This window comes from Metapseudomonas otitidis, assembly GCF_900111835.1.
In the GTDB taxonomy this organism is placed as follows: Bacteria; Pseudomonadota; Gammaproteobacteria; order Pseudomonadales; family Pseudomonadaceae; genus Metapseudomonas; species Metapseudomonas otitidis.
Genome location: NZ_FOJP01000003.1, coordinates 54906 through 170248, shown reverse-complemented (window position 1 = coordinate 170248; position 115343 = coordinate 54906). Strand labels below are relative to the sequence as shown.

At 65.1% G+C, this 115343-nt stretch carries 112 protein-coding genes (2 of these 112 cut by a window edge); 96 read left to right on the top strand and 16 right to left on the bottom strand.

Annotated elements, in window-relative coordinates:
* On the bottom strand, positions 1-460 hold the 5' portion of the coding sequence (locus tag BM198_RS29310; RefSeq protein WP_244165671.1) for a LexA family transcriptional regulator. It extends 215 nt beyond the left edge of the window; 460 of the gene's 675 nt are visible here — the first part of the coding sequence; the start codon lies at positions 458-460; its stop codon lies off the left edge, out of view.
* Positions 461-564: 104 nt separating this feature from the next.
* Here BM198_RS29310 and BM198_RS05080 point away from each other — a divergent pair, with 104 nt between their 5' ends.
* The 37 genes from BM198_RS05080 (at position 565) to BM198_RS04905 (ending at position 32515) form a co-directional block, all read left to right on the top strand.
* The gene (locus BM198_RS05080; RefSeq protein WP_074968284.1) at positions 565-804 is read left to right on the top strand and encodes a transcriptional regulator; all 240 of its coding nucleotides are present in this window, start codon (positions 565-567) and stop codon (positions 802-804) included.
* Positions 805-969: 165 nt separating this feature from the next.
* Complete coding sequence (locus BM198_RS05075; RefSeq protein ID WP_074968282.1) at positions 970-1461, top strand: phage regulatory CII family protein; 492 nt, start codon at positions 970-972, stop codon at positions 1459-1461.
* Entirely contained in the window at positions 1454-1660 is a 207-nt protein-coding gene (locus tag BM198_RS05070) for a TraR/DksA C4-type zinc finger protein (RefSeq protein WP_074968280.1), read from the top strand. The genes BM198_RS05075 and BM198_RS05070 overlap by 8 nt, the downstream gene beginning before the upstream one ends.
* Positions 1653-2264, top strand: a complete 612-nt coding sequence (locus BM198_RS05065) for an ASCH domain-containing protein (protein ID WP_074968278.1) — start codon at positions 1653-1655, stop codon at positions 2262-2264. Before BM198_RS05070 ends, BM198_RS05065 begins: the two co-directional genes overlap by 8 nt.
* Entirely contained in the window at positions 2261-5008 is a 2748-nt protein-coding gene (locus BM198_RS05060) for a bifunctional DNA primase/polymerase (protein ID WP_074968276.1), read from the top strand. Before BM198_RS05065 ends, BM198_RS05060 begins: the two co-directional genes overlap by 4 nt.
* Positions 5009-5348: 340 nt before the next feature.
* A complete protein-coding gene (locus BM198_RS05055) occupies positions 5349-5873 on the top strand; it encodes a hypothetical protein (RefSeq protein ID WP_139233568.1) in 525 nt (174 codons plus the stop codon).
* 367 nt (positions 5874-6240) lie between these two features.
* Positions 6241-6519: a hypothetical protein gene (locus BM198_RS05050; RefSeq protein ID WP_208610352.1), complete on the top strand. Its 279-nt coding sequence runs from the start codon at positions 6241-6243 to the stop codon at positions 6517-6519.
* A 2-nt stretch (positions 6520-6521) separates the two neighbouring features.
* On the top strand, positions 6522-7310 hold the full coding sequence (locus BM198_RS05045; protein ID WP_074968272.1) for a hypothetical protein: 789 nt from the start codon (positions 6522-6524) through the stop codon (positions 7308-7310).
* Positions 7311-7448: 138 nt separating this feature from the next.
* Entirely contained in the window at positions 7449-8024 is a 576-nt protein-coding gene (locus BM198_RS05040) for a terminase small subunit (protein WP_074968270.1), read from the top strand.
* A 2-nt stretch (positions 8025-8026) separates the two neighbouring features.
* On the top strand, positions 8027-10003 hold the full coding sequence (locus BM198_RS05035; RefSeq protein WP_074968268.1) for a phage terminase large subunit family protein: 1977 nt from the start codon (positions 8027-8029) through the stop codon (positions 10001-10003).
* A gap of 2 nt (positions 10004-10005) precedes the next feature.
* A complete protein-coding gene (locus BM198_RS05030) occupies positions 10006-10233 on the top strand; it encodes a hypothetical protein (protein WP_074968265.1) in 228 nt (75 codons plus the stop codon).
* The gene (locus BM198_RS05025) at positions 10230-11681 is read left to right on the top strand and encodes a phage portal protein (protein WP_074968263.1); all 1452 of its coding nucleotides are present in this window, start codon (positions 10230-10232) and stop codon (positions 11679-11681) included. The genes BM198_RS05030 and BM198_RS05025 overlap by 4 nt, the downstream gene beginning before the upstream one ends.
* Positions 11678-12898 carry a head maturation protease, ClpP-related gene (locus BM198_RS05020; protein ID WP_074968261.1) on the top strand — a complete coding sequence of 407 codons (1221 nt, stop codon included), beginning with the start codon at positions 11678-11680 and terminating at the stop codon, positions 12896-12898. The genes BM198_RS05025 and BM198_RS05020 overlap by 4 nt, the downstream gene beginning before the upstream one ends.
* The gene (locus BM198_RS05015) at positions 12895-13530 is read left to right on the top strand and encodes a head decoration protein (RefSeq protein ID WP_074968259.1); all 636 of its coding nucleotides are present in this window, start codon (positions 12895-12897) and stop codon (positions 13528-13530) included. Before BM198_RS05020 ends, BM198_RS05015 begins: the two co-directional genes overlap by 4 nt.
* A gap of 66 nt (positions 13531-13596) precedes the next feature.
* A complete protein-coding gene (locus tag BM198_RS05010; RefSeq protein ID WP_074968257.1) occupies positions 13597-14586 on the top strand; it encodes a major capsid protein in 990 nt (329 codons plus the stop codon).
* Positions 14583-14900, top strand: coding sequence for a hypothetical protein (locus BM198_RS05005; RefSeq protein ID WP_074968255.1), 318 nt, complete (start codon positions 14583-14585; stop codon positions 14898-14900). The genes BM198_RS05010 and BM198_RS05005 overlap by 4 nt, the downstream gene beginning before the upstream one ends.
* Positions 14897-15367, top strand: coding sequence for a hypothetical protein (locus BM198_RS05000; RefSeq protein ID WP_074968254.1), 471 nt, complete (start codon positions 14897-14899; stop codon positions 15365-15367). Before BM198_RS05005 ends, BM198_RS05000 begins: the two co-directional genes overlap by 4 nt.
* Entirely contained in the window at positions 15364-15555 is a 192-nt protein-coding gene (locus BM198_RS04995; protein WP_074968252.1) for a DUF7210 family protein, read from the top strand. Before BM198_RS05000 ends, BM198_RS04995 begins: the two co-directional genes overlap by 4 nt.
* A gap of 3 nt (positions 15556-15558) precedes the next feature.
* The gene (locus BM198_RS04990) at positions 15559-16335 is read left to right on the top strand and encodes a phage tail tube protein (RefSeq protein ID WP_074968251.1); all 777 of its coding nucleotides are present in this window, start codon (positions 15559-15561) and stop codon (positions 16333-16335) included.
* An 87-nt stretch (positions 16336-16422) separates the two neighbouring features.
* Positions 16423-16908, top strand: a complete 486-nt coding sequence (locus BM198_RS04985) for a hypothetical protein (protein WP_074968249.1) — start codon at positions 16423-16425, stop codon at positions 16906-16908.
* Positions 16909-16953: 45 nt separating this feature from the next.
* Entirely contained in the window at positions 16954-17421 is a 468-nt protein-coding gene (locus tag BM198_RS04980) for a hypothetical protein (protein ID WP_074968247.1), read from the top strand.
* Between the two features lie 35 nt (positions 17422-17456).
* A complete protein-coding gene (locus tag BM198_RS30085) occupies positions 17457-17594 on the top strand; it encodes a hypothetical protein (RefSeq protein ID WP_167368449.1) in 138 nt (45 codons plus the stop codon).
* 10 nt (positions 17595-17604) lie between these two features.
* Entirely contained in the window at positions 17605-20955 is a 3351-nt protein-coding gene (locus tag BM198_RS04975; protein WP_074968245.1) for a phage tail tape measure protein, read from the top strand.
* 39 nt (positions 20956-20994) lie between these two features.
* Positions 20995-21519 (top strand): hypothetical protein, encoded by a 525-nt coding sequence (locus tag BM198_RS04970; RefSeq protein WP_074968243.1) that lies wholly within the window; start codon positions 20995-20997, stop codon positions 21517-21519.
* Positions 21519-23354 (top strand): hypothetical protein, encoded by a 1836-nt coding sequence (locus BM198_RS04965; RefSeq protein WP_074968241.1) that lies wholly within the window; start codon positions 21519-21521, stop codon positions 23352-23354. Before BM198_RS04970 ends, BM198_RS04965 begins: the two co-directional genes overlap by 1 nt.
* Before the next feature lies 1 nt (position 23355).
* Entirely contained in the window at positions 23356-23805 is a 450-nt protein-coding gene (locus BM198_RS04960) for a hypothetical protein (protein ID WP_074968239.1), read from the top strand.
* On the top strand, positions 23802-25532 hold the full coding sequence (locus tag BM198_RS04955; protein WP_074968237.1) for a hypothetical protein: 1731 nt from the start codon (positions 23802-23804) through the stop codon (positions 25530-25532). Before BM198_RS04960 ends, BM198_RS04955 begins: the two co-directional genes overlap by 4 nt.
* An 8-nt stretch (positions 25533-25540) precedes the next feature.
* Complete coding sequence (locus BM198_RS04950) at positions 25541-26233, top strand: hypothetical protein (RefSeq protein WP_074968235.1); 693 nt, start codon at positions 25541-25543, stop codon at positions 26231-26233.
* 29 nt (positions 26234-26262) lie between these two features.
* Positions 26263-26853 (top strand): hypothetical protein, encoded by a 591-nt coding sequence (locus BM198_RS04945; protein WP_074968233.1) that lies wholly within the window; start codon positions 26263-26265, stop codon positions 26851-26853.
* Positions 26843-27088, top strand: a complete 246-nt coding sequence (locus BM198_RS04940) for a hypothetical protein (protein WP_074968232.1) — start codon at positions 26843-26845, stop codon at positions 27086-27088. Before BM198_RS04945 ends, BM198_RS04940 begins: the two co-directional genes overlap by 11 nt.
* A gap of 9 nt (positions 27089-27097) precedes the next feature.
* Positions 27098-27586: a hypothetical protein gene (locus tag BM198_RS04935; protein ID WP_244165670.1), complete on the top strand. Its 489-nt coding sequence runs from the start codon at positions 27098-27100 to the stop codon at positions 27584-27586.
* 4 nt (positions 27587-27590) lie between these two features.
* Positions 27591-28196 (top strand): phage tail protein, encoded by a 606-nt coding sequence (locus BM198_RS04930; RefSeq protein ID WP_083422334.1) that lies wholly within the window; start codon positions 27591-27593, stop codon positions 28194-28196.
* A gap of 2 nt (positions 28197-28198) precedes the next feature.
* Entirely contained in the window at positions 28199-28750 is a 552-nt protein-coding gene (locus tag BM198_RS04925) for a glycoside hydrolase family 19 protein (RefSeq protein ID WP_074968228.1), read from the top strand.
* A 9-nt stretch (positions 28751-28759) separates the two neighbouring features.
* Entirely contained in the window at positions 28760-29323 is a 564-nt protein-coding gene (locus tag BM198_RS04920; RefSeq protein ID WP_074968226.1) for a lysis system i-spanin subunit Rz, read from the top strand.
* A 199-nt stretch (positions 29324-29522) separates the two neighbouring features.
* A complete protein-coding gene (locus tag BM198_RS04915) occupies positions 29523-31103 on the top strand; it encodes an AIPR family protein (RefSeq protein ID WP_208610351.1) in 1581 nt (526 codons plus the stop codon).
* 305 nt (positions 31104-31408) lie between these two features.
* Positions 31409-32212: a DNA adenine methylase gene (locus BM198_RS04910; RefSeq protein WP_074968222.1), complete on the top strand. Its 804-nt coding sequence runs from the start codon at positions 31409-31411 to the stop codon at positions 32210-32212.
* 93 nt (positions 32213-32305) lie between these two features.
* The gene (locus BM198_RS04905; RefSeq protein WP_139233567.1) at positions 32306-32515 is read left to right on the top strand and encodes a hypothetical protein; all 210 of its coding nucleotides are present in this window, start codon (positions 32306-32308) and stop codon (positions 32513-32515) included.
* Here BM198_RS04905 and BM198_RS04900 read toward each other — a convergent pair.
* A complete protein-coding gene (locus BM198_RS04900) occupies positions 32506-33201 on the bottom strand; it encodes a hypothetical protein (protein ID WP_074968220.1) in 696 nt (231 codons plus the stop codon). The genes BM198_RS04905 and BM198_RS04900 overlap by 10 nt on opposite strands.
* A gap of 66 nt (positions 33202-33267) precedes the next feature.
* Positions 33268-33936 (bottom strand): SOS response-associated peptidase, encoded by a 669-nt coding sequence (locus BM198_RS04895; protein WP_074968218.1) that lies wholly within the window; start codon positions 33934-33936, stop codon positions 33268-33270.
* A 588-nt stretch (positions 33937-34524) separates the two neighbouring features.
* On the opposite strand from BM198_RS04895, the gene tig reads away from it, so the two are divergent.
* From tig to BM198_RS04865, 6 genes are all read left to right on the top strand, one after another.
* Positions 34525-35835 carry a trigger factor gene (gene tig / locus BM198_RS04890; protein ID WP_074968217.1) on the top strand — a complete coding sequence of 437 codons (1311 nt, stop codon included), beginning with the start codon at positions 34525-34527 and terminating at the stop codon, positions 35833-35835.
* A 94-nt stretch (positions 35836-35929) separates the two neighbouring features.
* Positions 35930-36574, top strand: a complete 645-nt coding sequence (gene clpP / locus BM198_RS04885) for an ATP-dependent Clp endopeptidase proteolytic subunit ClpP (RefSeq protein ID WP_044408341.1) — start codon at positions 35930-35932, stop codon at positions 36572-36574.
* 109 nt (positions 36575-36683) lie between these two features.
* Positions 36684-37964 carry an ATP-dependent Clp protease ATP-binding subunit ClpX gene (clpX, locus tag BM198_RS04880; protein ID WP_074968215.1) on the top strand — a complete coding sequence of 427 codons (1281 nt, stop codon included), beginning with the start codon at positions 36684-36686 and terminating at the stop codon, positions 37962-37964.
* Between the two features lie 132 nt (positions 37965-38096).
* Positions 38097-40493, top strand: a complete 2397-nt coding sequence (gene lon, locus BM198_RS04875; protein ID WP_074968213.1) for an endopeptidase La — start codon at positions 38097-38099, stop codon at positions 40491-40493.
* 136 nt (positions 40494-40629) lie between these two features.
* Positions 40630-40902, top strand: coding sequence for an HU family DNA-binding protein (locus BM198_RS04870; protein WP_004422505.1), 273 nt, complete (start codon positions 40630-40632; stop codon positions 40900-40902).
* 210 nt (positions 40903-41112) lie between these two features.
* Positions 41113-42987, top strand: a complete 1875-nt coding sequence (locus BM198_RS04865; RefSeq protein ID WP_074968211.1) for a SurA N-terminal domain-containing protein — start codon at positions 41113-41115, stop codon at positions 42985-42987.
* Positions 42988-43086: 99 nt separating this feature from the next.
* On the opposite strand, the gene fabI is transcribed toward BM198_RS04865, so the two are convergent.
* Genes fabI through BM198_RS04835 form a run of 6 tightly spaced genes read right to left on the bottom strand, consistent with a single transcriptional unit; the run spans position 43087 to position 51309 of the window.
* Entirely contained in the window at positions 43087-43881 is a 795-nt protein-coding gene (fabI, locus tag BM198_RS04860) for an enoyl-ACP reductase FabI (RefSeq protein WP_074968209.1), read from the bottom strand.
* 18 nt (positions 43882-43899) lie between these two features.
* Positions 43900-45507, bottom strand: coding sequence for an ABC transporter ATP-binding protein (locus BM198_RS04855; RefSeq protein ID WP_074968208.1), 1608 nt, complete (start codon positions 45505-45507; stop codon positions 43900-43902).
* Position 45508: 1 nt separating this feature from the next.
* Positions 45509-46528, bottom strand: a complete 1020-nt coding sequence (locus tag BM198_RS04850) for an ABC transporter permease (RefSeq protein WP_044408315.1) — start codon at positions 46526-46528, stop codon at positions 45509-45511.
* 1 nt (position 46529) lies between these two features.
* Positions 46530-47615, bottom strand: a complete 1086-nt coding sequence (locus BM198_RS04845) for a microcin C ABC transporter permease YejB (protein ID WP_044408312.1) — start codon at positions 47613-47615, stop codon at positions 46530-46532.
* Positions 47615-49483 carry an extracellular solute-binding protein gene (locus BM198_RS04840; protein WP_074968206.1) on the bottom strand — a complete coding sequence of 623 codons (1869 nt, stop codon included), beginning with the start codon at positions 49481-49483 and terminating at the stop codon, positions 47615-47617. The genes BM198_RS04845 and BM198_RS04840 overlap by 1 nt, the downstream gene beginning before the upstream one ends.
* Entirely contained in the window at positions 49480-51309 is a 1830-nt protein-coding gene (locus BM198_RS04835) for an extracellular solute-binding protein (RefSeq protein ID WP_074968205.1), read from the bottom strand. The genes BM198_RS04840 and BM198_RS04835 overlap by 4 nt, the downstream gene beginning before the upstream one ends.
* A gap of 228 nt (positions 51310-51537) precedes the next feature.
* Between BM198_RS04835 and BM198_RS04830 the strand changes: the two genes are divergently transcribed.
* Complete coding sequence (locus BM198_RS04830) at positions 51538-52989, top strand: HDOD domain-containing protein (protein WP_074968203.1); 1452 nt, start codon at positions 51538-51540, stop codon at positions 52987-52989.
* On the opposite strand, the gene BM198_RS04825 is transcribed toward BM198_RS04830, so the two are convergent.
* Together BM198_RS04825 and gloB are read right to left on the bottom strand one after the other, a co-directional pair.
* The gene (locus tag BM198_RS04825; RefSeq protein ID WP_074968201.1) at positions 52977-54560 is read right to left on the bottom strand and encodes a LysM peptidoglycan-binding domain-containing protein; all 1584 of its coding nucleotides are present in this window, start codon (positions 54558-54560) and stop codon (positions 52977-52979) included. The two genes, BM198_RS04830 and BM198_RS04825, sit on opposite strands and share 13 nt — an antisense overlap.
* A gap of 100 nt (positions 54561-54660) precedes the next feature.
* A complete protein-coding gene (gloB, locus tag BM198_RS04820; protein ID WP_074968199.1) occupies positions 54661-55440 on the bottom strand; it encodes a hydroxyacylglutathione hydrolase in 780 nt (259 codons plus the stop codon).
* Positions 55441-55568: 128 nt separating this feature from the next.
* Here gloB and BM198_RS04815 point away from each other — a divergent pair, with 128 nt between their 5' ends.
* The 8 genes from BM198_RS04815 (at position 55569) to nudC (ending at position 64822) form a co-directional block, all read left to right on the top strand.
* Positions 55569-56333 (top strand): class I SAM-dependent methyltransferase, encoded by a 765-nt coding sequence (locus BM198_RS04815; protein WP_044408297.1) that lies wholly within the window; start codon positions 55569-55571, stop codon positions 56331-56333.
* Positions 56334-56351: 18 nt separating this feature from the next.
* On the top strand, positions 56352-56777 hold the full coding sequence (gene rnhA / locus BM198_RS04810; protein ID WP_069560315.1) for a ribonuclease HI: 426 nt from the start codon (positions 56352-56354) through the stop codon (positions 56775-56777).
* A gap of 58 nt (positions 56778-56835) precedes the next feature.
* Positions 56836-57573: a DNA polymerase III subunit epsilon gene (dnaQ, locus tag BM198_RS04805; RefSeq protein WP_074968197.1), complete on the top strand. Its 738-nt coding sequence runs from the start codon at positions 56836-56838 to the stop codon at positions 57571-57573.
* A gap of 124 nt (positions 57574-57697) precedes the next feature.
* The gene (locus BM198_RS04800) at positions 57698-59953 is read left to right on the top strand and encodes an Orn/Lys/Arg family decarboxylase (protein WP_074968195.1); all 2256 of its coding nucleotides are present in this window, start codon (positions 57698-57700) and stop codon (positions 59951-59953) included.
* A gap of 17 nt (positions 59954-59970) precedes the next feature.
* Positions 59971-61329, top strand: a complete 1359-nt coding sequence (locus BM198_RS04795) for an amino acid permease (RefSeq protein ID WP_074968193.1) — start codon at positions 59971-59973, stop codon at positions 61327-61329.
* A 126-nt stretch (positions 61330-61455) separates the two neighbouring features.
* The gene (locus tag BM198_RS04790; RefSeq protein WP_074968191.1) at positions 61456-62268 is read left to right on the top strand and encodes a crotonase/enoyl-CoA hydratase family protein; all 813 of its coding nucleotides are present in this window, start codon (positions 61456-61458) and stop codon (positions 62266-62268) included.
* A 39-nt stretch (positions 62269-62307) separates the two neighbouring features.
* Complete coding sequence (locus tag BM198_RS04785) at positions 62308-63987, top strand: FimL-related protein (protein ID WP_044408279.1); 1680 nt, start codon at positions 62308-62310, stop codon at positions 63985-63987.
* Between the two features lies 1 nt (position 63988).
* A complete protein-coding gene (nudC, locus tag BM198_RS04780) occupies positions 63989-64822 on the top strand; it encodes an NAD(+) diphosphatase (RefSeq protein WP_074968189.1) in 834 nt (277 codons plus the stop codon).
* Here nudC and BM198_RS04775 read toward each other — a convergent pair.
* Positions 64799-65575, bottom strand: a complete 777-nt coding sequence (locus tag BM198_RS04775; protein ID WP_074968187.1) for a TSUP family transporter — start codon at positions 65573-65575, stop codon at positions 64799-64801. The two genes, nudC and BM198_RS04775, sit on opposite strands and share 24 nt — an antisense overlap.
* A gap of 99 nt (positions 65576-65674) precedes the next feature.
* On the opposite strand from BM198_RS04775, the gene BM198_RS04770 reads away from it, so the two are divergent.
* The 3 genes from BM198_RS04770 (at position 65675) to BM198_RS04760 (ending at position 69232) form a co-directional block, all read left to right on the top strand.
* Entirely contained in the window at positions 65675-66325 is a 651-nt protein-coding gene (locus BM198_RS04770; protein ID WP_074968185.1) for a hypothetical protein, read from the top strand.
* 136 nt (positions 66326-66461) lie between these two features.
* Positions 66462-67805, top strand: a complete 1344-nt coding sequence (locus tag BM198_RS04765) for a glutamine synthetase family protein (RefSeq protein WP_074968183.1) — start codon at positions 66462-66464, stop codon at positions 67803-67805.
* A 116-nt stretch (positions 67806-67921) separates the two neighbouring features.
* Positions 67922-69232 carry an MFS transporter gene (locus BM198_RS04760; protein WP_074968181.1) on the top strand — a complete coding sequence of 437 codons (1311 nt, stop codon included), beginning with the start codon at positions 67922-67924 and terminating at the stop codon, positions 69230-69232.
* A 19-nt stretch (positions 69233-69251) separates the two neighbouring features.
* Here BM198_RS04760 and BM198_RS04755 read toward each other — a convergent pair whose 3' ends face one another.
* From BM198_RS04755 to flgA, 4 genes are all read right to left on the bottom strand, one after another.
* On the bottom strand, positions 69252-70001 hold the full coding sequence (locus BM198_RS04755) for a flagellar brake protein (protein WP_074968179.1): 750 nt from the start codon (positions 69999-70001) through the stop codon (positions 69252-69254).
* An 83-nt stretch (positions 70002-70084) separates the two neighbouring features.
* A complete protein-coding gene (locus BM198_RS04750; protein WP_074968178.1) occupies positions 70085-70552 on the bottom strand; it encodes a flagella synthesis protein FlgN in 468 nt (155 codons plus the stop codon).
* Positions 70553-70601: 49 nt separating this feature from the next.
* Positions 70602-70937, bottom strand: a complete 336-nt coding sequence (gene flgM / locus BM198_RS04745; protein WP_044408256.1) for a flagellar biosynthesis anti-sigma factor FlgM — start codon at positions 70935-70937, stop codon at positions 70602-70604.
* A gap of 156 nt (positions 70938-71093) precedes the next feature.
* Positions 71094-71855, bottom strand: coding sequence for a flagellar basal body P-ring formation chaperone FlgA (gene flgA, locus BM198_RS04740; RefSeq protein ID WP_074968176.1), 762 nt, complete (start codon positions 71853-71855; stop codon positions 71094-71096).
* Positions 71856-71935: 80 nt separating this feature from the next.
* Between flgA and BM198_RS04735 the strand changes: the two genes are divergently transcribed.
* The 41 genes from BM198_RS04735 to BM198_RS04535 all read left to right on the top strand — a co-directional run.
* On the top strand, positions 71936-72868 hold the full coding sequence (locus BM198_RS04735; protein WP_044408250.1) for a chemotaxis protein CheV: 933 nt from the start codon (positions 71936-71938) through the stop codon (positions 72866-72868).
* Between the two features lie 44 nt (positions 72869-72912).
* Complete coding sequence (gene cheR, locus BM198_RS04730) at positions 72913-73740, top strand: protein-glutamate O-methyltransferase CheR (RefSeq protein ID WP_044408248.1); 828 nt, start codon at positions 72913-72915, stop codon at positions 73738-73740.
* A gap of 266 nt (positions 73741-74006) precedes the next feature.
* Positions 74007-74414 (top strand): flagellar basal body rod protein FlgB, encoded by a 408-nt coding sequence (flgB, locus tag BM198_RS04725; RefSeq protein WP_074968174.1) that lies wholly within the window; start codon positions 74007-74009, stop codon positions 74412-74414.
* Positions 74415-74425: 11 nt separating this feature from the next.
* Positions 74426-74878: a flagellar basal body rod protein FlgC gene (flgC, locus tag BM198_RS04720; protein WP_074968172.1), complete on the top strand. Its 453-nt coding sequence runs from the start codon at positions 74426-74428 to the stop codon at positions 74876-74878.
* Between the two features lie 20 nt (positions 74879-74898).
* Complete coding sequence (flgD, locus tag BM198_RS04715) at positions 74899-75576, top strand: flagellar hook assembly protein FlgD (RefSeq protein WP_044408239.1); 678 nt, start codon at positions 74899-74901, stop codon at positions 75574-75576.
* A 33-nt stretch (positions 75577-75609) separates the two neighbouring features.
* Entirely contained in the window at positions 75610-76923 is a 1314-nt protein-coding gene (flgE, locus tag BM198_RS04710; RefSeq protein WP_074968170.1) for a flagellar hook protein FlgE, read from the top strand.
* A gap of 217 nt (positions 76924-77140) precedes the next feature.
* The gene (locus BM198_RS04705) at positions 77141-77881 is read left to right on the top strand and encodes a flagellar basal body rod protein FlgF (protein ID WP_069560336.1); all 741 of its coding nucleotides are present in this window, start codon (positions 77141-77143) and stop codon (positions 77879-77881) included.
* Positions 77882-77927: 46 nt separating this feature from the next.
* A complete protein-coding gene (gene flgG / locus BM198_RS04700; RefSeq protein ID WP_074968168.1) occupies positions 77928-78713 on the top strand; it encodes a flagellar basal-body rod protein FlgG in 786 nt (261 codons plus the stop codon).
* A 19-nt stretch (positions 78714-78732) separates the two neighbouring features.
* A complete protein-coding gene (flgH, locus tag BM198_RS04695) occupies positions 78733-79446 on the top strand; it encodes a flagellar basal body L-ring protein FlgH (RefSeq protein WP_044408227.1) in 714 nt (237 codons plus the stop codon).
* Between the two features lie 14 nt (positions 79447-79460).
* The gene (locus BM198_RS04690; protein ID WP_044408224.1) at positions 79461-80561 is read left to right on the top strand and encodes a flagellar basal body P-ring protein FlgI; all 1101 of its coding nucleotides are present in this window, start codon (positions 79461-79463) and stop codon (positions 80559-80561) included.
* Between the two features lie 10 nt (positions 80562-80571).
* Positions 80572-81750, top strand: a complete 1179-nt coding sequence (gene flgJ / locus BM198_RS04685) for a flagellar assembly peptidoglycan hydrolase FlgJ (protein ID WP_074968167.1) — start codon at positions 80572-80574, stop codon at positions 81748-81750.
* A 9-nt stretch (positions 81751-81759) separates the two neighbouring features.
* Entirely contained in the window at positions 81760-83784 is a 2025-nt protein-coding gene (gene flgK / locus BM198_RS04680; RefSeq protein ID WP_074968165.1) for a flagellar hook-associated protein FlgK, read from the top strand.
* A gap of 12 nt (positions 83785-83796) precedes the next feature.
* The gene (gene flgL / locus BM198_RS04675; protein ID WP_074968163.1) at positions 83797-85101 is read left to right on the top strand and encodes a flagellar hook-associated protein FlgL; all 1305 of its coding nucleotides are present in this window, start codon (positions 83797-83799) and stop codon (positions 85099-85101) included.
* Positions 85102-85285: 184 nt separating this feature from the next.
* Positions 85286-86281: a UDP-N-acetylglucosamine 4,6-dehydratase (inverting) gene (gene pseB, locus BM198_RS04670; RefSeq protein ID WP_044408214.1), complete on the top strand. Its 996-nt coding sequence runs from the start codon at positions 85286-85288 to the stop codon at positions 86279-86281.
* 2 nt (positions 86282-86283) lie between these two features.
* Entirely contained in the window at positions 86284-87441 is a 1158-nt protein-coding gene (pseC, locus tag BM198_RS04665) for a UDP-4-amino-4,6-dideoxy-N-acetyl-beta-L-altrosamine transaminase (RefSeq protein WP_074968161.1), read from the top strand.
* Positions 87442-87453: 12 nt separating this feature from the next.
* Entirely contained in the window at positions 87454-88074 is a 621-nt protein-coding gene (locus BM198_RS04660; protein ID WP_074968159.1) for a pseudaminic acid biosynthesis-associated methylase, read from the top strand.
* Positions 88071-88775: a pseudaminic acid cytidylyltransferase gene (pseF, locus tag BM198_RS04655; protein ID WP_074968157.1), complete on the top strand. Its 705-nt coding sequence runs from the start codon at positions 88071-88073 to the stop codon at positions 88773-88775. The genes BM198_RS04660 and pseF overlap by 4 nt, the downstream gene beginning before the upstream one ends.
* Complete coding sequence (pseG, locus tag BM198_RS04650; protein ID WP_074968154.1) at positions 88776-90275, top strand: UDP-2,4-diacetamido-2,4,6-trideoxy-beta-L-altropyranose hydrolase; 1500 nt, start codon at positions 88776-88778, stop codon at positions 90273-90275.
* A complete protein-coding gene (pseI, locus tag BM198_RS04645; RefSeq protein ID WP_044408199.1) occupies positions 90272-91336 on the top strand; it encodes a pseudaminic acid synthase in 1065 nt (354 codons plus the stop codon). The genes pseG and pseI overlap by 4 nt, the downstream gene beginning before the upstream one ends.
* Positions 91333-91944, top strand: a complete 612-nt coding sequence (gene hisH, locus BM198_RS04640; protein WP_074968152.1) for an imidazole glycerol phosphate synthase subunit HisH — start codon at positions 91333-91335, stop codon at positions 91942-91944. The genes pseI and hisH overlap by 4 nt, the downstream gene beginning before the upstream one ends.
* On the top strand, positions 91941-92747 hold the full coding sequence (hisF, locus tag BM198_RS04635) for an imidazole glycerol phosphate synthase subunit HisF (RefSeq protein ID WP_044408194.1): 807 nt from the start codon (positions 91941-91943) through the stop codon (positions 92745-92747). The genes hisH and hisF overlap by 4 nt, the downstream gene beginning before the upstream one ends.
* A gap of 10 nt (positions 92748-92757) precedes the next feature.
* Positions 92758-93951, top strand: coding sequence for an N-acetyl sugar amidotransferase (locus BM198_RS04630; RefSeq protein WP_044408191.1), 1194 nt, complete (start codon positions 92758-92760; stop codon positions 93949-93951).
* 11 nt (positions 93952-93962) lie between these two features.
* Positions 93963-94976 (top strand): class I SAM-dependent methyltransferase, encoded by a 1014-nt coding sequence (locus BM198_RS04625; protein WP_083422331.1) that lies wholly within the window; start codon positions 93963-93965, stop codon positions 94974-94976.
* Complete coding sequence (locus tag BM198_RS04620) at positions 94969-95739, top strand: phytanoyl-CoA dioxygenase family protein (RefSeq protein WP_074968148.1); 771 nt, start codon at positions 94969-94971, stop codon at positions 95737-95739. The genes BM198_RS04625 and BM198_RS04620 overlap by 8 nt, the downstream gene beginning before the upstream one ends.
* An 82-nt stretch (positions 95740-95821) precedes the next feature.
* Positions 95822-96376 (top strand): hypothetical protein, encoded by a 555-nt coding sequence (locus BM198_RS04615; protein WP_139233565.1) that lies wholly within the window; start codon positions 95822-95824, stop codon positions 96374-96376.
* A 5-nt stretch (positions 96377-96381) separates the two neighbouring features.
* The gene (locus BM198_RS04610) at positions 96382-100311 is read left to right on the top strand and encodes a glycosyltransferase (RefSeq protein WP_074968143.1); all 3930 of its coding nucleotides are present in this window, start codon (positions 96382-96384) and stop codon (positions 100309-100311) included.
* 246 nt (positions 100312-100557) lie between these two features.
* Positions 100558-102021: a flagellin gene (locus tag BM198_RS04605; protein ID WP_074968141.1), complete on the top strand. Its 1464-nt coding sequence runs from the start codon at positions 100558-100560 to the stop codon at positions 102019-102021.
* A gap of 80 nt (positions 102022-102101) precedes the next feature.
* A complete protein-coding gene (locus BM198_RS04600) occupies positions 102102-102488 on the top strand; it encodes a flagellar protein FlaG (RefSeq protein ID WP_074968140.1) in 387 nt (128 codons plus the stop codon).
* Between the two features lie 79 nt (positions 102489-102567).
* Entirely contained in the window at positions 102568-104019 is a 1452-nt protein-coding gene (gene fliD, locus BM198_RS04595) for a flagellar filament capping protein FliD (protein WP_074968138.1), read from the top strand.
* A 121-nt stretch (positions 104020-104140) separates the two neighbouring features.
* The gene (gene fliS, locus BM198_RS04590) at positions 104141-104524 is read left to right on the top strand and encodes a flagellar export chaperone FliS (protein ID WP_074968136.1); all 384 of its coding nucleotides are present in this window, start codon (positions 104141-104143) and stop codon (positions 104522-104524) included.
* A gap of 10 nt (positions 104525-104534) precedes the next feature.
* The gene (locus BM198_RS04585) at positions 104535-104834 is read left to right on the top strand and encodes a flagellar protein FliT (RefSeq protein ID WP_074968134.1); all 300 of its coding nucleotides are present in this window, start codon (positions 104535-104537) and stop codon (positions 104832-104834) included.
* A 209-nt stretch (positions 104835-105043) separates the two neighbouring features.
* Entirely contained in the window at positions 105044-106516 is a 1473-nt protein-coding gene (locus BM198_RS04580; RefSeq protein ID WP_044408164.1) for a sigma-54 dependent transcriptional regulator, read from the top strand.
* 110 nt (positions 106517-106626) lie between these two features.
* Positions 106627-107838: a sensor histidine kinase gene (locus tag BM198_RS04575; protein WP_083422330.1), complete on the top strand. Its 1212-nt coding sequence runs from the start codon at positions 106627-106629 to the stop codon at positions 107836-107838.
* Between the two features lie 4 nt (positions 107839-107842).
* A complete protein-coding gene (locus tag BM198_RS04570) occupies positions 107843-109261 on the top strand; it encodes a sigma-54-dependent transcriptional regulator (RefSeq protein WP_074968132.1) in 1419 nt (472 codons plus the stop codon).
* A 187-nt stretch (positions 109262-109448) separates the two neighbouring features.
* Complete coding sequence (gene fliE, locus BM198_RS04565; RefSeq protein WP_069560363.1) at positions 109449-109784, top strand: flagellar hook-basal body complex protein FliE; 336 nt, start codon at positions 109449-109451, stop codon at positions 109782-109784.
* A 15-nt stretch (positions 109785-109799) separates the two neighbouring features.
* On the top strand, positions 109800-111587 hold the full coding sequence (gene fliF, locus BM198_RS04560) for a flagellar basal-body MS-ring/collar protein FliF (RefSeq protein WP_044408152.1): 1788 nt from the start codon (positions 109800-109802) through the stop codon (positions 111585-111587).
* The gene (gene fliG / locus BM198_RS04555; protein ID WP_044408149.1) at positions 111580-112596 is read left to right on the top strand and encodes a flagellar motor switch protein FliG; all 1017 of its coding nucleotides are present in this window, start codon (positions 111580-111582) and stop codon (positions 112594-112596) included. Before fliF ends, fliG begins: the two co-directional genes overlap by 8 nt.
* A 10-nt stretch (positions 112597-112606) precedes the next feature.
* Entirely contained in the window at positions 112607-113416 is an 810-nt protein-coding gene (gene fliH / locus BM198_RS04550; protein WP_074968130.1) for a flagellar assembly protein FliH, read from the top strand.
* Complete coding sequence (fliI, locus tag BM198_RS04545; protein ID WP_044408144.1) at positions 113406-114764, top strand: flagellar protein export ATPase FliI; 1359 nt, start codon at positions 113406-113408, stop codon at positions 114762-114764. Before fliH ends, fliI begins: the two co-directional genes overlap by 11 nt.
* Positions 114765-114770: 6 nt before the next feature.
* On the top strand, positions 114771-115220 hold the full coding sequence (gene fliJ, locus BM198_RS04540; RefSeq protein ID WP_044408141.1) for a flagellar export protein FliJ: 450 nt from the start codon (positions 114771-114773) through the stop codon (positions 115218-115220).
* A 77-nt stretch (positions 115221-115297) separates the two neighbouring features.
* A protein-coding gene (locus tag BM198_RS04535) for an STAS domain-containing protein (protein ID WP_044408138.1) crosses the window boundary here: on the top strand, positions 115298-115343 show its beginning. 260 nt of this gene lie beyond the right edge of the window; 46 of the gene's 306 nt are visible here — the first part of the coding sequence; its start codon is at positions 115298-115300; the stop codon falls past the right edge of the window.

Genomic DNA, 115343 nt, shown 5'->3' with positions numbered 1-115343 from the left:
GCCGATTCGGCTCAATCAGCACGTACTCACCATTACGGATTCTAGGCTCCATGCTGTCGCCCACGACTTTTAATGCGTACGCATTGGGGTCGGAGCTGCTTATCAGTACGAAGCCGTCCCCCTGTCCAACTGGGTAGTCAATGGCATCAAAGAAGCCTTTGGCACCGAGCTTTGCCATTCCAACCACTGGCACTCTCCCGTCCTTGAGCGAGATTGGCTCACCCTGCACATTTTCCTGGGGCTGTCGTGAGCCTTCTGTGGGGAGCGGGGGGCGAGATAGTGTCCCCGGCTCTAGGCCGATTTTCTTCTCCATATTGGATGCGGCTCGTTCTCCAAAGGAGCGATGCCCGCTCAAAATTTGAGAGAGATATGAAGGGTTCAGGTCGTACATCTCTGCGAAGTCGGCTTGGCTGTGGCCGGCCATTACTTGGATGAGAGCGTCGACGCGTAGTTGGTTCATGTCCATCCCGGAATGGTCGCTAGTCGTTAGCAAACTGTAAATTAGCGAATGCTATTGCCTTCACTGTTAGCAGTTGCTAATCTCGCCGCTGCTTGGAGGTACTTATGAACCTGATCGACTACATGAAACCGCTCACCAAAGCTGAGCTTGATGCGTTTGCGGAGGCTTGTGAAACCTCGGCAGGGCAGCTTAAGCAAATCGCTTACGGACATCGGCGCGCGGGGGCTGCTCTTGCCATTTCCATTGATCGCTATTCGTCTGGCCAGGTGCCTTGTGAGGTGCTGAGGCCGGACATTGATTGGGCGTATCTCCGTGGAACAGCAGGCCGTTTAGAAGCCGCTTAAAGGAAGCCGGCGCGGGACTCTGACCTCCCGCGCCGGCTGGGTGCCAGTCAAGGACTCTGACCTCCTTGGTCTGGCTTACGACGACACAGCACATGCATCGGTCGTGGTCATAGAGTAGGGCGCGCCTTGCTCAATGGCTACACCGTAACGGAGCCATTTACGGTTATGAGCCGCATTGACCTCTTGCCGGACGCCGGTCCGGTGTTCTCCCTCCGCCAGGCGCTGTACCGCGCCGGGCGCGACTACAAGGGCGGGTTGACCGCCCTTGCCCATGAACTGGCGATGGACCAGGACACCCTCCAGAAGAAGTTGAAATTCACCGAGGAAAGGCGGTGGTTGACCCCGGATGAGATGGAGGAAGTCATCGCCGCCACCCGCGACCCTCGATTGCTGGACGCCCTGATGCGGCCGGCCGGCGCGGTGTGGTACCGCCCCGAACCGGTCACCGCCTCCCACGAAGCTCTCAAGGCCTTGGGTGAGCTGCTGCAGAAGGAAGGCGAGTTTGTCGGCAGCCTGCACGAAGGCGCGGCTGACAACCGCTGGAAGCCACATGAAGTAGTGGCGCTTGAGTACCACGGCCACCAGGTGATACGCGCAGTGCTGGGCATCATGGCCGGCGCTCGGGCGGCGATGGAAGAGGGCGACTTCGATGAATGAGCGCTTCCTCGAAATCGTGCAGGCCGCCCAGGAAGAGGCCCTGCAACGCCGCATCGACAGCCGCGTGCGCTACCAGGGCGAGAGTGCCGAGGAATGCGACGGCTGCGGCCAGGCGATCCCCCTGGCCCGCCGTAAGGCCGTACCAGGGTGCCGCCTGTGCGTCCACTGCCAGAGCTGGGAGGAAAGGCGCAATGGTTGAGCGTCCGATCATCTACAGCGGTGGCATGGTTCGCGGGTTGCTGGCTGATCAGAAGACGGCCACTCGCCGCCTGATGAAGCCTCAGCCCGACTTCCTTGGCTCAATGGTCGACCCCAATACGCCATTCAAGACGCTTGGTGCCGGCCTGCACGCACGCATCACCTGCCCATACGGAGAGCCCGGTGACCGGCTTTGGGTGCGTGAGGCCTGGGCTACGGATGCCCAAGTGGATTCGATAGCGCCTCGGGAATTGAGCCAGGGCGAGCCGATTTGGTACCCCGCAGACGATCATCTCCGGCAGACCGGTTGCTCGATGATGAGCCGCGGTAGGTGCCGCCCCTCGATCCACATGCCCCGATGGGCCTCCCGCATCCTGCTGGAAATCACTGCGGTCCGTGTCGAACGGCTGCAGGACATCACTGATGAGCAGGCGCTTGCCGAGGGTGTGGCGGTTTGTGAGCAGGATCTTGACCCGGACTGCAACTGCTACTCGCCCAGGGAGCTGTTTTCGATCCTCTGGTCATCGCTCTATGGCGTCGAGAGTTGGCAGTCGAATCCCTATGTTTGGGTGATTGAGTTCCGGCGGGTGGAGGTAGGTGCATGACCCTGCCTGATTCTTCTGCGCCACTTTCCGAGTGGGCCGAGGCCTACATCAATCACTACGGGCTGGCACTGGTGCCGATCCCGCCCGGCAAAAAGGGCCCGACCGACCCGGCCTGGAACCGGCCTGGAGGTTATTTCACCGATGCCGGCCAGGCCTCGGCCTTCTGGCGTAAACATCCTGATCACAACATGGGGGCGGTCCTAGGGCCCTCCCAGGTGTGTTCGCTGGACGTGGATGACGTGCAGTGGACGCGGCGCGTGTTGTTCGACGAACTGGGCCTCGATCTGGATGCGATGGCGCTGGTGTACCCGACTTTGGTGGGTAATCCGGCGCGCTTTCGCATTCTCTTCAAGATGCCGGCCGGCTTGGACTTGGCTGCGCGCAAGCTGACTTGGCCCAACGAGAAGGACCCAGACGGCTCCTTGTTCAAAGCGGCCATGGCGCGTGCCGTTGAGGCGAAGAAAGCCAAGGACAAAGGCGCTGAGGCGGCAGCGAGGGCGCTGGCCGACACCTTCAAGCGCTTCACAGTGTTCGAACTACGTGCGGGTCTGGTCCAGGACGTGCTGCCGCCTTCGATCCACCCCGAAACGGGTAACCCCTACACCTGGCGCAACCCGCCGGGAGAGACGCTGCCGGTGTTGACCCCGGAACTGCTGGCCATCTGGAACAACTGGGATGCGTTCAAGCGCGACGCGGAGGCCGCCTGCCCGTGGCGCCCGGTGCCGAAGGCGAAGCCGAAGAAGGAGGCCAAGCGGCCGGCGGCGAAGCCGGGCAGCGGCGCCTCGGTGATCGAGGCCTTCAACCAGGCTCACGATGTGGAAAGCCTGCTGGAGGCACATGGCTACGAAAGACGCGGCAGGAAATACCTGTGTCCGCACAGTTCCACTGGCCTCCCAGGCATCACCATCAGCGAGGGCAAGATGTTCTCGCACCACGGCTCCGATCCGCTGGCCAATGGGCACCAGAACGATGCGTTCGATGTGTTCTGCATCCTCGAGCACAACGGGGACCAGGGCGCGGCGGTGAAGGCTGCAGCGCGCATCCTGGGCATCGACCACAAGGCGACCCCTCGGGCACCTGAACCGCCGCCCCTGGGCGATCTGCCGCCGGTGAGCGAGTATGCGGAGCAGCTCGGCCCCGAGGGTGAACTTCCCCCAGCCCCATCCGAAGAGGATGGCGACGATGCGCCAGGCGGCTCCGACGACGACGGGGGGGAGGGGGAGACCCTGACGCTGGCCAAGCTGCTGCGGCGCTATGCCCTGGTCGAGGGCACTACCCACGTGTGGGACGTGGACAAGGCGCGCAAGCTCAAGCGCGCGGCGTTCGAGGCTCACGTGGGCAAGGAGCTGTTCAAGGAGTGGGCCGCCGTTATCGATCCGAAGCGGAAGAAGCGCATCAGCGAGGACCAGGTCAAGGAGATCGAGGACGCTCGCAAGATGGCGGGCAAGAAGGTCGACGCCCTCGGCATGGCGCCCCTGATCCGCTACGTGTACATCGACGGCACGAAGGATGTGTGGGACTACGCGAAGAAACGCCGCATCCCCGAGGGTGCCGTGAAGATGGCCCTGGGCGATGCCTATGGGCTGTGGCTGAACAGCGCGGAGCGGCGGGTGGTGGACGTGGAGCACATCACGTTCGACCCGACCATGACGGTGGACCCGAAGGTCTATATCAACACGTTCGAGGGCCTGCCCCTGGAGCCGGTACGCGATGACGCGGCCTGCGAGAACCTGCGCTGGCTGGTGAGCTTCCTCTGTAACCATGCCGCCGAGGCGACTACCTGGCTGACACGCTGGCTGGCCTACCCGCTGCAGCACACCGGGGCGAAGTTGGATACGGCGGTGCTGATGCACAGCATCACCGAGGGCTCGGGCAAGTCCCTGCTGTTCTCGGTGGTGATGGGCGCCATCTACGGGCGCTACGCGGCGACGGTGGGGCAGACCCAGCTGGAAGGGAACTTCAACGCCTGGCAGAGCGGGAAGCTGTGGGCGGTGTTCGAGGAAGTCGTCAGCCGGGACCAGCGCTACAACCAGGTCGGCAAGATCAAGCAACTGATCACTGGCCAGACGGTGCGCATCGAGTCGAAGTTCGTGAACGGCTGGGAGGAAGCCTCGCACATGAATGCGGTGTTCCTCTCGAACGAGATCATGCCGTGGCCGATTGCCGAGGGTGACCGGCGGTTCCTGGTGATGTGGCCCGAGGCGAAGCTGCCGGCCGACCGCCAGGTGGCGATCAAGAAGGAGTTGGCGAACGGCGGTGTGGCGGCGTTCTACGCCTGGCTGCTTAACGTGGACCTTGGTGACTTCGATGAACAGACCAAGCCCCCGGTGACGCCGGCGCGGGAGCGCCTGGTGGCGCTGTCGCGGGCGACCTGGCAGACCTTCCTGCACCTGTGGCAGGTGGGTGACCTGGGGCAGGGCCTGTGGGCGCCATGCCTGTCCAGCGACCTCTATGCGCTGTTCCTGGAGTGGTGTCAGCGGAACAAGGAACACTCGATGAGCCACACGAAGTTCTCCCTGTTCATCAGCGCGGAGGTGGAGAAGACGCGGCCCATCCCCTGGACGGATGGCAACACGCGGCGCTTCGGCGCCTTCTTCTTCCCCACGGCCAAGGACGCCTCTTCCCCGCCCCCATCTGTCTCGTCGGCAGCGTTGGGTAAGCAGGTCGAGGAGTGGCGGCGGGTGGCCAAGCTGGCCGGGTGGTCGGTGGAGGCGTGGGACCACGTCAAGGCGGCTGCAGCATGAGTGCGCGTGCATGTGTGTTGGGTGTGTTGGGTTGGTGTCGGGTTGGTTCTGGTAACCCAACACAACCGGAACCCCCTAACGGCGGGCGTTCTGGCGGTCTGTGTCGGGTGTGTTGGGTTTTCACGCGCGCGGGCGCGTGCGCGCAGTTTTCCTGCGTTATCCAACCCACTCAGGGCGATGAGTTTTTTTCTACATGCGAGGACCGGAAAACCCAACAAACCCAACACACCCCACACAGCTATATGCAATGCATTGTTTTTAAAGGGTTTTGTGTGTGTTGGGTGTGTGTTGGGTTGGGGGTTTTTGTGTCGGGTTGGGTTTTCGGCTGGGGGGCGGGCGCATGATCGAGGCAATGGAGGTGCTGTTGATGCACTGGGGCGAGGAACTGCGCACCAACGGCTCGGCCGGTGGCCTGGGCAGCATGCTCGGGACGGTGATGGAGTACGGAGGCTGCGCGCCCCGTGGCGGCGTGAAGGGCAGCCGGGAGCTGCTGGCCGGCTCCGGGCCGGACTACGTGGCCGAGGAAGTGCAGGCGGGGCTGTGCGCGCTCGCGGGCTCTGACGATGCCGAGAAGCTGATGCGCCTGGCCGAGGTGCGCTACCGCGCAGAGCCGCGTCTGAGCATCAGTGAGCAGGCGGACGTGCTGGACCTGGGCCGAGGTGCCCGAGGCAGCAGCGCCTACTACCGGCTGCTGGATCGGCTGCACGAACGCCTGCAGGTGGAACTGCTGGCCCGCCAGCAGCGCCTCAAGGCGAGGCGGCGCGAGTCGGGGAGGGAGGGTGCCCGGCATCGGGCGATGGCTATCAAGCAGGCCAAGGCGGCGCACCAGGCACGCGGTAGCGACCTGTTCAAGGGTGGCCGCTGATAACCGTTCGTCGGGTCACTCGGCGCCGGTCGGCGCCCGTCAGGCTCCAGTCGGCGCCGTAGCGGTTCTACCGATAACGAAGGGTTTTCGGTTTGAAAATCGGCAGGTACAACGTAGGCACGATTTGAGATTTGCGCCTAGCGCAGACAGAGCGCACGTGCTGTGTGCGACACCCACCAGGCCCCCAGCCTGGACTGCAAGCCCCGCCATGTGCGGGGCTTTCTTTTTCCGGCCCTAAGAGGGCAAACCGATGAGGAAGGCAATCATGACGGAGCCAGCTACCACTGCTGTTGGCGGCCTGGCCCTGTACAAATTGGGCGCCCTCGGGGCGTTCGCAACTGTGGCTGTCGCCGTTGTGGTGATGGCCATGACTCTGCCGCGTACCGCCCGCGAGTTCACCGTGGCGCTGATCAGCACCGTAGTGGCCAGCCTGCTGGGCGGCGCGTTCGTGATCCGCTGGCTGGATATCGGCCACTGGATCAACGACGACATAGGCCTGCTCGGCCTGGGCGCGGTGGTGTTCGTGTGCGGCCTGCCCGCCTGGGTCTCGGTGCGAGGCTGGTTCGCCTACACCGAGGCGAGCAAGGGTCGCTCCCTGCTGGAGCTGATCCGCGAACTGCGCGGCGCCGTGAAGGGCGAGGGGTAGAGGTGTTCTCTGTCACCGCCTCGGGCCTGGAGGAAGCTGTTGCCGGCCTGAGCGACATCGAGCGCACACAGTTGCCGTTCGCTTTGGCTCTGGCCCTGACCCGAACCGCGCAGGTAGTGGCCCAAGACATCCGGGCCGAGATGTCGGCCGTGTTCGACCGGCCTACACCCGCGACGCTGAATAGCCTGTTTCTTGAGCCCGCGACCAAGCAGAAGCTCACGGCGCGCGTCTGGATCAAGGACGGGCGCGAGCTTGGTGGGCGCGGTGTACCTGTTGGTCGAGGCGGCGTATGGGGGAAGGGCCGGGCCGCTTCAACCTGGCTCACGCCCGAGATCTACGGCGGGCCACGGAGCCACAAAGGCATCGACTCGATGTTGCGGCGGCGCGGCGTTCTGAAGAATGGGCAGTACGTTCTCCCAGGGCGCGGCGCGGAGCTGGACCAGTACGGGAACCTCCCGCGCGGTTTGCTCAGCAAGGTCCGCAGCGGTGCGGGCCTTAACACGGAAGAAGGCTACAGGGCGAACGCCACGAACAGCAGGCGCAGCAGGGCGAAGAGGAACAATCGTTTCTTCGTCATGCACGACAAGAAGCGCGGACCCTTCGCGGTTGCAGAGCGGACCAGTCGCGCGCGTACCGGTCTGCGTATCGTGCTGGCCTTCGTGAATAAGACACCCACCTACCGCTCTGCGCTCGACTTCTTCGGGATCGCTGAGCAGGTCGCCCAGGCCGAGCTGCCCGAGCAGTTCCGCCGCGCGATGGCCGAGGCGCTCCGCACCCGGCGAAAGCAGTGACCCGGGGCCCCTGATAGGGGGCACGCGTCAGGGGTAATTCGAGCCCCGTTTCTGAGTTAGTGGCAGGGTCTGAAGGTTAGTTAACAGGGGTTAACCGGTTAACTCGCCAAGGCCTGCCCGGTTAACAGGGGCCATGCCATGGAGTTTCTAACCCAATCGGAGTACGCGGCGCGTCGTGGCTGGTCCCGCGCCTACGTCTCCAAGCTGAAAGCCCAGGGCCGCCTGGTCCTGGTCGAAGGCGGAAAGATCGATGTCGCCGCCACCGAGCAGCTGCTGGCCGAGTCCAGCGACCCGAGCAAGGCCGCAGTGGCCGAGCGTCACCAGCGCGACCGTGCCGACAAGGACGTGCACGCCCACGTCACCCCCGCCGCCCCGGCTTCCCTGCCGCCACAGCCTGGCGGTGGCAGCGCGAACTTCCAGAAGGCTCGCGCACACCGCGAGCACTACCTGGCGCTGCTGGCCGAAGACGAGTTCCGCAAGGGGCGCGGCGAGCTGATGGAGCGCGAGGTGGTCGACCGCACCGCGTTCGACGTAGCCCGCACCCTGCGCGACCTGCTGATGGGCCTGCCCACCAAGGTCGCCGGTGAGCTGGTGGCGATCACCGATCCCTGGGAGATGGAGCAGCGGCTGACGGCGCTGATCCGTGCCGCCCTGGTCGACGCCGCCAGCCAGATCCAACCACCTGCCGCCAGTGAGGCCGAGGAGGCCGCATAGCCATGCACCACCACTATGCCGACGGTGCCGCCGCGTACCGGGCGGCATACGTCAGGGGCCTGACTCCCGACCCAGACCTGTGGGTCGATCAGTGGGCCGACGAGTTCCAGCGCATCCCCCGCGAGGCCGGCGCGGCAGAGCCCGGCAAGTACCACACCGAGCGCACGCCCTACGCCCGGGAACCGATGCAGTGCCTGTCCCCGGCGCACCCCGCCAAGCGCGTCGTCACCATGGTGGCCTCGCAGCTGATGAAGACCCAGATCGGCCTGAACTGGATCGGCGCCTGCATCCACCGGGCGCCGGCCAACATCCTCGCGCTGTTGCCCAGCCTCGGCCTGGCCAAGCGGGTTTCCTCGCGGATCGGCAAGAACATCGACGCCGTTCCCCAACTGCGGGCACGGGTCGCCAAGGCTCGCTCCCGGGACGCCCGCAACACCATCGACACCAAGGAATTCGAAGGCGGCACGCTTTACTGCACCACGGCCGGCTCCGCCTCCAACCTCGCGGAGCTGGCGGCGCGCTACATCTACGGCGACGAGATCGACCGCTGGGAGATCGACATCAACGGCGAGGGCGACCCAATCGAACTGGCCGAGGCGCGCGGCTCCACCTTCGGCCGCCGGGCCAAGTTCTATTACTCCAGCTCGCCCACCATCAAGGGCGTGTCGAAGATTGCCGACCTGTTCGAGCAGAGCGACCAGCGGCACTACTACGTGCCCTGTCCGCACTGCCGGCACATGCAGGTGCTGGAGTGGGAGAACCTGAAGTACAGCGACGACTTCGCCCGAGTCGACTACCTCTGCGCCAACGAGGAATGCCACGCGCAGATCGAGGAGTCGAGCAAAGCCTGGATGCTCGCCAACGGCGAATGGCGCGCCCACGGCACGGGGGATGGCGAGACGGTCGGCTTCTACCTCAACGCCCTGTATGCGCCCCTCGGCTGGGTCAGCTGGGCCGGCCTGGCCAAGCAGTACGTCAAGGCCAAGCGCGCCGAGGAGCGTGGCGACCTGGAGCCCATGCAGGTGTTCTACAACACCCGCCTGGCACGGGTCTGGGATGCCTCCCAGGAAATGACCAACGCCAGCGAACTGAAGGCGCGGGCCGAAGACTATCCCCTGGGCCAGGTGCCCAATGGTGCCGTCATCCTCACTGCCGCCGTGGACACCCAGGGCGACCGCCTGGAGTTGCTGGTGATCGGCTGGGGCGAAGGCATGGAACGCTGGGTGGTGGATCACCAGGTGCTGATGGGCAACCCCTCCGACCTGCGCACCTGGGACCTGCTCGACGAGCAGCTGAAGCGCCGCTATCGGCACGCCTCGGGCGTCGAGCTGGCCATCGTCGCCACCGCCATCGACTCCGGCGGCCACCACACGGACGAGGTCTACCAGTTCGCCCGCCTGCGGCGCTGGCGCAACGTCCTGGCCATCCGTGGCCACAGCAAGCCCGGCCGGCCCGTGATCGCGCAGCGGCCTTCGAAGGTGGACTACACCTGGCAGGGCAAAACGGAAAAGGGTGGCGTCGAGCTGTGGATGATCGGCACCGACACCGCCAAGGACTGGATCTACAACCGCTATCCACTGGCCGAAGGGCCCGGCGCGCTGCACTTCTCCAAGGACCTGGCGGACGACTTTTACGACCAGATCGTGGCCGAACGGAAGATCACCCGCTACGTGAAGGGCCACAAGCGCACTGAGTATGTGAAGCCCAAGTCGGCCCGCAACGAAGGGCTCGACCTGCTCACCTACAACCTGGCCATGGCCCATTACCTGGGCATGAACCGCTACAGCGTCAACGACTGGGCCCGGCTCCGCCAGGCGGTGTCCCAGGCCAGCCTGTTCGCAGACCCGGTGCCTCAGCTCAGCAACCCGGCCGCCCCGGAACCGCAGCGCGAAAGCGCCGCGCCCGCAGCGGCTGCACCGAAACAACCCAACCCACTGGGGCGCCGCTTCACCCGGAGCAGCTACCTGAAACGGAGGTGACCATGTCTCCAGCCGAACAACGGCTTGCAGAAGTGCGGGAGTCGATCTCCGACATCCTCAAATACGGGCAGAGCGTCCGCAAAGGGGACCGGACCCTGGAAAGGGCTGACCTGGGCGCACTGAGGCAACTGGAATTGCAATGCGTCGAACAGGTCGGCCTGGAGAGGAACGCTGCCCGGCGCAGCCCGAAACAGATCCGTCTGAGCCATGGCGGCAAGGGGGTCCTATGAGTCGCCCGCGCCAGGCCGCCAAGCGCGTGCGGGCCAGCTACGAGTCTGCCGGCACCGGCCGGCGCGCAGCCAGCTGGGACGCGCCGGACGCCTCACTCAACGCCCTCGCCACCGCCGCCTTGCCGACCCTGCGCAAGCGCAGCCGCGCGGCGGTCAAGAACGACCCCTACGCTTTCAGCGCCATCTCCAAGCGGGTCAGTAGCCTGATCGGTACCGGCATCGTGCCGCGCGCCAAGATCAAGGACCCGGCCATCCGCGCCGCGCTGCAGGAACTGTGGGACGACTGGACCGACGAGTCCGACGCCGACAACCTCACCGACTTCTACGGCCAGCAGGCGCTCGTCGCGCGGATGGTCGAGGAGAGCGGCGAGTGCTTCGTGCGGCTGCGCAACCGCCGCGCGGACGACGGCTACGCGGTACCGCTGCAGCTGCAACTGCTGCCCTCCGAGTTCGTTCCCGCGAACAAGAACTTCCGCACCAAGAGCGGGAACCTGGTGCGCGCGGGCATCGAGTTCGACCGCCGAGGGCAGCGGGTGGCGTACCTCATGTACCGCTACCACCCCGGCGACACCGCCGCCAGCCAGGGATACAACGAACTCTACCGGGTGCCGGCCAGCGAGGTGCTGCACATCTTCGAGCCGCTGGAGGCCGGCCAACTGCGTGGCATCCCCCGGCTCGCGCCGGTGCTGCTGCGGCTCAAGTCCCTGGACAACTACGACGATGCGGTGCTGTTCCGGCAGGAGGTGGCCAACCTGTTCGCGGGCTTCATCAAGCGGCCGGTCAACGAGACCCGGCTCAACCTCGATCCGCTCTCAGGGCAGCCTCCCGTGGCGGACCGTGACGGCGCCTCCATGGTGGCCCTGGAGCCCGGGACCATGCAGGAGCTGGAGGAGGGGGAGGAAGTCATCTTTTCCGATCCCCCGGACGCTGGCAATTCCTATGTCGAGTTCATGCGGCAGCAGCTGCAGGCCGCTGCTGTCGGCGTCGACCTGCCCTACGAACTGCTGACCGGCGACATGGGCGACATCAGCGACCGCGTCCTGCGGGTGCTGATCAACGAGTTCCGCCGCCGCATCGAGCAGCTGCAGCACGCGGTCTACGTCTTCCAGCTCTGCCGCCCGGTGCGCCAGGCCTGGCTCGACACCGCCGTGCTGAGCGGCGCCATCGACCTGCCGGACTACACCCGGCGCCGCCGCGAGTACCAGCGCACCCGCTGGGTGCCCCAGGGCTGGGCCTACATCCACCCCGTCCAGGACCCCCAGGGCAAGATCCTGGAGATCAAGGGCGGCCTCGCCAGCCGCACCGAGCACGTGCTGCGCACCGGCATGGACGCCGAGCAGGTGGACGACGAGAACGCCCAGGACCAGCAGCGCGCCGCCCGGCTCGGCCTGCAATACACATCCGACCCCGTCGCCCCGGCGGCGAACCGCAAAGAGGTAACGACATGAACACCAAACTGAGCTACCGGCTGGCCGTGGCCCTGCTGCTGGCCAGCCTGGGGCTGGGCACCCTGGCCCGACCCCGGGTACTGAACCGAGCCGGCCAGGCCCAGGTGCAGGACCAGCACTGGTACAGCATCAAGGCCCAGGGCGAGGGAACCCAGCGTGTCATCGAGGCCTATGTCTTCGGCGAGATCGGCACCTGGGGCCTCAGCTCCGGGGACTTCGTCGCCTCGCTCAAGGCCGCCGACGACGGCGTGTCGCCGGTGGTGGTGTACTTCGACACCATCGGCGGCGATTGCTTCGACGGCATCGCCATGCACAACCTGCTGGCCAGCCTGGGCGAGCGCTGCACCGCGCGCGTGGTCGGGGCCTGCTTCAGCGCCGGCAGCGTGGCCGCCAGTGGCGCCCACCGCGTCGAGATGGCCGATAACGCCCTGTGGATGATCCACAACCCCTGGACCTGGATGGCCGGCGACAGCGACGACCTGCGGCGCATGGCCGACATGATGGACAAGGCCACCGACGCCATCGTCGCCAGCTACCAGCACCGCCCGCTCACCCTCGACGAGACCGAGCTGCGCCGCCTCATCACTGAAGAAACTTACATGACCGCCGAGGAGGCCAAGGCCGCCGGCTTCGTGGACGAAGTGCTGCAGGACTCCCAGCCGCTGGTGAGCAACAGCGAGCGCGGCAAGATCCTCAACCGGTTCCGCAACCTGCCCGAATCGGCCCGCGCCCTGCTGGCCTCGGACCCGCCCGCCGATCCCCCGGCCGATCCGCCCGCAGACCCGGCGCCGGAGAACGAGCCGGCGCCGGAGAACGAGCCGGCGCCCAACGCCGAGGAGGTGGTGGCACTCACCAGCCAACTGCTGGCCGCCTGCAAGGAGGCCGGCCTGCAGGACCATTCCGCGCAGCTGCTCAAGGCTTGGGGCCTGAAGGGCGAAGCGGAGATCCGCGCAGTGATCGACCGAGGCAAGGCGCTCAAGGCGCTCTGTGACATGGCCAAGCTGCCCGGCGAGCTGGGTGGCCTGCTGGCCAGCGGCGCCGACGAGACCGCCGCCAAGGCGCTGCTGTACGACAAGGTCGCCGCCCGTAGCAACACGGTCGAGCTGAGCAATCAGCCGCCGCTGGAGACCCTGCAGGACAAACCCGAGCGCCCGGCGCTCGACCCGATTGCCATCTACCAGAACCGCCGCCAGCCGGCCAAAGGAGCCCGTAAATGAACATCCGCAAAGAGCGCCCCCACGCGGGCGCATTCCTCCTCTCGGAGGCCAACGGAACCCGCAGCCGCGAGATGATCATCATCACCGCCGGCTCCGGCATCCTCGATGCCGGCACCGTGATCGGCCGCATCACCAGCGGCAACACCATCAGCAGCGCCGCCAATGCCGGCAACACCGGCAACGGCGTTGTCTCCGGTGCCGCTGTCACCAGCGAGGCCCTGACCGGGGTCTACACCCTCAGCATCACCAAGGCAGTCGCCAACGGCGGCGAGTTCGAAGTACGCACCCCGGGTGGCGATGTGCTGGGCAAGGGCAAGGTGGGAACCGCCTTCAGCGTCGGCGGGCTCAGCTTCACCCTGGGCGACGGTGCCACCGACTTCGCCAAGGGCGACGGCTTCACCTTCACCGTGAAGGCCGGGCAGGGCGAGTGGGGCCCCTACAGCGACACCGGCACAGACGACGGCCGGCGCACCGCAGGCGGCATCCTGTTCGCCCCGGTGGATGCCACCGACACCGACGTGAAGGCCGTGGCCATCGTCCGTGACGCCGAGGTGGTCGAGCGCGCCCTGATCGGCCTGGACGCCCCCGCACGCACCGACTTCGCTGGCCTGGGCATCGTCATCCGACCCTGACCCCTCACCCCAACCTGACACCCTGAGCCCCGCTGATGCGGGGCTCGTCATTTCAAGGAGCCCATGATGGCTGAGATTTCCATTTTCGAAGACGAGGCGTTTTCGGTCCCCAACCTGGCCGTGGCCATCAACGCCGACCACGTCGTCCCGGGGCAGATCGCCGCCGCTGGCCTGTTCAGCGAGACCCCCAGCAGCACCGTCACCCAGCAGATCGAGAAGGACGGCGACACCCTGGAGCTGGTCGATGCGGTGCCGCGCGGTGCCCCGGGCCAGGCGGTGCTCAAGGCCGGTCGCGAGCTGATCCCCTTCAACTGCGTGCACCTACCGCAGGAATTCACCATCTACGCGGATGAGATCCAGGGCATTCGCGCCTTCGGCTCGCGCACCGAGCTGGAAGTGGCCCAGGACTTCGTCAACCAGCGCCTGGAGAAGACCCGCCTGCAGCTGGACCTGACCCACGAATTCCAGCGGGTCGGGGCCATCAAGGGCCTCATCCTCAACAAGGACGGCTCGACGCTGCTGGACCTCTACCAGCGCTTTGGTATCGAGCAGCACAGCGTCGAAATCAACTTCGCTGACGACGTCAGCGCCCAGTTGGTCGACGTGCTCGACGCGCAGGAGGACGCCATGGGCACCACGCCCTACAGCGGGCAGATCGGCTGGGCAGGGCGCAACTTCTGGAAGGCCCTCATCGGCGCCGACTCGGTGCGCGAGACCTACCTGGCCAGCGAGGCAGCGGCCCAGTTGCGCGGGGATCGCCGCGAGGCGTTCGAGTTTGGCGGCGTGCTGTGGATCCGCTATCGCGGCAAGCTGGCGGGCGCCCCGTTCGTGGGGGATGACGATGCCTACGTGGTGCCCGACAACGCCCCGGACCTGTTCAAGACCATCTTCGCGCCGGCCAACTACATGGAGACGGTCAACACCCCCGGCCTGCCGTACTACGCCAAGCTGGAACCGATGGCCTTCGGCAAGGGCGTGAAGGGCGAAGCGCAGTCCAACCCGCTGCACATCTGCACCCGGCCCCGCGCCAACATCAAGCTGACCCGCAAGCCATGACGTTCGCGGCCGCCATGGGCCGCGCGGACGACATGATCATGGGCTCCCTGTGCGATGGCATCGGGGAGTACCAGGACACCCGCTACGGCCTGCGCGTAGGTGGGTTGCGACTGATCGTAGATCGCAACCTGTCTCACCAGGGGCCCGAGGGCATCATCGTCACCGGCGCGGTCGGCGTCACCTGGCAGAAGTGCTGCCTGCCCCGCGTCAAGCGGGGCGGTCTGTTCTGCCTGGATGGCGCGATGTTCCAAGTCGATGACCTGCTGGACGACGACGGCCACATCGCCACCGCAGTCTGCACGGAGGTCGAATGAGCAACGTACTGACCGAGGTGCGGCGGGCGCTCGTGGCCCGCGTCCAGGGCATCACAACAGCCGAGGGCTTCCGAACCGACATCGGCTACCAGGTCCTGACCGGGTGGCTGAACGAGGTGCTGAACGAAAAGGACCTGCCGGACCAGTTCGCCCTGATTCAGCGGGCGAAGAACAGGCCGCCAGAGGCGGGCCCGGGCGCAATCAGGATGCACTGCGGCTTCTTCGTCATTGGCCTGGTCAAGGCTGACCTCCTCGACTACGAAGACGCGCTCGAGGCCATGGAGCTGGACATCTGTCAGGCCCTCATGCCGCGCATCGCCGGGGTCCCGGAGGGCTTCCCGAAAGGGGTCACCGCTTTATCGCTCGGGGCTACCGAGACCTTCCCGCCTGGGGAGGGCCAGCGCCATGCCGGGGTACTCGTTCCCGTCCATGTCACCACCATCATCCAAGAGAAAATCCGCCGATGAGCAACGCGAAAACCGTGCAGCTGGTCGAGGTCGAGCTCGCCAGCGAACACCGCCACAACGGCGTCGACCACAAGGCCGGCGACAAGATCAAGGTCACGAAGCGCCAGAAGCTGTTCCTGGAGCAGTCCGGGAAGATCGGCGCAGTGGTCCTCAGCAATCAGGCCACTCCGGCCATCACCAAGGAATAAGCCATGACAACCAGAAAAGAGACAGTGGTCATTGGCGGCCACCTGAAGATGCGCGAAGCGGGCAGCGGTCTGCCCTTCCAGAAGGTAGGTTTGGTGAGCACCATCCAGCACACCACCGAGACCAACAGCCTTTCCTTGCCCGATACCACCACCCCCCAGGGCGGCGAGTACGACAGCCTGGACCGCGTCACCTCCGTGGGCCTGTCCATCAACTTCCGCGAGATCTACACCTGGGTGCTGGCTGCCCTGGTGTGGGGTAGTGCCACCAGCGTGGCCGCCTCCACCGTCACCGGCGAGAAGCACGTCGCCGCCGTCGATGGAACCATCGCCCTGGACAAAATGCCCCTCACCATCGCGGGTGTAAGTAACGAGGCCGGTGACGTCGACTTCAATGAGTTCGACGACTGGAACATGACCGGCTCCGGGATCGAGGTGGTTGCAGGTGGTGCCTTGGAGGCCGCTATCAAGGCCTCGCCCAGCGGCACCCCGTACAAGGTATCGGTGGATTACAGCTCGGCCGCCGTTGACGTGATCGAGGCGCTAACCAACAGCGGGAAGACCTTCGAGTTTCTCTTCGAGGGCGAGAACGCCGCCGGCACCCAGAAGCGAGTCGAGGCCCGCTTCTTCCGGTGCCGCCTCAACCTGGCCACCACCATGGACTGGATCAACACCGAAGACTTCGGTGGCTTCGAGGCCACGGCCAAGGTGCTGCGCGACGACACCAAGGTGGGTGCGGGCGTCTCGAAGTACTTCCGAATCAAGAAGGAGTTGGCGGCGTAGGAGCGCCCCTAGTGCCGGCCCGGCCAAGCGCTGGGTTTCGGCACTGTCGCTCTGCTACATTCCCCCCCCTTTCTAGGGAGGGAAGTCATGGCCAACGAAAGACCCGCAAACTACCTGCCACCAGCCGTTTCATATGGCGCTTTGGTGTGCATCGTGCTGGCTTTCTCTTGGATTCTGCTTGGAGGGCCGACAAGCCTTGAAGAGCTGAGTGAGAGGGCATCGACCCGCAGCGCGGCCGTAGAGGCGTTCGTTGCTGCGCCGGCCGAGTCTCGACCCTCGACAGTCACGGATGCTCAGTGGCGTGACATCAAGAGCGCTGAGTACAGAAAGAGAGCGGCCTTCAGCGGCATATTCTTGGGCATGAGTTTCGACGACCTTCGGCAGCATGCCGTTTGGTTGAGCCCCGAAAGCGTTGGTGCGCTCCACGATGACGGCACTCAGTCGCTCTTCTACCGAGTCGGATTCAAAGGTGAGCTGGTCCAGCTGGTGTTCAGCAATGGGCGCCTCGGCAGCGTCCAGTGTGACCCAGCCTGCCAGGTCGACGAGCGAACTCGCCGGCAGCTAGGCCTATGAACAGACAAAACCCGCTTCGGCGGGTTTTTTTATGGAGAACAGAAAGTGAAGCAAGACGTTGACCAGAGTCTGTCGCAGTTCATCGGGGCGGCTGTGCCGATTCCTCTGCGGGCGCCGGGGTACGAGGTGCATCTGATCCAGCTACGGCAGGTACCAACAATCAACCGCTGCCTGGCCCCGCTACGCAAGGAGTTCGAGCACCTGGCCCAGGCGTTGGCAGCAGCGCAAAGCGAAGGTACCGACCTGGGTGGGCTGTTCGATCAGGCGCTGGCAGGCATCGACGTCATGCAGATCCTGGAGGAGCACCGCCCGCTCTTGCTGGAACTACTCGCCGAGATCACCCGGCGTACCCCCGATGAGATCGACACCCTGGAGCTGGACGACCTTCTGGGCCTGTTGGCTGCTGCTGTGGAGCTGAACCTCGATTTTTTCTTCCTGCGCCTGCAGCCGCAACTGCGGGCGAGCCTGGTCGAGCTGGCCGTGGCGATTTCTTCGAGACGGCGCAGCTCCTGATCCAGAACGGGCATACCCGGGCCTCCATCCTGGAGATGTCCCTGCCGCAGCTGCGCGGCTACCTGCGTGCCCTCAACCACATCCGCAGTTCTGATGACCGCCTGAACCTTTGCATTGCCCGCGCAGCCGGTGCGATTGAAGAGGACTTCAAGGCCTTCATGAAATCGCTATAGAGGACTTCCCATGAGCAGTGACATGTCGATTGGCATCGTCATCGGCGGGGCCGTGTCTGCCGCGTTGCGAAACAGCATCAAGGATGCAACCAAAAGCCTGGGGCAGCTGGGGCAGGAAATCGAGGCGACTTCGAAGAAGGGCCAACTGATCGACGGCTTCAACAAGGCCAAGGAGTCCGCCAAGGCGGCAAGCGCTGAGTTCTTCGCGAACAAGAAGCGCGTCGAGGACCTGAATCGCGCGGTAACCCGGGCCGGCCAGCCGGTCAAAGCGCTGGACTTGGCGCTGGCTCAGGCGCAGCGTGCATTGGAGCGTAGCAAGCGCTCCATGGCGGCGCAGACCACCCAGGTCAACAACTACCGCAGGGAGTTGCAGGCTGCTGGGATCGATGTTCGCAACCTGGCCAAGGAGCAAGAGCGGCTCGCCGGCGAATCCGCGCGGTTGCAGCGGATGCAGAAAGCGCAGGCTCGCGCGGACGACTTTGCTTCCCGGCGCACCGCCGTGCGCGGGGAAGGGCTTGGCCTGGCAGCGGAAGCGGCGACGGTTGGCTATGCAATCAAGGCCGCCGTCGATCCGGCGGTGCGGCTTGAGACGGCGCTGAAGAAGGTGGAGGCTCGCGTCGATTTCTCTTCTCCGCAAGGCATCGTAGACCTCCGTACGCAACTGGAGGCGCTGTCTGAAGAGACAGGGATCATGGTGCCGGAGCTTGCCGAGGCTGCGGCGCTGGCGGGGCAGTTCGGCATTGCAGGCGACAAGGTGGCGGCGTTCGTGAAGCAGGCCACGCAGGTTGGCGTGGCCTTCGACATGAGCAGCGCCCAGGCCACCGAAGCGATTTCGACGCTGTCGACGGTGCTCGGCATTCCCATTGATAAGACCGGCACGCTGTTGGACGCGGTCAACCAGCTGGCCAACAACAGCAAGGCCAGCGAGGCGCAGATCCTTGACGTGCTCGGTCGGGTTGGCGGTATCGGCAAGCAGTTCGGCTTGGCCAACACCCAGATCGCTGCGTTGGCCTCTACCTTCATCTCCCTGGGCAAATCGCCCGAAGTGGCTGCAACCGGCATCAACGCGCTGCTCAACAAGCTGCAGACCGCCGGCGTTCAGTCGGACGAGTTCAAGACCGAGCTGCAGAACCTGGTGGGCGATGTGGATGCGTTCACCCGCAGCATGGATGTGGATGCTCAGGCTGCTCTGGACAACTTCCTGGCGCAGCTGGGCAAGCTGGACACCCGTGGCCAGGCCGAAGCCATCACCGTGCTTTTCGGACAGGAGTACGCCGACGACATCAGCTTGCTCTCCGGCTCGTTGGCCGAGTACCGCAAGCAACTGAGTGAGGTTGCAGACGAAACGAAGTACGCGGGCAGTGTTCAGCGCGAATTCGAGCGGTTCAACTCAGGCGCCGCAGTAGAGGTCAGGAAAGCCACCACGGGCCTGAACAATGCCTTCGCACAGCTTGGCGAGGCCGCGCTGCCAGTGATCACGAAGATTTCGCGGCAGGTTGCGGACCTGGCGAAGTGGCTCAAGAGTACGGGCGATACCGGCCAGTCAGTGCTGATGGGGTTGGCGTATCTCCTCGGTGGTGGGTTGCTGCTGAAAGGGGTGCGTTTCCTTGGGCGGCTGATTTTCACGGAGATCGGCGGGGCGTTCACGGCGGTTAACAAAGTCGCAACGAAGGTGATGGGGGAGGGCCTGGTATCAATTGCTACCCAGAGCTTCCGCCGTATTGGTGCTGAGGCTCAGGGGAGCGCCACCATCGCTACCCGGGCCTTGGCCGGTATCCAGACTGCCGCGCGCGGCCTTACCTGGGCTCTAGGTGTGGTGGGCGCTGCGTTTGCGGGATGGGAAATCGGCACCTATCTGCGCAAGGAAGTGCTGTGGATCGAGCGCCTCGGTATCGCGCTCGCATCCCAACTCCACGCCGGGTTCGTGCTGATCAGGGGCTATGCCGAAGAGTCGTTCGAGGGGCTGAAGTTCGCGCTGTCCAACCCCCTGGACTACATGCGGCTCAGGTTCGCGAACTTCGTCAAGGACCTGGCCACCCTGATCGCCAAGATCCCCACCTTCGGCGAGAGCGCAGCCAGCGCGCTGCGTGCTGCTGCTGACAGCGTGACGGGCAAGCCGGCCACGCTCGACAACAAGGGCGGCAATAGAGAGAAGGGCCAGAGCCGATTTGGCGAGAAGCCTGGGGCAATCGAGAGCTTCAGTGTTAGGCAGGAGGCAATCCGCAAGAAAACTCAGGACGAAGTAAAGGCCATCAAGGATGGCTACTTCGAGCTGTGGGAGATGGCTGGGCAGAACGCCGACAAGACGAAGGAAGCCAATGCTGGAGCCGCCCAGGCACAGAAGGAGCTGGCCGACGCTACTGCAGCTTCACAAGAGAAGATGACCGCTGACGCTGCCGCCGGGACCAAGCAGCGAATTAGCCTGACCGACAAGGAAAAGGCTGCGCTTAAGAAGGCGGTGAAGGAACGCGATGCCCTGATGAAGGACATCAACGACCGGACCAAGAACATCATCGGTGAGAAAGGGCTGGCGCAAGCCACCTCATTCAGCCAGGCCGGCGGGCTTACCGCCAAGGCTCGCCAGTCTCTGCAGAACAAGGATTACCTCCAGGCTCTGAAGTACGCCGATCAGGCCACCGAAGTGCTTGAGGAACTGCAGAAGAGCGGCGACCGAAACACGCTGGCTCTGGCTGGCCAGGCAAAGGCTGCCCAGCGTATCGCTGAGGAGGCCTATGCCGCTATCGATGCCGCCGGCAAGGCGGCTACCGAGAAGGTGGCCAAGGTTCCGGTCAAGCCAGTCATGGACGATGCTGCGGTCGAACAGGCGAAGGCAGCCGTCCAAGCCCTTGCGGAGACCTTGAGAAACAGCCTGGTCATTACCATCACGCCAATCGTCTCGATGCCCGACGGAGTCGCCAACCCAAGCCAACCCTTCTACAAGGACGGTTCTTCCTTCACACAGTTCCCCAATCAGGGCTTCTCTGCAGGAGGCTTTACCGGGTTCGGGGGGCGGCTTGAGCCGGCCGGCATAGTGCACCGAGGCGAGTACGTGATGCCGCAACCGGTTGTGAGAGAGCCAGGCGCGATCAGCGTTCTGTCGGCGATGCGGACACACGGCGTTTCGAGGGTGCTTGAGCAGGTGCGCAAGACCTGGCGCGGCTACGACGTCGGCGGGCTGGTTGGCGATTACACCGTAAGACCTATCCCACAGGTCAGCGGCATGAGCCCACCGGCCGCCAGCTTCCCCAACCTCGGCCTGCTGGAAATCAGCGTGGGCGGTGCGCCGCCGATCCGCACCTATGCCGAGCCGTCCATGGCGGAGCAGTTGCGCCGGACGGCGATGAAGTTCGGCAGACCCTAACCCCGCCCCGTGCGGGGTTTTCATTTTCTGGAGCACCTCATGAGTCGACCTGCAGTGATGCTGGCCGGAATCCCGATTGCGAGCGCATCTGGCCGGGCAGACACCGGCTACAGCACCGAGGGGGGATGGACGGATGTCCGCCTCTCTGGCGGCAAGCTGTACCGGATGACCCACTGGAGCAAGGAGAGCATCCGCCTCAGCGGCTCCGGCTGGATGGGCCCGGGCTTCGCCGCCGTGGACTTCAGTCAGCCGCAGGAGCTGTGGCTGGCGGACCCCAAGTCGATGGCGGGGCGCACGGCGGCGGACCGGGTCTTCACCCTCACCAGCGACGTGCGGCCGGACTTCCCGCCGATTGGCCTCGCCCTGGTGGGCCGTGACTGGGAGCGCACCGGTGTTTCGCTGGCAGGCCGTGTGGCCACCCTGGACCCACTGCCCGGCGCAACGGCGTACCGCGTTCACTGGCTGCCCCGCTACCTGGTGTTCTGCAGCCCGCCGGAGGAGGCCATCACCGGCACCGCCGGCGGCGGCCAGTTCGATTGGCAGTTCACCGCGAGGGAGGTGTGATGCTCAACCAGTACCCACTCAACAGCACGCCGATCAACGGCCTGGCGGAGGAGGGCAAGGCGCCGCCTGTGTACCTCACGGCCGGCTACGCCACGCGCTGGCGCCCCGTGGTCACCGTGGGCGGCGCGGACCTCACCGAGCGCATCGCCGGGGTGGTGGACGTGGACCGGGAGGAGGGTGCCGCCGGCATCGCCCAGTTCGACCTCTTCTTCGAGCCGGGCAGCGAGGTGCCGACTGATCAGGCCGATCAGGTGGTCACCATCGACTACGTGGCCGAGGTGGACGGGCAGACCGTGACCGCGCGCCTCTTCACCGGCGCCGTGGCTGAGCCCTCCTGGTCGCCCACCAACCGCATCATGTCGATCAGCTGCACCGACCGCCTGCAGCAGCGTGTGGAGGCGCTGACCCTCGCCCAGGTCGAGGCGCTGACCCCCGGCTTCTGGAGCGCCGACGTGTTCGAACCGGTGGCCGGGCGCAGCCGCTGGGACTATGCCCAGGAGCGCATGAGCACCCTCACCGCCAGCCTGGACTGCTCCGCCCAGGGCGAGTTGCGCGTCACCAGTTGGTACGCCGCCGCCCCGGCCTTCGTGTTCGGCGACGGCACGGCGGTGTTCCAATCCATCTCCGTGGCGCTGGCCCAGCTGCGCGAGGCCACCAACCGCGCCGAGCTGGAGGTGAACTACCGCTACCAGCGGCTGTGGCAGCTGAACGAGAACTACAGCTGGCAGCATGTGGGCGAGCACGGCTTGACCGAAATCCAGGGCTTTTGCCAGTGGCGGACCTGGAGCACCGAGACGCCCAGCGTCGAGATGGTGGAGAGCGCCATCGAGGGCAGCGGGCAGGTGCTGATCGGCACCCCGCGCTACCAGCTGTTGCCGGCCAGCAGCGGCAACCCCTGCGGCGACGGCGTGCCGTGGATCAACACCAACACCGCCGAGCAGCTGCTGCTCGCCGCCGACGTCACCGGCGGGCGGCGCTGGACCCAGACCGTGACCGAGACCTACCGCATCACCCTGGCCACCGCCGCCGGGCTGGTGGAGGCCACCCGCGTGGTGAGCCGCGACAGCCTGTCGTTCGAGGTGGAGGACGAGCGCGTCAGCGACTGGGAGAACTCCCTGACCTCCGTCGCCCAGTCCGACCTCACCGGCCCGCCCAGCCTCCCTGTGGGCGTGCCGAGCGGCGGCTGGGCGTGGACCCCCAACGGCGGCCAGGTGGACGTGATCGATGAGGCGCGCCGCGTGGACGGCCTGCGGGTGGGCATACGGCGGGCGGCGGTCGAGCTGATCAGCGCCCACCGGCAGACCACCGTCAGCTGGGACGTACCCACCAGCCTCGCCCTGGACGTAGACCTGGTGCACACCCTGGAGCTGGATGACCAGTACACCCGGGCGCGGGGCAAATGCCGGCGCGTGCAACACCGCCTCGACATGGACAGCGGCGAGGCCATCACCACCCTGAGCATCGCCGTCATGCGCGGCGGCGGCGACAGCGACGTGCTGGTGGTGCCGGGCCGGCCCGACACCAGCGTGCCACCCCTGAGCAGCACCCCCGGCCCGCCGGATGCGGGGCGCCTGCCGACCCAGATCGGCGGCCGGCTCAACCACCCGCCGAACGCCTCCGGCCCAACCGGTGGCGGGCCCGTGGAGCCCTACGACGACGACCTGGACGGGTTCGCCGGCAACTACTCCACCACCGACGACCTGACCGCCGAGCAGTTCCCGCGGCGATTCACCCTCACGGCCCGGGAGATCCCCGAGCTGTACCGCGACGAACTGACCCGCAGCACGGAAACCCTGCTGCGGGTGGGCATCCCCAACGACCTATTGGAGCTGTGAGATGAGCAATGAGAGCGACCGCCGCAACAGTGGAGCGGCGAACGAGGCCGCCCGCCGCGCGTCGGGCGCCGCCAACGAAGCGGCCCGGCGGGCCAGCGGAGCAGCCAACGAGGCCGCGCGCCGAGGCGACAGCCAGCAGGTGCAGCGCGACCTCAACCGGCTGGTGCGGCCACCCATCCGCCGGCAGGAGCTGCGCACCGTGGCCGCGCGCGGTGCAGCCCCGGCCGCGCGCGGGCGCAGCGACTACGTGCCGCCTGCCACCGGCGGCGCCGGCATCGCCGGCCCCCTGCAGGAAACCGACGTCAGCGCCCGGGTCTACCACCCGATGCGCCTGGTCTCCACCAGCGACGGCCTGTTCACGTTCCGCGAGGCGCCCATCGAGCAGGTGGTGCTGCGCGACGCCAACGGCCGCGACACCGAGTTCCACTACCTGGTGGAGCCCACGCCATGAGTGCCCCGCGCACCGCCCAGGTGCGGCCGCCCGTACCGCGCCGGCTGGACACCTGGGGCTGGTGTTGGCATGGCCAGGTCATCGAGCCGTACAACGCCCAGAACTACGTGCAGCTGAGCAACGGCGAGCGCTACCGGCTGGACTACCAGCTCACCTACGGTATCGAGCCTGGCCACTGGTCCTACCTGTGGGACATCGGCCTTCCCGACCGCATCCCCACCGGGGACGAGATCGGCGCCGGCGCGGCCTGGTGGGGGAAGGCGCTGCTGCGTTTTGGGCGTGGCCGACTGGTGGCGTACGGCGGCACCGCCTTCCGCAGCAACGAATGGCCCGTGCAGCTGGATGGGCAGGTGGGGCGCGTGTGGATGCAGACCGCGCGCAGCGGCGACAGCCTGGCGTTCGTGTTCGAGTTCAACCACTCGATCATCGGGCAGGCCGCGAGCCCCGTGCGGGTGGAGCTGCCGGCCATGGACGTGGGGCAGACCGGCCAACCGCCGGTCTATACCGGGCGCACCCAGGGCTCCCCGCAGATCGAGGGCTGGGGGCTCAACCTGATCGACATTCTGCCCAACGGGCGCAGCGCCCTGTTCAGCATCAACCCGGGCTTCTCCAACGACTGGAGGCGCGGCGGCTTCGCCATGCTCGGCCTGTTGCGGGTCGACGTCGGCGGCACCCTGGCCGCGCCCACGGCCTCGGTCACGGTAGTACACAACCGGACCGGCGCCATGGGCGACCTGGTGGACGAGCTGGATGACGGCATGGCCGTGGTGCGTCTCGGGGCACACCCTGCCACCACCACCGGCAACCCGGTCTGGCCATCCTGCGAGACCCAGGTCACCACCCGGCCCGCCGGGTACGAGCGCGGGGCCGCCGAGGCCGACATGAGCGGTTACGAGGGCACCTCGACCGCGCGTTACGGCCAGCGCAACGCCCTGGTGGCCGCCTGGTTCCGGGGCGACGGCAGCGTGGCCGAGGTACGGATTGACGCCCTGGCCGAGGTCACAGCCACCTCCACCATCACCGACAATTCCAGCGGCGCCCGGGTGATCACCTCCACCTACCGCAACAACGGGTCCCAGTGCGTGGGCGGCGACACCACCATCGAGGACGATTCGGTCTACGAACTGGTCGGGCAGCGGGAGGAAGTGCAGCGCTACAACCTGGTGCTGCGCGGCCCGGACGGCGAGACCGTCGACACCCTGCAGCTGGAGCGGCGCGAGCACCTGCACGACCGCTGGCGCCTCACCACCGACGGGCGGGACGTGGAGGCCAGCGTGGTCCAGGTCTCGTACGAGGTGCTGGAGAACGGCGAGGAGCGCCACCGCGCGACCGACCCGCCCAAGGAGACCAACTGGGGCCGCAACCCCTGGGGCTACAACCTCACCCGCGTGGGCGTTGGCTACAGCGCCCAGAACGGCCTCTGGCAACAGTGGCGGCTGGACCACAGCGTCATCTACGCCTCCAACCGCACCGTGTGCCTGGCCCGCCTGCAGCGCAACATCGAGAACGGTGGCGGACCCTACCAGGTGCGCTACGGCCCGCTGATCACCTCCCGGGGCCTGTACCCCGACCCGGTGAGCATCACCGTCCCGATAACCAACATCGTCCAGCTGGAGGACGGGTTCGACCGAACCGACATGCGCCCGGTCAACCGGTGCAGCCTCAACATCGTTACCGGCCAGGTGGAGCGCCACCGGGCAGACATCATTTCCCATGGCTGGGTGTAGGAGAAACCATGCTCAGATTCATCAACAACTGGTCGGCCGAGCTGCTGCAGCCGCTGGCCTCCAACGCCCTGCAGTTGGAGGTCGCCCCGGATCTGGCCGCACGGCTGGAGTTCGGCGCCGGCGACCACTACCTGCTGACCCTGCTGGACACCACGCCGGGCTCCACCGCCTATGAGGTGGTGCGGGTCACCGCTGCCAGCGGCGGCGTGCTGACCCTCGCCGAGCGCGGTGTCGAAGACCGCCCGGCCCAGGACTGGCTGGCCGGCGCCCGGGTGATCTGCTCCTGTACCGCCGCCACCCTCCAGGCGCTGGCCGCAGCGGGCGGGGGAGGCGGTGCCGGCGGGTACGGCCAGCAGATCCTCGACGTGACGTTCGATGGCACCTACACCCTCACCGACGACCACGGCCTGGTGGAAATGCGCCTGAACCAGATGGAGAGCCCCGCCAGCCTGGTCATCCCCAACGCCCCGCGCCAGGTGGACGTGTTCATCCGCAGCAGCACCGGCTCGCCGCCGTTCACCATCAGCACCCCGGGCAACACCCCCACCGTCGAGGGCAGCACGGGCAGCTGGTACACCAGCAGCGGCACCGACCTGATCATCGAGAACCTCAACGGCATCGTCTGGGGCCGGCTGTACGTCAACCCCAACGCCGGCACCTGCCATCTGCTCGTCCTGCACGAACGCTCGTTCGACACCTGATTCCACCCCTAGCCCTGGAGTAGCCAGCCATGCAGCCGGCCCGCCTAGACCTGCCCGTCATCCCGGGCGCCACCCTCAACCAGCCCCTGCTGCTGATGCAGCCCGTCTACCAGTACCGACCCATCACCGCCCTGGCTGGCACCGCCCCGGTGCGCCTGCAGGTGCCCGCCCACGGCCTGCCCGGGGACTGGTTGGTGTGGTGCGAGGGCGTGCCCAACTGGCCCGACCTCAACCAAGACAAAGCGCGCAGCCCCGGCCGCCTGGCCCGCGTCGTGGACCCCGACACCCTGGAGTTCAACGACCTGGCCGGCCAGGGCCGCGGCGCCGCCAGCGGTCTGCTGGTCTACCGCCTCCCGGTGGACCTGGCCGGCAGCGAGATCCGCGCCGAGATCCGGGGCGAGGGCGCCGCCCCCATCCTGCTGACCCAGGGCAACGGCGGCGTGCAGCTCCAGGGACTGGGCCAGGTGCTGCTGATCCTCACCGCCGAGCAGACCGCCGCCATCACCTGGGCGCGCGGTGAATGGGACCTGACCATCACCCACCCCGACGGCACCGTGAACCGCTGGGTGGCCGGCCAGGTGCTGGTGAACAGCGGAGGAGGGTGCGCCCATGGCTGCTGATACCCCCGTCGTCGTTGCCGTTGCCGAAGCGGTGGCCCTGGTGGTGGAGCCGACCCGGGTCGCCGGGGTGGCCATCGCCGCCGGTGGCCAGGGGCCGCCTGGCCGCAATGGCGTCGACGGCGCCCAGATCAGCCAGGCCCCCGACAACCGCCTCGAATTGAAACCGGACGGGCTCTACGTCAGCGACGACCTGACGCCGGACCCGCTCGCCTATTACATCCTCGCAAAGGGCTAGAAAATGACCATGGAAACCCGCCTCATCGCCCTGGCTCAGGCCATCGGCGCCGACGTCAAAAGCCTGCGCGCCGCGCAGGGCGACCTGACCAGCCTGTCCACCACCGCCAAGGGCAACCTAGTGGCGGCCATCAACGAAGTCGTCGGCCTGGTCGGGGCCGGCGGCGTGCAGATCGACGACGGCGCCGGCAACGGCGATACCGGCGTCACCTGGTCGGCGGACAAGATTTTCGATTCCATCGAGCAGGCCAAGCAGGCCGTGAAGGACAGCATCCTGGGTGGTGCCGGCGCCGCGCTCGATACGCTGAAAGAGCTGGCGGACGCCCTGAACAACGACCCGAATTTCGCGGCCACCATCGCCACGCAGATCTCCAACCGAGTCCGCTACGACGCCGCGCAGACGCTGACCACGGCCCAGCGCCTGCAGGCCTGCCAGAACATCGGCATCGGTGACCCCGAGGCCGATTTCGCTGCCGCCTACAACACCGCGAAGGCCTGATCACATGACCCTATCCAGCGGAATCCTCCAACTGGCGGTAGCCATCGGCGCCGATATCAAGCAGCTGCTGACAGCGATGCCCAACGTCGGCGAGATCCGGGGCTTTGCCGGTGCCACCGCGCCGGCCGGCTGGCTGCTGTGTCAGGGCCAGGTGCTGAGCATCGCCGAGCACCAGCAGCTGTTCGAGGTGATCGGCAACGCCTACGGGGGCGACGGCATCAACACGTTCGCCCTGCCGAACAGCTCCGGCCGCGTGATGCGTGGGGCGGGGCCCGGCAACGCCCTCGGCAGCACGGGCGGTGCAGACAGCGTCACGCTGTCCGCCAGCCAGATGCCGGCGCATACCCATGGGCTGGCAGGGGATGGGGCCGGTCTGCGGGTTTCCACGCTGACGCCTGGCGCCGCTGCGCCTATTGATGGCGGCTGTATCGGCGCGGCGGCGGGTGGTTCGGCTGCCGCTGCCAACATCTGGCATGCCGCTGCCGACCTCAACGCTGCCGCGCTGCAGACCGGGCTGAGCGGCAACACCACCAGCGCCGGGAGTGGTGAGGCCGTGGACATCCGCCCCTCCTTCTTCGCCGCCAACTTCATCATCTACGCCGGGAGCTGAGCATGCCCATCATCACCGAGCAGCAGCTGCTGCAGATCCTCCCAAACGCCCGCACTGTTGCGGGCGTTTTCGTTCCGCACCTCAACGCCGCCGCCGAGCGCTGGCAGTTCGACCGGCCCAAGCGGTTCGCCGCGTTCATTGCCCAGGTGGGCCATGAGTCCATGCACTTGCGCCGCACCCGCGAGATCTGGGGGCCGACCCCGGCGCAGGACCGCTACGACGTGCGCGAGGACCTGGGCAACACCCCCGAGCGTGACGGCGACGGCCGCCGCTACATGGGGCGTGGCCTGATCCAGATCACCGGCCGGGCCAACTACATGAAATGCAGCCTCGCCCTGTACCGCGACGACCGCCTGGTGCAGGCGCCCGAGCTGCTGGAGGAGCCCGAAGCGGCCACCGCCTCGGCCGGCTGGTTCTGGTGGTCCAAGGGGCTGAACACCCTGGCCGATGCCGGCCAGTTCATCGAGATCACCAAGCGCATAAACGGCGGGCTCAACGGCCAGCAGGAACGCCTGCAGATCTGGCAGCGCGCCCGCGCCGTGCTGGCCGGGTAGGGGGTGGCCATGACGATGCTCAATGTGGTGCCGGGGGACCTGGCCCGCCGGCTGATTCTGCTCGGTGCCGTGCTGGCACTCGGTGTGGTGGCGGGGTGGTGGGTCAACGGATGGCGCTGGGAAGCCCGGCTGGCCGACGCCGACAGGCTGCACGCCTCAACCCTGGGCGAGATCAGCCGCGCCGCTGCCGACCAGCTGCAGGCCGCCCAGCAACAACAGGCCGAGCTGCAGCAACGGCTCGCCCTGCTCGATCAACAGCGTTACCAGGAACTCACCCATGCTCAGGAACAACAGAACCGCCTGCGTGCTGATCTGGCTGCCAGTGCTCGCCGCATGTACGTCCCCGTCACTGCAGCCAGTTGCCAGCAACTGCCCCCCACCCCCGGCGCCACCGGCCTGGATGATGGAGCCTACCGCGCCGAGCTTCAGCCAGCGGCTGCAGCGGATCTTGCCCGTCTCGCCGGAGACGCCGACACCTGCGCCCGCCGACTGAGCGGGCTGCAGGAGTGGGTGAGGGCGGTTGAAAAGATCAAGAGTCTATCTGGCGCGAGTTCAACAAAAGGTCGGGGTTGACTGCCCAGTTGCGACGATGTCAATTTGATGGCGAACTGAATCCAAAACACACATGGAGGTTAGTGTGCATCGAATTGTTATGTCCCATTTAAGAAGTTTCGCATCTAACTACGGCTATGGCACGTATAGCCAAGATCAACAGTTCGAGTACTTCTGCAATTTCTCTATTCTCTATACAAAGTGCGCGACAGCTTTCGACTTGGACAACGTCACCACCGGGGTTGGTGATGATGGTATGGATGGTGTGGCTGTTATCATAAATGAAGAGCTTGTAATTTCAGAGGAAGAGGCTGCGCGGAATTTCGAAGGGGGAAGGAAAAATCACGATGTTGAGCTTGTTTTTGTGCAGGCTAAAACATCTGAAGGCTTTGAGTTGGGTGATTTCTTGAAGTTTAAGGAATCTGTTGTGCGGTTTGTTAAAGAGGACGTCTATACCGCTCCGGATAGTGTTCAGCGAAACGCACGTGAGGTTTTTGATCTGTGCATTCGAAATGTGCACAAGATAAGGGGTGGTAAGCCAAAGCTGACGGCAAGATTTGTAGCGACCGGAAATTATTTGGCGCCAAAGGAATTTGAACAAGCTCTTGCTGCCATGGCCAAAGCGCTTGACGATTTGGGGTATTTCTCTGAGGTCGATGTGCGATGTTTGGGACGCTCTGAAATTACTGATCTTTGGGTGTCTACTTACTCTGGCGTGTCTGCACAACTACCGTTGATACACTCAGCGCCACTGCCACCTATCTCAGGTGTTGAAGAAGCTTACCTAGTTGTTGTCCAGGCAAAGCAGTTTGTTAAGAATTTGTTAGTGGCCTCAGATGGTGGTTTGAGGAATCAGGTTTTTGAGGAAAATGTCCGCTCCTATCTCGGTTCCGATAACCCTGTAAATGAGTCTATAGCCAAGACGCTGTGTGATAAGGAGAACTCGTCTCGCTTTCCAGTCTTGAATAACGGGATAACTATTGTTAGTCCTGATGTGAGGTTGCAGGGAAGCGTTCTTCATCTGGAGAACTATCAGATTGTAAATGGTTGCCAGACTTCTAATACTCTTTATGAGTATCAAGGGAAATATGGTGACGAAGTGGCAGTTACTCTCAAGGTTATTGAGACGTCCAGTGAGGATGTTTTCTCGGAGTTGGTCCGGGCGACTAATAGTCAGTCTAAGGTGGACGAGACGCAATTTCTTAGTTTGCGTCCTATTATTAGGAGGGTTGAGCAGTATTTTAATTCTTTTGAAGGGCAAGATGGCAGGCTTTATCTGGAGCGTCGAGAGAAACAGTATGCTGGTAAGGATGTTCCGGCAATACGTGTGTTCAATGTGAATACACTTATAAAGTGCGTTGCTTCCATGTTTTGTGAGCGTCCCGATTTGGCGTATCGCTATCAGAATAGAATGTACGAACTTCTTTCTGAAAATATTCTAGATTCTGAAAACAAAGAAGCGGTTTTCTATTCTTCCTGTCTAACACTGTATCGCTTGCATCTTTACGTGGCGGGTGGCCAGATCCCGCAAAATATGCGGAAATTCAAGTGGCATATTCTTGTGTTGGTTCGAGCTCTTATCGCTGGTAAGAATATGCCAAACATGAAATCAAAGAAAATGGAGAAATATTGCCAAAAGATCATTGATCGCTTGGTCAGTCCAGGTCCAAAGGCACTAGCGCCCTTTGAGAGGGCGGTTGAGATACTTGTGTCGATGGGTGAGATCACAGAGGACAGGCTTAAACGGCAGACAGTGCTTGAAGAGATGTTGCTTTCTGTTCCTGTAGATCCCATTTCATAGCAAGTTTCAAGAGATATTGGCATAGCAGGAGCTGGTATGGACTCCAGACTGCTGCTCCATCTGCTTTTCTCTTTTTACCCGCAGCTGGCATCAATCCAGTTCATTGCGGAAGGTCAATAGACTCTTCCATGTCACACGAGGTCTAGCGGCCTCATCAAGAAGGGCGACCGCTGCCGGTGTTCCAGCACTGGCAGCGGTCACCGAACTGCAGAGCACGCCTGCAAGCCCAGCCTAGGCCCTCCGCCTCGTCGACGAAGCGGAGGCAGGCTAACACCTGTTTATTTATACAGTAAAGGCTTGCATATATGACTAACCCAATTGTTCCCTGGATGGGCGGCAAGCGCCGTCTTGCTGACCGTCTTATCCCGCTGTTCCCTCCGCATGAGTGCTACGTCGAGGTCTTCGCTGGCGGAGCTGCGCTGTTCTTCTTGCGGCCCCAGCCCGCTCCCGTGGAGGTGCTAAACGACATCAACGGCGACTTGGTATGCCTGTACCGGGTGGTGCAGAACCACATCGAGGAGTTCGTGCGCCAGTTCAAATGGGCGCTGTCCAGCCGCCAGATCTTCGAGTGGCAGAAGATGACCAGGCCGGAGACGCTGACTGATATCCAGCGTGCCGCCCGGTTCTTCTACCTGCAGCACCATGCGTTCGGGGGGAAGGTGGCCGGGCAGACCTTCGGCACCGCTACCACGGGCCCGGCCATTAATCTCATGCGCATCGAGGAGAACCTTTCGGCCGCGTGGCAGCGCCTGTCGGGCGTCTACGTGGAAAACCTGGCCTGGCTCGACTGCGCCGAGCGCTACGACAGGCCGCACTCCTTCCTTTATATGGACCCTCCCTACTGGCAGACCGAGGGATACGGCGTCGACTTCCCGTTCGCCAACTATGAGCGGATGGCCGAGTTTATGCGGTGCTGCAAAGGGCGGGTGATGGTGAGCATCAACGATCACCCGGACATCCGGCGTGTGTTCGACGGCTTCCACATGGAGCGGCTCGACATCCGATACTCAAACACAAACCAACGGCAGGGCCTGGCCGAGGTTACCGGCGAACTGGTGATCATGAATTGGGCACCCGACGCCCTGGGCGGCCTGTTCGCGGGGATGTGACGTAGAATGGCCGCCTTCTTCCGCTCCTTGAGGTGGGCAATGGCTACGATGCGACTACGGTTCCCGACGCGGTCGATTCTTCTGGATCGACTGGTGACCGAACGAGACAAGGCGGGTATCTGGGAGTTTCACCGCTCAGCCAGCACCTACTACGACGGCAAGCAGCTGCTGCGCCACATTGCCGTTATCCCTGCCGAGCCGAAGCACGGTACTACCGCTCAGGCCTACGTCTGCAACCCGCGAGGCGAGCGAGATAGCTGGATCGACCTGGGTACCGCCGAGGTGACCATCCTTCAGGACTGAGGCAGGTCCCGGACGAGGCCCAGGCCTTCGCATCTACTGCAGTCGTCTCGATGGGCGAACCGACTGCGACAGATCGGGCAGCACCTGAACTCGGACCAGTGGAGGCGTTTCCGGTACAGCTCCGCCAGGGCGTGGTCGCCCGCTTCTGTTGCCGCCTGCAACAGCGCTGCCAGGATCTGGTGGTGGTCTGGGTCAGTGATGATCGGAATGATGCGGCCCAGGTGGAAAAAACCGAGCGGCTGGAACCGGTAGCGGCTGCCGTTCTGGTGGTGAAACTCCAGGCCGTGCACCGGGCCTACCGGGTCGCGGCGGTCGCGCATCATCTGCAGCTGACCATCCGCATCGTGCATCGCCGTGAGGCGGTCCAGTTCGGGTCGGGTACCGGCACTGAGGTACCGCCGTTCCAGGCGGCCGACTGGTCCGCCATTGGATGCATCCAGCACCGCGTAAACCCCAGTGATCTCCAGCGCATCCTCGGCAGTGCGCTCAACTGCGTAGGCGTGAACGGCCAGCACCTCGTCGCGCATGTCCAGGTACTCGGCCGCCTCGATCACGCGAGCGCGCAGCAGCTCGTCTGCCGCCTGCAACTGCTCGCGCCGCCAGCGCTCCGGGTCGCCGTAGATGTGGGCGGGGTAATGGAAGGCGGCCTGGTAGAGGCGCAACCGCTGGTCGATCTGGAGGTGCATGATGTTGGCGATTTATCTGGATGGATATCCAGTATGCCGCCAGCGTCACGCGGCCCGCCAGATGCCTCAGATGAGAGGCGAGGGCAGGGGCTCGATCAGTTGCGGCCCCTGGTTGCGCACGTTGCCCACCGTACGGTCGACGCGGTACCACTCGAACGCCTCCGGCGCCTCGCCGTGCTGCAGCATCTGCTCGGCGCGCTCGCGGGGTGTGGCCGGGTCCAGCCACTCCCGGGCCAGCTCCGGGGCTAGCGCAACCGGCCTGCGGTCGTGGACATCAACCATGCCGCCCAGGGCGTCGGCAGTGATGATCACGAAGCCATCGTCATCCTGAGGCTCTTCGTGCACCTGGCCGATGGAGGCGCAGAACGTCGGGGCGCCATCGCGGCGCCTGATGTAGTAGGGCTGTTTCTTCGGGCCTCCCTCGTCCACCCACTCATACCAGCCGGAGATGGGGCACAGCATGCGGTTGGGCCAGATGGCCCTGAAGAACGGACTATGTGCCACCTTCTCGGCGCGGGCGTTGATCGGTGCTGCGCGGTCCTGCGCCCAGTGGGGCCGCCACCCCCAGCGCACCGGCGCCAGCCGTCCGCTTGCTTCGAGCGGCAGCACCATCTGCACCTGGGTGGTGGGCGCGACGTTGTAGCGAGGCTCCGCCTGGGTCGGCGGCTCACTGTGGATGTTCAGCAGGTGGTGGATCTCGGCCCAGCTCATGGCCTGGACGACTCGGCCGCACATGACGCGCGCTCTCTCTGGCAGGTTCTGGAAGGGTAGACCAGCGGATGCGGTGAACGTCCTGCCGAGGCCGAGCCGGAATCGCCGGGGTGCTCTGCGTAGCCGCCGAATCCAGCGCAGATGAGTTAGTACAGTGGTTAGTACATAAATTTAAATGTTTTAAGGATAAACACTTTAAATTCAACCGGTTGTGCTTCTGTATTGGTTCCCTCCGTCCGCACCATTATTCGATGACCCTTGAACCTGGGTTTGCTTGCAAGAACCGGGTAGGGAATGAAAAGGCAGTCTTCGGGCTGCCTTTCGTCGTTCCGGGGCTGCATTTGCGGCATCCGGCCGCAGTGCCGTCCGGCCTTGGGCGTGCTGTACTGCCGGAGCGCTGCCCGCCCGGCCGTAGGCATCGGGCAGGGATGTTGGCCGGGTAGGGCGGTCCTTCCTTATATAAGGTGCGAATCCATTGGTGTCGGCGCTTGTAGGCAGAGGCGCGAAGAGCGATGGGTTGGCGGGGTGACTTCTGCATTTTCCTCTAATAGAATGCCGACCCTTGATTATGGGGCCGGTCCGGCCGGCAAATGTCTGCAACGAGGAATATCCATGCAAGTTTCTGTTGAAAGCACCTCCGCTCTCGAGCGCCGTATGACCGTTGGTGTGCCGGCCGAGCGGATCGAGACTGAAGTCAACAAGCGTCTTCAGCAGACTGCTCGCCGCGCCAAGGTCGCTGGCTTCCGTCCGGGCAAGGTGCCCATGAGCGTCATCCGTCAGCGTTACGAGGACGCTGCTCGCCAGGAAGTCCTGGGCGATCTGATCCAGTCTTCCTTCTATGAGGCTGTGGTTGAGCAGAAGCTGAACCCGGCTGGCCAGCCTTCCGTCGAGCCGAAAGTGTTCGAGAAGGGCAAGGACCTCGAGTTCATCGCCACCTTCGAAGTGTTCCCGGAGTTCCAGGTCGCTGGTCTCGAGTCCATTGCGGTCGAGCGCCTGCAGGCTGAAGTCGGCGACGCTGACGTGGACAACATGCTGGAGATCCTGCGCAAGCAGAACACCCGCTTCGAAGCTGTGGATCGTGCTGCCGAGAATGGCGATCAGCTGAGCATCGATTTCGTCGGCAAGATCGACGGCGAAGCCTTCGCGGGCGGTTCTGCCAAGGGCACCAGCCTGGTGCTGGGCTCCGGTCGCATGATCCCGGGCTTCGAAGATGCCCTGGTTGGCGTCAAGGCGGGCGAAGAGCGCGTCATCAACCCGACTTTCCCCGAGGACTACCAGAACCTGGATCTGGCCGGTAAGACTGCCGAGTTCACCGTGACCGTGAACAGCGTCTCCGCCCCCATCCTGCCGGAGCTGAACGACGAGTTCTTCGCGCTGTTCGGCATCAAGGAAGGCGGTCTGGAAGGCTTCCGCGCCGAAGTTCGCAAGAACATGGAGCGTGAGCTGCGTCAGGCCATCAAGTCCAAGGTCAAGAATCAGGTAATGGACGGCCTGCTGGCTGCCAACCCGATCGAAGTGCCGAAGGCGCTGATCGGCAACGAGGTGAACCGTCTGCGCGTTCAGGCTGTTCAGCAGTTCGGCGGCAACATCAACCCTGATCAACTGCCGGCTGAGCTGTTCGAAGAGCAAGCCAAGCGCCGCGTGGTTCTGGGTCTGATCGTGGCTGAAGTGGTCAAGCAATTCGAGCTGAAGCCGGATGATGCCCGCGTTCGCGAACTGATCGAGGAAATGGCCTCCGCTTACCAGGAGCCTGAGCAGGTCGTGGCCTGGTACTACAAGAACGACCAGCAGCTGAACGAAGTCCGTTCTGTTGTGCTGGAAGAACAAGTTGTAGATACTGTCCTGCAGAAGGCCAACGTGACTGACAAAGCGGTCTCCTACGAAGATGCAGTCAAGCCGGTAGAAGCTCCGCAAGCCGCCTGATCGTTTCGCCTCGTTCGAGCACACCATAAGCCAGCCTCCGAGCTGGCTTATGCGTCTTTGAGACATGACATTAGTTAGGGAGCGATCGCTGGACATGTCCCGCAATTCTTTTATGCAGCAACAAGTCCCTGATATCCAGGCTGCTGGCGGCCTCGTGCCTATGGTGGTGGAGCAGTCTGCCCGTGGCGAGCGCGCCTACGACATCTATTCCCGCCTGCTGAAGGAGCGGGTGATCTTCCTGGTGGGTCAGGTCGAGGACTACATGGCCAACCTGGTGGTTGCCCAGTTGCTCTTCCTCGAAGCCGAGAACCCCGACAAGGACATTCACCTCTACATCAACTCTCCGGGTGGTTCGGTGACTGCCGGGATGTCGATCTACGACACCATGCAGTTCATCAAGCCTGACGTATCCACCATCTGCATCGGCCAAGCCTGCAGCATGGGTGCGTTGCTGCTGGCGGGTGGTGCAGCTGGCAAGCGTTACTGCCTGCCGCACTCGCGCATGATGATCCACCAGCCTCTGGGTGGTTTCCAGGGGCAGGCTTCGGACATCGAGATTCACGCGCGTGAGATCCTCACGATTCGTGAGCGCCTGAACAAGATCCTGGCCGATCACACCGGACAGCCGATCGATGTGATTGCCCGTGATACTGATCGCGACAACTTCATGAGTGGCGATGAGGCTGTCAAATACGGACTGATCGATCAGGTCCTCAGCAAGCGTCAGCTCGCCAGCTAACACCATCCGCAGCACCGTGGCCGGCTCCCGCCGGCCACTCCGCGGGCTTGAAAATGCCCGCATTTGCCTTCATCTTGTGTTTCATGCCTATCCCGACTGGATTGATCGAATGACTGACACCCGCAATGGCGAGGACAACGGCAAACTGCTTTATTGCTCCTTCTGCGGCAAAAGCCAGCACGAAGTGCGCAAGTTGATTGCTGGCCCTTCCGTCTTTATCTGCGACGAGTGCGTCGACCTGTGCAACGACATCATCCGTGAGGAGGTGCAGGAAGCCCAGGCCGAGAGCAATGCGCACAAGCTGCCGGCGCCCAAGGAAATCCGCACCATCCTGGATCAGTATGTGATTGGTCAGGAGCGCGCGAAGAAGGTCCTCGCGGTCGCCGTCTACAACCACTACAAGCGTCTCAATCAGCGCGACAAGAAGGATGACATCGAGCTCGGCAAGAGCAACATCCTCCTGATCGGCCCTACGGGTTCCGGCAAGACGCTGTTGGCCGAAACGCTCGCTCGCCTGCTGAATGTTCCCTTCACCATCGCCGACGCAACTACGCTCACCGAGGCGGGTTATGTGGGGGAGGATGTCGAGAACATCATCCAGAAGCTGCTGCAGAAGTGCGATTACGACGTGGAAAAGGCCCAGATGGGCATTGTCTACATTGATGAGATCGACAAGATTTCCCGTAAGTCCGATAACCCCTCCATCACCCGTGATGTGTCGGGTGAGGGCGTCCAGCAAGCGCTGCTGAAGCTGATCGAGGGCACCGTTGCGTCCGTGCCGCCGCAAGGTGGTCGCAAGCATCCCCAGCAGGAGTTCCTGCAGGTGGATACACGCAACATCCTCTTCATATGCGGCGGTGCGTTCGCCGGGTTGGAGAAGGTCATCCAGAACCGCTCTGCTCGTGGCGGCATTGGCTTCAATGCCGAGGTCCGCAGTGTTGATCTGGGCAAGAAGGTGGGTGAAACCCTGCGCGATGCGGAGCCGGAGGACTTGGTCAAATTCGGGCTGATCCCCGAGTTCGTAGGTCGTCTGCCGGTGATCGCCACCCTGGACGAACTCGACGAGGCTGCATTGATCCAGATCCTCACCGAGCCGAAGAACGCCCTGACCAAGCAGTACGGCAAGCTCTTCGAAATGGAAGGGGTGGATCTGGAGTTCCGTCCGGACGCACTCAAGGCTGTGGCTCGCCGTGCGCTCGAGCGCAAAACCGGTGCCCGGGGCCTGCGCTCTATCCTCGAAGGCGTGCTGCTCGACACCATGTACGAAATCCCCTCGCAGAACGAGGTCAGCAAGGTGGTCATCGATGAAAGTGTTATCGAAGGGACCTCCAAGCCGCTGCTGATCTACGAGAACAGCGAACAGCCGGCGAAAGCTGCGCCCGACGCGTGATCACCAAAGGGGCCCTCGGGCCCCTTTGTCTTTCCCACTACAGCGCTTGTTTTTTCCCAGACGTGCCCCCATCTTAGGCCCTCAGGGTCACCCTATCTGTTAACGGCCCATGGCCGCTGTAGAGCTGAAATCATGAAGACAACCGTAGAATTGCCTCTCCTGCCATTGCGTGATGTCGTGGTCTATCCGCACATGGTCATCCCGCTGTTCGTGGGGCGTGAGAAATCCATCGAGGCCCTGGAGGCCGCGATGACCGGGGACAAGCAAATTCTTCTGTTGGCGCAGAGGAACCCGGCGGACGACGATCCGGGCGAAGACGCCCTGTACCGTGTCGGTACGGTCGCAACCGTCCTCCAATTGCTCAAGCTGCCTGACGGCACCGTGAAGGTGTTGGTCGAGGGCGAGCAGCGTGGCGCCATCGAGCGCTTCTTCGAAGTAGAAGGTCATTGCCGGGCCGAGGTTGCCCTGATCGATGAGGTTGACGCGGGTGAGCGTGAGTCCGAAGTGTTCGTTCGCAGCCTGCTTAGCCAGTTCGAACAGTACGTTCAACTGGGCAAGAAAGTGCCTGCCGAGGTGCTCTCCTCGCTGAACAGCATCGATGAACCGGGTCGCCTGGTGGATACCATGGCTGCGCACATGGCTCTCAAGATCGAGCAGAAGCAGGAGATCCTCGAGATCACCGATCTGTCCGAGCGCGTTGAGCACGTACTGGCTCTCCTGGATGCCGAGATTGACCTGTTGCAGGTCGAGAAGCGTATCCGTGGGCGCGTCAAGAAGCAGATGGAGCGCAGCCAGCGCGAGTACTACCTGAATGAGCAGATGAAGGCCATTCAGAAGGAGCTCGGTGACATCGATGAAGGCCACAACGAGATCGAGGAGCTGAAGAAGCGCATCGACAATGCGGGTCTCACCAAGGAAGCCCTCACCAAGGCCAATGCCGAGCTGAACAAGCTCAAGCAGATGTCGCCCATGTCGGCGGAAGCTACGGTCGTCCGCTCCTACATCGACTGGCTGGTGAACGTGCCGTGGAAGGCCGAGAGCAAGGTCCGTCTGGACCTGGCGAAGGCAGAAGACATCCTGGATGCCGATCACTATGGCCTCGAAGAGGTTAAGGAGCGGATCCTCGAGTACCTCGCTGTGCAAAAGCGCGTCAAGAAGGTGAAAGGCCCTGTCCTTTGCCTGGTCGGGCCGCCCGGCGTGGGCAAGACCTCGCTGGCCGAGTCCATCGCCCGTGCCACCAACCGCAAGTTCATCCGCATGGCCTTGGGTGGCGTGCGTGACGAAGCCGAAATCCGTGGCCACCGCCGTACCTACATCGGTTCCATGCCGGGCCGTCTCATCCAGAAGATGACCAAAGTCGGGGTCCGCAACCCGCTCTTCCTGCTCGACGAGATCGACAAGATGGGCAGCGACATGCGTGGCGACCCGGCTTCTGCGCTGCTTGAGGTGCTTGACCCGGAGCAGAACCACAATTTCAACGACCATTACCTTGAGGTCGACTACGACCTCTCGGATGTGATGTTCCTCTGCACCGCGAACTCCATGAACATTCCGGCGCCCCTGCTGGATCGTATGGAGGTGATTCGCCTGCCTGGCTACACCGAGGACGAGAAGGTCAATATCGCGACCAAGTACCTGGCTCCGAAGCAGACCCAGGCCAATGGCCTGAAGAAAGGGGAGCTGGCGTTCGAAGAGGCGGCGATCCGCGACATCATCCGCTACTACACCCGGGAAGCCGGCGTGCGCAGCCTGGAGCGCCAGATCGCCAAGGTATGCCGCAAGGCCGTCAAGGAACACGCCCGCGAGAAGCGTTTCAGTGTGGTCGTGACGGCTGACTCGCTGGAGCACTTCCTGGGCGTGCGCAAGTTCCGTTACGGGCTGGCTGAACTGCAGGACCAGATTGGCCAGGTAACAGGCCTGGCATGGACCCAGGTCGGTGGTGAGCTACTGACCATCGAGGCGGCTGTCGTGCCGGGCAAGGGGCAGCTGACCAAGACCGGCTCGCTCGGTGATGTGATGGTGGAATCCATCACGGCTGCACTCACCGTGGTGCGCAGTCGTGCCAAGAGTCTCGGCATTCCGGCCGATTTCCACGAGAAGCGCGACATCCATATCCACATGCCCGAAGGGGCTACGCCGAAGGATGGGCCCAGCGCGGGCATCGGCATGTGCACGGCTCTCGTGTCGGCCATGACGCAAATCCCTGTGCGCGCCGATGTCGCCATGACCGGGGAAATCACCTTGCGTGGCCAAGTGCTCGCAATCGGTGGTTTGAAAGAGAAATTGCTGGCGGCTCATCGGGGCGGTATCAAAACTGTGATCATTCCCGAAGAAAACGTCCGTGATTTGAAAGAAATCCCTGAAAACATCAAGCAGGATCTGAATATTAAACCCGTTAAATGGATTGACGAGGTCCTGCAAATTGCGCTGCAATACGCGCCGGAGCCCTTGCCCGATGCGGCTCCCGAGATGGTTGCAAAGGATGAAAAGCGCGAGCCTGATTCCAAGGAGCGAATCAGCACGCATTAGCCGGGGGGCTTTCTTGACACATTTTTCGAGCCCTTGTTATAAAGCGGCTCCTATGTGTCAGCAGGCCATCCAGCACCCGCTTTGCTTACACCGAAGAACTAAGAAACAAACTCAACAGATATAAGGGGACTTAAGAGTGAACAAGTCGGAACTGATTGATGCCATCGCCGCATCCGCTGATATCCCGAAAGCTGTCGCTGGCCGTGCGCTGGACGCAGTGATCGAATCCGTCACTGGCGCTCTGAAGGCTGGTGATTCCGTGGTGCTGGTAGGTTTCGGTACCTTCGCTGTCAAAGAGCGCGCTGCTCGCACTGGCCGCAACCCGCAGACTGGCAAGCCGATCAAGATCGACGCTGCCAAGATCCCCGGTTTCAAGGCTGGTAAAGCTCTGAAAGACGCCGTCAACTAAGCGTCCCTCTGGCTTTGCCCATCCGCCTCCGGACTAGCTCGGAGGCGGCTCGGGGAAGCAAGGCAGTCAGCCTGCCGAGGGGCAACCCTCCGGCTACCCCGACAGTTAAGAGAAGGCGCATCCTCGGATGCGCCTTTCTTTTATCCGGACCCAATCTTCTACCCGCTCTGCACGGCTGTTTGAGTCAGTACAGTCGTTTCTGGGGGACCCATGCTGCAGAACATCAGGGACAATTCACAGGGGTGGATTGCCAAGACCATCATCGGCGTCATCATCGCTCTGCTGGCGCTGACCGGTTTCGATGCCATTTTCAATGCCACCAGCCATCGTCAGACGGCGGCCGAGGTGAATGGTGAGGAAATCTCCCAGAACCAGCTGTCGCAAGCCGTGGACATGCAGCGTCGCCAGTTGATGCAGCAGCTCGGCAAGGATTTCGATGCCTCCATGCTGGATGACAAGCTGCTGCGTGAAGCTGCGCTCAAGGGCCTGATCGACCGCAGCCTGCTGCTGCAGGGCACCAAGAGCGCGCATTTTGCGTTCTCCCAGCAGGCCATCGACCAACTGATCGTCCAGACGCCCGAGTTCCAGGACAACGGCAAGTTCAGTGCCGACCGCTTCGACATGGTCCTGCGCCAGATGGGCTACACCCGTCTGCAGTATCGCCAGGAGCTGGAGCGCGAGATGCTCATCGGTCAACTGCGTGCCGGTCTTGCTGGTAGCGGTTTCGTGACCGATGACGAGGTTCGTGCCTTTGCCCGTCTGGAGAAGCAGACCCGCGATTTCGCCACCCTGACCTTCAAGGCCGATCCCAAGGCCACCCAGGTCAGCGACGACGAGGTCAAGGCCTACTACGACGAGCACAAGGCCCAGTTCATGAGCCCCGAGCAGGTCGTGCTGGAGTACGTCGAGCTGAAGAAGGATGCATTCTTCAGCCAGGTCTCCGTGAGCGACGACGAGCTCAAGGCCCAGTACGAGAAGGAGATCTCCAACCTGTCCGAGCAGCGTGATGCCGCTCATATCCTGGTGGAGGTCAACGACAAGCAGACCGAGGAACAGGCCAAGGCGAAGATCGACGAGATCAAGCAGCGCCTGGACAAGGGTGAAGACTTCGCCGCCCTGGCCAAGGAGTTCTCCCAGGACCCCGGTTCGGCCACCAACGGCGGTGATCTCGGCTTTGCCGGCCGTGGTGTCTACGAGCCCGCCTTCGAGGACGCCCTCTACGCCCTCAAGCAAGGTGAAGTCTCCGCTCCGGTGCGCACGCCCTACGGCCTCCACCTGATCAAGCTGCTGGCCGTGCAGGCGCCCGAGGTGCCCAGCTTCGCCAGCCTGAAGGACAAGATGGAGCGCGATCTCAAGGCGCAACGCGTCGAGCAGCGTTTCGTCGAGGCGACCAAGCAGCTGGAAGACTCCGCCTTCGAAGCGTCCGACCTGAGCCAGCCGGCCCAGGAACTGGGGCTCGAGGTGAAGACCAGCGCCCCGTTCGGTCGTGAAGGCGGCGAAGGCCTCGCGGCCAACCGTCAGGTGCTTCAGGCTGCTTTCAGCACCGAAGTGCTGGAAGACGGCGCCAACAGCTCGGCCATCGAGCTGGACCCGGAAACCGTCGTCGCCCTGCGCGTGAAGGAGCACAAGAAGCCTGAGCAACTTGAGCTGGCTTCCGTGCAGGACAGCATTCGCCAGCACCTGCAGCAGGAGAAAGCCACCGAGGCCGTCAAGGCCAAGGGTGATGCCCTGCTGGCCAGCCTGCGCGAAGGCAAGACTCCGGTCGACCAGGCTCAGGACGGCCAGACCTGGAACGTGGTGGAAGCCGCGACCCGTGGCCAGGAGGGCGTCGATCCTTCCCTGCTGCAGGCCGTGTTCCGCATGCCCAAGCCGGCTGCCGCCGACAAGCCCAGCTTCACCTCCGTGGCGCTGAAGAACGGTGACTACGTGCTGGTACGCCTGAACGGTGTCAGCCAGCCCGACGAGACCCTGTCCGAGCAGGACAAGGCCATGTACAGCCGCTTCCTGGCGTCCCGCAGTGGCCAGCAGGACTTCGCGGCATACCGTCGCCAGCTGGAAGCCGACGCGAAGATCGAGCGTTACTGATCCGCGTGGGCTGATGAAGAAACCGCCTTCGGGCGGTTTTTTCTTGCCCGCAGGAAATGAAAAGCCCGCACAAGGCGGGCTCGTTCGGGCAGTGAGGAGTCAGTCCTCCAGCGGCCCCATGGCGGTGGTGTTGAAGCCGCCGTCCACGTAGAGGGTCTCGCCGCTGATGCCTGAGGCCAGGTCCGAACAGAGGAAGGCCGCTGCATTGCCCACTTCCTCGATGGTCACGTTGCGTCGCAGGGGCGTCTGGCGCTCGCTTTCTGCCAGCATCTTGCGGAAATGCTTGATCCCCGAAGCCGCCAGGGTGCGGATCGGGCCGGCGGAGATGGAGTTCACCCGGGTGCCTTCAGGGCCCAGGCTGCCGGCCAGGTAGCGCACGCCGGCCTCAAGGCTCGCCTTGGCCATGCCCATCACGTTGTAGTTGGGCAGGGTGCGCTCGGCGCCGAGGTAGGAGAGGGTGAGCAGGCTGCCGTGGCGGCCTTTCATCAGCGTGCGGCCAGCCTTGGCCAGGGCGATGAAACTGTAGGCGCTGATGTCGTGGGCGATGCGGAAGCCGTCGCGGGTGGTGACCTCGGTGAAGTCGCCATCCAGTTGGTCGCCGGGGGCGAAGCCCACGGAGTGAACGATCACATCGAGCCCATCCCAGCGTTGGCCCAATGCCTCGAACACGGCGGCGATCTCCTCGTCGCGGGTGACGTCGCACGGGAAGCACAGATCCGGGCCGGAGCCCCACTCCTGGGCGAATTCCTCGACCCGGCTGCGCAGCTTGTCGTTCTGGTAGGTGAAGGCCAGCTCGGCGCCTTCCCGGTGCATGGCGGCGGCGATGCCCGAGGCGATGGACAGCTTGCTGGCCACCCCGACGATGAGGACGCGCTTGCCGGTGAGGAATCCCATGTGGCGGTTCTCCTGGGTTCAGTGAGCGGTAGACGGCGCCAGGAAGGCGGCTTCCAGCAGTTGCTGGGTGTAGCTGTGCTGGGGGGCGGAGAAGATGGCCTCTGCCGGCCCTTGCTCCACCACCTCGCCGTGCTTGACCACCATCAGGTGGTGGCTGAGGGCGCGCACCACGGCCAGGTCGTGGCTGATGAACAGGTAGGTCAGGTTGTACTTGGCCTGCAGGTTGCGCAGCAGGTCGACCACCTGGCGCTGCACGGTGCGGTCCAGCGCCGAGGTGGGTTCGTCCAGCAGGATCAGTGCGGGCTTGAGCACCAGGGCGCGGGCGATGGCGATGCGCTGGCGCTGGCCGCCGGAGAATTCATGGGGGTAGCGGTGCCGGGTCTCGGGGTCGAGGCCCACCTCGCGCAGGGCTTCGATGATCGCTGCTTCCTGCTCCGCCTCGCTGCCGATGCCGTGGATGCGCAGCCCCTCGCCGACGATCTGGCCCACGCACATGCGCGGGCTGAGGCTGCCGAAGGGGTCCTGGAAGACCACCTGCATCTGCCGGCGCAGTGGTCGCACCTCCTTCTGCGAGAGCCCTTCGAGCGCCTGCCCCTGGAAGCGGATCGCGCCTTGGCTGCCCAGCAGGCGGAGGATGGCCAGGCCCAGGGTCGACTTGCCGGAGCCGCTCTCGCCGACGATGCCCAGGGTCTGCCCCTGGCGCAGGGTGAAGCCGATGCCGTCCACTGCCTTCACATGGTCCACGGTCCGGCGCAGCAGGCCCTTGCGGATCGGGAACCACACCTTGAGGTCGTCCACTTCCAGCATGGCCGGTCCTTCGCTGGCCGGCACGGGGCCGCCGCTGGGTTCGGCTGCCAGCAGCTCGCAGGTGTAGGGGTGCTGGGGGGCCTTGAACAGCGCCTGGCAATCGGCCTGCTCGACGATGCGCCCGCGCTGCATCACGCACACCCGGTGGGCCACGCGGCGCACCAGGTTGAGGTCGTGACTGATGATCAGCATTGCCATGCCCAGGCGTGCCTGAAGGTCCTTGAGCAGGTCAAGGATCTTCAATTGCACGGTCACGTCTAGAGCGGTGGTGGGTTCGTCGGCAATCAGCAGTTCCGGCTCGTTGGCCAGGGCCATGGCGATCATCACCCGCTGGCGCTGCCCGCCTGACAGCTCGTGGGGGAGGGCACGCAGGCGCTTCGCCGGCTCGGGAATGCCCACCAGCTCCAGCAGCTCCAGGGTCCGTCGGGTGGCCGCCTTGCCGGTCAGGCCCTTGTGCAGGGCCAGCACCTCGTTGATCTGCTTCTCGATGCAGTGCAGCGGGTTCAGTGAGGTCATCGGCTCCTGGAACACCATGGCGATGCGGTTGCCACGGATGCCGCGCAGGCGCGCCTCCGGGAGCCGGAGCAGGTCGTCGCCGCCATAGCGGATATGCCCGCTCGGGTGGCTGGCCAGCGGGTAGGGGAGCAGGCGCAGGATGGAGTGCGCTGTCACCGACTTGCCGGAGCCACTCTCGCCCACCAGGGCCAGTGTTTCGCCCTTGCGGATGTCGAAGCTCACCCCTTCCACCACCGTCTGGGTCGTGTTGCCGGCACTGAAGGCGACGGAGAGGTCGCGGATTTCGATCAGGTTCTCGCTCATCTCACTTCCTCGGGTCGAAGGCATCGCGGGCGGCTTCGCCGATGAACACCAGCAGCGTCAGCATCAGGCCCAGCACGGCGAACGCGCTGATGCCCAGCCAGGGCGCCTGCAGGTTGGACTTGCCCTGGGACACCAGCTCACCCAGGGACGGTGCGCCGGGGGGCAGGCCGAAGCCGAGGAAGTCCAGTGCCGTCAGGGTGCCGATGGCGCCGGTGAGGATGAAGGGCAGGAAGGTCATGGTGGAGACCATGGCGTTGGGCAGGATGTGGCGGAACATGATCGCGCCGTTCTGCATGCCCAGCGCCCGCGCAGCGCGCACGTACTCCAGGTTGCGGCCGCGCAGGAACTCGGCACGCACAACGTCCACCAGGCTCATCCAGGAGAACAGCAGCATGATGCCCAGCAGCCACCAGAAGTTCGGCTGCACGAAGCTGGCCAGGATGATCAGCAGGTAGAGCACCGGCAGCCCGGACCAGATCTCCAGGAAGCGCTGCCCGGCCAGGTCCACCCAGCCGCCGTAGAAGCCCTGCAGGGCGCCCGCGGTGACGCCGATCACCGCGCTCAGCAGGGTCAGGGTCAGGGCGAACAGCACCGAGACGCGGAAGCCGTAGATGACCCGGGCGAGCACGTCGCGTGCCTGGTCATCGGTGCCCAGCAGGTTGTCGGCGGACGGCGGCGCGGGAGCGGGAACCTTCAGGTCGTAGTTGATGGTGTCGTAGCTGAAGGGGATCGGCGGCCAGTACATCTCGCCGTCGCGCGCGGCGATCAGTTCCTTCATGTACGGGCTGCGGTAGTTGGCCTCCAGCGGGAATTCGCCGCCGAAGGTGGTTTCCGGGTAGCGCTTGAAGGCGGGGAAGTACCACTCCCCGTCGTAGCGGATGGCCAGGGGCTTGTCGTTGGCGATCAGCTCCGCGCCCAGGCTGAGGACGAACAGCGTGAGGAACAGCCAGAGGGACCACCAGCCACGCTTGTTGGCCTTGAAGCGCTCGAAGCGACGGCGGTTGATGGGCGATAGGCGCATGTCAGCCCTCCCGGCTTTCGAAGTCGATGCGCGGATCGACCAGGGTGTAGGTGACGTCGCCGATGAGCTTCACCAGGAGGCCCAGCAACGTGAAGATGAACAGCGTGCCGAACACCACCGGGTAGTCGCGGTTGACCGCCGACTCGAAGCTCAGCAGGCCCAGGCCGTCGAGGGAGAAGATCACCTCGATCAGCAGCGAACCGGTGAAGAACATGCCGATGAAGGCCGCCGGGAAGCCGGCGATGATCAGCAGCATGGCGTTGCGGAACACATGGCCGTACAGCACGCGGTTCTCCGAAAGGCCCTTGGCGCGCGCGGTGATCACGTACTGCTTGTTGATCTCGTCGAGGAAGCTGTTCTTGGTGAGGAAGGTGAGGGTGGCGAAGTTGCCGATCACCAGCGCCGTCACCGGCAGGGCCAGGTGCCAGAAGTAGTCGAGCACCTTGCCGCCCAGGCTCAGTTCGTCGAAGTGGTTGGAGGTCAGCCCGCGCAACGGGAACCAGTCGTAGTAGCTGCCGCCGGCGAACAGCACGATCAGCAGGATGGCGAACAGGAAGGCGGGAATCGCGTAGCCGACGATGATCGCGGTGCTGGTCCAGACGTCGAACACGCTGCCGTGCCGCACAGCCTTGGCGATGCCCAGGGGCACCGAGACCAGGTACATGATCAGGGTGCTCCAGAGCCCGAGGGAGATGGACACCGGCATCTTCTCCAGGATCAGGTCGGTGACCTTGGCATCACGGAAGAAGCTGTTGCCGAAATCGAAATGCAGGTAGTTCTTCACCATCAGCCAGAAACGTTCCGGTGCCGGCTTGTCGAAGCCGTACATCTTCTCGATTTCCTTGATCAGCTCCGGGTCCAGGCCCTGGGCACCGCGGTAGTTGGAGCCGGCCACGGAGACCTCGCCGCCGCCTCCGGAGATGCGCCCGGTGGCGCCACCGGAGGCCGCGTCGAAGCCTTCCAGCTTGGCGATCATCTGCTCCACCGGTCCGCCGGGGGCGGCCTGGATGATGATGAAGTTGATCAGCAGGATGCCGAACAGGGTGGGGATGATCAGCAGCAGGCGCCGCAGGATGTAGGCGAGCATCAGCGGGTGTCCTGTTGCGGTTCGGTGGCCTGGGCTTCGGGCGTGTCCGTTGCCTCAGCGGCAGGCGTGGCACCGGGCTTCTGCCACCAGGTGAACAGGCCGAGGTCGTACTGCGGCGTTGCAGCGGGGCGCTGGAGCTGGTCCCAGTAGGCGACGCGCCAGGTGTCGACGTAATAGTTGGGAATGGCGTAGTGCCCCCACAGCAGGACGCGGTCCAGCGCCCGCGCATGGTCGATCAGGCTCTGCCGGGAGTCGGCGCGGATCAGGCCTTCCACCAGGGTGTCCACGGCTGGATCGCGCAGGCCGATGAAGTTGCGACTGCCCGGGCTCTCGGCGCTGCGGGAGTGCCAGAACTCCATCTGTTCGTTGCCCGGCGAGTTCGACTGGCCCCAGGTGGCGGGAATCATGTCGTAGTCCCGCGAGCGCAGGCGGGTCATGTACTGGGAGACATCGACACGGCGGATCACCAGTTCGATACCCAGCTCGGCCAGGTTGCGCTTGAACGGCAGGATCACCCGCTCCAGGTTGGCCTGGGCAATCATGATTTCGAAGCTCAGCGGCTTGCCGTCCGGCCCCACCATGCGGTCGTTCTCGATGCGGTAGCCGGCCTCGGTGAGCAGCTTGTAGGCGTGGCGCTTCTGGTCGCGGATGATGCCGCTGCCGTCGCTGACCGGTAGCTGGAAGGGCTGGGTGAAGACCTCGTCGGGGATCTTGCCGCGCAAGGGCTCGAGGATCTTCAGCTCGGCTTCGGTCGGCAGACCGCTGGAGGCCATCTCGGAGTTTTCGAAATAGCTGCGGGTGCGCTTGTAGGCGCCGAAGAACAGCTGGCGGTTGGTCCACTCGAAGTCGAACAGCGAGGCGATGGCCTCGCGCACGCGGCGGTCCTGGAACACCGGCCGGCGGATGTTGAAGGCGAAGGCCTGCATGCCCACCGGGTTGTGGTTGGGGATGGCCGTCTGGGTGATGTGCCCCTTGCGCAAGGCCGGGCAGTCGTAGCCGGTGGCCCAGTCCTTGGCGGAGTACTCCAGGTTGAAGTCGAACTGCCCGGCCTTGAAGGCTTCCAGGGCGACGGACATGTCGCGGTAGTAGTCGACGCTGATGACGTCGAAGTTGTAGTAGCCGCGGACCACCGGCAGGTCCTTGCCCCACCAGTCCTTGACCCGCTCGAAACGGATCGAGCGCCCGGCTTCCACCTGGGCGATGCGGTAGGGGCCACTGCCCAGGGGCGGCTCCAGGGAGGCCTTGGCGAAGTCGCGGGTGCTCCACCAATGCTTGGGTAGGACCTGTATCTGCCCGAGGATCAGCGGTAGCTCGCGGTTGCCCGGGTGCTTGAAGTCGAAGCGCACGCGCTGGGCGTCTTCGGCCACCACCTTGTCCACGTCGGAATAGTAGTGGCGGTACATCGGGTCGCCGTGCTGCAGCAGGGTCTGGAAGGTGAAGACCACGTCCTCGCTGGTCACCGGAGTGCCGTCGTTGAAGCGGGCTTTGGGGTTGAGGTAGAAGCGCACGAAGCTGTTGTCCGGCGCTTTCTCGATCTTCTCCGCCAGCAGGCCGTACTCGGTGAACGGCTCGTCCGGGGAGTGGAAGGTCAGGGAGTCGTAGATCAGGCCCAACTGGCTGGCCGACGTGCCCTTGGGGATGAAGTCGTTGAGGCTGTCGAAGCCACCGTAGCTGGCCAGACGCAGGGTGCCGCCCTTGGGGGCGTCCGGGTTGACCCACTCGAAGTGCTTGAAGCCCGCCGGGTACTTGGGGGCTTCGTCATACAGCGTGATGGCGTGCCGAGGTTCGCAGTGGGCCAGGCCGGCGAGGCCGAGCAGCAGGGCGCCGCAGCCGGCCAGGCACCAGGTGCGCAGGGGGTTCGTGCTCATCGGGTGTTCTCCGTGGGCTTCTGCCACCACGCACGCAGGCCCAGGGTGTAGGGCGGCGTGGTGACGAAGGCGAACCGGTTGCGGTACGCCAGGCGATGGTAGTTGAGGTACCAGTTGGGAATGCTGTAGTGCTGCCACAGCAGCGTGCGGTCCAGTGCGCGGCCGGCGGCCACCTGCTCGTCGCGGGTGCGGGCGCCCAGCAGGCGCTCCAGCAGGGCGTCCACCACCGGATCGGCGACGCCGGCGTAGTTCTTGCTGCCCTTCACGCCGACCTGGCTGGAATGGAAGTACAGCGACTGTTCCAGTCCGGGGCTGAGGCTCTGGGGCAGGGTCATGAGGATCATGTCGTAGTCGAAGTGGTCCAGGCGCTGCTTGTACTGGGCGCGGTCGACGGTTCGCAGGGTGACGTCGATGCCGATGCCCGCCAGGTTCTCGGCGTAGGGCTGGAGGATGCGCTCGAGGTTGGGGTTGACCAGCAGGATCTCGAAGCGCAGCGGCTCGCCGCGTGTGTTCAACAGGCGCTGGCCGGAGAGCTTCCAGCCGGCATCGCCCAGTAGACCCAGCGCCCGGCGCAGGGTTTCACGCGGGATGCCGCGCCCGTCGGTTGTCGGCACCTTGAACGGCTCGGTGAACAATTGGGCCGGCAGCTGCCCCCGATACGGCGAGAGCAGCAGCCATTCCTGTCCCTCGGGCTTGCCGGTGGCGGTGAATTCGCTGTTGGGGTAGTAGCTGGCGGCCCGCAGGTAGGCGTTGTTGAACAGGGCGCGGTTGGTCCATTCGAAGTCGAACATCAGCCCCATGGCCTCGCGCACGCGGCGGTCCTGGAACACCTTGTGGCGGGTGTTCATGAACAGGGCCTGGGTCTGGGTGGGGATCTGGTGCGGAATCTCGGCGCGGATCACATCGCCTCGGGCCACGGCCGGGAAGCGGTAGCTGTTGGCCCAGTTCTTCGCCTGGTGCTCGATGTAGAAGTCGAACTCGCCGGCCTTGAAGGCTTCGAAGGCGACGTTGGCGTCGCGGTAGAACTCCACTTCGATCCGATCGAAGTTGTACTTGCCCCGGTTCACCGGCAGGTCCTTGCCCCACCAGTCCTTGACCCGTTCGAACACCAGCCCGCGTCCGGGGCGGACCTGGATGATGCGATAGGGGCCGCTGCCCAGCGGGGGCTCGAAGGTGGTGGCCTTGAAATCACGATCCTTCCAGTAGTGCTGCGGCAGTACCGGCAGCTCGCCGAGGCGCAGGATCAGCAGCGGGTTGCCAGCGCGCTTGAGGACGAAGCGGATGCGGTGGCGGTTGAGGATGTCGACCCGCTCCACCTCTTGCAGGCTGGTGCGGTACTGGGGGTGGCCGCTGCCGACCAGCGTGCGGTAGGAGAAGGCCACGTCGTAGGCCGTGATCGGCTTGCCGTCGTGAAAGCGTGCTTCCGGGCGCAGGTTGAAGACCACCCAGCTGCGGTCCTCGCTGTACTCGACGCTGGAGGCGATCAGGCCATAGCTGGAGGCGGGCTCGTCCCCCGAAGGGTCATAGATGCCGGTGCCGACCATCAGCGGCTCGTTCAGCTCGGAGATGCCGTACTGCAGGAAGTTCGGCGTGGCTACCGGGCTGGTGCCCTTGAAGGTGTAGGGGTTGAGGGTGTCGAAGGTGCCGAATGCCATCAGCCGCAGGGTTCCGCCCTTGGGGGCGTCGGGGTTCACCCAGTCGAAATGGCTGAAATTGGCGGGGTATTTGAGGCCGCCGAACTGGGCATAGCCATGGCTCTCGCTGATTGTCGCGCTCGCGGCGGCGCTGGCGAACAGGCCGATCAGCAGGAGTATGAGGTGACGCATCAGGTGGGAATCCGGTCCGTGGTGCGCTGGGAAGGGGGCGTGCCGTGAGCCGTGCGGGGCATGAAAACCTCGGGCGGTATCAGCCGTCTCGCATCGCCGAAAGGGCTGCGGGACGGGCGTTCTGGCCGGTACAGTAACAGCTTGTATCCACTGGAAAAAGGTCCGTCCCGAGTGGGGCTGGCCAGCATTTTGACTACACTTTTCCAAAACGTGCGGGGGTTCCTCATCTTGGGTTTACGCAGCCATGGTTTGCAGTCATGGATCGACAGGCTCACTCAGGCGGATCTGCCTGCTCTCGCGGCGGTCGTGTTCGACCTCCACAGCCTCGCCCAGCGCGATCACGCGTCCGTCCAGCAACTGGCCGACGTGCTGTTGCGCGATGCCGCGCTGACCTCCAAGGTCCTTCGGGTCGGTAACAGCGCCTACTACAACCCTTCCCAGGAGCCGATTCGTACGATCTCCCGCGCCATCGTGCTGGTGGGTTTCGAGAACGTTCGCCTCATCGGCCTGTCCCTGAGCCTGATCGATGGCCTGCTGACCCGTGCCCCTCGTGAGCAGTTGCAGGAGCTGCTGGCGCGCTCCTTCCATGCCGCCGTGCAGGCGCGCAACATCGCCGGCTACGTGATCAGCCGTGACCAGGAAGAGGTGTTCATCGCCGCGCTGCTCTATCGCCTTGGGGAGCTTGCGTTCTGGGGTTGCGCCGGAGACCAGGCCGACGAGCTGGCCCAGGCCCTTGCTCAGCCCGGTGCGGATGAGGAACAGACGGTGCGCGAGGTACTGGGTACCAGCTTCCGCCACCTCACCACCGGGCTGATCAAGAGCTGGAACCTGGGCGAGGTGGCGGCGCTGGCCCGCGGTGGTGGTGCTCAGGCCGATCCGGCCGTCAGGGCCGTGACGCTTGGGGTGCAGGTCAGCGAGGCGGCGCTGGAGGGCTGGGACTCGCCGCAGATGGCGACGCTGGTCCAGCAGATGGCGCAGTTCATCGGTGTGTCCCCCGAGGAGGCGATGCAGCAGGTGCTGGCCAGTGCCGACGAGTCGGTGAAGGTGGCGGCGACCTTCGGTGCCAGCCGCCTGTGCGCGCTCATCCCGCCCACCGACCCCGAGCAACTGCTGGTGCAGCAAGCCCAGCGCAAGGCACGCCAGCTCCAGCCCGACCTGCTGCTGATGCAACAGGCCCTGCAGGACCTGGGCATGATGGTGTCCCGCCAGGCGGATGTCGGCCTGATTCTCGACACGCTGACGCGCGGCCTGCACCTTGGCGTGGGGTTGGAGCGTGTGATGGTGGCGGTGCTGGCCGACCGCCAGACCTGCTTCCGCATCAAGCGGGTGGCCGGCGAGGGGACGGCGGACTGGCAACAGGGCTTCGAGCTACCGGTCGAGCAGCCGGAGCAGCCCCACCTGTTCAGCTATGTGCTGCGCAGCCGCGAGCCTCTGTGGATGGGCATTCCTGCCACGTGCACCCTGAACGACCTGATGACCCAGCCCATGCGCCGCTGGTTCGGCCAGGGAATGTTCTTCATTGCCCCGTTGTTCGCCGGGGCACGCCCGATCGGGGTGATCTACGCCGATTGCCGGCCCTCGGGGCGTGCGCTGAAGCACGAGCAGTTCGTCGCCTTCCAGCGCTTCGCCCAGTTGTCCGGGCGATGCCTGGCGGCGATCGGCAAGCCTCAGGGGAGGTAGAGGGTCAGGGTCTGGCCCGGCTTGAGCGCGTGGCCGCTGCGGGGATTCCAGCGCTGGATATGCTTCATCTCCACGTTGAAGCGCTTGGCGATGACGTACAGCGAATCCCCTTCCTTCACCTTGTAGTAGGTCACCGCGTCGCGGCCGGCCTTGTCGGCCATCGCCACGGTACGGGTTGTAGTGCGGGTGCTGCTGGCGCCCTGCAGGGCGAGGGTCTGGCCGACCTTCAGGTGGGTACCGTTCAGGCGGTTCCAGCGCTTGAGGTCATTCACATCGACGCCGGTCTGCTTGGCGATCTGCCAGAGGTTGTCGCCGTTGCGGACCTTGTAGGTACGCGCCTTGGCGGCCGGCTCGTTGCGGGCCAGGTTCTGGAACACCGGCTGGGTCGGGGCGCGGCCGGCTTCCACGGGGATGCTGAGGCTCTGGCCCACCCGCAGGCGGTTCCCGGAGAGGCCATTGATTTCCTTGATGCTGGCGACGCTCACCTGGTAGCGGTTGGCGATGGCCTGCAGGTTGTCGCCGTTGCGCACCCGGTACTCCTGCCACTCCACCAGGTCCTGGGGGGCGAGGCTGGACAGGCTGGCCACCAGTTGCTCGGCCTTCTGGGTCGGCACCAGCAGTTGCTGCGGGCCGTCCATGGTGATGCGGCGCTTGAAGGCGGGGTTGAGCTGGTAGAGCTCGTCCGCGTCCAGGTCGGCCATCGCCGCCACGCGGGACAGGTCCATGCGCTGCTTGAGTTCCACCACCTCGAAATAGGGCTCGTTGGCCACGGGGCTCAGGGCGATGCCGTAGGCGTCGGGGGCCAGGACCACTTGCGACAGGGCCAGCAGCTTGGGCACGTAGTCGCGGGTTTCCTGGGGCAGCGGCAGGTTCCAGTAGTCGGTGGGCAGACCCACTTTCTGGTTGCGCTCGATGGCGCGGCTCACCGTGCCTTCGCCGGCGTTGTAGGCGGCCAGGGCCAGCAGCCAGTCGCCGTTGAACATCTCGTGCAGGCGCCCGAGGTAATCGAGGGCGGCGTTGGTCGAGGCGGTGATGTCGCGACGGCCGTCGTACCAGTTGGTCTGGCGCAGGTTGAAGTGACGACCGGTGGAGGGAATGAACTGCCACAGGCCCACCGCGTCCGCACGGGAGTAAGCGAAGGGGTTGTAGGCGCTCTCGATGACCGGCAGCAGCGCCAACTCCAGCGGCATCTCGCGTTCTTCGAGGCGCTCGACGATGTAGTGGATGTAGGGGTTGCTGCGTTGCGAGGCCTTCTCGACGAAGGACGAGTTGCTGACGAACCAGAGGCGTTGCTGTTCGATTCGCGGGTTGACGCCGATCTCGTCCTGCAGGGCGAAGCCTTTGCGCATGCGCTCCCAGATGTCCTGCGGTTCCTGCTCGACTTGCACCTCTTCCTGCCACTGGGTCTGCTGGTGCAGCTTGGCGGCCAGCGCCTTCTCCTGGCTGTCGTCCTCGGGGCGATGACCCATGCTCTGGCAGCCGGTGAGGGCGGCGGCGGAGACCAGCAATACAGCCCTTACGGCTCTTGCCAATGCGTCTAGATCAAGGGTTTTCGGCGGCGTAGACGGCATTGGTCGCTGGGCTTTTCCGGGAAAAAAGGTCGGGCGATTCTAGGAACCGACCCGGGGGTGGTCAAGTTTTCACCAGCTCGAATGTGACCTGAAGGGCGTTTCAGAACGTGTCCTTCCAGCTCCTCAGGGTGGCGAACACCGCTGCCGGGGCGGTGTGGCGGCTGCCGCTCCGCTTGTCGGCTGCGGCGATCACCGAGGCTTCCCCGACCCGCAGGAACGGATTGGTCTCGCGTTCCAGTGCAATGCTGGAGGGCAGGCTGACGCCGTCTTCCTCGCGCAGGCGGCTTACCGCCTCGAAGCGTTGTTCGATCGCCGGGTTGCCCGGCTCGACGGCGCAGGCGAAGCGCAGGTTGCCGAGGGTGTATTCGTGGGTGCAGTAGACGCGGGTCGGGGCGGGGAGGGCGGCGAGGCGAGACAGGGCCGTGTGCATCTGTTCGGCGGTGCCCTCGAAGAGCCGACCGCAACCGGCGGCGAACAGGGTGTCGCCGCTGAACAGGACCGGTGCGGTGGCATCGTCGTGGAAGTAGGCGATATGGCCCAGGGTGTGGCCGGGGACGTGGAACACCTCGAACGTCAGGCCGAGCACCTCGATGCGCTCGCCGTCTTCCAGCGCCCGGTCCCGCGCCGGGATGGTCTCGTGGGCCGGCCCGTACACCGTGGCACCGGTGCGAGCCTTCAGCTCGGCCACCCCACCCACGTGGTCGCCGTGGTGGTGGGTGATCAGGATGTCGCTGAGGGTCCAGCCGGGGTGTGCCTCCAACCAGGCCAGCACGGGGGCGGCATCGCCGGGGTCGACCACCGCACAGCGTCGTTCGGTCGCATCCTGCAACAGCCAGATATAGTTGTCGGAGAAGGCACGGATGGGGTCGATCTGTATCATGGGCCGCTCGCCTGTCTGTCAGCAAAAGCGCATCTTAGGGGCCGTGCCCCGGGGCGTCGAGCCGGTGTGGGCAGTGCCCGTCGTGCTGCCCGGATCGGCGGCCCCGTGTCCATCACCAGGAGGTTTCCGTGAACAGGCCACCCATCGCCCAGGCCGATCCCGCCTGGCTCGAGTTGATCGAGGACGCCCGCACCTGGTTCTCCGGCCCGCTGGGTGGGCTGATGCTGTTCGAGGAGCAGCGCCTGCTCGAGGACGAACTGGGGCGTTATTTCGGCGGCTACCTGGTTCACTACGGCCCCCGTGCCGAACTGCCGCCGGGTGCGCGGCAGATCCAGCGCAGCGTCCATCTCGGCGCACCGTTGCCGGGGGTGGAGATCGCCTGCGACGAGAACGCCTGGCCCCTCTCCGAACATGCCGCCGATGTGGTGGTGCTGCAGCATGGGCTGGATTTCAGCCTCTCGCCCCATGGCCTGCTGCGTGAAGCCGCGCGCAGTGTGCGCCCTGGCGGGCACCTGCTGATCGTCGGGGTCAACCCCTGGAGCGCCTGGGGCGTGCGTCATTACTTCGCCGGGGACGCCCTGGGCAAGGCCCGCTGCATCGCGCCGAGCCGGGTCGCCGACTGGCTCAACCTGCTGGGCTTCGCGCTGGAGAAACGCCGCTTCGGGTGCTATCGTCCGCCGCTCGCTTCACCGGCCTGGCAATCGCGCCTGGCCTGGCTGGAGCGCTGGGGCGGCGCCGGGCAGTGGTTCGGTGCCGGCTTCTATCTGCTGGTGGCGCGCAAGCTGGTGGTCGGCCTGCGCCCGTTGCGCCAGAGTCGACGCGAGCCCATGGGCAAGCTGATTCCCATGCCGGTGGCGAAGGTCAGCCGGCGCGATTCGAAACACGAGGCATAAGTGACAGAACGGGTCGAGATGTACACCGACGGGGCCTGCAAGGGTAACCCCGGTCCCGGTGGCTGGGGCGTATTGCTCGTCTACAAGGGCGCCGAGAAGGAGCTCTGGGGGGGCGAGCACGACACCACCAACAACCGCATGGAGCTGATGGCCGCGATTGCCGGCCTGGTGGCGCTCAAGCGGCCGTGCCAGGTGCGTCTGGTCACCGACTCCGAATACGTGATGCGCGGTATCCAGGAGTGGCTCCCCAACTGGAAGAAGCGCGGCTGGAAGACGGCCGCCAAGCAACCGGTGAAGAACGCCGACCTGTGGCAGTTGCTGGACGAGCAGGTCAGCCGTCACCAGGTGGAATGGCAGTGGGTGCGCGGGCACACCGGCCATCCTGGCAACGAGCGTGCCGACCAGTTGGCGAACCGGGGTGTCAGCGAGCTGGGCCCCCGTTAGAATGCGCCATCGCAATACCGCCTCCTGATCCAGACCCTCCACCCCACGGGCATCGAACATGCGTTACGTAGTACTGGATACCGAAACCACCGGCATGCCGGTGACCGATGGCCACCGCATCATCGAGATCGGTTGCGTCGAGCTTGAAGGGCGCCGCCTCACCGGTCGCCACTTCCACCAATACCTGCAGCCCGACCGCGAAGTGGACGAAGGCGCCATCGCCGTCCACGGCATCACCAACGAGTTCCTGGTGGGCAAGCCGCGCTTCAAGGACGTCGCCGACGAATTCTTCGAATTCATCAAGGGCGCCGAGCTGATCATCCACAACGCGGCGTTCGACATCGGCTTCATCAACAACGAGTTCGCCCTGCTGGGGCAGAGCGACCGTTCCGACATCGCCGAGCACTGCGGCGTGATCGACACCCTGATGATGGCGCGCGAGCGCCATCCGGGTCAGCGCAACAACCTCGACGCCCTGTGCAAGCGCTACGACGTCGACAACTCCGGCCGTGACCTCCACGGCGCACTGCTCGACGCCGAGATCCTCGCCGACGTCTACCTGGCGATGACCGGCGGCCAGACCAACCTGTCCCTGGCGGGCGAGGGCGGTGATGAGGGCGGCCGGCCCCAGGCCTCGCCCATCCGCCGCATCCAGGGCCGTGTGCCCGGCCGCGTGCTGCGGGCCAGCGAAGCGGAACTGGCGGCCCACCTGGAGCGGCTGGCAGTGATCGAGAAGGCCTCGGGCGGTCCGGCCCTGTGGGCCAAACTGGAAGCACCGGCCACGCCCGAGGCGTGACCCGCGCCGATTTCACCGGCGCGACCTTTTCTTACAGGTGCTAGCGCCGGGGGTTACGCGACTCCCGGCGAGCTTCTACCCTGGCGTCCTGGGCGGGATGGACCCGCCGTACCGGGACGTCCTCATGTACAAAGACCTGAAGTTCCCCATCCTCATCGTCCACCGCGATATCAAGGCCGATACCGTCGCGGGGGAGCGCGTGCGCGGCATCGCCCACGAACTGGAGCGGGACGGTTTCGTCATCCTCTCCACCGCCAGTTCCGCCGAGGGGCGCATCGTCGCCTCCACCCACCACGGGCTGGCCTGCATCCTGGTGGCCGCGGAGGGCGCCGGGGAGAACCAGCGCCTGCTGCATGACGTGGTCGAACTGATCCGCGTCGCCCGGGTGCGAGCGCCGCAATTGCCGATCTTCGCCCTGGGTGAACAGGTCACCATCGAGAACGCCCCCGCCGAGGCGATGGCCGACCTCAACCAGCTGCGCGGCTTGCTGTACCTGTTCGAAGACACCGTGCCGTTCCTCGCGCGCCAGGTGGCACGGGCTGCGCGCACCTACCTGGAGGGGTTGCTGCCGCCGTTCTTCCGCGCGCTGGTGGAGCACACCGCGCAGTCCAACTATTCCTGGCATACGCCCGGCCACGGCGGTGGCGTGGCCTACCGCAAGAGCCCGGTGGGGCAGGCCTTCCACCAGTTCTTCGGCGAGAACACCCTGCGTTCCGACCTCTCGGTGTCGGTGCCCGAGCTGGGCTCGCTGCTGGATCACACCGGGCCGCTGGCCGAGGCAGAGGCGCGGGCGGCGCGGAACTTCGGCGCGGACCACACCTTCTTCGTCATCAACGGCACTTCCACTGCCAACAAGATCGTCTGGCACTCCATGGTCGGCCGCGATGACCTGGTACTGGTGGACCGCAACTGCCACAAGTCGATCCTCCACTCGATCATCATGACCGGCGCGATCCCGCTGTACCTGATGCCGGAGCGCAACGAGCTGGGCATCATCGGCCCGATCCCCCTGAGCGAATTCAGCCGCGAATCGATCCAGGCGAAGATCGACGCCAGCCCGCTGGCCCGTGGGCGCGAGCCGAAGGTGCGCCTGGCGGTGGTGACCAACTCCACCTACGACGGGCTCTGCTACAACGCCGAGCTGATCAAGCAGACCTTGGGCGACAGCGTCGAGGTACTGCACTTCGACGAGGCCTGGTACGCCTACGCGGCCTTCCACGAGTTCTACGCCGGCCGCTATGGCATGGGTACCGCGCGAGGGGCGGGCGGCCCGCTGGTATTCACCACCCACTCCACCCACAAGCTGCTGGCGGCCTTCAGCCAGGCCTCGATGATCCACGTGCAGGACGGCGAGACCCGCCAGCTGGACCGTGATCGCTTCAACGAGGCGTTCATGATGCACATCTCCACCTCGCCCCAGTACGGGATCATCGCCTCGCTGGACGTGGCCTCCGCCATGATGGAAGGCCCCGCCGGGCGCTCGCTGATCCAGGAAACCTTCGACGAGGCCCTGAGCTTCCGCCGTGCCCTGGCCAACGTCGGGCAGAACCTGGCCGAGGACGACTGGTGGTTCAGCATCTGGCAGCCACCGAAGGTGGAAGGGCGCGACCAGGTCAGCACCCCCGATTGGCTGTTGCAGCCCCAGGCCGATTGGCACGGCTTCGGCGAGGTAGCCGACGACTATGTGCTGCTCGACCCGATCAAGGTCACCCTGGTGATGCCGGGCCTGACTGCCGACGGGCGTTTGGGCGAACGCGGCATTCCGGCGGCGGTGGTCGGCAAGTTCCTCTGGGAGCGCGGGCTGGTGGTGGAGAAGACCGGCCTGTATTCCTTCCTGGTGCTGTTCTCCATGGGCATTACCAAGGGCAAGTGGAGTACGTTGCTCACCGAGTTGCTGGAGTTCAAACGGCTCTACGACGCCAACGCGCCGCTGATCACCGCCTTGCCGTCCATCGCCCGTGCCGGCGGTGCCCGCTACCAGGGGCTCGGCCTGCGTGACCTGTGCGACGAACTCCACGGCTGCTACCGCGACAACGGCACCGCGCGGGCGATGCGGCGCATGTACACCACCCTGCCGGTGGCCGCCATGAAACCGGCGGACGCCTACGACAAGCTGGTGCGCGGCGACGTGGAGGCGGTGCCGCTGGATGCGCTGCAAGGGCGCATCGCGGCGGTGATGCTGGTGCCCTATCCGCCGGGCATCCCGCTGATCATGCCGGGGGAGCGCTTCACCGAAGAGGCCCGCTCGATCATCGACTACCTGGCCTTCGCCCGGACATTCGACGAGTCCTTCCCCGGTTTCGACTCCGATGTGCACGGCCTGCAGCAGCAGGACACCCCGCAGGGCCGCTGCTATACCGTTGATTGCATCAAGGAGTGACTCGGCCTGGGGGCGCGATGAGCGACGAGCGAGCGGCGGTGCGCCGGGGCGGTGGCATGGGGTTCTGGACCTGCACCGCCCTGGTGGTGGGGAACATGATCGGGTCGGGCGTTTTCCTGTTGCCCTCCAGCCTGGCGGCCTATGGCGGGCTCAGCCTGTTCGGCTGGCTGATCTCCAGCACCGGCGCGGTCATCCTCGCGCTCACCTTCGCCCGGCTGGCGCGGCTCGCGCCCGGGGCGGGCGGCCCCTACGCCTACACCCGTGATGGCTTCGGTCCGTTCGCCGGCTACCTCTGCGCCTGGACCTACTGGAAGGCGGCCTGGATCGGCAACGCGGCTATCGCCGTGACGTTGGTGGGCTACCTGCAGGTGTTCTTCCCGGCCTTGCGCGACCCGGTGCTCACTGTGCTGGTGGCCATCGGTGCCATCTGGCTGTGCACCCTGATCAACCTGCGGGGCATCGGCGCCTTCGGCGTGGCGCAGAACATCCTCACCGCGCTGAAGCTGATCCCGCTGCTGCTGGTGGGCATTCTCGGCTGGTTCTCGTTCCACCCCGAGTACCTGCGCATCCCCGCACCGGAGGAGCTGCCGCCGGGAACCGGCGGCTACGCCAAGGCCATTGCCACCACGGCGGCGCTGACGCTGTGGTCCTTCATCGGCCTGGAGTCGGCCACCGTTCCGGCGGACGACGTGCGCGACCCGCGCCGCACCATTCCCCGTGCCACGGTGTTCGGCACCCTGGTAGCGGCGGCCGTGTACATCCTCTCCATCACCGCCGTGCAGGGCGTGTTGCCGCCTGAGGAGCTGGCGCGCTCCAGCGCGCCGTTCGCCGATGCGGCGCGGGTGCTGGTAGGGGAGTGGGGCTACCACCTGGTCGCGGCCGGGGCGGTGATCGCCTGCCTGGGGGCGCTCAATGGCTGGGTGCTGTTGCAGGGGCAGATCCCCATGGCCACCGCCCGCGACGGGCTGCTGCCCCATTCGCTCGGACAAACCAACCGCTGGGGCGCGCCGGCCAATGGGCTGCTGGTCTCGGCGGTGCTGGTGACCGCCCTGGTGTTCGTCGATGGCCAGGGCGAGCTGGTGGATGTGTTCAACGTGATCATCCTGCTCGGCACCATGACCGGCGTCGTGCCCTACGCCTTCTGCACCGCCGCGCTGCTGCAGTGGCTGGCAGTCAAGCCCGAGGCGTTCACCGAACGTGAGCGGGGCTGGGCGCTGCTCCTCGGCTCGCTGGGGTTCGTGTACGCCATCTGGGCGCTGTACGGCACCGGCGAGCAGGCGATCTTCTGGGGCTTCCTGGTGTTGATGGCGGGGATTCCGCTGTACAGCTGGCGGCAGTGGCGAAACCGCGTGGAAGACGCGCGGGCGAGCGGTTGAAGGCCGATGGCGTGGCCTGCATCACAGTGGTCGTCTTCGACTTTCGGTGGCCGCTTGTTATAGTTGCCGGGTTTGGAATTCCGCACTTTTCATAGCCCAGCAGCAGAACTGGCGAGGATAATTTTCGTGCCCGACTACAAAGCCTTTCGCGTTGAGCTGACGGACAAGATCGCCCACGTGGAGATCAACCGCCCCGAGAAGATCAACGCGATGAACGCCGATTTCTGGGCCGAGATCGTCGAGATCTTCCGCTGGATCGATGAAACGGACGAGGTCCGGGTCGTAATCCTCAGTGGTGCCGGCAAGCATTTCTCCTCCGGCATCGACCTGATGCTGCTGGCATCCGTCGGCGCCCAGCTGGGCAAGGACGTGGGCCGCAATGCCCTGGTGCTGCGGCGCAAGATCCTCGAACTGCAAGCCTCCTTCAATGCCGTCGACCTCTGCAGCAAGCCGGTGATCGCTGCGATCCAGGGCTATTGCCTGGGCGGGGCGATCGACCTGGTGTCCGCCTGCGACATGCGCTATTCCACCGTCGATGCTCAGTTCTCCATCAAGGAGATCGACATCGGCATGGCCGCCGACGTCGGCACCCTGCAGCGCCTGCCGCACATCATCGGCGACGGCATGATGCGCGAACTGGCCTACACCGGCCGCACCGTAGACGGTGAGGAAGCGCGCAACATCGGCCTGGTCAATCGCACCTACGCCGACCGCGACGCACTCATGGAAGGCGTATTCGCCCTGGCCCGGGACATCGCCGCCAAGTCGCCGGTGGCGATCCGCGGCACCAAGGAAATGATCCGCTACATGCGTGACCACCGCGTGGACGATGGCCTTGAGTACATCGCCACCTGGAACGCCGCCATGCTCCAGTCCAACGACCTGCGTGTGGCCATGGCCGCCCACATGAACAAACAGAAACCGGAATTCGCCGACTGATGCCGTACCAGTATTTCGCGCGGGAGGCGCGCTAGACCCATGGTCACCGGAGCCACTTCCCTCAGCCTGGTGCGCGACGAGCTGTTCGCCACGATCGAGCAGGCCGAACAGAGCCTCGAACAGTTCATTGTCGACCGCCACAACGGCAGCCTGCTGCAACAGGCGGTTGAAAGCCTGCAGCAGGTGCGCGGCACCCTCAACCTCATCGAACTGACCGGCGCCGAGCTGCTGGCGCAGGAGATCCTCCAGCAGGCCACCGACATCCCGGCCGGCGTGGGGGAGGAGCGTGACAACCAGTTGGCCGCCCTGAGCAACGCACTCTACGTGCTGCGCCGCTACCTGGAAAACGTCGATGCCCACCGGCAGGAAATGCCCGAGCTGCTGCTGCCGGCGATCAACGAATTGCGCCAGTCCGCCGGGCAACAGCCGCTGCCGGAGAGCTTCTTCTTCAGCGTGCGCCTGGACCAGGCTCGCGTGCCGTCCGCCTCCAGCCTGCCTGAGGTCAGCGCCCAGTACCTGATGGCGCGGCGCTTGCGGCAGATGTACCAGGTGGGCCTGCTGGGCTTCATCCGCGAGCAGAGCCCCCAACCCAGCCTGAAGCTCATGGGGCGCGCGTTGGCACGCCTGGACAGCCTCTACGCCATCGACCCGCGTGCGCGCCTGTGCTGGATCGGCGCTGCGGCGCTGGAGGCGATGGTGGACGGGCAGTTGATCGCGCGTAAGTCGCGCAAGCAGCTGTTCGCCCGCATCGACCGTGAACTCAAGCAGCTGCTGGCCAACGAGCACTACGAAGCGCCGCGCAGCCTGCAGAAGGAGCTGCTCTACCTGGTGGCCCTGGCGGACAGCCAGGGCCCGCGTGCCACCGAGGTCCGCAGCGTGTTCGGGATGACGGCGATGCCGTTCACCGACCACCTGCTGGAAGAGGAATACCAGCGCCTGGCCGGCCCCGGCCAGGCCGTCATGCGCTCGCTGTCCTCGGCGATCCGCGAGGAGCTGGCCAGCGTGAAGGACGTGCTCGACCTGATCGAGCGTGGCACCGCCCAGCCCGAAAGCCTCGGCAGCCTGCACGCCCTGCTGGGCAAGCTGGCCAAGACCCTCGGCATGGTCGGCCTGACTTCTGCCGCCAATGCGCTGCATGCGCAGCTGCCTGCCGTTGGCAGCTGGGCCGAAGGCGAAGCGGTATCGCCGGAGTCGCTCAACCGGCTTGCCGACGCCGTGCTGTATGTCGAGAGCATGGTGGCGGACCTGGAGCGCGGCGAGCGCCGTGATACCCGCCAAGCGGCCACCCCGGTGATGACCGAGGCGGAGTCCTTCGCCCAGCACCAACTGACCGAGGCGCGCATCGTGGTCATCGACGAGGCCCAGGGCGGCCTGGCGATGGCCAAGCGGGCCATTACCGCCTACCTCGAGTCCAACGGCGACAAGCTGCACCTGGCCAACGTGCCCAGCACCTTGCAGGCCGTGCGCGGTGGCCTGTGGTTCCTCGGGCAGGAGCGCGCCGGCAACCTGGTGGGCGCTTGTGGCGAGTTCATCCAGAAGCAGATGCTGGAGGCCGCGCAGATGCCCTCCGAGCAGATGCTGGAGACCCTGGCCGACGCCCTGACCAGCCTCGAGTACTACCTCGAAGGCGGCGCGGTGCTGCGCCCGGATGCCCAGCCCGATGTGCTCGACCTGGCCGCTGACAGCGTGCGGGCCCTGGGCCTGCAGGTGGCAGCCTGAGATGGCCGATCCGCGCTGGCGTTCGAGCTTTCTGGATGCGGCCCGGCCGGGTGGCTGGGCGCTGGCGCACTGCCGCCAGACTTTCCTGGCGGACGGCAATGGCGTGCTGTTCCCCCGTGACTGGCTGAAGCGCCAGGACCTGCCCATCCTCGCCGAGCATGGCATCGGTCACTTCGGTGATGACGAAGTCTTTCTCCTCGAACTGGCGCGCCCCGCCGACGTACCCGGCGCGGCCTGGGTCGGCCTGCGCCAACTGATGATGCAAGGTGATGCCGAGATCTTCCGCATGCTGGGTTTCGCCACCCAGATCGGGACCTGGGCCGACCACCACCGTTTCTGCGGCAGCTGCGGCGCACGCATGGTCCAGGTGGCCAGCGAGCGGGCGATGCACTGCGAAAGCTGTGGTGTGCACCACTACCCGCGCCTGTCGCCCAGCATGATCGTGCTGGTGACCCGTGGTGATGAGCTGCTGCTGGCGCGCTCGCCGCGCTTTGTCAGCGGCGTCTACAGCACGCTGGCGGGCTTCGTCGAACCTGGCGAGACGGTGGAGGAGTGCGTGGCCCGCGAAGTGCGCGAGGAGGTCGGGGTCGAGATCGGCGAGCCTCGCTACATTGCCAGCCAGAACTGGCCGTTCCCGCACTCGTTGATGCTGGGCTACCACGCCGAATACCGCTCCGGTGAGATCGTCCCTCAGCCGGGCGAAATCGAGGATGCGCGCTGGTTCTCCATCCATGCGCTACCGCCACTGCCGGCCAGCAAGTCCATTGCCCGCTACCTCATCGACCTCTACGTGGCGCGCCGCCTGGGCTTGTCAGAACCAGTGCTGCCAGGCTAGTCGCGCAGTCAGCGCCAGTACCACGCAGATGAACACCGGGCGGATCAGCTTCGCCCCGCCGCTGATGGCGGTGCGGGCGCCGAAGAAGGCGCCGGCCATCAGCGCCAGCCCCATGCAGATGCCCAGTACCCAGGCCACCTGGCCGCCGATGATGAACACCGCCAGCGCCACGCCGTTGCTGACGAAGTTCATGGTGCGCGCCACGCCGCTGGCCCGCACCAGGTCGAGCGGGTAGAGCAGCAGGCTGCTCACGGTCCAGAAGGCCCCTGTGCCGGGGCCGGCAACACCGTCGTAGAAGCCCAGGCCCAGCCCCTGGGGCCATTGCCGGCCATGGGGAATGGCCGCGTCGGCAGCGTGCTGCACGTCGGGGGTACGGCCGAACAACAGGTACAGGCCACAGCCGAACACCACGGCCGGCAGCATCTGGTTGAGCCAATGCGCCGGCAGCCAGTGGGCGATGGTCGCGCCAAGGGCAGCACCCACCGCTGTGGCCAGCAGGGCATTCTTCCAGCGGCGCGGTTCGAACAGCTTGCGTCGGTAGAAGGTGTAGCTGGCGGTAGCGGAGCCGAAGGTGGCGCAGAGCTTGTTGGTACCCAGCACCAGATGTGGCGGCAGGCCGGCCGTGAGCAGCGCCGGAATGGTCAACAGGCCGCCACCGCCCGCGATGGCGTCGATGAAACCGGCCAGGAACGCGACGCCGGCGAGCACCAGCAGGGTGGCCGGATCAACCGCGAGTTCGATGGGGAAGGGCATAAATGCTCGATCTGTGGCGGACTGCGCAGCGCGGCAACTGGTCGCTGCGTCGGGAGGTGCGCATAATGCCGGCTCTTTTGTGGAGAAGGAAAGGGTTCCATGCAGTATGACGGCCTGGCCTGGGGCATTGCCCTGCTGGCCCTGCTCGCGGTCGTGGTGGCCGCACGCATCCTGTTCGACCGCAGCTGGTTCCTCGGCTGGCTACGCGGCACCGTGGGCCTTGCCTTTGTCGCCTTAGCCGCCCTGGTGGGGACGGTTGCCTGGGACCTGACCCGCTACGACCATCTGGACGCCAGCAAGCCCATCGTGACGCTCAGCTTCAAGGCGCTCGGACCCCAGCGCTACGAGGTGATGCTGCTGGAGGGCGGTCGCGAGCGCAGCGTGCTGCTGGATGGCGACCTGTGGCAACTGGATGCCCGGCTGCTGCACCTGAAGGGGTTGGCGCGCCTGATCGGCCTGCAGTCCGGCTACCGCCTGGAGAAGCTGTCGGGCCGCTTCCTCGCCATCGAGGACCAGCAGCTGGCGCAACACCCCGAGGCGACACTGGCCAGCAGCCCTTACGGCATCGACCTGTGGCGCTGGCTGCGGGTGGGACAGCATGACCTCTTCCTGTTCGACGCCCAGGCGCAGCGCGTCACCTTCCTGCCGATGGCGGATGGGGCGGTCTACGCGGTCAACCTGTCCCCTACGGGGCTTCTGGCACAGCCGATGAACCAGGCAGCCACCCAGGCGCTCAAGGACTGGCGCTGACCTCGCCGCAGCCTCCTTGCATCACCGAGCCCCCGCATCTGCGGGGGTTTTCATATGTGCTTGAAATATTGAACAGGTGATGAGTATTTTGTTCGCGCCGCTATTCGCAGCGGTCCATGTCTACAAGGAAAACAACATGAACACGGGAATCCCGGCCGAGCTGGCAGAGCGCCTGGCTGGAGTCGATGAGATCGAGTGCGTGACGCCTGACCTGAATGGCGTGATGCGGGGCAAGGTGATGACCGGCGAGGGCTTCCTCTCCGGGCGGCGTCTGCAGCTGGCGCGTGGCGTGCTGCTGCAGTGCATCATGGGCGGCTATCCGCCGGCACGCTTCTACGGCAGTGACGATGGTGACCTGGCCCTGGTGCCCGACCCCGGACAGGTCCATCACCTGCCGTGGAGTGACAGCCCGCGTGCCCTGGCGATCTGCGATGCCCGGGAGCTGGATGGCCGCGCGTCGGGCCTGTCCACCCGTGGCTTGCTGCGCCGTGTACTGGATCGCTATGCCGAGCGCGGCTGGTCGCCGGTGGTGGCCACCGAGCTGGAGTTCTTCGTGTTCGCGCCCAATCCCGATCCCCACCAGCCGTTCCAGCCACCGGTTGGGCTTGATGGTCGCCGCGAGGACGGTTGTTCGGCGTTCAGCGTGAGCTCCAACAGCGGCCTGCGTCCCTTCTTCGAGGAGGTCTACCGCTGCATGGCGCTGCTGGGGATGCCGCGTGACACCTTCATGCACGAGATGGGAGTCAGCCAGTTCGAGATCAATCTCCTGCATGGCGATGCGATGCTGCTGGCCGACCAGACCTTCCTGTTTAAGCACCTGCTGAAGGAGGTCGCCCTGAAACATGGGTTGACCGTGGTGTGCATGGCCAAGCCGCTGGCGCATACGCCGGGCAGCTCGATGCATATCCACCAGAGCGTGGTGTCCAGTGCGGATGGGCGGAACATCTTTTCCGAGGCGAATGGCGATCCGTCGCCGGCGTTCTATCACTTCATCGGGGGGCAGCAGGCGGCGATGGCGGATTTCACCGCCCTGTTCGCGCCCAACGTGAACTCCTACCAGCGCTTGTGCCACCCTTACGCGTCGCCGAACAATGCGTGCTGGTCCCACGACAACCGTGCCGCTGGGCTGCGTATCCCGGCCAGTGCGCCCGTTGCGCGGCGGGTGGAGAATCGCTTGCCGGGTGCGGACACCAATCCCTACCTGGCGATTGCCGCCAGCCTGGCGGCGGGGCTTCATGGCCTGGAGCAGGGGATCGAGCCGAGCCCGCCGATCCAGGGGGAGTTCGAGGTGGCGGATTCTCTGTCGTTGCCCTGTACCTTGCATGCGGCCCTGGAGCGTCTGAAGCGCAGCGACCTGGCACGGGAACTGTTCGGGGAGGAGTTCATCGAAGGCTACATCGCCACCAAGACGATGGAGCTGGCGAGCTTTTTCGATCAGATCACGCCCTGGGAGCGTCGTGTTCTGGCAGCCCAGGCTTGATCCGGCAATGTAGAGTTCCAGCGTTCGACGGCCTATCTGCCAGGCCCTAGCATTACCCCTCATCGCGGGCCGCACTCAAGCGGCCCGCCCTTGCTCAAGGAGCGCATGGAAAGCCGATGGGTCGAGTCCTGAAGTCCTTCCGGGCCCTGTATTTCGCAACGTTGCTCATGCTGATCGGCTCCGGCCTGCTCAGTACCTACCTCGGCCTGCGCCTGGCGGCGGACAAGGTCGACGGCCTGTGGGTCGGTGCGCTGATGGCGGCCAACTACCTGGGCCTCATCATCGGCGGCAAGCTGGGACACCGGCTGATCGCCCGGGTCGGGCACATCCGTGCGTATGTCGCCTGTGCGGGGCTGGTGACAGCCGCCGTGCTGGGGCACGGCCTGCTGAGCTGGGTGCCTGGCTGGCTGTTCCTGCGGATGCTGGTCGGCCTGGGGATGATGTGCCAGTACATGGTGATCGAGAGCTGGTTGACCGAACAGGCGGAGCCTGGTCAGCGCGGCAAGGTGTTCGCCGGCTACATGGTGGCCTCCTACCTCGGCCTGGTGCTGGGGCAACTTGTGCTGGTGCTGCACCCCGGCCTTGGTCCGGAGTTGCTGATGCTGGTGGCGATGTGCTTTGCGCTGTGCCTGGTGCCGGTGGCGGTGACCCGCAAGATCCACCCGGCGCCTCTGCATCCGGCACCGCTGGAGCCACGCTTCTTCATACGGCGGGTGCCGCAGTCGATGACCACGGTGCTGGTATCGGGCCTGATGCTGGGTTCGTTCTATGGTCTGGCGCCCCTCTACGCCACGCGGCAGGGATTGACCACCGAGCAGGTCGGTCTCTTCATGGGCTGCTGCATCCTTGCGGGCCTGCTCGTGCAATGGCCTTTGGGCTGGCTGTCGGACCGTAACGACCGCGCCATGCTGATCCGTGGTGCGTCGGTGCTGCTGGTGCTGGCGGCCCTGCCGCTGGCGCTGATGCCCAGCGTGCCGATGGAGATGCTGTTCCCCATGGGGTTCCTGGTCTGCATGCTGCAATTCACGCTCTACCCGCTGGCGGTGGCCTTCTCCAATGACCACATCGAGGCGGAGCGCCGGGTGTCGCTGACGGCGATGTTGCTGATCACCTTCGGGGTGGGGGCGAGCATCGGCCCGCTGCTGACCGGCGCGTTGATGAAGCAGCTGGGGCCGAACATGTTCTATGCGTTCGTCAGTGTCTGCGCGTTGATCCTGGTGGTGCGTGTGCGTCCCGACAAGGTCACCGGCCTGCACCGGGTGGACGAGGCTCCGTTGCAGCACGTGGCAACACCGGAAGTCAGCTCGCCGCTGGTGGCCGCGCTTGATCCTCGCGTGGATGAGCAGGTGGTGCAGGAGCAGATGACTGGGGAGGCTTTCACGCCACCCCCAGTTCCCGAGGAGCCTGAGGCGCCCCGCCCGAGCTGAATGCTCGGGCGGAGAACGGCTAGAAGAGATCGTCCTTGTCGAAGCGCCGGGCTTCGCGTTGGAGCTGGTAGACGAAACGCTCCACGAGGCGTTGCTCGGGGCCGTTCATGCGGTAGAAGCGAACGCCCGCCAGGGTGATGTTCAGCTTGTCGTTGTAGCTGAGGTGGCGTAGCTCAACGGGGGTGAGCAAGGTGCCGAATGGCAGGCGAGCGCTGAAGCGCTCGTAGACCTGGCCTGTCTGCAGCTGTTGGGTGGCGTCACCGGCGAAGCGCAACTTGCAGCCGGTGGCGGAAATATCCAGCATCTCGCCGTTGATCCCAGTGGGCAGTCGGTCTCCGGCCAGCTCGATGGGGACGGGCTGCCCTTTCAGCAAGGGCGCGCGGAAGGCGTTGCGGCGTTGGTGATAGGTGACTTCTTCCGGCAGGGGGCACCAGTAGCAGGGGGCTCCCTGATGCTCGCCTACCTGCACGGGCTGGCGGCATTCCCAGGCGATTCTGACGCCATCATGGAAGCCTTCCACGCGGAAGTACTCCCCCGCGCGAATGAATCGTTCGCCGTCGTTGGGAACCATCTCGTCAAGGGCGATGCGTTTGCGATCCTTGTCGACTTCCACCAGGAAGCTCTGGAAACGCTGGCTGCGCTCATGGAAGGTGACGACCAAGGGGTCATGGCTTTGCAGCAGGAGGCGAAGATTGGCCTGGATCTCCACAGGTGCCTTCAACACCTTGGGGGGTTGTGGGCCATCATCTTCGTTGAATGCGTTGGACACGGTCCAGGTCTCTCCAAACACATGGGGCTCGGGGCGCCAGCATACTGGCAATGTGCCCCGATGTCCTGGCGCTTCTTATTGTTTCAGGCCTGGCTGAGCGGGCGCTGACGCGGGATTTTAGCGGCGCCCCCTCGGCTGTCATAGAGGCTGGGGGTTTCCTGGCCGCGGAGGATGGCCAGGGTGTTGTCGACACTGGTCTGGCTGGCGCGAATCAGACGGCCGTTGCGCAGGTTGCCCGCCTGGCACTGTTCAAGTACATCGCTCAGCGTTGCACTGCGTGTCAGCAGGTCGGCTCCGACCGGGGAGCGTTCGGCCAGGGCGGCCAGTCCGGCGCGATCGACACTCAGTCCGAGCGCATGCAATGCGTCGGCGCGAAGGCGGCCGTGCTGGTCGAGGAGGGCGAGCAGGGGTTGCTTGTCCGAAAGGATCTGCTCGAGTTGCGGCAGGTCACGTTCGGTCAGTGCCTTGAATTCGTTATCGATCAGCTCAAGTAGGCGCTGTGCGTGGTCGATATCGTGGTTGAGCAGGTCGAGCAGTTCGGTGTCGTGCATTTCGGGCTCTGGGGATCGGGCGTCCAACATCCCCAGCGCTGCCCTTGGACTAGCGCTGGGATTCGAAATCGAGCAACTTGCTCGCCACGCGCTGGCTGTCTACCTGGTAGGTGCCGTTGGCGATGGCTTGCTTGATCTTGTCGACCCGCTCCCGGTCGACGGTGGGCAGGTCGCGCAGCTTGTCGGTGACCTTCTGCAGTTGCTGGGCATCGCTGCTCAGTTGCACGTTTTCACCGCTACGGGGGGACGTGGCAGCCGGCTCGCTGGTGGTCTGGCTGGCGCTGGTCTGGTTGGCGGTAACGCCTTCGTTCTTGCCGGCGTTGCCGGTACGTCCCGCGCTGGCGGGCGTGTTGGCATTATTGAGCCGGTTGAAGTCGATGACCATGATGCAGAACCTCTGGGTGTTATGGACGCTTACCGACCTTATCGACCAGGCCCAAACTAACTTTAGGGCAACTTCCGAAAAAATTCCCGGATGCGGTGTGGCGCTGGAAAAACGGCACTCTACACGAATTGACTCCATGCCATACAAGAGTCGTGCCTACATGGCGACTTCCACTTGCCCAGGGCCGGTTACGCGGGCTTTGACCACGCGTTTGGAGTTGAGGTTGCGTACGCGTATCTGGTCACCTATGGCCCCCGCGGAAAGTGCCTCGCCCGGCATCTTGACCTGGACGGTGGAACTTCCGGCACTGATTACCACCTGATCACCCTTGTGGACTACCTCGGCCATTTCTACGTGGGTCGGCGTCAGGATCTGATCGACCAGGACAGGGCGCGTGAGCTTGTAGCCTTCCGCTTGGGAAGGCGCCGTAAGGTAGCCCTGGGAGAGCAGCCCCACATCACGTTCGACCAGGTTGTAATCACGGGAGGACAGTTCTTCCCCTTTGCGCATCGGGCGCGCTGCGACTATTACATTGCGGAAAAGCCGGACCTGGGTAGGGACGAAGACCGACCAAGGAGTGCTGCCTTCGCAGCGAACCTTGACCGTCACCCGTCCGACCGGCTGTGCCGGGCTCTCCAGGCTGACCGTCAAATCCCTGTCGCAAGTGGCGAGGCGCAGGCGTGGGTCCAATCGGCTCACCTGGATCTCATAGCGTCCCTCGATGCCGCTATTCTGGAGATATTCCTCTACCTTGAACTCAAGAAACCCTTCGGTGGAGCCGATAAGGACTTCGGGCGGCGTGAGTCCTTCTGCCTGTGCGCCGTTGTGGCTCAGGCAGAACAAAACGGGTAAAAAGGCCCATGACCGGTGGCGGCGATGTGCTATCAAGTGTCGGAAAAGCGTCGTTATCGGATTCATGCAATTCAAAAAAGCAAGGCTCGTGCCGCCTGCTAATCTATGGCGAAGCGTCCTGAAGCTCAAAAGGGGAGAGTCCTGGCATGGCCGGTGTATTGGATTCGGTTAACCAGCGTACGCAACTGGTGGGGCAGAACCGCCTGGAGTTGCTGTTGTTCCGGCTGGATGGACCCCAGCTCTACGGGATCAACGTGTTCAAGGTGAAGGAGGTGCTCCAGTGCCCCAAGCTCACCATCATGCCCAAGTCCAGCCCGGTGGTTCGGGGCGTGGCGAATATCCGCGGGGGGACCATCCCCATCCTCGACCTGTCCATGGCGACGGGGCGCAGGCCGCTGAGTGATCTCAAGAACAGCTTCGTGATCATCACGGAGTACAACAGCAAGGTTCAGGGGTTCCTGGTGCGCTCGGTGGAGCGCATCATCAACATGAACTGGGAAGAAATCCATCCGCCACCCAAGGGCACCGGGCGTGAGCATTACCTGACCGCGGTCACGCGCGTCGACAAGAACCTGGTAGAGATCATCGACGTGGAGAAAATCCTCGCCGAAGTCGCGCCGACCTCGGAGGTCATCTCCGAAGGCGTGATCGATCACGAGACCCAGGCCAGTGCCGTCACCAAGCGCGTGCTGATCGTCGATGACTCGTCCGTGGCGCGCAAGCAGCTGGTCCGCTGCCTGGAGACGGTCGGGGTGGAGGTGGTCTCGTTGAACGATGGCCGCCAGGCGTACAACTACCTGCATGACCTGGTCGAGCAGGGCAAGGCGCCGGAGAAAGAACTCCTGATGATCATTTCCGACATCGAGATGCCGGAGATGGACGGCTACACCCTGACGGCGGAGATCCGTGGCGATCCGAGAATGCAGAAGCTGCACATCCTCCTGCATACTTCGCTCTCCGGCGTATTCAACCAGGCGATGGTGAAGAAAGTTGGCGCGGATGACTTCCTCGCCAAGTTCCGACCTGACGAGCTGGCTTCGAGGGTGATCGAGCGGATCAGGATTGCGGACGGGGCGTGAGGGGGATTCCTTCCCCAGGTACAGATATGAATGAGGCGGCCCTAGTGTCTTCAGGTAACTTGGATTTCGAGCAGTTCCGGACTTTCCTGGAAAAAACCTGCGGCATATTGCTGGGAAGCAATAAGCAGTACCTGGTTTCCAGCCGTCTGAACAAGCTGATGGAACAGAACGGCATCAAGACGCTGAGCGAACTGGTTCAGAAGATCCAGAACGCCCCGCGCAGCGGCCTGCGAGAGCAGGTCGTGGATGCGATGACCACCAACGAAACGCTCTGGTTCCGGGATACCTACCCCTTCGAAGTGCTCAAGGGCCGCATCCTGCCCGAGCTGATCAAGGCCAACCCGAACCAGCCCCTGCGGATCTGGTCGGCGGCGAGCTCCTCCGGGCAGGAGCCGTTCTCCATCTCCATGGCCATCGACGAGTTCGAGCGGACCAACCTGGGCCAGCTCAAGGCCGGTGTGCGCATCGTCGCCACCGACCTGTCCACGGCGATGCTCGCGGCCTGCCGTGCTGGCGAATACGACAGCCTGGCGATGGGGCGTGGCTTGTCCCAGGAGCGGCTCACCCGCTTCTTCGACCCGAAAGGGCCGGGACGCTGGGTGGTCAAGCCGGCGATTCGCAATCGCGTGGAATTCCGTGCCCTGAACCTGCTGGACAGCTACGCCTCCCTCGGCAAGTTCGACATCGTGTTCTGCCGCAACGTGCTGATCTACTTCTCCGCCGATGTGAAGAAGGACATCCTCACCCGCATCCACGCGACCCTGAAACCCGGTGGCTACCTGTTCCTCGGGGCCTCCGAGGCGCTGAACGGCCTGCCGGACCTCTACCAGATGGTCCAGTGCAACCCGGGCATCATCTACAAGGTGAAGTGACCGGTGGTGATCCTGAAAGGAGGCGCAAGCCTCCTTTTTTGTGCCTGCCATTCGGTCGTGCCGCCTTTTGCCGCTGGGCGGCAATCGCCTCTGCCGCCTTGCCACCCTGACCTTGGCAAAGCGGCAAGCCCTTACCGCTGATCTCCGTTCTGTCGTCCTGAATTCATCTCAACCCTTTGTTTTAAAAGGATTTTAAAAATTGGCACAGCCCTTGCTGAATGTCCGGCAGACAAACCGTCATTGCCGCACGGCAAAGGTTGGAAGAGATGAGCATCAGTTTCGAAAGCGCCCTTGGCATCCACGAGTCGGCCCTGCGGTTCCGCACCCAGCGTGCCGAAGTGCTGGCCAACAACATCGCCAACGCCGACACGCCCAACTACAAGGCGCGTGACCTGGACTTCTCCTCCGTGCTCGCCGAGCAGGCGGAGAAGGCTTCCAAGGGCACCTTCCAGGCCACGCTGACCAACGCGCGCCATATCGCGGCCGAAGGCACCGGCATGCTGGATGAGTCCCTCAAGTACCGCACCCCGTTCCAGCCCTCGATCGACCAGAACACCGTCGACCTGCAGCAGGAACAGTCCAGCTACACCGAGAACTCCGTGCAGTTCCAGGCCAGCTTCACCCTGCTCAACAGCAAGTTCAAAGGGCTCGTCAGCGCACTGCGCGGCGAGTAAGGAGAACGACCATGTCCCTGTCCAGCGTCTTCAACATTGCCGGCACCGGCATGAGTGCCCAGAGCACCCGGCTGAACACCGTCTCCAGCAACATCGCCAACGCCGAGACCGTGTCCTCCAGCATCGACAAGACCTACCGCGCCCGCCACCCGGTGTTCGCCACCATGTACCAGAGCCAGCTCAACGGCCAGGGCAACGACCAGGGCTCCCTGTTCGCCCCCGAAGACGAGTCCGGTCGTGGTGTCCAGGTGCTGGGCGTGGTCGAAGACCAGAGCGCGCTGGTGCCGCGCTACGAGCCGAACCATCCCGCCGCCAACGCGGACGGCTACGTGTACTACCCCAACGTCAACGTGGTCGAGGAAATGGCGGACATGATCTCCGCCAGCCGAGCCTTCCAGACCAACGTCGAAATGATGAACACCGCCAAGCAGATGATGCAGCGCGTGCTGACCCTGGGTCAGTGAGTGCGTGAGGGAGCGACAAGATGAGCGTTGACGTAGGCGCCACCACCAGTTCTTCGGTACTGGATCAATACAAGCTCAAGGAAACCACCAAGTCGAAGGAGCTGGGCAAGGACCAGTTCCTCCAGTTGCTGGTGGCACAGATGAACAACCAGAACCCGCTGGACCCGCAGACCAACAGCGAGTTCGTGGCGCAGCTTGCCCAGTTCAGTACCGTCGAAGGCCTGGACAACCTGAACAAGAGCGTCAACACCATCCTCTCCAGCACCCAGTCTTCCCAGGCGCTGCAGGCGTCCTCTCTGGTCGGGCGCAAGGTCATGGTCCCCTCCAGCAAGGCCGTGGTCGATCCTGCCGAAGGGCTCACCGGCACCGTCAGCCTCACCAGTTCCACGTCCAACCTCTACGTCAACGTGCTGGACGAGAAGGGCAACACCGTCAACCGCGTCAACCTGGGTGCACAGAAGGCCGGTGCGGTCAGCTTCACCTGGGATGGCAAGGACTCCAGCGGCAACGCCGTTGCCAAGGGCACCTACACCTTCAAGGCCGAGGCCGGGGTCGATGGCAAGACAGTCGCCATGGGCACTGTCCTCCCGGCCAACGTCGACAGCGTCACCCTGGGCCAGAACGGCGGGGAAATGACGCTCAACCTCGCAGGGCTCGGCAGCATCGCGCTTTCCAAGGTCCAGGTCATCGGTAAGTAATCGTCGACGCTGTCGGCGCAACAGGAGCATCCCATGTCGTTCAACATCGGCCTCAGCGGCATCCGCGCCGCCTCCAGTGACCTCAATATCACTGGCAACAACATCGCCAACGCCGGGACCGTGGGCTTCAAGCAGTCCCGTGGTGAGTTCCAGGACCTGTACTCGGCGTCCGTGCTGGGCTCCGGCAGCAAGACCATCGGCAGCGGCGTGCTGCTGGCCAACGTCGCCCAGCTCTATAACCAGGGCACCATCGACTACACCGAAAACGCCCTCGACCTGGCCATCAACGGCAACGGTTTCTTCGTCACCAGCAACAACGGCGCCATCAGCTACACCCGTGCCGGCTACTTCGGTACCGACAAGAACGGCTTCATCGTCGACAACAACGGCTACCGTCTCCAGGGTTACACGGTAGATGCCAGTGGTGCGCTGCAAAGCGGTGTGGTGGGTGACCTCACCATCAAGACCAACAACCAGCAGCCCAAGGCCACCGCCACCATCACCCAGCCGTTCAACCTGAACTCCAGCAACACCCCGCCGACGGTGTCGCCGTTCAACCCGGCCGACCCGAAGAGCTACAACTCTTCGACCTCGGTCAACATCTATGACTCCCAGGGCAACCCCCACGTCATGACCCAGTACTTCGTCAAATCGGCCACACCGGCGAACACCTGGACCATGAACGTGCTGATCGATGGCCGTAATCCCACCAACCCGGCCTCCACCACGCCCATGAGCACGCCGGTGGGCTTCACCACCTCCGGCCAGCTGGACACCTCCACCTTCGCCAACACCGGCGGCTTTGCCGTCAACGCCGACGGCACCCTGGGCATCAACGGCTGGGTGCCGGCCGTGTCCAACGGCGCCACCCCGCCGGTGTGGAGTGCCAACGGTGCCGCTGCCGCCCCGAGCATCACCTTCGATATCCGCGGCTCCACCCAGTTCTCCAGCGCCTTCGCTGTTGCCAGCGTGGCCCAGGATGGCTACACCACCGGCCAGCTGGCCGGTCTGCAGATCGATGACAAGGGCATGATCTACGCCCGCTACACCAACGGTCAGACCCAGCTCCAGGGCCAGGTCGTCCTGGCGAACTTCGCCAACGTCCAGGGCCTGACCCCGGTGGGCAAGACCTCCTGGGTCGAATCCTCCGAATCCGGTGCGCCGGTGATTGGCACCCCGCGTGCCGGCACCCTGGGGGCTCTCCAGTCCGGTGCCCTGGAGTCCTCCAACGTGGACATCTCCACCGAGCTGGTCGACCTGATCGTGGCGCAGCGCAACTACCAGGCCAACGCCAAGACCATCGAGACCGAGAACGCGGTGACCCAGACCATCATCAACCTGCGTTGAGTGAGTGGCCGCCGCCCGTCAAAAGGGTGGCGGCGACCTTGCCGCTGGCGGCATCCCCTCGCCGCCACGGCATTCCAAGGCCTCCATGTGAGGCCTTTTTCTTTTTGCTTTTTCCTTATTCGTCAATGAGTTGTCTCGATTTTGCAGGCCTGGCACAGCAATTGCTGTAGACCCTGCAAAGCAATGCGGGCGTCAAAAGCCCACCTTGGAGACCTCCATGGACAAGATGCTCTACATCTCCATGACCGGTGCCAGCCAGAACACCCTGGCCCAGCGCGCTCATGCCAACAATCTGGCGAACGTGTCCACCACCGGGTTCCGTCGCGACTTCGAACAGGCGCGTTCCATGCCCGTGTTCGGCGACACCTTCCCGGCGCGCGTGTTCGCCATGAGCGAACGTCCCGGGACCGACTTCACCCCCGGTGCCCTGCAGGAGACCGGGCGCGACATGGACATCGCCATCGGCGGGGAGGGCTGGATCGCCGTGCAGGCGCCGGACGGCAGCGAAGGCTACGTGCGCACCGCCAGCCTCCAGGTGGACGCCAACGGCCAGCTGCGAGCCGGCAATGGGTTGCCGGTTATCGGCAACGCCGGGCCGATCGCCATCCCGCCGGAGCAGAAGGTGGAGATCGGTTCCGACGGCACCATCAGCATCCGCGCCCTGGGCGAGGCCCCCAACGTGATGGCCGAGGTGGACCGCATCAAGCTGGTCAACCCCGATCCCAAGCAGCTGGAGAAGGGCCTCGATGGCCTGATCCACACCAAGAACAAACAGCCGGCGGACGTGGATGGCACGGTCAAGCTCACCTCGGGCTTCCTCGAGGCGAGCAACGTCAATGCCGTCGAGGAGATGACTGCGATCCTCTCCCTGTCCCGTCAATTCGAACTGCACGTGAAGATGATGCGCACCGCCGAGGACGACGCCGCGGCGATGGCACGGGTCATGCAGCTCAGCTAACAACCAGTACGCGGCGCCATGACTTCGGCGCCCGAGGAGAATGACGATGATTCCGGCACTTTGGGTCAGCAAGACGGGTTTGGCGGCTCAGGACATGAACCTGACCACCATCTCCAACAACCTGGCCAACGTCTCCACCACCGGCTTCAAGCGCGACCGCGCCGAATTCCAGGACCTGCTCTACCAGATCCGCCGCCAGCCCGGCGCCCAGAGCACCCAGGACAGCCAACTGCCCAGCGGCTTGCAGCTGGGTACCGGTGTGCGCATCGCCGGCACCCAGAAGATCTTCACCCAGGGCAGCCTGCAGACCACCGAGCAGCCGCTGGACCTGGCCATCAATGGGCGCGGCTTCTTTCAGATCCTCATGCCGGACGGCACCGTCTCCTACACCCGCGACGGCAGCTTCCACCTGAACTCCGACGGGCAGATCGTCACCAGCCAGGGCTACCCCCTGGAGCCGGCCATCGTCCTGCCCGCCCAGGTCCAGACCTTCACCGTCGGCGAGGACGGCACCGCCTCGGTGACCACCTTCGGCAACCCCACGCCCCAGGTGATCGGCAACATCCAGACCGCCGACTTCGTCAACTACAGCGGCCTGCAGGCCATCGGCAACAACCTGTTCCTGGAGACCGCCGCCAGCGGTGCGCCGCAGGTCGGCACCCCGGGCCTCACCGGCCTCGGCAACGTCCTGCAGAACACCCTGGAGAACTCCAACGTCAGCGTGGTGGAGGAGCTGGTGGACATGATTACCACCCAGCGTGCCTACGAGATGAACTCCAAGGTCATCTCCACCGCCGACTCCATGCTCGGCTACATCTCGCAGAACCTGTAACGCCCCGAGGTAAGTTGTCATGAACCGGCTGCTCATCATCGCCCCGTTGCTCGCCACCCAGCTCCTCGCCGGGTGCGTCGCGCCGCCGCCCAAGCCGAACGACCCGTACTACGCGCCGGTGCTGCCCCGCACCCCAATGCCGGCCGCGCAGAACAACGGCGCCATCTACCAGCCCGGGTTCGAGACCAACCTCTACAACGACCGCAAGGCCTACCGCGTGGGTGACATCATCACCATCACCCTCAACGAGCGGACCCAGGCCAGCAAGAACGCCAACTCGCAGATCCAGAAGAACAGCAAGGCCAACATCGGCCTGACCTCCCTGTTCGGCGGCGGCGTCTCGATCAGCAACCCCAGCACCAAGCTGAACCCCCTGGAAGCCGAAGACCTCACGCTGTCCGCCGGCTACAACGGCACCCGTGACGCCAACGGCACCTCCAAGGTAGGGCAGAGCAACAGCCTGACCGGTTCCATCACCGTCACGGTCTCCGAGGTGATGCCCAACGGCATCCTCGCAGTACGCGGCGAGAAGTGGCTGACCCTGAACACCGGCGACGAACTGGTGCGCATCGCCGGCCTGGTGCGTGCGGACGACATCGGCACCGACAACACCGTGTCTTCCACCCGCGTGGCCGACGCCCGTATCACCTACTCGGGCACCGGCGCCTTCGCCGACGCCAGCCAGCCGGGCTGGTTCGACCGCTTCTTCATGAGCCCGCTGTGGCCGTTCTGAGCAGGTAGCGCGACATGAAACGATTCACCGCAGCCCTTTGCCTGTTGCTTGCCAGCACCCTCGCTCATGCCGAGCGGCTGAAGGACCTGGCCAGTATTCAGGGCGTGCGTAACAACCAGCTGATCGGCTACGGCCTGGTGGTGGGCCTCAACGGCACCGGCGACCAGACCACCCAGACGCCCTTCACCCTGCAGACCTTCAACAACATGCTGGCCCAGTTCGGCATCAAGGTGCCGGCGGGTTCGGGCAACGTGCAGCTGAAGAACGTCGCCGCCGTCTCCATCCATGCCGACCTGCCGCCCTTCGCCAAGCCCGGCCAGACCCTGGACGTGACCATCTCCTCCATCGGCAACGCCAAGAGCCTGCGCGGCGGCAGCCTGCTGATGACCCCGCTGAAGGGCATCGACGGCAACGTCTACGCCATCGCCCAGGGCAACCTGGTGGTGGGGGGCTTCGACGCCCAGGGCAGCGACGGCTCCAAGATCACCGTCAACGTCCCGTCGTCCGGCCGGATTCCCGCCGGTGCCACTGTCGAGCGCCCGGTGCCGAGCGGCTTCGACCAGGGCAACACCCTGACCCTGAACCTCAACCGCCCGGACTTCACCACCGCCAAGAACATCGTCGACAAGCTCAACGAACTGCTTGGCCCAGGCGTTGCCCAGGCCATCGACGGCGGTTCGGTACGGGTCAGCGCCCCGCTGGATCCGAACCAGCGCGTGGACTACCTCTCGGTGATCGAGAACCTGGAAATCGAATCCGGCAAGGCCGTGGCCAAGGTCATCATCAACTCGCGCACCGGCACCATCGTCATCGGCCAGGACGTGCGCGTGCAGCCGGCCGCCGTCACCCACGGCAGCCTCACCGTCACCATCACCGAAGACCCCATCGTCAGCCAGCCGGGCGCCTTGTCCGGCGGGCAGACGGCCGTCGTACCGCGTTCCAAGGTCAAGGCCGACCAGGAGGCGAAGCCGATGTTCAAGTTCGCTCCCGGTACCTCGCTGGACGAGATCGTCCGCGCGGTCAACCAGGTGGGGGCGTCTCCTTCCGACCTGATGGCCATCCTCGAGGCGCTCAAGCAAGCCGGCGCTCTCCAGGCTGACCTGATCGTGATCTGAGGTAGCGATCATGGACTCCAGGCTCACTACGGGCCTCGCCACGCGCGGGGCCATCGACTCCGGTGCCTTCACCGACCTGAACCGCATGGCCCAGTTCAAGGTGGGCAAGGGGCGCGACGGCGAGGAAAACGTCAAGAAGGTCGCCCAGGAGTTCGAGTCGCTGTTCGTCAACGAGATGCTGAAGTCCATGCGTGCCGCTGGCGACGTCTTCGCCGAAGGCAACTTCCTCAACAGCAACGAGAGCAAGACCTACCGCGACATGTACGACCAGCAGCTTGCGGTCACCATCTCCAAGGGCCACGGCATCGGCCTGGCCGATGTGCTGACCCGCCAGTTGAGCAAGACCAAGTCCACCGGCAAGGCCAACCCCTTCGCCCAGGTGGCCGAGACCGCCGGAGCCCAGTGGCCGCAGAAGGGCAGCAGCCCGGTGGCTGCGCCGGAGGCGGGCCGGGACGATTCCAAACTGCTGGCCCAGCGCCGTATCAGCCTGCCCAGCCGTTTCACCGACCGCCTGTTGGCCGGCATCGTCCCGCCCGCGGGTGCCGCAGACGGCAAGCAGGCCCTGGCCGGTTCCGACTGGTTGCCGGCCAAGTCCTATGGCGCGCCCGAGCGTGGCGTGGCCTCGGTGGACGGCGACAACGCGGTGATTGGCCGGCGCATCGCCCAAACGCCGCTGGCACCGGGCAAGCCTGCCTTCAGTTCGCCTCAGGAATTCATCGACACCATGATGCCCATGGCCCAGGAAGCGGCGAAGAGCATCGGCGTCGATCCGCGCTTCCTGGTGGCCCAGGCTGCACTGGAGACCGGCTGGGGCAAATCCATCATCCGCCAGCAGGACGGCAGCAGCAGCCACAACCTGTTCGGCATCAAGTCCCACGGTTGGGACGGCCAGTCGGCCCGCGCCGTGACCACCGAATACAAGGACGGCGAAGCCGTCAAGGAAGCGGCCTCGTTCCGCGCCTACGACTCGTACCGGCAGAGCTTCCGTGACTACGTGAGCTTCCTGCAGGGGAATGACCGTTACCAGGACGCACTGGCCGTGACCGACAAACCCGAGCGCTTCGTGCGCGAACTGCAGCAGGCCGGCTACGCCACCGACCCGCAGTACGCCCGCAAGGTCACGCAGATCGCGCGCCAGATGCAGACCTACCAGGCCGTCGCATCGGTCGGTTCGGTGCCCAACTCATGAGGATGAGCAATGGCTGACCTTCTCTACATCGGCCTGTCCGGCCTGCGCAGCACGCAGACCTCGCTGACCACGACCGGACACAACATCAGCAACGTCAACACGCCCGGCTTTTCACGCCAGCAGACGGTGCAGCAGACCAACCTCCCGCAGTTCACCGGCGGCGGCTACATCGGTTCCGGCAGCCAGGTGACGGATGTGCGCCGCCTGGCCAGCGAGTTCCTCACCTCGCAGCTGCGCACCGCCACCAGCCAGAACAGCGAGCTGCAGGCATTCAAGAGCCAGATCGAACAGCTCGACTCGCTGCTGTCCAGCACCACCACCGGCATCAGCCCGGCGCTGAAGAGCTTCTTCACCTCGCTGCAGACCGCCTCCCAGGACCCGGCTTCCCTGGCCGGGCGCGAGGCCGTGCTGTCCCAGGCCAAGAGCCTCTCGGACACCTTCAACACGCTCTACAGCCAGTTCGACAAGCAGAACGAACAGATCAACAGCCAGCTCGGTGCGCTGACCACCCAGATCAACTCACTGGCCGCCAACGTCGCCTCCTACAACGACGCCATCGCCAAGGCGCGTGCCAACGGCGCCGAGCCCAACGACCTGCTGGACGCTCGCGAAGAGGCGATCCGGCAGATCTCCGAGATGGTCGGCGTGAAGACCCTTGAGCAGAAGGACGGCACCCTCAGCCTGTTCATCGGCACCGGCCAGCCGCTGGTGGTGGGCAACTCCGCCTCCACCTTGAAAGCCTCGCCGGGCGTCAACGATCCGTCGCGCTACCAGATCGAGCTCATCACCGGCGGCGTCTCGCAGATCGTCACCGACCAGGTGACCGGCGGCGAGATGGGCGGGCTGATTGCCTACCGTGATACCGCGCTGGACCAGTCCTACAACGCCCTGGGCCAGCTCGCCATCACCATCAGCGACACGGTCAACAAGCAACTGGGCCAGGGCCTGGACCTGGTTGGTCGGGCCGGCAGCCCGCTCTTCGCCAATATCAACTCGGCCCAGGCGGCATCCCTGCGTGTACTGGCGGCTACCACCAACACCGGTACGGCCAGTGGTGTCCTCAACATCACCAACACCAGCCAGATGACCTCCAGCGACTACCGGCTGGACTTCGACGGCACCAACTTCACCGCGCTGCGCCTGTCCGACAACGCCAGCATGACCGTCACGGTCACCGGCACCGGCCCCTACACCCTGAGCTTCGCCGACGCCTCGGGCGTCAACCAGGGTTTCCAGGTGCAGTTGAACGCACTGCCGGCCGCCGGTGACCGTTTCACCCTGCAGCCGACCCGTCGCGGCGCTGCCGACTTCGGCGCGACGCTGCAGTCCGCCGACCAGTTGGCGTTCGCCGGTTCGGCCCGCGCCGAAGCCACCACCAACAACCGGGGTACCGGCGCCATCGGGCAGCCGGCGCTGGTGAACGGCCCGTCGCCCATCGACCTCACCGACCTGCAGGACCTGTTCGGCACCACCGGTCGCAAGCTGACGTTCGATTCGACCACCAACACCCTGACCGGCACCTTGCCGCCCGGCGCGACCCTGAGCTACGTCTCGCCGTCCACCACGGCGCTGACGCCCGGGCAGAACAACACCCTGCGGCTGAACTACACCGACCCGTCCACCAACAACAGCTATACCTACGAGTTCACCGTCTCGGGCATTCCCCAGGGCGGCGACAGCTTCACCCTGGCCTTCAACACCAAGGGCACCGCAGACAACCGCAACGGCCTCGCCCTGGTGGGGTTGCAGACCAAGCAGACGGTCAACATCGGTGCCACCAGCGCCACCTACAACGACTCCTACAGCGCCCTGGTGGAGAAGGTCGGTGCGCTCACGTCCCAGGTACGGGTCAATGCGGCTTCTTCCGAGGCGGTACAGAAGCAGGCTCAGGACAGCCGTGACTCCCTGTCGGGCGTGAGCCTGGACGAAGAGGCCGCCAGCCTCATCCGGTTTCAGCAGTACTACAATGCCAATGCCCAGGTCATTCAAGTTGCGCGGGCGCTGTTCGATACCCTGATCGGCGCCTTCAACTGAGGCTGATGCGATATGAGAATCTCCACCATCCAGGCCTTCAACAACCAGGTTGCCGGCCTGCAGCGAAACTACTCCAACGTCACCCGCACCCAGGAACAGATCAGCACCGGCAAGCGCCTCCTCACGCCGGCTGACGACCCGGTGGCGTCCGTGCGCCTCCTGCAGCTCAGCCAGGAGGAGTCGCTGAACGGCCAGTACAAGTCGAACATCACCGCCGCCAAGAACAGCCTCAATGCCGAAGAGGCCGTCCTGACCTCGGTGGGCAACGTGCTGCAGCGCATCCGCGAGATTGCCGTACAGGCGGGCGACGGTGGCCAGGACTCCACCGACAAGGCAGCTCTGGGCACCGAGCTGCAACAGCGCGAGGACGAGTTGCTCAGCCTGCTCAACAGCCGTGACTCCAGCGGCAAGTACCTGTTTGGCGGCTCCCAGGCCGACACCGCGCCGTTCGTCCGCAATGCCGACGGCACCTACAGCTACCTGGGTGACGAGGGGCGGCGCGAAGTGCAGGTGGCCAGCAGCACCTTCCTCGCCCTAGGTGACAACGGCAAGGCGCTGTTCGAGGACGTGTTCAACGCCAACCGCGTTACCACCTCCCAGGGGACCGTCGGTACCGGCAGTACCGCGCGCATCGCCCAGGGCCTGGTGGTGGACAAGGTCGATTACGACACCATCTTCCCCGCCAGCAACCCGCCAGCGGCCACCGATGCCATCGGCATCCATTTCCTCGACTCGCAGAACTATGTGGTCTACAACCCGGCCACTCTGCCACCGGGCTACAACTGGGCCACCTACAACCCGGCCACGCCGCCCACCGGCCAACTGGCCACCGGGGCGTTCGATACCAATACCGCCACCCCTAATTTCGTCACCTACGGTGGCGTCAAGGTGCAGATCGACGGCAAGCCTGCCACCGGCGACGACTTCAGCATCAACCGCAACCCTTCCCAGGAGAAGCGTGGGCTGCTGAACGTGGTCTCCGACCTGCGCAAGGCCCTTCAATCCTCCTCTGATGGCCCGGTTGGGAACCTGCAGATTCGTGATTCGGTGGCGGTGGCACTGTCCAACCTCGAAGCAGTGAATACCAAGGTACTTGCCGTGCAGGGCTCCATCGGTGCGCGCCTGAACACCCTGGAGACCACCGAAGGGTTCGTCGACGACGTCAGTCTGGTGAACAAGGCCGTGCAATCCGAGCTGGAGGACCTGGACTATGCCGAGGCCATCTCGCGCCTCACCATGCAGTCCACCATCCTGCAGGCGGCCCAGCAGAGCTTCGTCAAGATCAACGGCCTGAGCCTATTCAACTTCCTCAACTGATCGACCTTCTTTGCACCGCTGGTGGCGCCCTGTCCCTGGGACACGGCGCCGCCTTGCATTCCGGTGGGTTGGCACCATGCTTGCTTCGTGACCTGAAAACCGAATAGAACGCCATAATTCCGTCAGCACGACAGGCGCAGGGCCGTCGGCGAAGCCGGTGGCGGCAGGGCAGGGGAGAACACGCATGTTCGATGGCAAGTCCGTATTCGTATCCGGAGGCACCGGCTCGTTCGGTCGCTCCTTCATCCGCAGCCTGCTCAAGCGCTACCAGCCCAAGCGCGTGGTGGTGTTCTCGCGGGACGAGCTCAAGCAGTACGAGATGCAGCAGGAGTTCAATGCCCCCTGCATGCGCTACTTCCTGGGCGACGTGCGCGACGCCGACCGCGTCCAGCAGGCCCTGCGCGGCATCGACCTGGTAGTCCACGCCGCAGCCCTCAAGCAGGTGCCGGCCGCCGAATACAACCCCACCGAATGCATCCGCACCAACGTCGGTGGCGCCGAGAACATCATCAACGGCGCCATCGCCAACGGCGTGCAGAAGGTGGTGGCGCTCTCCACCGACAAGGCCTCCAGCCCCATCAACCTCTACGGCGCCACCAAGCTGCTGAGCGACAAGCTGTTCGTTGCCGCCAACAACATCACCGGCGATCACCAGACCCGTTTCGCCGTCGTCCGCTACGGCAACGTGGTCGGCTCGCGGGGCTCGGTGCTGCCGTTCTTCCGCAAGCTGCTGGCCGACGGCGCCCGCGAGCTGCCGATCACCGATGCGCGCATGACCCGCTTCTGGATCACCCTCGACCAGGGCGTCGACTTCGTCATGCGCAGCTTCGAGCGCATGCAGGGCGGCGAGCTGTTCGTGCCGAAGATCCCCTCCGCACGCATCACCGACCTGGCCGAGGCCCTCGCACCGGGCCTGCCCCATCGCCTGGTGGGCATCCGCCCCGGCGAGAAGCTGCACGAGATGATGATTTCCCGCGATGACAGCTCCCACACCTGGGAATTCGACAGCCACTTCGTCATCGCCCCCTCCATCAACTTCAACATGCAGTACGACTACGCCTGTGACGGCCTGGGAGGGATCGGGCGGGCCGTGGAGGAGGGCTTCGAGTACGTCTCAGACAGCAATCCCCACTACCTCAGCGTCGCCGAACTGCGCGAGCTGGCCGAGGCCTGGTCCTGAGCATGATTCCCTACGGACGCCAGAGCATTTCCCAGGCGGACATCGACGCCGTCGTCGAGACCCTCAACTCCGACTGGCTGACCCAGGGGCCGGCCATCGAGCGTTTCGAGGGCACCTTCGCCGCCCGCTGCGAGGCCGCCCACGGCATCGCCGTCAGCAACGCCACGGCAGCCCTGCACATCGCCTGCCTGGCCCTCGACCTGGGCCCGGGGGACTGGCTCTGGACCAGCCCCAACACCTTTGTCGCCAGCGCCAATTGCGCGCTCTACTGCGGCGCCCGGGTGGACTTCGTCGACATCGACCCGCGCACCCTCAACCTTGACGTGGACCTGCTGGAGGTTCGCCTCGCCCAGGCCGAGCAGCGCGGCCGGTTGCCCAAGGTGCTGGTGCCGGTGGCCTTCGCCGGGCAGAGCTGCGACATGGCGCGCATCGCCGCGCTGGCCCGGCGCTACGGCTTCCGCGTGATCGAGGACGCCTCCCACGCCGTCGGCGCCGCCTACCTCGGGCGCCCGGTGGGCTGCGGCGCCCATGCCGACATCAGCGTGTTCAGCTTCCACCCGGTGAAGATCATCACCACCGGCGAGGGCGGCATGCTCACCACCCAGGACCCGCACCTGGCGGAGCGCCTGCGGCGCCTGCGCAGCCACGGCATCACCCGCGACCCGGCCGCGATGACTGAAGCCAGCCACGGCCCCTGGTACTACCAGCAGCTGGAACTGGGCTTCAACTACCGCATGACCGACCTGCAGGCCGCCCTCGGCTTCTCCCAGTTGCAGCGCCTGGAGGCCTTCGTCGCCCGTCGTCGTGCCCTGGCCGAGCGCTACGACGAGTTGCTCGCCGACCTGCCGCTGCGCCTGCCGGGGCGCCAGGAGGGGGCCGACTCGGCCTGGCACCTCTACCCGGTGCGCCTGCGCCTGGACGCCATCCGCCGCAGCCACTGCGAAGTATTCGAGGGGCTGCGGGCCGCCGGCATCGGCGTCAACCTGCACTACATCCCGGTGCACCTGCAGCCTCATTACCAGCGGCTGGGCTTCGCCCCGGGCGACTTCCCCGAAGCCGAGCGCTATTACGCCGAGGCCCTGAGCCTGCCGCTCTTCCACGGCATGACCGATGACCAGCAGGAGCGGGTGGTGCAGGCATTGACCCCCCTCCTGCGCTGAAGGAGACGCGCCATGCGCGAACTGACCGAGCAGGAACGTTTCTGGCAGGGCGAGTTCGGTGACGACTACGTCGACCGCAACGACGGCGAGCGCCACGTGGCCAGCGCCACCGCCTTCTTCGCCCAGGCCCTGCGCCGTGCCGGGCGGCTCGACAGCCTGCTGGAGCTGGGCACCAACCGCGGGCTCAACCTCCAGGCGCTGCACCGGCTGCTGCCGGACGCTGCCCTGCATGGCGTCGAGCTGAATGCCAAGGCCCACGCCATCGCCCAGGGGCTGGGCATCGCCGAGGTCTGGCACGGCTCGCTGTTCGATTACCCGGTGCGCCAGCCGGTGGACCTGGCGTTCACCCGTGGTGTGCTCATCCACCTGCCGCCCGAGCTGCTGCCCAAGGCCTACGCCAAGCTGTACGAGGCCAGCCGGCGCTATGTACTCGTCGCCGAGTACTACAACCCCTCACCGGTGGAGGTGAGCTACCGGGGGCACGCGGGCAAGCTGTTCAAGCGCGACTTCGCCGGCGAGCTGCTCGACCGCTACGAGGACCTGCGCCTGGTGGACTACGGCTTCGTCTACCGCCGTGACCCGAGCTTCCCCACCGACGACATCACCTGGTTCCTGCTGGAGAAGCGCCCATGAGCCGCGTCGCCATCATCCCTGCCCGAGGCGGCAGCAAGCGCATCCCGCGCAAGAACATCAAGCTCTTCCAGGGCCAGCCGATGATCGCCTACCCGATCCGCGCGGCCCTGCTGTCCGGGCTGTTCGACCGGGTGATCGTCAGCACCGACGACGAGGAGATCGCCGGCGTGGCCCGCGAACTGGGTGCCGAGGTGCCCTTCATGCGCCCGGCGGCCCTGGCCGACGACCATGCCGGCACGGTCGCAGTCATCCAGCATGCCGTTGCCGAGCTGGCGGCCGCCGGCCAACAGCCGGAGCTGGTCTGCTGCCTTTACGCCACCGCGCCCTTCGTCCAGGCCGACAGCCTGCAGGCCGGGCTGGATCTGCTGCTGCAACACCCCGATGCGCACTACGCCTTCACCGTCACCGATTTCGCTTCGCCGGTGCAGCGCGCCCTGCGCCTCACCGCCGAGGGCGGCGTGGAGTCGCTCTACCCGCAGTTCCGCGAAACCCGCTCCCAGGACCTGGAGCCGGCCTACCACGATGCCGGTCAGTTCTACTGGGGGCGTACCGAGGCCTGGACCCGTGGCGAGCCGATCCACGCCGCGCATTCGCGGCCGTTGGTACTGCCGCGCTTCCTGGTACAGGACATCGACACCCCCGACGATTGGCACCGGGCCGAGCAGATGTACACCGCGCTGCTGCTGGAAGGGGACATCTGAATGCGGGTGCTGGTGCGGGCGGATGCGTCCCTGCGCATCGGCTCCGGCCATGTGATGCGCTGCCTGACCCTGGCCGAGGCGCTGCGCCAGGCCGGCTGCGACGTGCAGTTCGCCTGCCGGCCAGGCCTGGGTGACGGGCTGGCGCTGATCGCCGCCCGGGGGTTCCCGGTGCACCGCCTGGAAGGCGTCGAGGATGAGCGCGCCTGCGTAGAGTCCCCCTTGCCCTGGGCAGAGGACCTGGCCGCCTTGTGGCAGGCGCTGCCCGCTGGCACGACGTTCGACTGGTGCGTGGTGGACCACTACGGCCTCGGCGCCGAGTGGGAGCGGGGCGTTCGCCTGCGTGCCCGCTGGGTCATGGCCATCGACGACCTGCTGCACCGCCCCCATGAGGTCGACCTGCTGCTGGATCAGAACGCCACCGCACGCCAGCGCCTGGACGACGACTCGCTGGCGACTGTCCGTCAACCGCTGCTCGGGCCTCACTTCGCGCTCCTGCGCGAGGCTTTCCAGGGCGCGCCGATCGCTGTTGCCGAGCGGGTGGAGCGGGTACTGGTGAGCTTCGGCGGCGTGGACATCGGCGGCGAGACCCTGAAGGCCCTGGCCGCGCTGGAAACCTTTCCCGACGTGGCGGTCGACGTGGTCGCCGGCGCTGCCAACCCGGCGTGGGGCGAACTGGAGCAGCGGGTAAGCCAGCACCCCCGCTGGACCCTGCATCGCCACGTCGACGACTTTGCCGGGCTGATGCGCCAGGCCGACCTGTGCATCGGCGCCGGCGGCGGCACCACCTGGGAGCGCGCTGCGCTGGGCCTGCCGACGCTCTGCGTGGCCCTGGCGCCCAACCAGCGCCCCAATGCCGAGCGGCTGGCCGAGGCGGGCCTGCACCTCTACCTGGGAGAGGCTGCCGACCTGGCGGTCGATGATTACCGTGCGGCGCTACGGATCCTGCTCGGCAACCCGGGCCTGCGCCGCAGCCTGGCGGCGCGGGGGCGGGAGACCGTGGACGGGCGTGGCGTCCGGCGCGTGGTCGCGGCCCTGCTGGCCCGTGACCTGCGCATGCGCGCGGCAACCCTGGACGACGCCCAGCTGCTGTTCGAAGGGCGCAACGCCGAGCCGGTGCGACGGGCGTCGCTCAACACCGAGCCGGTGGAGTGGTCGTCCCATGTGCGCTGGCTGGAGCGTGTGCTCGCCAGCCCGGACCAGCACCTGCTGTGGCTGGCCGAGGCGGCGGACGGCCCGGTTGGCGTGCTGCGCTACGACCGCATCGAGACGGCGCGGGTCGAGGTCTCGCTCTACCTGCTGCCCGGCCGCGATTCGGCCGGCTGGGGCCTGTACATGCTGCAGGCCGGCGAGGCGGCCCTGGCCCTTCACTGGCCGGAGGTGAGCGGGGTGGAGGCACGGGTACGCCCTGACAACCTCGCCTCGCTGTTACTCTTCGAGCGCGCCGGTTTCACCCAGCGTCACTGTGTGTTTCAACGAACCCTGCAGGGAGAGAGCCGATGAGCACCTTTCGGATCGGCGCCAGAGCCATCGGGCGTGATGCGGCGCCCTTCGTCATCGCCGAGATGAGCGGCAACCACAACCAGTCCCTGGAGCGTGCCCTGGCGCTGGTGGATGCCGCCGCCGATGCCGGCGCCCACGCGCTGAAGCTGCAGACCTACACCCCGGACACCATGACCCTCGACCTGGACGAGGGCGAGTTCCACATCGGCGACCCCGACAGCCTGTGGAGCGGCACCTCGCTCTATCGTCTGTACGGTGAGGCCTACACCCCCTGGGAATGGCACGAGCCGATCTTCCGCCGCGCCCGCGAGCGCGGTCTGGAGGCCTTCTCCACGCCGTTCGACGCCACATCGGTGGACTTCCTCGAATCCCTCGGCGTGCCCGCCTACAAGATCGCCAGTTTCGAGAACGTCGACCTGCCGCTGATCCGTCGCGTGGCCGCCACCGGCAAGCCGCTGATCATCTCCACCGGCATGGCCAGCGTCGGCGAGATCCAGGACTGCGTCGACGCGGCACGCGGCGCCGGTTGCCGTGACCTGGTGCTGCTCAAATGCACCAGCACCTACCCGGCCAGCCCGGCCAACACCCACCTGCGCAGCATTCCCCACATGCGCGAGCTGTTCGGCTGCGAAGTGGGGCTGAGCGACCACACCCTCGGCGTCGGCGCCTCGGTGGCGGCCGTCGCCCTGGGCGCCAGCGTGATCGAAAAACACTTCACCCTGTCCCGTGCCGAGGGCGGGGTGGATTCCGCCTTCTCCCTGGAGCCGGCCGAGCTGGCGGCCCTGGTGAGCGAAACCGAGCGGGCCTGGCAGGCCCTCGGGCAGGTCCACTACGGGCCCACGCCGGCCGAGCGCAAGTCCCTGGTGTTTCGTCGTTCCCTCTACGTGGTGCGTGACATCGCCGCCGGCGAGCCCTTCACGGCCGACAACGTGCGCGCCATCCGTCCGGGCCTCGGCCTGCCGCCCAAGCACCTGGACGAGGTGCTGCGCTGCGTTGCCAGCGAGCCGCTCAAGCGCGGCCAGGCGCTGGCCTGGCGGCACCTGTCGGGAGGCGGTCGATGAGCCGGGTGTGCATCCTCGACTACGGCTCCGGCAACGTCCGCTCGGTGGCGAACCTGTTCGCCACCCTTGGGGAAACCCGGGTTTCCAACGATCCCCAGGTGATCGCCGACGCCACCCACCTGGTGTTGCCCGGCGTGGGGGCCTACGGCGCGGCGATGGCGCGAATCGTCCAGCAATTGCCGCTGGACGGTGTGCGCCGTGCGGTCTTCGAACAGGGCAAGCCCTTCCTCGGCATCTGCGTGGGCATGCAGGTGCTCAGCGACGAGGGTCATGAATTCGGCCAGCATGCCGGGCTCGGCTGGATACCCGGTCGCGTGCTGGCGCTGGACAGTGCCGGCCTGCCGCTGCCCCACGTGGGCTGGAACGACATCCGGGGGGAGCTGCCCCACCCCCTGTTGCAGGGGTTGGAAGCCACGCCGGACTTCTATTTCGTGCACAGCTACGCCTTCGCCACGGCCTCGGCCGATGACGTCATCGCCACCGTCGAGTACGGCAGCCGCTTCCCGGCGGTGGTCGGGCGGGAGAACGTGCTGGGCGTGCAGTTCCACCCCGAGAAGAGCCAGCGGGCCGGCGCCCAGCTGCTGAAGAACTTCCTGGAGCTGGCATGAAGAAGAAACGCATCATCCCGGTCCTGCTGCTGAAGAACGGCCAGCTGGTGCAGAGCAAGCGCTTTTCCCGCCACCAGGTGCTGGGTAATCCCTCCGCTGCCGTCCGCCGGCTCAGCGACTGGGCCGCCGACGAGCTGGTCTATCTGGACATCAGCCGCGACGACCACTACGACCTGGGCCGTGATGACCTGGGCAGCCGCAACCTGCAGGACATTGACGCCATCGTCGCCGAAGTCGCCCGGGCGTCCTTCATGCCGATCACCCTGGGCGGGCGCATCCGCTCGCTGGACGATATCGCCCGGCGCCTGGCCACGGGGGCAGACAAGGTCACGCTGAACACTGCTGCCCTGGACGACCCAAACCTGATCGAGGCGGCCAGCCGCGAATACGGCTCGCAGTGCATCGTGCTCTCGGTGGATGTCCTGCAGCAGGGTGACGACTACCGCGTGTTCGCCGAAGGCGGGCGTCGCGACACCGGCCGCCGTGTCGAGGACTGGGTGCGCGAGGCCCAGGAGCGGGGCGCCGGCGAGGTGATGGTGAATGCCATCGACCGGGACGGCGCGCGCCAGGGCTACGACCTGGCCCTGCTGGACCGGGTCTGCGCCAGCGTGCACATCCCGGTGATCGCCCTCGGGGGCGTGGGGGAGTGGTCGCACATGGCCCAGGCCCTGGAGCAGACCGGCGTCGACGCGGTGGCGGCGGCCAACATCTTTCATTACACCGACCAGAGCGTCTACCTGGCGCGCAAGTACCTGTTCGAGCAGGGGCTGAACGTTCGCAGCCCCCAGCTACTCAGTCTCTAGGAGCCTCTTCATGGAATATTGCAGCCGCTGCGTGTACCCCCGGGCCAGCGTCAACCTGATGCTGGACGAGCACGGTGTCTGCTCGGCCTGCCAGGTCGCCGAGCAGTTCGCCCAGCTGCCGCCCACCTTCTGGGACGAGCGCCGCAAGCGCTTCGAGCGGGTGCTGGAGGAGACCGGGGCCGGCAAGCGCAACGACAACTACGACTGCATCATCCCGGTCAGCGGTGGCAAGGACAGCTACTACCAGGCCCATGTGATCGCCGCCCAGTACGGCCTCAAGCCGCTGCTGGTGACCTACCACGGCAACAACTACCTGCCCGAGGGGGACTACAACCGCGACCGCATGCGCCATGTATTCGATGCCGACCACATGGTCTTCGGCCCCAGCGTGGAGGTGCTCAAGCGCCTCAACCGCCTGTGCTTCCGCAAGATGGGCGACATGAACTGGCACGCCCACTGCGGGATCATGACCTACCCGATCCAGGTGGCGGTGAAGTTCGACATTCCGCTGATCATCTGGGGCGAGACGGCCTGGGACATCTCCGGGATGTTCGACCCGGACGACTACGTGGAATTCAGCGCGCGCGTCCGCCACGAGCACGCCCTGCGCGGCTTCGAGTGGAGCGACATGCTGGACGACCCCGAGGAGCCGCTGCGCGAGAAGGACCTGCTGTGGGCGCGCTACCCCAGCGATGCCGACATCCTCAAGACGGGGGTGCGGGGCATCTACATCGGCAACTTCTTCCCCTGGGACCCGAACCAGCACACCCGCCTGGTGCAGGAACGCTACGGCTGGAAGATGGCCGACAAGCCCTTCGAGCGCACCTACCGGCAGATGTCCAACCTGGACGACCGTTACGAGAACGGCGTGCACGACCTGCTCAAGTTCATCAAGTTCGGCTACGGCCGCGCCTCCGACCATGCCTCCAAAGACATCCGCGCCGGCTACCTGACCCGGGAGGAGGGCATCGAGATCGTCCGCCGCATGGACTCTGTGGTGTCCAGCGACCTGCAGCACTGGCTGGACTACGTGGGCATGACCGAGCAGGCCTTCTGGGAGACGGCCGACACCTTCCGCTCGCCGCGTGTCTGGTGGATCGAGGATGGCCAGTGGTGGAAGGACAACATCTGGGGTGAGCCGAGCGCCTACGGGCCGGTGCACCTGCCCGAGGCGCAGCAGCAGAAATACCGGCGTGCCGGTTGAGGAGTGCGACGGTGAAAGAAGACGACATCCGCCCTTCGCGCCTGCAGGCCGGTCAGCGTGTGGCCCTGCTGCATGACATCGCCTTCCTGCTGGCCCGCAATGAAGAGTTCGTCCAGTGCGCGTGCCCGGCCTGCGGCAGCGAGCGCGCCCGGCCACGCTTCGAGAAGAACGGCTTCCGCTACGTGGACTGCCTGGACTGCACCAGCTTCTACGTCAATCCCCGGCCCGGCGAGCGCCTGCTGGCGGACTTCTACCGCCAGAGCGAGAACTACGCCTACTGGGCGCGGCACATCTACCCGGCCTCGGCCGAGGCGCGCCACCAGTCGGTGATCGTGCCACGGGTGGAGCGGGTGCTGGAGCTGTGCCAGCGCATCGGCCTGCCCTGTGGCGACCTGCTGGAGGTGGGGGCGGGCTACGGCTCCTTCTGCCGCGAGATGCAGCAGCGCGGGCTGTGGCAGCGCATCGTCGGCATCGAGCCGACGCCGGACCTGGCGGCGATCTGCCGCGAGCAGGGTTTCGAGGTGGTGGAGCAACCGGTGGAGGTCTATGCCGCCTCGACTGCCCAGCGTTTCGACCTGATCGCAGCCTTCGAGGTGATCGAGCACCTGTTCGACCCCGGTCAGGTGGTGGCCAGCCTGTCGGCGCTGCTGCGTCCGGGGGGCGCGCTGATCCTCACCTGCCCGAACGGTGCCGGGTTCGATGTCCAGCAACTGGGGCCGGAGAGCCCCTGCGTGGACCATGAGCACCTGAACTACTTCAACACCCGCTCGCTGCCGCTGCTGCTGCAGCGCCACGGGCTGGAGACCCTGGCCTGCTTCACCCCCGGCAAGCTCGATGCCGAGCTGGTGCGCAAGGGCGTCCAGGCACAAGGCCGCGAGGCGGAGCTGGACCCCTTCCTGCAGGACGTGCTGTTCAACCGCTGGGACGAGCTGGGCCCGGCCTTCCAGCGCTTCCTGGCGGAGTCGGGGATGTCGTCCCACATGTGGGTGATGGCCCGCAAGCCGGAGGAGGGCGCCCGTGTCTGAGTACGAAGCCTTCGCCAAGGCGCTGCGCCAGAGCTACCAGGACAACGGCTTCGCCTTGGTCAAGCAGTTGCTCGCCCCCGAGACCACCCGCCATCTGCGCGAGGAACTGGTGAAGGCCTTCGCCAGCGAGACCCGCTACCCCGGCGACATCTACGACAACCCCAGCCTGGGCAGCATTCGCATCGACGTGTTCAACCGCTACCCGGCGGTGTGGAAAGCCATCTTCGACTCCGAGTTCCTGACGGTGCTGCAAATGCTGCTGGGCGAGGATTTCGTCCTGCTGCCCGAGTCCGCCCTGCATCACCGCGGCTACGGCACCTGGCACAAGGACACCGATTCGCAGCAGAAGGCCGGGCATCGTTTTCACTGGGAGCCGGATTGCGACATCGTGCAGATCGCGTTCTACCTCCAGGCCAATACGCCGGAATACGGCGGCGGGCTGGAGGTGATCCCCGGTTCCCACCGCGTGGACATGCGCTGGTACGAGGAGAGCCAGAAGGGCTACCGCGTTCCCAGCGAGGCCGGCGACCTGGTGATCTTCAACACCCGCCTGGACCACAAGGCCTGCTGGCCCACCGGGCCGGTGCCGGTGGAGCATGAGAAGTACGCGGTGTTCTTCATGGCCTCGCGCAACAACGCCCATGCCCGCCAGTACATCGACTTCATCCGCGGGCGCAGCGGCTACCTGTTCATGGACGGGTTCAGCTTCCCCGAGCCCGTGCAGCGGCTGACCCAACCGCGTGGCATCCAGTTGCTGGTGTGAATCTTGCTCCACGGGCTGCAACGTCAATTTTCCGTACAAGGCCCGCCCGGATGGTCGGGCCTGCGATAAGGCAGGTAGCGCTATGGTCGGACTCGTTCTTCCTTCTTCGATGCAGGGCCGGCCGGCCTGGCGGCAGCTGCTGCCGGCGGGCTTCAACGGCTTCGACCCCGAACAACCCTGCGGCTACTGGCCATCGCTTTGGCGACGTTGGCTGGGCTATCGCGACAGCGACCCGGCATTCGCGGCCTTCCTGGCCTTCCTGGAGTCGCTGCCCGGCCAGCCGGAGCTGAGCCGCGAAGCCCTCGCCGAACAGTTGGCCGCGCACCTGGCACGTCCGCGCAATCGCTTCTTTCTCTTCGTGGTCTGGTTCTTCCGTGAAGGCGCGCAGCCCACACCGCTGGCCAGCCTGCCGGACCTGTCGGCCCTGCTGGGCGAGCAGCACTGGGCGACCTTCCGCCGCTGGCATCGCAAGTACCACACCGACTTCGTGGCCCTGCAGTGCCTGCAGGCCTGGGAGCGTCAGCCGGAAGTGAAGGCCGCTTACCAGTACCGGGGCGTGGACCTCAGCGGCGCCCTGGACTACCAGGCCTTCCCGCGCATGCTCGATTCGCTGTTCAACGCTTTCTCGGCCGAGTGAACCCCATGTCCCAACCTGTACGTGCCCTCATCACCCAGCTCTGGCCGAAGAACATTCCACTGCTGGAACGCTACCTGAGCGAGAACGAGCCGCGGACGCTGATCACCTTCCAGGGCTGCCTGACCCCGGAGCTGGAGGCCATGGTCCAGCGCCATGGCGGCGAGCTGGTGGTGATCGACCCCTTGCTGGACCAGGCGATGCCCTCGGCCCAGGCAGAATTCGACCAGCGCCAGGCGCTGGCCTTCAGCGACACCGTGCGCCAGGACCTGCGCCCCGACCTGGAGGCCGCCGGCCTGGAGTGGGACGGCTGGGAGACCACCCTGAAGGATGTGGCCGCGCGAACCCTGCCGGTGTCCTTTGCCCTGGTGGATGCGCTGGACCGGATGGCGGCGACCTACGAGGTGGAACTGGTCGCCGTCAACGAGGACTGGATGTTCGGTTCCAAGACCTTGGTGGCGTGGGCCAAGGCGCGGGGCATCCCCTCTCTGCACATCGAGCACAACCCGACGCTCTGCTACCCCTATACCGTGCACGACCAGCAGAACTCCGACCTGATGGTGGTGTGGAGCGAGGACAGCCGCCGCCTCTACGGCGACGCCGGCTTCGACCCGGAGCGTCTGCATGTGCTGGGTCTGCCGCAGTTCGACTCGCTGTTCGACGCCCGCGAAGAACGGGCCAGTGCCCGTGCGGCCTTGTGCCAGGAACTGGGGCTGGATACCGCGCGGCCCATCGTGGTGCTGGGCACCACGCTGCTGGCCGAGCACAGCCTGCCGCCGGAGCTGGCCATCGACGAGCAGGTGCTGCGGGCCTACCTGGAGGCTGTGCGGGCCCTGGGTGGTGAAGCCCAGGTGATCATCAAGGGCCGGCGTCCGCAGGGGCGCTTCGGGCCTGAGCAGGTCCAGTTGCTGGCGGCCCAGTACGGTCTGGGTGCCAATGACTACCGCTACGCCGACGGCGCACCGTTGCCCTTCCTGCTCAGCGCCGATGTGCTGGTGGCCGTGGATTCGGGCCTGCAGGTGGAGGCCATGCTGGTCGGCACACCGGCCCTCAACCTGATGACCGAGACCGGATTCTTCTATGGGCCCGGCCTGGTGCCGGCTCAGGGCGTCGACACCGTGGGGGCGGACGAACTGGCCGACGCCATCCGCCGGCTGCTGACGGATGACGTTCACCGCGAAACGATGCAGGCGCGCGCGAAGGCCTGTGTGGAGGCCCTGCCGCGCAACTCGACGGCGGCCATTGCTGCGTTCATGGGCCGCATGGCGCTGCCGGAACCCCGTCGCTTGCTGGCCAGCGACCAGCTGCAGGACTGGCTGGATTCCGGTACGCCGAAAGGGCCGGCGCTGGCGCGCATCCTCGACAGCCTGGCGACCCAACAGCCGCGGCCGCCCCGCTTGGCAGTGGTGGTGCTGGATCGCCATGGCGATGCCGATGCGGTCTCCGCCACGCTGGACAGCCTGGCAGCCAATCTCTATCCCCATGTCGTCCCGGTGCTGCTGAGCACGGCTGGGCTGCCGGCCCCAGCCGGCGTCATGGGCCTGTGCGTGTCCGAGGGTGAGCAATTGCAGGCGATCAACGCCTGGGCCGCCGAAGCCGATGTGGACTGGTTGCAGGTGGTGGAGGCGGGCGTGACGTTCACGGCGGGCGGCCTGCTGGCGATGGTGCGACGCCTGGAGCGGCTGGAAGGGTGCCGGGCGGTGTATGGCGATGAATTCCAGCGCGCGCCCTCCGGTGCTCGCGGGGCGTGCTTCAAGCCGGACTTCAACCTCGACCTGCTGCTCAGCTTCCCCCTGAGCCTGGCGCCGCGCTGGTTCTTCCGGCGGGAGGTGTTCCTGGCCGAGGGCGGGTTCGACCCGATCTTCGTCGAGGCTCCCGAGCTGGAGTTGCTGTTGCGCCTGGTGGAACGCGATGGTCTGCAAGGGCTGGAGCACGTCGACGAGGTGCTGCTGAGTGCTCCCGTTCCGGTATTGCAGGCCAACCCCTACGAGCAGGTGGCCATCGAACGGCACCTGGAGAAGCGCGGCTTCCAGGCGCGGGTCGAGAGCCCGATGCCGAGGCGCTACCACATCCACTATGGGCACCCGCAGCAGCCGCGGGTCTCCATCGTGGTGGCGGTACGCGATCACCTTCCCTTGCTGCAGCGCTGCGTGGAAACCCTGCTGGAGCACACCCGCTACCCGAATTACGAGTTGCTGCTGGTGGATTGCGAAAGCCAGGATGCGGCGACCCTCAGTTGGCTGGAGGGGGTCGAGGGCTTGCAGAGCGAGCAGGTGAAGGTGTGGCGGTTTGCCGGCCCCTTCAATTTCTCGGCCATGGTCAACGCGGTGGCGATGACGGTGGAGAGCGAGTACCTGCTGCTGCTGGGCCACGACGTGGAAATCGTCCAGCCCGAATGGCTGGATGAGCTGGTCAACCAGGCCCAGCGCCCGGAAGTGGGGGTGGTAGGGGCCAAGGTGCTGGATGCGATGAACAGCGTCGAGCAGGCCGGCATCGTGCTGGGGCTCCATGACGTCGCGGGGCGTGCCTTTGTGGGTGAACCTTTCGAGGCTCCGGGCTACCTCAATCGCCTGCAGGTGACGCAGAACTACAGCGCCGTTGGCAGCGCCTGCCTGATGGTGCGTCGCGAAGCCTATGTGGCCGTTGGCGGGATGGACGAGGCGAAGCTGTCGGCTTTCTATGGCGACGTGGACCTGTGCCTGCGCATCCGCGCTTCGGGTCTGCTCAACGTGTGGACGCCCCACAGCGTGGTTCGGCGCGATGGCATCGACCTGCCGATTCTTGCCATTGAAGGCGCGCTGCCAAGGCAGGCGGCACTGAAGGCCGAGCGCGAGGAGATGCTGCAGCGTTGGCTACCGGTGCTGGCGAACGATCCGTCCTATAACCGCAACCTGTCGCTGGCCGGGTCGGGCTTCAGCTTCGAGTACGGCGAGCGCCGCGTGAGCGATCCGCTGCTGCCGCAGGTGCTGTGCTACCCGGCGGACATCACCGGCTGCGGACATTACCGTGTACGCCAGCCGCTCGCGGCACTGAAGGCAGCCGGTTGGGCGGAGGGCATGGCCAGTGGGGTGCACCTGTCCCCGGTGGAACTGGAACGCTTCCAGGCCACCAGCATCGTCTTCCAGCGGCAGATCATGGAGCCGCAGATCGAGGGCATGCGCGAGGTGAAGGCGTTGTCTTCGGTATTCAAGGTCTACGAGCTGGACGACTACCTGCCCAACCTGCCGCTGAAGAGCGTGCACCGCGACACCATGCCGAAGGACATCCTGCGCTCGCTCAGGCAGGCGGTGGCGCTGACCGATCGCTTCGTGGTGTCCACCGAGCCGCTGGCCGAGGCTTTGCGCGACCTGCACGGGGACATTCGGGTGGTGCCCAACTTCCTCCCCGAACACTGGTGGGGCAACCTGCGCAGCCAGCGCCGTCGAGGCCGCAAGCCGCGTGTCGGCTGGGCGGGGGGGAGCAGCCACCTGGGCGACCTGGAGTTGATCACCGACCTGGTCAAGGCCCTGAAGGACGAGGTGGAGTGGGTCTTCTTCGGCATGTGCCCGGAGCGTATCCGGCCCTATATCCACGAATTCCACGGCGGCGTGCCCATCGAGCAGTACCCGGCGCTGCTGGCGAGCCTGGACCTGGACCTGGCGTTGGCGCCGCTGGAGCCGAACCTGTTCAACGAGTGCAAGAGCAACCTGCGGCTGCTGGAGTACGGTGCCTGCGGCTTCCCGGTGATCTGCACTGACGCCGTCTGCTACCGCGGCGACCTGCCGGTGACCCGGGTTAAGAACCGCTTCAAGGACTGGCTGGATGCAGTGCGCATGCACCTGGCCGATCTGGACGCCACTGCCCGGCAGGGCGATGCGCTGCGTGAGCGTGTGCTCGGCGAGTGGATGCTGAAGGGCGAGAATCTGCAGCGCTGGCGTTCGGCGTGGCTGCCGGACTGAGTTTTTCAGGAGCCGACGAACGGTATGGCGAAATCCTAAAGCTTCGTCATACCCGCCGATAACCCTGGTACGGACACAGTTCGTGCTTGTTGAGCAAGCCCCGGGAGAAAAAATTTCGAATCTCCCCTAAAGGTCCTCCGACAAGCGCCGATAAACAGTTCGAATGCGAATTCTAGGGGCACCTGAGCAGCAGGTCCTGAAGGTCGCAGGCTCAGGCAAATACTAGGTACTTCGGGAGACGCCACCATGGCACTTACAGTCAACACAAACATCGCTTCGCTCAACACTCAGCGTAACCTGAACGCATCGTCCAACTCGCTGAACACCTCGCTGCAACGTCTCTCCACCGGTGCCCGCATCAACAGCGCCAAGGACGATGCCGCCGGCCTGCAGATCTCCAACCGTCTGACCAACCAGATCAGCGGCCTGAACCAGGCGACTCGTAACGCCAACGACGGTATCTCCCTGGCGCAAACCGCTGAAGGTGCCCTGCAGCAGTCCACCGCGATCCTCCAGCGTATCCGTGACCTGTCCATCCAGGCCGCCACTGGCTCCAACAGCGCCGACGACCGTGCCGCCCTGCAGAAAGAAGTGACCGCCCAGCAGGCCGAACTGTCCCGTATCGCCGAAACCACTACCTTCGGTGGTCGCAAGCTGCTGGATGGCTCCTTCGGTACCACCAGCTTCCAGGTAGGTTCCAAAGCCTACGAGACCATCGACGTGACCCTGCGCGATGCTTCCTCCAGCAAGCTGGGCTCCTACCAGGTCGGCGGTGGTGCCTCCACCAACTCGGCCGGTGCTTCCGCTGCAGCCACCACCAAGACCGGTACCCTGATCACCGGTAGCGGCGGCGCCTTCAGCTCCGGCACTGTGACCGTGGTTGGTAACGGCCAGACCAAAGACATCGACATCACTGCAACTGACAGCGCGAAGAGCATCGCCCAGAAGTTCGACGGCTCCATCTCTGGTCTGTCCGCCACTGCCCGTACCGTGGTTCAGGCAGACGTGAACTTCACCTCCGGTGCCGCTACCTTCAACATCACCGTGGGCAGCAACACCGTGCAGATGGTGGGTGTGACCTCCAACGAGGACCTGACCAACCAGATCAACTCCAACGCCGGTAAGTTGGGCCTGACTGCCAACTACGACAAGCAGAGCGACAAGATCACCATCACCTCGTCTACTGGTGAAACGATTGAGTTCGGCACTGCGACCGGTTCTTCGGCGGGCACGATTGATGTGGCTGTCCAAGGTAACGATGGAACCTTCGGGGCAGCGGCAGACGTCAAGGCTGCCGGCGGTAAGGCCTTCGGTTACGTGCAGCTGGACTCCCCGACTTCCTTCGCGGTAACCGGCTCTACCACCGAGGTGTTCTCGCAGAGTTCCTCGACTCTGAACACGGTGGCCAACGTGGACATCTCCACCGCCGATGGTGCCCAGCGCGCGATTGCGGTAATCGATAGCGCCCTGGCGGCGATCGACTCCCAGCGTGCCGACCTCGGTGCTGTGCAGAACCGCTTCGACAACACCATCTCCAACCTGCAGAACATCTCCGAGAACGCATCTGCCGCTCGGAGCCGGATCAAGGACACTGACTTCGCGGCCGAAACCGCTACGCTGTCCAAGAACCAAGTTCTGCAACAGGCTGGTACGGCGATCCTGGCCCAGGCCAACCAGTTGCCGCAGTCGGTCCTCAGCCTGCTGAGGTAAGTGAGGCGGAGCGCCTAGTCACTGATGGGAGGAAGGGACTTACCCTTCCTCCCATTTGGCCATTGTGAGGTATGTAAAACATGGATATCTCAAGCATAACGTCGGTCAACGCCATCCCTCGGTTGGTGAAGGACACCAGCGGTACGACGCCTTCCCAAAATGGCGTCACCCCGAATACGCCCACTGCGGTTCCGGTAGCCAGCGGCACGGCCGCCCAGGACGACAAGGATGCCCGTAAAGGCCAGGGCGCCGATCTGGAGTCGGCGGTGTCCGACATTCAGTCTTTCGTGCAGGCCGTCAAGCGCGGGTTGGAGTTCAGCGTGGATGACTCCACTGGCGATGTGGTGGTGAAGGTCATCGACACCGACTCGGGCAAGCTGATTCGCCAGATTCCGTCGGAGGAGCTTCTCAAGCTTGCTGAACGGCTTGACGACATCCGCAGTCTGATGTTCGAAGCAAAGGCTTGAGTTGGCGCGATTCTTGTTTGCTGCTCTGCCAATCCTTCCAGGAAGGGGATTCGGGACGTTTTTTTGACGGAGGTGTGAAATGGCCACAACGATCGGCACAGTGGGTTCGGGACTGCTCGACATCGACGCGACGGTCAAGGCACTGGTGAACAACGCCAGGGCGCCGAAACAGAACCAGCTGGATTCGCTTGAGTCCAAGACCACCACCAAGCTCACCGCCCTGGGTAGCCTCAAGAGCGCCGTCAGCGATTTTCAGACTGCGATGGCCTTGCTCAACAGTCCGAGCAGCTTCTTGTCCCGTAGTGTCGTCTCTTCCAATACGGCTGCACTTAACGCTACCGCTACTGCAAGCGCTGTGGCAGGCACCTACAGCATCAACGTCACTCAGCTCGCTCAAGGCAGCAAGATCGCCTCGGCAGCTTTCGCCGATGGCGCAACGACCACATTCAACTCCGGAACGCTTGATATCAAGATCGGCGGTGAGGATGCCCTCAACATTTCCGTCGACAGCACCAACAACACGCTGACCGGCATCCGAGATGCGATCAACAAGCAGGGTGCCGCCAAGGGGCTCAGCGCGACTATCGTGACCGACAGCCAGGGTTCGCGCCTTGTCTTGAGCAGCAGCAAGATGGGTGATGGCAAGGACATCACCATGACCGGTACCAGTACCTCGGGCAGCGCCACTGAACTGGGCAAGCTGACCTTCCCTGGCGCAGCCCTCAACGCCTCCGACTTCGCCACGCCTGCCGAGTACAATGCTGCCGTTGCAGCCGCCGGAAAGACCCTCAACACCGCACAAAGCGCCAAGTTGACCGTTGATGGCCTGAATGTGGTCAGCGACTCCAACAGCGTGTCCACCGCGATCGAAGGGCTGACCCTGAATCTCACCGCCGCGACCGAGGTCGGCAAGCCGTTGACGCTCACGGTGTCACAGAACACCAGCGCAGTGAAAACCAACGTCCAGAACTTCGTTACGGCCTATAACAAGATGGTTTCCACCATCAACAGTCTGACCAAAGTGACTGCAGTAGAAGGCAGCAAGCCTGTTGTGGCGGCTCTTGCTGGTGACTCCACTGCTCGTGGTCTGCTGGCGAACTTGCGCACGGAGCTGGTCACCCAGAGTAGTGATGGCGGTACCGTCAAGGCGCTTGCAAGCCTGGGGATCGCGACCAAGACAGACGGCACCCTCGAGCTGGACAACACCAAGCTCGACAAAGCGATTGCGAAGGATGTGCAGGGTATTTCCGACTTCTTCACTGGTGACAACGGATTGGCCAATCGCTTGACCAATCGAGCCAAGCCGTTCACGGCTTCAGGTGGGGTGCTTGAACAGCGCAGTACGGTCTTGCGCGACACCATCAAGAGCGTTGACAAGCAGAAGGCTGCACTGGATGTGCGCATGACCGTGTTGCAAACCCGTCTCTACAAGCAGTTCACGACCCTAGACAGCTTGCTGAGCCAGATGCAGAGCACCAGCACGAACCTGACCGAGCAACTCAAGAAACTTCCCGGCACGTCCAGCAGCTGATCTTGAGTTTGACGCGCGAGCCTCCTGATCGCGAAAAAAGATGGATGGAGGCTTAAGCTCTGGTAGGACCGGCCGATAAGATGAACATCGACGAAACACCGGTTCACGAGGAGTTGCGCAAATGAACGCGATGATGGCCATGCAGCAGTATCAGCGGGTCAATGTCCAGGCCCAGGTTGCCGAAGCCAGCCCCCACCGCCTTATCCAGATGCTCATGGAAGGTGGTCTGGAGCGCATGGCACAGGCCCAGGGTGCGATGATGCGCGACCAGGCGCCGCTCAAGGGCGAACTGATCAGCAAGTCCATTGCCATCATCGGCGGGTTGCGAGAAGCGCTCGATCCCACCCAGGGTGGCGAGATCGCCATGAACCTCGACCGCCTCTACGAATACATGATCGCTCGCCTGATCGAGGCCAATAAGGTCAACGACCCTGCGCTCGTCAACGAAGTGGCAGGGCTGCTGCGCGAAGTGAAATCCGGCTGGGACGCCATCGCGCCCGTTTGAGGAAAGCACCATGAGCCAGACCATGCTCAAGCAGATCGAAGAGACCCGGGAGGCGCTCGTCTCCGCCTTCGAAATCCAGGACTGGGAGGCCGTTGGGCGCCTGGACCTCCAGTGCCGTGAACAGGTGAATGTGGCGATGCTGGACTGCGGCGATATCGAAGAAGGGTTGCGTGCCCAGCTCGAGGCACTGATCGAGGTCTATCGCCAACTGACTGAATCCTGCGCGCGACAGCGTGACGAGGTAGCGGCTGAGCTCAGCCAGATCGTTCGTGCCAGCCAGGGCGCCAAGGTCTACCAGCTCTTCGGTTGAGTGGAATCCAGGCTGCACCGATGCCCCTCGGTGCAGCTTTCATGGCCTTTCGCGAGGTCATCGGGGCTTCTGAAAAATACACGCCATAAATTTGACTCAGTCGGTGTTTTTGACTTTACTACTGGCCAATTGCCGGCGGAACTCCTTGAGGTACGTCGGTTTTTCTTGCCGCGTTCCAGTGGCGCCCGCTTTCGAGTAAGAACAGACCGATGTGGCGTGAAACCAAGATTCTGCTGATCGATGACAACGCTGATCGGCGTCGAGACCTGACAGTCATTCTGAACTTCCTCGGTGAAGACCACCTGGCCTGCGGCAGCGCCGACTGGCGTGCCATGGCGGATGCCAGCAGTGCCAGCCGCGACGTGCTCTGTGTACTGCTGGGTGAGGTCCAGTCCAAGGGCGGTGTGCTGGAGCTGCTCAAGCAGGTCGGCAACTGGGACGAATTCCTGCCGGTGTTGCTGATCGACCAGGTGGCTCCAGTCGAGTGGTCGGAAGACATCCGTCGTCGCGTGCTGGCATCCCTGGAGATGCCGCCCAGCTACAACAAACTCCTCGACTCCCTGCACCGTGCCCAGGTCTACCGCGAGATGTACGACCAGGCCCGCGAGCGTGGTCGCCAGCGCGAGCCCAACCTGTTCCGCAGTCTGGTGGGCACCAGCCGCGCGATCCAGCAGGTGCGGCAGATGATGCAGCAGGTGGCCGATACCGATGCCAGCGTGCTGATCCTCGGCGAGTCCGGCACCGGCAAGGAAGTGGTGGCGCGCAACCTTCACTACCATTCCAAGCGCCGCGAAGCGCCTTTCGTGCCGGTCAACTGCGGCGCAATCCCCGCCGAGTTGCTCGAGAGCGAGCTCTTCGGCCATGAGAAGGGCGCCTTCACCGGCGCCATCACCAGCCGTGCCGGCCGCTTCGAGCTGGCCAACGGCGGCACGTTGTTCCTCGACGAGATCGGCGACATGCCGCTGCCCATGCAGGTCAAGCTGCTGCGCGTGCTGCAGGAGCGCACCTTCGAGCGGGTTGGCAGCAACAAGACCCAGAACGTCGACGTGCGCATCATCGCCGCGACCCACAAGAACCTCGAGCAGATGATCGAGATCGGCAGCTTCCGTGAAGACCTCTATTACCGCCTGAACGTCTTCCCCATCGAGATGGCCCCGCTGCGTGAGCGCGTGGAGGACATCCCGCTGCTGATGAATGAACTTATCTCCCGCATGGAGCACGAAAAGCGCGGCTCCATCCGCTTCAATTCCGCCGCCATCATGTCGCTGTGCAACCACGACTGGCCGGGCAACGTCCGTGAGCTGGCCAACCTGGTGGAGCGCATGGCGATCATGCACCCCTACGGCGTCATCGGCGTCAGCGAACTGCCGAAGAAGTTCCGCCACGTGGACGACGAGGACGAGCAACTCGCCGCCAGCCTGCGCGAAGAGCTGGAGGAGCGTTCCGCCATCGGCGCCGGCCTGCCCGGCGTCAGTGCTCCGGCGATGCTGCCGCCCGAAGGCCTGGACCTGAAGGATTACCTGGGCAACCTCGAGCAGGAGCTGATCCAGCAGGCGCTGGACGATGCGGCCGGTGTGGTGGCCCGTGCCGCCGAGCGCCTGCGTATCCGACGCACCACCTTGGTGGAGAAGATGCGCAAGTACGGTATGAGCCGCCGCGACGAAGATATGGCGGAAGATTGACGTCCTTTTGCTAACTAGCTGATTTAAATGGATTAATTTTTAGGCACGGGTATTGCTAAGTCTCTTGTGAAACGACCGTTGGATGACGGTTTGCCGAGCGAGAGACTGAAATGACCGCAAGAGCCAACCCCGCACAGCAAGACGACGAGAACACCTGGGTGAATGTCGAAGAGGCCGGCCGTGCCAGCCTCGAAAAGACGTTTGCCATGTTCAGCCAGATGTCGTCTCAGCTCAGTGAGTCGTACAACGTGCTCGAAGCGCGTGTCACCGAGCTCAAGGGGCAATTGGCATTGGTCAGTGCCCAGCGCATGCAGGAGCTGGCTGAAAAGGAGCGCCTGGCCCAGCGCCTGCAGAGCCTGTTGGACCTGCTGCCCGGTGGCGTCATCGTCCTCGATGGGCAGGGTGTCGTCCGCGAGGCCAACCCGGTGGCCTGCAGCCTGCTCGGGCGCCCCCTGGTCGGCATGCTCTGGCGCGAGGTCATCGCGCGCAATTTCGCTCCCCGCAAGGACGACGGCCATGAGATATCCCTCAAGGATGGCCGTCGCGTCTCCATCGCCACCCGATCCCTCGACGGTGAGCCTGGTCAACTGGTGCTGCTGGCCGACCTGACGGAAACCCGCCGCTTGCAGGACGAATTGGCCCGCCATGAGCGCCTGTCCTCGCTGGGGCGCATGGTCGCTTCCCTGGCCCATCAGATCCGCACCCCGCTTTCCGCCGCCTTGCTCTATGCCAGCCACCTGGCTGAGCAGGTGCTGCCGACCGAGCAGCAGCAGCGCTTTGCCAGCCGCCTCAAGGAACGCCTCCATGAGTTGGAGCACCAGGTGCGCGACATGCTGGTGTTCGCCCGGGGCGACCTGCCGCTGCCGGATCGCCTTGCGCCGGTGATGCTGTTCGCCGCGTTGCGCTCGGCCGCTGAACCCCACCTCGCCGGCGCCCAGGTGCGTTGGCAGTGCGACATCAGTGGGGGAGAGGTGCTGTGCAACCGCGACACCCTCGTCGGTGCACTGTTGAACCTGATCGAAAACGCCACCCAGGCCGCCGGCCCGCGGCTGCGCCTGAAGGTGCACCTCTTTGCCCGTGGCAACGCCCTGCACCTGTCCGTCAGCGATAACGGCCCCGGCATCGAGCCCGCCACCCTGGCGCGTCTGGGCGAGCCTTTCTTCACCACCAAGACCACCGGAACCGGCCTCGGCCTGGCCGTGGTCAAGGCCGTGGCACGTGCCCACCAGGGCGAGCTGACGTTGCGCTCGCGCGTGGGGCTGGGTACCTGCGCCACCCTGGTTCTGCCGCTGCTGGCGGCACAGCCGGCTAAACAGGAGTGATTCCATGACCGTCAAGATCCTGCTGGTCGAAGACGACCGCGCCCTGCGCGAAGCCCTGGCCGATACCTTGGCCCTCGGCGGCTACACCTACCGTGAGGCCGATTGCGCCGAGGCCGCCTTGGTGGCCCTGGGCGAAGAGCACTTCGGCATGGTCATCAGCGACGTGAACATGCCGGGCATGGATGGGCACCAGTTGCTGGCCCTGATCCGCACGCGGTATCCGCAGCTCCCCGTCCTGCTGATGACCGCCTACGGCGCCGTCGAACGTGCCGTGGATGCGATCCGCCAGGGCGCGGCGGATTACCTGGTCAAGCCTTTCGAGCCTCGCGTGCTGCTGGACCTTGTCGGGCGCCATGCCCTGGGCCATGTCCCCCGTGGCGAAGCCGAAGGCCCTATCGCCGAGGACCCGGCCAGCCGTCAGCTGCTGGAGCTGGCGGCCCGGGTCGCCCGCAGCGACTCCACCGTGCTGATCTCCGGCGAGTCCGGTACCGGCAAGGAGGTCCTGGCGCGCTACATCCATCTGCAGTCGTCCCGTGCGGACAAGCCTTTCATCGCCATCAACTGCGCGGCCATCCCGGACAACATGCTGGAAGCCACGCTTTTCGGTCACGAGAAAGGGGCATTCACCGGCGCCATCGCCGCCCAGCCCGGCAAGTTCGAACTGGCCAATGGCGGCACCATCCTGCTGGACGAGATTTCCGAAATGCCGCTGGCGCTGCAGGCCAAGCTCCTGCGGGTGCTGCAGGAGCGTGAGGTGGAGCGCGTCGGTGCGCGCAAGCCCATCGAGCTGGATATTCGCGTGCTCGCCACCACCAACCGCGACCTGGCGGGAGAGGTGGCGGCCGGACGTTTCCGTGAAGACCTCTACTACCGGCTCTCGGTCTTCCCCCTGGCCTGGCGCGCCTTGCGCGAGCGCCCGGCGGACATCCTGCCCCTGGCCGAGCGCCTGCTGGCCAAGCACGTACGCAAGATGAACCACGCCCCTGTCAGCCTCTCCCGCGAGGCACGCGATGCGCTGTTGCGCCATCCCTGGCCGGGCAACGTGCGGGAGCTGGACAACGCCATCCAGCGGGCGCTGATTCTCCAGCAGGGCGGCATCGTCCAACCCCACGACCTGTGCCTGGATGCACCCATCGGCATGAGTGTCGGTTCTTTGGCGCCGCAGCCGATTGTGTCGTCCGTACCGGTCTCCGCTGCGCCGCCAGTCGCTACTCCGCCGGTTGTGGTCGACGCTGCCAGCGCGCTGGGTGAGGACCTGCGCCGCCATGAGTTCCAGATGATCATCGAGACACTGCGCCTGGAGCGGGGGCGTCGCAAGGAGGCGGCCGAGCGGCTCGGCATCAGCCCCCGGACCCTGCGCTACAAGCTGGCGCAGATGCGCGATGCCGGCATGGACGTCGAGGCTTACCTCTACGCCAGCTGACGAGAGCCCCGTGCCTGTCTGAGCATTGAACACCGGGTTGGCCGGCCTGCAAGGGCAGCGCCAACCCTTTGTTCTGCCTGCGTTTCAGCCCCTTCCCAAGCGCCTTCGCCACTTCTGGCACCCTTTTTGCAAATACCCTTTCAAAGGCCGCTCCTGCGTCAAAAATCTGCGGCCGCGGAGGAATGTGATGAGCCAGGGTGTCGAATTCAATCGCCTGATGCTGGAAATGCGCTCCATGCAAATGGAGGCGATGGCACGACCCAAACCCACCACCCAAGCTGCGCCCGAGGCTGCTGCTGTGCCGAGCTTTTCCGAGATGCTCGGTCAGGCCGTCAACAAAGTGAGCGAAGTTCAGCAGGCGTCCAGTCAGTTGGCCACCGCTTTCGAGATGGGCAAGAGCGGCGTCGACATCACGGATGTGATGATCGCTTCGCAGAAGGCCAGCGTTTCCTTCCAGGCTTTGACCCAGGTGCGCAACAAGCTGGTCCAGGCCTACCAAGACATCATGCAGATGCCGGTTTAAGGGGGGAGGTGAGAAATGGCAGACGCAGCAACCGCCAACGTACCGGCACCCTCCACCGAGCCGGGTGAGAAGAAGCCCCTGTTCGGACTGGCCTTCCTGGAAAACCTGTCGCAGATGACCATGCTGCGCCAGATCGGCCTCATGGTCGGCCTGGCCGCCAGTGTCGCCATCGGCTTCGCCGTGGTGCTCTGGTCTCAGCAGCCGGACTACCGCCCGCTGTACGGCAGCCTCACCGGCATGGACGCGAACCAGGTGATGGAGACGCTGAACGGCGCCGACATTCCCTACAAGATCGAGCCCAACTCCGGCGCGCTGCTGGTCAAGGCGGACGATGTGGCGCGCGCGCGCATCAAGCTCGCTGGCGCCGGCCTCGCCCCCAGCGACGGCAACGTCGGTTTCGAAATCCTCGACAAGGACCAGGGCCTGGGCACCAGCCAGTTCATGGAGGCCACCCGCTACCGCCGGGGCCTGGAAGGCGAGCTGGCTCGCACCATCTCCAGCCTGAACAACGTCAAGGGCGCGCGCGTCCATCTGGCCATCCCGAAAAGCTCGGTATTCGTCCGTGATGAGCGCAAGCCCAGCGCCTCCGTACTGGTTGAGCTGTACCCGGGCCGCAATCTCGAGCCGAGCCAGGTGATGGCCATCGTCAACCTGGTGGCCACCAGTGTTCCCGAACTGGAGAAAGGCCAGGTCACCGTGGTCGACCAGAAGGGCACCCTGCTGTCCGACCAGCAGGAGCTGTCCGAGCTGACCATGGCGGGCAAGCAGTACGACTACACCCGCCGGATGGAGAGCCTGTTCACCCAGCGCGTGCACAGCATCCTGCAGCCAGTGCTCGGCAGCGGCCGCTACAAGGCCGAGGTGTCGGCAGACGTCGACTTCAGCGCCGTCGAGTCCACCTCCGAAATGTTCAACCCCGACCAGCCGGCCCTGCGCAGTGAGCAGAAGCTCGCCGAGGAGCGCCAGGCGGGTTCCGGGCCCCAGGGTGTGCCCGGTGCGCTGTCCAACCAGCCCCCCGGCCCGGCCAATGCCCCGCAACAGGCCACCGCCGCTGCAGCCCCCGGCGTGCAGCCCGGCCAGCCGATCCTCGACGACAACGGCCAGCAGATCATCGACCAGGCCACCGGCAAGCCGCTGCTGGCGCCGTACCCGACCGACAAGCGCGACCAGAGCACCCGCAACTACGAGCTGGACCGCTCGGTGAGCTACACCAAGCAGCAGCAAGGCCGCCTGCGCCGCCTGTCCGTGGCGGTGGTGCTGGACGACCAGGTCAAGGTCAACGCTCAGGGCGAGACCACCCACGTGCCCTGGACCGCTGACGAGCTGGCCCGCTTCACCCGCCTGGTGCAGGACGCAGTGGGCTTCGACGCCAGTCGTGGCGACAGCGTCAGCGTGATCAACACGCCGTTCCTCGGCGGCCAGGACGATGTGATCGAACTGCCGTGGTACGAGCAGGTCTGGTTCCAGATGCTGACGTCCGCGCTGAAGCAGCTGTTCCCGGCGCTGCTGATCCTGATCCTGGTGTGGTTCGTGCTGCGTCCGGTGCTGAACAACATCTCCGGCGCCAAGGACAAGGAACGCGAGGCAGCCCTGGCGGCCGAGCGCGAGCTGGGCGAATTGGGTGGTGGGCTGTCCGGTGAGCTGGCCGATGATCGGGTCAGCCTCGGCGGACCGCAGAGCATCCTCCTGCCCAGCCCGAGCGAGGGGTATGATGCGCAACTGAACGCGATCAAGAGCCTGGTGGCTGAAGACCCGGGTCGCGTGGCCCTGGTAGTCAAAGAGTGGATCAACTCCGATGAGTGACAATCGCCCCCCAGCCAAGCTGACCAAGGTGGACAAGGCAGCCATCCTGCTCCTGTCCCTTGGCGAGACCGATGCCGCACAAGTGCTGCGCCACATGGGCCCGAAGGAGGTCCAGAAGGTCGGCGTGGCCATGGCGCAGATGCGCAACGTCCACCGCGAGCAGGTGGAGCAGGTGATGGGCGAGTTCGTCGAGATCGTCGGCGACCAGACCAGCCTGGGCGTCGGTGCCGACGGCTACATCCGCAAGATGCTCACCCAGGCCCTGGGCGAGGACAAGGCGAACAACCTCATCGACCGCATCCTGCTGGGCGGCAGCACCAGCGGCCTGGACAGCCTGAAGTGGATGGAGCCGCGCGCCGTGGCCGACGTGATCCGCTACGAGCACCCGCAGATCCAGGCCATCGTCGTCGCCTACCTCGACCCCGACCAGGCCGGTGAAGTGCTCAGCCACTTCGACCACAAGGTCCGCCTCGACATCATCCTGCGGGTGTCGTCCCTCAACACCGTGCAGCCGTCCGCGTTGAAGGAACTGAACCTGATCCTCGAGAAGCAGTTCGCCGGCAACGCCAGTTCGACCCGCACCACCATGGGTGGCGTCAAGCGTGCGGCGGACATCATGAACTACCTCGACAGCTCGGTCGAAGGCGCGCTGATGGACTCCATCCGCGAAGTGGACGCCGACCTGTCCGGACAGATCGAAGACCTCATGTTCGTCTTCGACAACCTGGCCGACGTGGACGACCGGGGCATCCAGGCGCTCATGCGCGAAGTGTCCTCCGAGGTGCTGGTGGTGGCGCTCAAGGGCGCCGACGACGCGATCAAGGAAAAGGTCTTCAAGAACATGTCCAAGCGTGCCGCCGAACTGCTGCGCGACGACCTCGAGGCCAAGGGCCCGGTGCGCGTCAGCGACGTGGAAGCGGCACAGAAGGAAATCCTCACCATCGCCCGCCGGATGGCCGAAGCCGGGGAGATCGTCCTCGGTGGCAAGGGCGGCGAAGAAATGATCTGAGGCGCATTCCATGGCCAACAAGGATGCGCAGAGCGAGCTGATCCGCGCCAAGGATGTCAATGCCTTCGACCGCTGGTCGCTGCCCAGCTTCGACCCGGAGGTGCCGGCACCCGTGGTCGAGCCGGAACCGGTGCCGAGCGAGGAGCCTGCTGCGCCCGTCGACGAGGCAGCGCCGGAGCCGGGGCTGGAGACGATCGAAGAGGTCCCGCCGGAAGACGTCAAGCCGCTGACGCTGGAGGAGCTGGAGGCCATCCGCCAGGACGCCTACAACGAAGGCTTCGCCACCGGCGAGAAGGACGGCTTCCACGCCGGCCAGCTCAAGGCCAAGCAGGAGGCGGAGGTCGCGCTCAATGCCCGCCTCGACGCGCTGGAACAGTTGATGGGGCAACTGATGGACCCCATCGCCGAGCAGGATCAGCAACTGGAAGAGGCCGTCATCCACCTGGTGGGGCACATGGCCCGGCAGGTGGTGCAGCGCGAGCTGTCCACCGACTCCTCCCAGCTGCGCCACATCCTGCGGGAAGCCCTCAAGCTGCTGCCCATGGGCGCGAGCAACGTGCGCATCCACGTCAACCCGCAGGACTTCGAACTGGTGAAGGCCCTGCGCGAGCGCCATGAGGAATCCTGGCGCATCCTCGAAGACGATGGCCTGCTGCCCGGCGGTTGCCGGATCGAGACCGAGCACAGCCGCATCGATGCCAGCGTGGAAACCCGCCTGGCCCAGGCCCTCAAGCAGCTCTTCGACCAGCAGCGGGACCAGAAGGTGCATCCACCGGCTGCTGACCTGTCCATCGACCTCGAGGATGGCCATGCGTCTTGATCGGGTCAGCTTTGCCCGCCGCCTGGCCGGGTATGCCGACGCGGTCAGCCTGCCCAACCAGCCCGTGGTGGAGGGGCGCCTGCTGCGCATGGTCGGCCTGACCCTGGAGGCCGAGGGCCTGCGTGCGGCCATCGGCAGCCGCTGCCTGGTGATCAACGACGACAGCTACCACCCCGTACAGGTCGAGGCCGAAGTCATGGGCTTCGCCAGCGGCAAGCTGTACCTGATGCCGGTGGGCAGCCTGGCCGGCATCGCGCCCGGTGCGCGGGTCGTGCCCCTGCCGGATACCGGCCGCCTGCCCATGGGCATGTCCATGCTCGGTCGAGTGCTGGATGGCGCCGGCCGTGCGCTGGACGGCAAGGGCGGGATGAAGGCCGAGGACTGGGTGGCGATGGACGGCCCGGTGATCAACCCGCTGAACCGCGACCCCATTTCCGTTCCCCTGGATGTCGGCATCCGCTCCATCAACGGCCTGCTCACCGTCGGTCGCGGCCAGCGGCTGGGCCTGTTCGCCGGCACCGGCGTCGGCAAGTCGGTGCTGCTGGGCATGATGACCCGCTTCACCGAGGCGGAGATCATCGTGGTCGGCCTGATCGGCGAACGGGGCCGCGAGGTGAAGGAGTTCATCGAGCACATCCTCGGCGAGGAGGGGCTCAAGCGCTCGGTGGTGGTGGCATCACCTGCCGACGACGCGCCGCTGATGCGTCTTCGTGCCGCCATGTATTGCACCCGCATCGCCGAATACTTCCGCGACAAGGGCAAGAATGTCCTGCTGCTGATGGATTCCCTGACCCGCTTCGCCCAGGCCCAGCGGGAGATCGCCCTGGCCATCGGCGAGCCGCCGGCGACCAAGGGCTATCCGCCGTCGGTCTTCGCCAAGCTGCCCAAGCTGGTGGAGCGCGCCGGCAATGGCGAGAAGGGCGGCGGTTCCATCACCGCCTTCTACACCGTGCTCTCCGAGGGCGACGACCAGCAGGACCCCATCGCCGACTCGGCGCGGGGCGTGCTCGACGGGCACTTCGTGCTCTCACGCCGGCTGGCGGAGGAGGGTCACTACCCGGCCATCGACATCGAGGCGTCCATCAGCCGGGTCATGCCCCAGGTGGTCAGCCCCGAGCACCTGAAGATGGCCCAGCGCTTCAAGCAGCTGTGGTCGCGCTACCAGCAGAGCCGCGATCTCATCAGCGTCGGCGCCTACGTCGCCGGTGGCGACCCGGACACCGACCTGGCCATCGCCCGCCAGCCCGCCATGGCGGCCTTCCTCCAGCAGGGCCTGGACGAGAGCGAGCCGCTGGCCAGCAGCGTCATGCGCCTGGGGGGCGTACTGGCCAACGGCAACGCGGGTTGATGAACGATGGCCAATGACCGGGCGGCGCGCCTTGCGCCGGTGGTGGAGATGGCCCAGAAGGCCGAGCGCGAAGCCGCGCGGCTGATGGGCCAGTGCCAGGCCCAGCTGGCCCAGGCCGAGGGCAAGCTTGGCGACCTCGAGCGCTACCGGGGCGACTACCAGCAGCAGTGGATCACCCAGGGCAGCCAGGGCGTCAGTGGCCAGTGGCTGACCAACTACCAGCGTTTCCTTTCGCAATTGGAGGCGGCGGTGAGCCAGCAGAACCAGAGCGTGGCCTGGCACCGGGAGAACCTGAACCGTGCGCGGGACACCTGGCAGCAACGCTACGCGCGGCTGGAGGGCCTGAAAAAGCTGGTGCAGCGCTACCGTGACGAGGCCCGGCTGGCAGAGGACAAGCGTGAGCAACGCCTGCTGGATGAACTCTCCCAGCGTCTGAATCGTCCCGGACAGGAGTAAGACGCAGGTTGCCGAGGTCCCTGGCGGGTGCTAAATCTTCTCAGCACGCGCCTTTTCATCTGACCAAGGAGTCTTGCATGGCCATCACCTCGCTGCCTTCGAGCGACGGGCAAGAGTTGACCA

Bases quoted from the DNA above. Each gene is read 5' to 3' on its own strand.
- BM198_RS05005 (WP_074968255.1), top strand. From the start codon at position 14,583: ATGACGTTCGCGGCCGCCATGGGCCGCGCGGACGACATGATCATGGGC.
- BM198_RS04660 (WP_074968159.1), top strand. From the start codon at position 87,454: ATGCGCGAACTGACCGAGCAGGAACGTTTCTGGCAGGGCGAGTTCGGT.
- BM198_RS30085 (WP_167368449.1), top strand. From the start codon at position 17,457: ATGTCCCTGCCGCAGCTGCGCGGCTACCTGCGTGCCCTCAACCACATC.
- flgJ (WP_074968167.1), top strand. From the start codon at position 80,572: ATGGACTCCAGGCTCACTACGGGCCTCGCCACGCGCGGGGCCATCGAC.
- pseB (WP_044408214.1), top strand. From the start codon at position 85,286: ATGTTCGATGGCAAGTCCGTATTCGTATCCGGAGGCACCGGCTCGTTC.
- BM198_RS04910 (WP_074968222.1), top strand. From the start codon at position 31,409: ATGACTAACCCAATTGTTCCCTGGATGGGCGGCAAGCGCCGTCTTGCT.
- BM198_RS04940 (WP_074968232.1), top strand. From the start codon at position 26,843: ATGGCTGCTGATACCCCCGTCGTCGTTGCCGTTGCCGAAGCGGTGGCC.
- BM198_RS04950 (WP_074968235.1), top strand. From the start codon at position 25,541: ATGCTCAGATTCATCAACAACTGGTCGGCCGAGCTGCTGCAGCCGCTG.
- BM198_RS04690 (WP_044408224.1), top strand. From the start codon at position 79,461: ATGAAACGATTCACCGCAGCCCTTTGCCTGTTGCTTGCCAGCACCCTC.
- BM198_RS04945 (WP_074968233.1), top strand. From the start codon at position 26,263: ATGCAGCCGGCCCGCCTAGACCTGCCCGTCATCCCGGGCGCCACCCTC.
- BM198_RS04585 (WP_074968134.1), top strand. From the start codon at position 104,535: ATGAGCCAGACCATGCTCAAGCAGATCGAAGAGACCCGGGAGGCGCTC.
- BM198_RS04930 (WP_083422334.1), top strand. From the start codon at position 27,591: ATGACCCTATCCAGCGGAATCCTCCAACTGGCGGTAGCCATCGGCGCC.
- BM198_RS05030 (WP_074968265.1), top strand. From the start codon at position 10,006: ATGTCTCCAGCCGAACAACGGCTTGCAGAAGTGCGGGAGTCGATCTCC.
- BM198_RS04840 (WP_074968206.1), bottom strand. From the start codon at position 49,483: ATGAGCACGAACCCCCTGCGCACCTGGTGCCTGGCCGGCTGCGGCGCC.
- pseI (WP_044408199.1), top strand. From the start codon at position 90,272: ATGAGCACCTTTCGGATCGGCGCCAGAGCCATCGGGCGTGATGCGGCG.
- BM198_RS04995 (WP_074968252.1), top strand. From the start codon at position 15,364: ATGAGCAACGCGAAAACCGTGCAGCTGGTCGAGGTCGAGCTCGCCAGC.
- BM198_RS04825 (WP_074968201.1), bottom strand. From the start codon at position 54,560: ATGCCGTCTACGCCGCCGAAAACCCTTGATCTAGACGCATTGGCAAGA.
- BM198_RS04770 (WP_074968185.1), top strand. From the start codon at position 65,675: ATGCAGTATGACGGCCTGGCCTGGGGCATTGCCCTGCTGGCCCTGCTC.
- BM198_RS04970 (WP_074968243.1), top strand. From the start codon at position 20,995: ATGAGTCGACCTGCAGTGATGCTGGCCGGAATCCCGATTGCGAGCGCA.
- flgB (WP_074968174.1), top strand. From the start codon at position 74,007: ATGAGCATCAGTTTCGAAAGCGCCCTTGGCATCCACGAGTCGGCCCTG.
- flgD (WP_044408239.1), top strand. From the start codon at position 74,899: ATGAGCGTTGACGTAGGCGCCACCACCAGTTCTTCGGTACTGGATCAA.
- fliG (WP_044408149.1), top strand. From the start codon at position 111,580: ATGAGTGACAATCGCCCCCCAGCCAAGCTGACCAAGGTGGACAAGGCA.
- flgH (WP_044408227.1), top strand. From the start codon at position 78,733: ATGAACCGGCTGCTCATCATCGCCCCGTTGCTCGCCACCCAGCTCCTC.
- dnaQ (WP_074968197.1), top strand. From the start codon at position 56,836: ATGCGTTACGTAGTACTGGATACCGAAACCACCGGCATGCCGGTGACC.
- BM198_RS04610 (WP_074968143.1), top strand. From the start codon at position 96,382: ATGTCCCAACCTGTACGTGCCCTCATCACCCAGCTCTGGCCGAAGAAC.
- BM198_RS04865 (WP_074968211.1), top strand. From the start codon at position 41,113: ATGCTGCAGAACATCAGGGACAATTCACAGGGGTGGATTGCCAAGACC.
- pseC (WP_074968161.1), top strand. From the start codon at position 86,284: ATGATTCCCTACGGACGCCAGAGCATTTCCCAGGCGGACATCGACGCC.
- BM198_RS04580 (WP_044408164.1), top strand. From the start codon at position 105,044: ATGTGGCGTGAAACCAAGATTCTGCTGATCGATGACAACGCTGATCGG.
- BM198_RS05075 (WP_074968282.1), top strand. From the start codon at position 970: ATGAGCCGCATTGACCTCTTGCCGGACGCCGGTCCGGTGTTCTCCCTC.
- flgM (WP_044408256.1), bottom strand. From the start codon at position 70,937: ATGGTCATCGACTTCAACCGGCTCAATAATGCCAACACGCCCGCCAGC.
- hisH (WP_074968152.1), top strand. From the start codon at position 91,333: ATGAGCCGGGTGTGCATCCTCGACTACGGCTCCGGCAACGTCCGCTCG.
- lon (WP_074968213.1), top strand. From the start codon at position 38,097: ATGAAGACAACCGTAGAATTGCCTCTCCTGCCATTGCGTGATGTCGTG.
- fliF (WP_044408152.1), top strand. From the start codon at position 109,800: ATGGCAGACGCAGCAACCGCCAACGTACCGGCACCCTCCACCGAGCCG.
- hisF (WP_044408194.1), top strand. From the start codon at position 91,941: ATGAAGAAGAAACGCATCATCCCGGTCCTGCTGCTGAAGAACGGCCAG.
- fliS (WP_074968136.1), top strand. From the start codon at position 104,141: ATGAACGCGATGATGGCCATGCAGCAGTATCAGCGGGTCAATGTCCAG.
- BM198_RS05025 (WP_074968263.1), top strand. From the start codon at position 10,230: ATGAGTCGCCCGCGCCAGGCCGCCAAGCGCGTGCGGGCCAGCTACGAG.
- BM198_RS04600 (WP_074968140.1), top strand. From the start codon at position 102,102: ATGGATATCTCAAGCATAACGTCGGTCAACGCCATCCCTCGGTTGGTG.
- BM198_RS04975 (WP_074968245.1), top strand. From the start codon at position 17,605: ATGAGCAGTGACATGTCGATTGGCATCGTCATCGGCGGGGCCGTGTCT.
- BM198_RS04785 (WP_044408279.1), top strand. From the start codon at position 62,308: ATGGTCACCGGAGCCACTTCCCTCAGCCTGGTGCGCGACGAGCTGTTC.
- BM198_RS05070 (WP_074968280.1), top strand. From the start codon at position 1,454: ATGAATGAGCGCTTCCTCGAAATCGTGCAGGCCGCCCAGGAAGAGGCC.
- fliI (WP_044408144.1), top strand. From the start codon at position 113,406: ATGCGTCTTGATCGGGTCAGCTTTGCCCGCCGCCTGGCCGGGTATGCC.
- BM198_RS04615 (WP_139233565.1), top strand. From the start codon at position 95,822: ATGGTCGGACTCGTTCTTCCTTCTTCGATGCAGGGCCGGCCGGCCTGG.
- BM198_RS05065 (WP_074968278.1), top strand. From the start codon at position 1,653: ATGGTTGAGCGTCCGATCATCTACAGCGGTGGCATGGTTCGCGGGTTG.
- BM198_RS04835 (WP_074968205.1), bottom strand. From the start codon at position 51,309: ATGCGTCACCTCATACTCCTGCTGATCGGCCTGTTCGCCAGCGCCGCC.
- gloB (WP_074968199.1), bottom strand. From the start codon at position 55,440: ATGATACAGATCGACCCCATCCGTGCCTTCTCCGACAACTATATCTGG.
- BM198_RS05060 (WP_074968276.1), top strand. From the start codon at position 2,261: ATGACCCTGCCTGATTCTTCTGCGCCACTTTCCGAGTGGGCCGAGGCC.
- rnhA (WP_069560315.1), top strand. From the start codon at position 56,352: ATGTACACCGACGGGGCCTGCAAGGGTAACCCCGGTCCCGGTGGCTGG.
- BM198_RS04775 (WP_074968187.1), bottom strand. From the start codon at position 65,575: ATGCCCTTCCCCATCGAACTCGCGGTTGATCCGGCCACCCTGCTGGTG.
- BM198_RS04955 (WP_074968237.1), top strand. From the start codon at position 23,802: ATGAGTGCCCCGCGCACCGCCCAGGTGCGGCCGCCCGTACCGCGCCGG.
- BM198_RS04990 (WP_074968251.1), top strand. From the start codon at position 15,559: ATGACAACCAGAAAAGAGACAGTGGTCATTGGCGGCCACCTGAAGATG.
- BM198_RS04795 (WP_074968193.1), top strand. From the start codon at position 59,971: ATGAGCGACGAGCGAGCGGCGGTGCGCCGGGGCGGTGGCATGGGGTTC.
- pseG (WP_074968154.1), top strand. From the start codon at position 88,776: ATGCGGGTGCTGGTGCGGGCGGATGCGTCCCTGCGCATCGGCTCCGGC.
- BM198_RS04850 (WP_044408315.1), bottom strand. From the start codon at position 46,528: ATGCGCCTATCGCCCATCAACCGCCGTCGCTTCGAGCGCTTCAAGGCC.
- BM198_RS04960 (WP_074968239.1), top strand. From the start codon at position 23,356: ATGAGCAATGAGAGCGACCGCCGCAACAGTGGAGCGGCGAACGAGGCC.
- BM198_RS05055 (WP_139233568.1), top strand. From the start codon at position 5,349: ATGATCGAGGCAATGGAGGTGCTGTTGATGCACTGGGGCGAGGAACTG.
- flgG (WP_074968168.1), top strand. From the start codon at position 77,928: ATGATTCCGGCACTTTGGGTCAGCAAGACGGGTTTGGCGGCTCAGGAC.
- BM198_RS04750 (WP_074968178.1), bottom strand. From the start codon at position 70,552: ATGCACGACACCGAACTGCTCGACCTGCTCAACCACGATATCGACCAC.
- fliE (WP_069560363.1), top strand. From the start codon at position 109,449: ATGAGCCAGGGTGTCGAATTCAATCGCCTGATGCTGGAAATGCGCTCC.
- pseF (WP_074968157.1), top strand. From the start codon at position 88,071: ATGAGCCGCGTCGCCATCATCCCTGCCCGAGGCGGCAGCAAGCGCATC.
- fliJ (WP_044408141.1), top strand. From the start codon at position 114,771: ATGGCCAATGACCGGGCGGCGCGCCTTGCGCCGGTGGTGGAGATGGCC.
- fliH (WP_074968130.1), top strand. From the start codon at position 112,607: ATGGCCAACAAGGATGCGCAGAGCGAGCTGATCCGCGCCAAGGATGTC.
- BM198_RS04800 (WP_074968195.1), top strand. From the start codon at position 57,698: ATGTACAAAGACCTGAAGTTCCCCATCCTCATCGTCCACCGCGATATC.
- BM198_RS04920 (WP_074968226.1), top strand. From the start codon at position 28,760: ATGACGATGCTCAATGTGGTGCCGGGGGACCTGGCCCGCCGGCTGATT.
- flgK (WP_074968165.1), top strand. From the start codon at position 81,760: ATGGCTGACCTTCTCTACATCGGCCTGTCCGGCCTGCGCAGCACGCAG.
- BM198_RS04735 (WP_044408250.1), top strand. From the start codon at position 71,936: ATGGCCGGTGTATTGGATTCGGTTAACCAGCGTACGCAACTGGTGGGG.
- BM198_RS04570 (WP_074968132.1), top strand. From the start codon at position 107,843: ATGACCGTCAAGATCCTGCTGGTCGAAGACGACCGCGCCCTGCGCGAA.
- BM198_RS05010 (WP_074968257.1), top strand. From the start codon at position 13,597: ATGGCTGAGATTTCCATTTTCGAAGACGAGGCGTTTTCGGTCCCCAAC.
- BM198_RS04575 (WP_083422330.1), top strand. From the start codon at position 106,627: ATGACCGCAAGAGCCAACCCCGCACAGCAAGACGACGAGAACACCTGG.
- BM198_RS04765 (WP_074968183.1), top strand. From the start codon at position 66,462: ATGAACACGGGAATCCCGGCCGAGCTGGCAGAGCGCCTGGCTGGAGTC.
- BM198_RS04630 (WP_044408191.1), top strand. From the start codon at position 92,758: ATGGAATATTGCAGCCGCTGCGTGTACCCCCGGGCCAGCGTCAACCTG.
- clpX (WP_074968215.1), top strand. From the start codon at position 36,684: ATGACTGACACCCGCAATGGCGAGGACAACGGCAAACTGCTTTATTGC.
- tig (WP_074968217.1), top strand. From the start codon at position 34,525: ATGCAAGTTTCTGTTGAAAGCACCTCCGCTCTCGAGCGCCGTATGACC.
- BM198_RS05020 (WP_074968261.1), top strand. From the start codon at position 11,678: ATGAACACCAAACTGAGCTACCGGCTGGCCGTGGCCCTGCTGCTGGCC.
- flgL (WP_074968163.1), top strand. From the start codon at position 83,797: ATGAGAATCTCCACCATCCAGGCCTTCAACAACCAGGTTGCCGGCCTG.
- nudC (WP_074968189.1), top strand. From the start codon at position 63,989: ATGGCCGATCCGCGCTGGCGTTCGAGCTTTCTGGATGCGGCCCGGCCG.
- fliD (WP_074968138.1), top strand. From the start codon at position 102,568: ATGGCCACAACGATCGGCACAGTGGGTTCGGGACTGCTCGACATCGAC.
- BM198_RS04985 (WP_074968249.1), top strand. From the start codon at position 16,423: ATGGCCAACGAAAGACCCGCAAACTACCTGCCACCAGCCGTTTCATAT.
- BM198_RS05050 (WP_208610352.1), top strand. From the start codon at position 6,241: ATGACTCTGCCGCGTACCGCCCGCGAGTTCACCGTGGCGCTGATCAGC.
- BM198_RS04855 (WP_074968208.1), bottom strand. From the start codon at position 45,507: ATGAGCGAGAACCTGATCGAAATCCGCGACCTCTCCGTCGCCTTCAGT.
- flgA (WP_074968176.1), bottom strand. From the start codon at position 71,855: ATGAATCCGATAACGACGCTTTTCCGACACTTGATAGCACATCGCCGC.
- BM198_RS04760 (WP_074968181.1), top strand. From the start codon at position 67,922: ATGGGTCGAGTCCTGAAGTCCTTCCGGGCCCTGTATTTCGCAACGTTG.
- BM198_RS05080 (WP_074968284.1), top strand. From the start codon at position 565: ATGAACCTGATCGACTACATGAAACCGCTCACCAAAGCTGAGCTTGAT.
- BM198_RS04705 (WP_069560336.1), top strand. From the start codon at position 77,141: ATGGACAAGATGCTCTACATCTCCATGACCGGTGCCAGCCAGAACACC.
- clpP (WP_044408341.1), top strand. From the start codon at position 35,930: ATGTCCCGCAATTCTTTTATGCAGCAACAAGTCCCTGATATCCAGGCT.
- BM198_RS05035 (WP_074968268.1), top strand. From the start codon at position 8,027: ATGCACCACCACTATGCCGACGGTGCCGCCGCGTACCGGGCGGCATAC.
- fabI (WP_074968209.1), bottom strand. From the start codon at position 43,881: ATGGGATTCCTCACCGGCAAGCGCGTCCTCATCGTCGGGGTGGCCAGC.
- BM198_RS05040 (WP_074968270.1), top strand. From the start codon at position 7,449: ATGGAGTTTCTAACCCAATCGGAGTACGCGGCGCGTCGTGGCTGGTCC.
- BM198_RS04900 (WP_074968220.1), bottom strand. From the start codon at position 33,201: ATGCACCTCCAGATCGACCAGCGGTTGCGCCTCTACCAGGCCGCCTTC.
- BM198_RS04965 (WP_074968241.1), top strand. From the start codon at position 21,519: ATGCTCAACCAGTACCCACTCAACAGCACGCCGATCAACGGCCTGGCG.
- flgE (WP_074968170.1), top strand. From the start codon at position 75,610: ATGTCGTTCAACATCGGCCTCAGCGGCATCCGCGCCGCCTCCAGTGAC.
- flgC (WP_074968172.1), top strand. From the start codon at position 74,426: ATGTCCCTGTCCAGCGTCTTCAACATTGCCGGCACCGGCATGAGTGCC.
- BM198_RS04845 (WP_044408312.1), bottom strand. From the start codon at position 47,615: ATGCTCGCCTACATCCTGCGGCGCCTGCTGCTGATCATCCCCACCCTG.
- BM198_RS04605 (WP_074968141.1), top strand. From the start codon at position 100,558: ATGGCACTTACAGTCAACACAAACATCGCTTCGCTCAACACTCAGCGT.
- BM198_RS04895 (WP_074968218.1), bottom strand. From the start codon at position 33,936: ATGTGCGGCCGAGTCGTCCAGGCCATGAGCTGGGCCGAGATCCACCAC.
- BM198_RS04925 (WP_074968228.1), top strand. From the start codon at position 28,199: ATGCCCATCATCACCGAGCAGCAGCTGCTGCAGATCCTCCCAAACGCC.
- BM198_RS05015 (WP_074968259.1), top strand. From the start codon at position 12,895: ATGAACATCCGCAAAGAGCGCCCCCACGCGGGCGCATTCCTCCTCTCG.
- BM198_RS04935 (WP_244165670.1), top strand. From the start codon at position 27,098: ATGGAAACCCGCCTCATCGCCCTGGCTCAGGCCATCGGCGCCGACGTC.
- BM198_RS05000 (WP_074968254.1), top strand. From the start codon at position 14,897: ATGAGCAACGTACTGACCGAGGTGCGGCGGGCGCTCGTGGCCCGCGTC.